This window comes from Neorhizobium sp. LMR1-1-1.1 (assembly GCF_040675795.1).
Lineage (GTDB): Bacteria > Pseudomonadota > Alphaproteobacteria > Rhizobiales > Rhizobiaceae > Neorhizobium > Neorhizobium cellulosilyticum.
Genome location: NZ_JBEGHE010000001.1, coordinates 683,551 through 794,764, shown reverse-complemented (window position 1 = coordinate 794,764; position 111,214 = coordinate 683,551). Strand labels below are relative to the sequence as shown.

The following is a 111,214-nucleotide window of genomic DNA, read 5'->3' as shown; positions in this document are numbered from 1 at the left end:
TCAAGGCTGCAGGCGGTGCCTGTACCGTCTTCAAAAACAGATAGGGCCGCGTCAGCCGCACCAGCCGCCTTTGCCGGCTCCCGGTCGCTTGGCAAGACCTTCATTGACCAGCACGTCGGCGAGCGACCGGCCGTTGCGGGTCACGTCGCGCAGTTGATGCCCGTCAACCGCGGAATTGTTTCCCTGCCAGGTGACGAGTTCGAACGGGCCGGAATCGAGGAAGGCCCGCACCCGAAGTTTCGCATCACTGGCCTTGATCCGCTCAGCCTCGCAACGGGGCTTTTTGATATCCGGGACCTCAATGCCGACAAGACGAATTTTCTGGCCGTGGAACACGAAGCGGTCAGCGGTCACCACGCAATCGTCCTGCTTGGCCGTGCCACAGAGAAAGAATTTGCCTTGATATCCGCCAGCAAGGCTTTCACCGGATTTCGGAGCAGCAGCAGACAGAGAGGCAACCTCCAGCCCCGGCTTGCCGACCGGCGCCGGTGGAATGATCGCGGCAGTCTGGGTCTGATCCGGTGGTCCGACCGGACGTGGTGGAACGGGAGTGACGCCGCGATGTGATGGTGCGGGCTGCGGCTTGGCCACAGCCACCTTTTCCCGCGTCTCTTCCCGTGTGGTCGTGTGAGCTGGCTTATCTGTCGTCAGGCTGGCGACGAACTTCCGGGCCGGTGAAAAATTGTCGTAAAGCGCAATGCCGCCACCGATCGCGACGAGCGCAGCCATCCACGGCCAGAACGAGGATCCAGACCGCGATGGCGCACGTCTGCTGCTCTTGCGTTTCGAGCCTGATTTTGCGCGCGATGGGGCCATGGAATCATCTCCTGTCGAATCGGATAGGAGTATCGGCAGGAAGCCTTGCCGAATGGTTTCCAGAAATAGCCGTGTCCGGATCATCCGGATGTTTTACACACGTCCTGTTGCCAGCGCGCTTGCCCATTCAGCCCGGCCATTGGCGGCAGCGAGTCTCGACATCGCCATGTGGTCATAGGGTACGTTGCGGAAAAGCGGCGCCCAGCCGTGCCCCGTCTTCTCGATCACCGCATAAGAAGCCATGGCGTGGCCGGTTTCCACCTTGTGGTAGAAAGGCGCGTCATCGTCATAGGCAGGTTGGCCGACGCTGCCGGGATTGACGATCAGCCGACCGTCGGACAGCGACACCATGCGCGCAATATGACTGTGGCCGCAGAGAATGAGCGACTGCTCGATGCCCTCCGCCAGCACCTCGATCTCATCTTGAGGGCGCAAGGTGACATGCCCCTGCGGCGAGACCGTCTCCAGCCAATAAAGATTGTCGTCTTTAGGCGTCGCATGGCAGAGGAAAACCTCATCTCGCCAGATCATGCTGAACGGCAGTTTGCGCAGCCAGTCGAAATGCCGGGGCGACATCTGGCGATGCGCATGCGCGTCCGACGCCTCCAGTTGATCGGCAGCCTTCTCGACAAGGTAGCGATCGTGATTGCCGCGCACCGTCCGCTCAGCCTTAAGGTCGAGCAGCAACAGAAGGTCGCCTGTCTGATCCGCCTGAAGCGGCCCGCTGAAACAATCGCCGAGATTGACGATGTCGCGAATGCCGAGCGCAGAGATGTCATCAAGCACGGCTTTCAGAGCCGCACGATTTCCATGAACATCGGCGATCGCAGCAAAACGCATCAACTGCCCCTATAGGTGGAATAGCCGTAAGGTGAGATGAGCAAGGGCACATGATAATGCGCCGTGATATCGGAAACGCCGAAACGGATCGGAATAACGTCAAGAAAAGCCGGCTCGGCAAGGGTGACGCCGTGGGCACGCAGATAATCGCCCGCGTGGAAAACCAGCTCATAGGTTCCGGCGACAAAAGTCTCTCCGATCAGGATAGGTCCGCCATCGACCCGCCCATCCGCATTGGTCTTCACCGACTTGACCGTCGTCCGCGTGGCTCCCTCGATCCGGTAAAGCTCGATCACAAGCCCTTCGGCCGGCTTGCCGCTTGCCGTATCGAGCACATGAGTGGTGAGACCGGTCATAGGCTTGGCTCCAAAATCTGATAGGGCATCTCGAAAAAGAACTCTTCGAGATTGGCGGCGGTATTGTCACGGTCGACAACGAGGAAATCGCTGACCCCGCCGAGCGCCATCAGCGGATGATGCCAGGTATTGGGGAAATAGTTCACCCCCTGATGCGCCGCAGCCAGAAATATTCTCGGCCTCCCCGGTTTGCCATCCACATCATCCGACACGCCGACGAGAAACGGTCGGCCGGAGAGCGGCACGAAACTCTGGCTGCCAAAGGGATGCCGCTCCATCATGCCGACTTCGTAGGGAAACTGCCGGGCCTGCCCACGAAAGATATTGAAGATCAGCCGCTCGGGCGCGCCGACCACCACCGGCTCTGCCAGCGCATGATAACGCTCCGTCGTACCATTATTGATCAGCCGCATCTTCGAAGGATTGGCCTCGATGACATCGCCATAGGGCGCGAAGGCTTCTTGGGTGAGAGGCAGGATTTCGAGAATTTCGGTCAATTCATTCGCCTTGCGCATGCCAATTTTCAACGACTTGCAGCTTTTCCAAAAAGTCAGGGAGCGAGACACGCACTGTCTCCCAGACTATGTTGAGATCTATTTCAAAATAGCCGTGGGCGATACGATTGCGCAGGCCCTGGATCTCGGACCACGGCACTTCGGGATGTTCTTTGAGAAATTCGGGATTTTCCCGGGCCATGCGGACAACGGCTTCACCAAGCATGAGTATGCTCATGCCCACAGCTCTCTGAATCATCAGATCATTCAGAAAAGCTTCGCGATCCACGCCTTCAACAAAGCGACAGGCATCCGCCGTGGCAGTCCGCATTTGATGCAGATACAAGCGTGTTTTGTCTGTCATAAAGGCTTCGCCTCAGCGAGCACGCGGGATCGTATCATGGCCGGCAGATCACCCGGTGTGAGCAAGTCCACCTTGATCCCGCCAAACATCTGCTCCAGCTCGTATTGGAGCCCGCCAAGGCTGAAAAGCGTGCTTCCCGGCAAGGCATCGACGAGGATATCGATATCGCTATCAGGCCCATCCTCGCCGCGGGCGACCGAGCCGAAGACGCGCGGGTTCGCCGCATTGAAGCGTTTCGTCGCTTCGCGGATCGCCTCGCGGTTCTTCTCAAGCACTTCCGACGGTCGCATCGGCACTACTCCTGTCATCACCACTATAGGCGACAGCGAATGTGGAAGAAAGCGTGCCCCTTACCCTTGGGGTAAAAGCGCCAGCAATCGCAGATGCGCGATCCGCTCCACCTGCGCGCAGGCGGTCGCGAACTCTTCCTCGGCGCTGTTGGATATGCGCGTCTCGAAAGCTGCCAGAATATCGTCCTTGTTCAGCCCTTTCACCGCAATGATGAACGGAAATCCGAATTTCGTCGTATAGGCGGCATTCAGGGTCGTGAAGCGGGCGTGCTCTTCGGCGCTCAATCGGTCGAGGCCGGCGCCGGCCTGTTCCTGTTTGCTGTCTTCGGTCAGCTCGCCGGCAATCGCAAGCCTGCCCGCCAGATCGGGATGCGAGCGCAGCACGGCAAGCCGTTCTCCTGCGCCCGCCTTGCGAAACTCCGAGACCATCGCCGCATGCACGCCCTTCGCGGTCAAAGGCACGAAGATAAGGCCGGCATCATAGGCGCGTTCCGCTATGAAAGGCGAATGCTCGAACACGCCGCCGAAGGTCGCGATGAAATCCCCTCTTGCCGTCATGCGGCACCTGCAGGCCGGTGAGCCGGCTTGTGGTGCTCATGCCAGTGTTTTGCGATCTCGATACGCTGCGGAACCCAGACCTTGTCGTGCGACGCGACATATTCCATGAACCGGCGCAGCGCCGCGATACGGCCCGGACGCCCCACGAGACGGCAATGCAGGCCGACCGACATCATCTTCGGGCTGCCTTCCTCGCCCTCGCGGTAAAGCGTGTCGAAGGCATCCTTGAGATAGGCGAAGAACTGATCGCCGGAATTGAACCCCTGCGGCGTGGCAAACCGCATGTCGTTGGTCTCGAGCGTATAGGGAATGATCAGGAACGGCTTGCCATCGCTGCCCGGCACCCAATAGGGCAGATCGTCCGCATAGCTGTCGGAGGAATAGAGAAACCCGCCCTCTTCCATCACAAGCTTCAGTGTATTGTCGGACGGCTTGCCCTGGTACATGCCGTATGGCCGCTCGCCGACAAGCTCGGTGTGCAGGCGCACAGCTTCGAGGATGTGCTCACGCTCCTTGTCGATCGGAAAATCCTTGTATTCCAGCCAGCGGTAACCGTGACTGGCAATCTCCCAGCCTGCTTCCTTCATCGCGGCGACCGCTTCCGGATTGCGCGCCATGGCAAGTGTCACGCCATAGACAGTGCATTGCATCTTCAGTTCGTTAAACAGCCGGAATAACCGCCAGAAACCCGCGCGCGACCCGTATTCGTAGATCGATTCCATATTGAGATTGCGCTGACCGGGCCAAGGAGCCGCGCCGACGATCTCGGACAACAGGTTTTCGGAAGCCGCATCGCCGTCGAGGATCGAGCTTTCACCACCCTCTTCATAGTTGATGACGAACTGCACGGCGACATTGGCGCCGCCGGGCCATTTCGGATCGGGACTGTTTCGGCCGTAGCCGACGAGATCGCGCGGGTAGTCTTTTATGGTTATTGGCATGTTCCACCTCGATTATTTGCGGCAACGGTAGCGCACCGGTTCCGCAGATGTCGAGATGCAAACTTGTCCCCGTGATCAGCCGAGTTGATCAGTTGAGGCGATCATCCTGCCACTCGTGATAGCCCCCGTCGCCGAGACCTATATCGCGCAGCATATATTCGTCGAATTCCAGCTTAGACGCGAATGGCGGCCGCCCGACGGTCGGTTTGGCGGACATGTCGAGCTCGTGATGCCCACGCCAGTGAATATGCGTCAGGGCAGAGAATGCCGTGGATAGTGCCGGAGGAAATGCAAATATAGACATGGAACCTTCTCCTTCATTCGGCCGCCGCTCGTGGCATGCAGGCCTCGCAGATAGCTGCCACGTGCCGGTGATCGGTGCCACAGCAGCCACCCAATACGCACATCGACGGATAACGTGCTCTCAGGCTGCGGTAATGTCGACCGAGCTCCTGAGGATCGCCGATATCGATTTCAGTCGCCTCGTCCAGCTCTGCATGGCTCTTGGAAGAAGCATTGGCGCGCACACCGCCGATCCTGTGCAGCCAGGTATCACCGTCGACGAAAGCCTGTTCGAAGTGGACGGGATGGGCACAGTTGACCATGTAATAGGCGGGACCATTTGCGGTCATGTCATCCGTCATCTCGATCGCTTCCCGCAAGGACATGCCGTTTGCGAGCCTTCCATTCGTCTCGACCGTGAAAGAGATCACGACGGGCAGCCCCGTCTCCCTGGCAGCCCGCACGATACCGATTGCCTCTTCGGTCGTGTTGATCGTCATGGCGCTCAGCATATCAACCGGTGTTTCGGCAAAGGCATCGATCTGATGGGCGTGATAATTTTCCGCCTCGGCAACAGACATCCGGCCCTGCTTGTAGGCGTCTCCCCGCGGCCCGATCACGCCGTTGAGCAGAATGGGCATACCCGGCCTTTGCCATTTTTCCCGCAAGCCAGCGACATAGTCGACGGAGCGAATATTGAGCGCCCAGAGTGCAGCAAGATCATATCCGAGCTTTGCCGCCCAGTCCGGATTGGCCCGCCAGGTCGGCGTATCGAGCAGGAAACCCCGCCCATACTTCCGCGCGAGCGATAGATAGGCCTCATAATAAGCATCCAGCTCGGCGCGCCCGCTGGCATCATCGATGAGCGGGAAGGACGCGAAAAACGGCAGTTCCAGACCACGGTGGAAGATCAGCGTCGTCTCCAGCCCGCCATCGGTCAGATATATCTCTTGCCCCAGATGCGGCAGGCGTTGGCGATCGTTTTTCATCGTCATCTCCTGTGATATGATCGCCGCGGCGCGAAAACAGGCATGTCCCGAAGCTGCAGCTTGCCCGTTTGTTTTGCGCCCGGTGGACGCTTTGATCTACGCGGCTTGCGGTACAGCACGGCAACATATCGAAAACGTGAGCTCGCTCAGGGGGATACCATGTCCCGAAAGACCGAGGATTTGGCCGGGCAAGGCCTGGATGGCGCAAAAACCGTACCTCCGGTACAGTCTTCCTACGCCCGCGTACCGAAAAAGGGTGAAGCAACTCGCGAGCGAATCCTCGAGGTCGCGCAGATATCCGTGCTGTCCAAGGGCTTTGCCGCGACCTCGATCGAAGAAGTCATCGCTGAAGCCGGTATCACCAAGAGCGGTTTTTTCTACCACTTCCACGACAAGAACGAACTCGCCCGCGAGATGCTGCGCCGCTACGTGACCGAGAACGACCGCCTCTTCGACGACATTTTCGACCGCGGGCGAGAACTCGCGGATGATCCGCTGCAGGCTTTCCTGATTGGCCTCAAACTGCTGTCGGAACTGGCGCGCGACCTGCCGGGCGTGCATCCTGGCTGCATCATCGCTTCTATCTGTTATCAGGAGCGATTGTTCGATCGCGAGATCCACATGCTGAACGCCAGCTCTGTTGCCTCATGGAACAGGCGCTTCCTCGGTTATCTGGAAGAGATCGCCGCGGTGCACCCGCCGCAGGAGCCGATAGAACTGAAGGATCTCGCCAACATGCTGTCATGCACCTTCGACGGCGCCATCATCATGTCCAAGGTCCTGAACGATCCGACCCATCTGGAACGGCAGATCCTGAGCTACCGCACCTTCATCAAATTGCTGTTCATCCAGCCGCAGCCGGATCGACCGGTCTGAAGCGGTGCTCAGGCGATCTTGCGGGCTGCCACGCGTCCCATCGGGTGCAGCGAATGAACCTGAAGCGGCGCACCCGGCTCTTCTTCGACGAACAGCGCCAGGTTGGAAACCTCGACCGGCTTCGTCAGATAGGGAGCGAAATAATCCCTCAGGGCCGGTTCGATGAAAATGCCGTCCTTCGGCAGCAGCGGTCCGGTGAGCGCCATGTGGAAACGGAACTCGTCCATTACGTAAGGATGGCCCCAGCGATAGAGATTGGCGAATTGCGGAGCCGAGAGATCGCCCGGATCGCTGCGCTCGAATTCCGCATCCGACAACGGTGCGCGAAATACGTCGAACTCCTGCACGACTGCGCAGGCAAACAGTCGCATCCGTTCACAGGGAATTTCCGGCACAAGGCCGAAGAAATTGCCGAGCCTTGCCACTTCCAGTGGTGGCAACTGGAATGGCTCGTGAGAGCCTGCAAACCGCATCAGGTGCCGCAGCAGCATGGGCTCGCTGATCTCGGGCGCAAGCCGGAAGGGTGCCTTCAATGCAGCGTGAAACCCGCTGCGGCGCGGAATGGCTGTGTGGAAGGAGATCTCGTGAAGACCGACGCCACGAATGGCAGGCGGCTCGGTAGCGTCTCCGGAAAAGGCGTTACGGCCGAGCCATTGGGACGCGGCGAGCGTCAGCGGATCATGTGCCGGTGGCGTGAAATATATGGCATAGCGCATGCGTCACCTTCTCGTGCATCCCTGTCAAACGCCCTGTTTAATTACGCATTTGCTTATTCAGTCCCTGATCAGGGACGTATGCGATTTGCGTGACAGATTAACGACGAAGATGAAGAAGATTCGCGTTTAGCGCGAAGCGACCGAAAGGTGGTTCTCCAGCAAAAACGATGCAGGAACCGGCATTATCCTGCCGGAAACGGCATCAAGCGCAGCCTCGGCCAGAAGATGCGCCACTCCGAAACTGACCTTGAAGCCACCCGTCAGCGCGATCACGTTCGCGTTGTCCGGATGCGGCCCGACCATCGGGTCGCGATCAATCGCCTTTGGGCGCAGGCCGGCCCATCGTTCCACAACCGGAGCATTGCTGAGCGACGGCACCAGCGCCCTCGCCTTTGCAACGAGATCCTCAAGCTGATGATCGGTGGAGTACGGTTCGTCAAAAGCCTCCTCGCTGGTGCTGCCGAGCGCGATATCGCCATTGTCATGCGGCACGAGATAGAGACCGTTGAGATAAAGAAGCGGCAGGTCCGGATCGGCCCCGGCCCTCAGCAGTGCCGCCTGTCCCTTGACCGGCTGGCCGATCGGTTGCGGCAGCGGATCGGACAAGCCCTCGATCAGCGGAAAAGCCTGATGGCCGGCAGCCACGATGCAGGCGCCGAAGGCGATGCTCGTCCCATCGGCAAATTCCACACGGCTCGATGCGCCGTCGATGCGCGAGGCTGAAAGCCCCTCCACCACGGTAACGTGACGGCCGGCATTGAGGCTTGCACCGAGCGCCTCGGTCAGCTTGCGCGGCGAGACCCTGGCGGCGAAAGTGTCATGCACGATTCCGGCCTCGCAGAACGAGGCATCCGGCCAGCCGGGATGCGGTGTCTGGTCGGCAACATGCCAGTGAAAGCGACGACCGGCCTGATCCCAGTGTGTGGCCGCGTCTTCGGAATGGCGAAACGCGATCGCCCGCAGATGCGATTTCGGCAACGGGATCAGGCGACCGGTGCGGCAATAACCGCATGAAAGCCCCGTATCGGCCTCGATCTGCGCCACCTCGTCCTCAAGGGAAAGCAGCGCGTCGAACTGGAACTGTTTCTTGTCGTTCCACTTGTCCGGCATATGCGGCATCAGCGCACCGAGCAGCCCGCCGCTCGTGCCGCGCCCAAGCTTTCCGCTGTCGATGAGCACGGTTCGGATACCAAGCCGCTCCGCCTTTACCGCCGCCCACAGGCCCATGATGCCGCCGCCGAGAATGACCAGATCGGCAGAAGCAGGCAGGGTTGTCGCGCCACGCGCAGAGCCGATAGTCCGCTCTCCAGATTGACCGCCGGCGCCAGCCGGATTATCCGCATTGCTCATGAGCGACAATCATCCCGAATTGAAGACAGTTGAGGGCGAAAGCCCGGCATTCCAGACACTCGACTGGCACGAAGGCGATATGCCGTATTCCCAGGAATTTGGCGATCACTTTTATTGCCGCACCGACGGGCGGCTGGAATGCGGCCACGTCTTCCTTTCCGGAAATGGACTGCCGGAGCGATGGGAGACAATGTCTCCGACCGGAGATGGATTTCGTATCGGCGAACTCGGTTTCGGCACCGGCCTGAATTTCTGTGAGACCTGGCGGCAGTGGAAACTCACGCGCAAGCCGGGCACGCATCTGCACTTCACCTCGTTCGAACTCTATCCGATGAAGCGCGACGAGATCGAGCGCGCCCTGTCCCGCTGGCCGGAAATCGATGCTGAGCGGCAGGCGCTTGTTGCGGCATGGCCGGACGAGCCGACGGGGCATGTCATGCTCGAACTCGACGACCAGACCCGCCTGACCGTCGTCTGCGGCGCGGCACTCGATGGCGTCACGGCGGCGGAGCCGGATTTCGATGCGTGGTTCCTCGACGGCTTCGCCCCGTCGCGCAATCCCGCCATGTGGTCGCCCGAACTGATGCAGGTGCTGTTTGATCGCACCAGACCGGGCGGCGGCTTCGCCACCTATGCCGCTGCGGGCTTCGTCCGTCGCAACCTCGGCGCCGCCGGCTTCATCGTCGAACGCCGTTCCGGTTTTGCCGGCAAGCGCGAAATGCTCTGCGGCACGCGGCCCAATCTCTCGTCCGCGGTCGACTGATCCCGGAAACTCGAAATTCCGCAACCGATCCTCTATCCGAAGAGCGCATATCGGTTTGACTGAAAACCGACAAAGGAACGCAGATGTCGATCACTGTACAGAAAACAATCCCCGCCGCGCGCATGCGCCAGTTCCACCAGATGGTCGATCGCTGGCTTCAGGAAGGCCCGATCAAACTCGCGACCAATGCCACGCTGACTGCAATGGACAATGCGGGCATCCCGCAGGGTGAACAGGTGGCGATCCTTGAGGACAGGGATATCATCATGAAGCACAACATGCGCCTCGGTCTGATCAGTGAAGTATTCGCACCAGCCATCGAAAAGGCAGTGAAATCGTCCCGGTCGGGAAGCGAAGCGCAGGATGAGGTCGCTCGACTGATCGTCACCGCGGTTGGTATCCGTCAAGATGACGAAAGCGAACTCGTCACATTCAACTTCGCCACGCAAAGCGAGGCAGATACATTCGATGGGTCAATCTGACGGCATAGCGGCCAGTGCCTCTCAATTCTGTCGAGAACCAGGATGAATGTTGAGACCGAAGGCAAGTGCGCGTCGCGAGCTACAGGTTGGTGGTCTTGACCACCACGGCATCGGTTGAGACTTTTTTACCTTCGCATCGCAAGACATTGTGAAAATGATACGAGGGAGATTAAGTTTGAAAAACGCAATTTTGGTTTTCGCTGGATTGCTGGTCAGTTACTCGACGGCAGCGGCCCGGGAAATACCGTCTCATTCAGTGCTGAGCAAGGAGCAGTTTCTGTCCTACGCCGCAAGCGCAGTCGTTGCAGGCATGTACTGCGGAAAACTCGAATTAAACGGCGATTTCTTCTTGGGATACGAATACGCTACCGGAGTTTATCCGCCCCTAGATCCTGCTTTCAGGGCTGAGATGGCAAAGATCGAGAAGGATGCCAGAAGCGATCTCGATAATTACTGCAAGACAGCACGGCTGATGTTCTACAAGGGCAACAAACCGAAGCCTCTGGCGGGCCCTTTTCTGGTGGACAAGCCGTGACAGCACCTTCTGATGAGCGCAATTGTGCGTTGCCTCCGAAGCTTCTCCGATCTGACTGGCGACCGCCGGCCTTGCTGCCACTCGCTCCTGACATCGCCTGAAGTCAGCAAAGCCCCATCACCCGCACATAGCAGCTATTCGCAATGAGCACCTGCATCCTTCTGCCGCAGGGGCCAAACAGGTGCCTGTGTTCAACATAGGAATTTCAGCATGTCATTGAAGCTTAACGTGATCATCGGCAGCACACGTCCAGGCCGCGCAGGCCCGGCCATTGGCAAATGGGCCGCCGAACACGCAACGAAACACGGCAAGTTCGAAGTCGAACTGGTCGATCTCGCCGATTTCAACCTGCCGCTTCTCGACGAGCCGAACCACCCGCGCATGCAGAAATACGAGCATGAGCACACCAGGCGCTGGGCTGCCAGCGTCGCATCCGCCGACGCCTATCTGTTCCTGACGCCGGAATATGACTATTACCCCAATGCCGCGCTGATCAACGCACTGCAGGTTCTGTCGCTCGAATGGTCGTTCAAGCCTGCCGGCGTTCTGAGCTACGCCCACGTCTCCGGCGGCCTTCGTGCCGCCCAGGAACTGCGCATGCTGATCTCCAATCTCAACATGATGCCGATCCCGCAGACGGTTCCGATCCCCTTCTTCACCAACTTCATCGACGAGCAGAAGGTATTCAACCCGACCGCCCCGATGAACGAGGGCCTGAACGCAGCACTCGACCAGCTGGCAACGTGGGCAACGGCCCTGAAGACCGGCCGCCAGGGCTGAGCCGTTTAAAAGCTGCAAAGCATTCAAAGGGGAGCCGTCACATCCGGCTCCCCTTTTTGATTGTTTTGTTAGGTTCTGCAGACCGGAGCCATATTGAGGCCACATCCCTTTCCTTTTTGTCGCACTGCAACATTTTCAGGCTACTAGGCTGGGGTAGCCGATGCCAACGGGAGACGATCTTATGGCGAAAGCCGAGCAGGGATACCGTATCGCATGCCTGGATGGCTTACGCGGCCTGGCAGCACTCTGGGTGCTGGTCGGACACGCTCACATTCTGACGGGTTTCCGCATACCCATCATCGGCGATCCCGACCTCGGCGTCGACCTGTTCGTCATGCTCTCCGGCTTCCTGATGGTGTTTCACTATCAGCTTCGGAAGAAGAAGGAGCCTTGGGAGGCGCCGGGCACATGGTCCGCCTTCTGGATCAGGCGCTTCTTCCGCATCGCCCCGCTCTATTACGTCATGCTTTTCGCAGCATTGGCGCTCGGCCCGATGATCTATGACGCCCGCTCGACGATCGACGCCTTCAATGCCGTTCCGCCGCAGCCAGCAGCCCGCTATATCGACGACAGCCTCACGAACTACCTGCTGCACCTGAGCTTCCTTTTCGGCCTCAGCCCGACATACGGCTATCGGACGGCACTGCCGGACTGGAGCATCGGGCTGGAAATGCAGTTCTATGCGGCCCTTCCCTTCATCATGATCATCGTTGGCCGGCTCGGCTGGGTCAGATCCATGATCGGTGTCGTCGCGGCCGGCATCGCCACCGTCTATGTCGTCACAAGGATCGGCTATCATTTCCCGATGCCGACTTTCCTGCCGCTCAAGATGCATGTCTTTGCCGCCGGCATGTTGCTCGCGGCAGCGCTCGACTTGAGCAATCGGCGTGCCTTTGCCTATGCGGCGCTCGCCTGCCTGTTCGTGCTCATTCCGGTCGGCGGCGTGATGAACCCGATGCACGAAATCGTCCGTCTGGCACTGGTCGCCGTCTTTTTCGCGCTTGTCCATGCGCACCGCCTGCCGGCAGCAATCTCCAGCGCGGCAGAGAAGCTGTCGAACCATCTCGGCAACCGGTTCTTCCACACGCTCGGCGAACTGTCCTTCGGCGCTTATCTTGCCCACCTGCTGATCATGCAGCCGGTCGTAGCCTTCCTGATCCGGAATTTCGAAATGAGCGATCCGACACGATGGCTGGTGACGCTGGTCATCACCCTCCCCCTCACCTATGCAGTGGCGGCGATTGGTTACAGTCTGATCGAAATGCAGGGGTCAAAGATCGGCAGAAGCCTGACCCGGCCGCGGACCGCCGCGGCCTGATCATCTCTCTCAGCGTGATTGCGTCGAAAGCCGCGCGCCGCCGATCCAGGTGCGGATCTTGTCTTCGAGCGCTTCCGGGCTGATCGGCTTCGACAGATAGTCGTCCATGCCGGCCTGGAAGCAGAGCTCGCGGTCGCTTTCCAGCGCATGCGCGGTCACACCGATGATCGGTGTATGTGTGCCGGTGCGCTCCTCCAGTTCGCGGATCTTCTGCGTCGCCTGATGACCGTTCATCACCGGCATGGAGACATCCATGAGGATGATCGCCGGATCATGCGCCTGCCAGGCGTCGACCGCTTCCGCACCATTCTTGACGATTTGGAACAACCAGCCGGTAGTCTGCAGGATCTGGGTGAAGACGATCTGGTTGACCTCGTTATCCTCGGCCACCAATACGTCGAGCGACGGCATGGCCTGAACGGGAGGCGTCGACTTTGCACCAGTCACCAACTGAGGACTTGCAATCGGCGCGATAGCCTCTGCAACGACAGTTGCCTCCATCTGCCGCCGGCTTCTGACCGATCGCACCACGTCGATGACAGTGCTGCGCAGAAGGTTGGCCCGCGCCGGCTTCATAAGATGCGCATGGATCTGCAGGCTGGCAAACATGCTTTCGTCATTTGCCATGTCCATCGAGGTCAGGAAGATGATGCCTGTGCGGTCGAAGCGATTGTCTCCACGCAGCGACTTGGCGAAATCAAGCCCGTTCATTTCCGGCATGTGATAGTCGAGCACGATCGCATCGACCGTGATCCCGAGGCGCGTTGCCTCGGCAAGGACGGCCAACCCCTCGGCACCGCTTTCCGCCGCGACCGTATCGAAACCCCACATGGAAAGCTGTTCGGAAAGGATGCGGCGATTGACGGCATTGTCGTCGACAATCAGCACGCGAGCGCCGCTCGTATTGACCGGCAGCACGGTTTCCGTCTTGCGCTCCGCGACGACCGGGAACGGCAGGCTCACGGTAAACACCGAGCCGCGTCCGAGTTCGCTTTCGACATTGACCGAGCCGCCGAACAGTTCGACGAGACCCGACGTGATCGCCAGCCCCAGACCCGTGCCTTCGTGCCGCCGCGTCGAGGACGTATCGACCTGCGAAAATTTTTCGAACACCGAGGCGAGTTTCTCGTCCGGAATGCCGAGCCCGGTGTCCTCGATCCGGATCGTCAGCATCAGGTCAGAAGCTCCCACGGGTTCCGACTTCAGGTCGATGAAGACATGCCCCTTCTCGGTAAACTTCACCGCATTGCCGACGAGATTGGTGACGATCTGGCGGAAGCGCCCGGCATCGCCGAGCACAGTTTCCCGCACGGAAGCATCACCGCGCACGATGAGTTCGATATCCTTGTCGGCGGCAGCGGACGAAAGCAGCGTGGCCACATCTTCGATCGCCTCCACCGGATCGAAAGGCGCCTTCCTCAGCTTCATCTGCCCGGCATCGATCTTCGAGAAATCGAGGATGTCGTTGATGATCGTTAAAAGCGCATTGCCGGATTTAACGATGATGTCGATGAAGGTCTTCTGCCGCGTGTCGAGATTGGATTTGGCCAGTAGTTCCGCCATGCCGAGCACGCCATTCATCGGCGTGCGGATTTCATGGCTCATATTGGCGAGGAATTCCGACTTGGCACGATCAGCAGCCTCGGCGCGCTGCAGCAGCCGCGTCAGGTCCTCTTCGCGCGCCTTGACATCGGTGACGTCAGTAAAGACGGCCAGCCAATGGTCACTGTCGGTCTGCCGCGCCTCGACCTGAACCCATTTGCGGTTCTCGATCTTGAACGAGGCATAGAACGGCCGGCCCGCAGCCATGTTCTCTTCCAGCGACCGAAACGTTCCAAGCGCTTCACCGCTCGCACCGAGATCGCCGCGACGGACACAATAACGGAACAGATCGCGCCACTGCGCGCCGGGAGAAACCATCTCGGCGGGCATTTCCAGCATGGCGGCAAGCGCATCGTTAGAAAGTTCGACCTCTCCATCATGCAGGATCAGCAGCCCTTGCGACATCGCGCTGGTCGCATCGCGCATCAGCGCGCCGTGACGTTCAAGCGCCGCACGTGCCTCCTGGATCTCCGCATCACGCTTACGCATGACGGTGATGTCGGTATAACTGAGAAGGAGCTTGCCGTCAGAAAGCCGCGACGGTGAAATCAGCACCTGCCTGCCGGTAAGAGAGCGGATCTCCAGCGGCGGATGCCCGTCCTCCGTCAGCGCTGCAATTCGCTGCTCGTAGATCGCTTCGAAATCGGAACCGAAATCGGCAAACACGCCGCTCTCGAAAAGAAACAGAAGGAAATCACGGTAGGAACGGCCGGAGAGATTGAAGCTCCGCTTCGTATCCCAGAACTCCCCGAAAGCGGGATTGGCATATTCGAAATCGAACTGATCCGTCAGGATGGCGACGCCGACAGGAAGGGCGTCGAGAATGGTCTGTAGGTCCCGGCTGACCTTCTCCGCCTTCGCCTGTGCCTCGCTGATCTGCGAGACATCCGTCCGCGAGCAGAGGAGGTAATTGCTGCCATCCTCGGTCTGGATAGAGCGAAGACGGGTCAGGACCGGTATGACCGATCCGTCCGGAAAGGTCATGTCCTCGGACTTGTCGATATTCTCGCCATCCAGAACCCGGGCATTTTCGTCCCAGAAACGTTCGGCGGCCCAGGGAAACATCTGCGCTTCCGTCTGGCCTATATAGCGGTCCCGGCTATCGCCGAGCATCCGCTCATAGGCATGGTTGGCATAGGTCAGTTCATGCCTGGCATTGCGCACGAAGACCGGCGTCGGCAGGTCCTCGAGGATGGCGCGAAACAGCTCCGTTTCCGCCACCTGATTGCGGAGCAGCATTTCCTGCTCCTTGAAATCAGTGACGTCCTGGCGGATCGCGATCAGAACACCGTTTTCCAGCCGTTTGTTGACCGATCGAAGCCAGCGCCCGTCGGCAAGATGATCGATGCTTTCATGATAGGGCTGCCGGAAAGGTTTGATCTGCTCTGCGAGCCATCCGTCCCGGCCCAGCGCAAGAACCTGATCGTCCGACTGATAGATCTTTCGGCGGCGGTCGTAGGCCTGCCCCAGGATCTGGGGCAGGCTCATCCCGACCTGCAGATCGATATCCAGCGTTCGGCCATATTCGGTAAGCTGCGAATTACAATAGAGCAACACGTCGTTGCGGTCGTAGATGCCGATGCCCATTTCCAGCATGTCTAGGGCATCGTCGAGAAGTTTGTTGTCGAACATGGGCGAAGTGCCGCCTGCAACGCGCAATGGGACGATCTTGGCCGTGCCGGAGGAAAGCTCCGCCTTCGGCGCAATCGCCTCGATAGTGCCGAACAGATAGGTATGGTCGTTTTCGGTTAGAAAGCGCTCGATATGAACTTCATATAAAAGCGCACCGGCGGCATCGAACAACCGCGCGACCTCGTCGCTGCCGAAAACAATAGCCCGACTTTCCTTCTCCTTGCGGTCGCCGGCATCGACAGTGCCCGTCAGAGTGTTGCTGGCGCCGTCGACGAAATCGTCCGGACTAGCACTGAAAAGTTCCGCATAGGCGAGATTGACCGCCACATAGCGCAGCGCGCTATCCTTGATATAGGCCGGTTGCAGCAGATCCTGGATCCGCGCACAGGCTTTGTCGAGCAAGTCGCTGTGCATATCCAAGCGCTGCTGTCCCTTATTATGTTCCCGGGCAATTTTTTGGGCCGATTCACTGCGGCCGTGATGGCGACGATAACACCATGGCGAGTGTTAACAACGCGTTTTTACCACAAGTCGATACCCGGATTTTCGTGTAGCGATTGCAGAATTTTCGCCGGAGCGGCGTGATGTCCTGGAAGAGGCGGCACATCGTCGCAAATGGCGAGGGCAACCGTGAAGGGAATTTGACACAGTCTGCGAAAGGACCGCCGCAGATGGGATAGTCATGAGCGAGATTACGACGCCTTCTCCTGCTGAAGCAGATGCTGGCCCGACGAGCGGTGAAAGACGCCGCCGCAGCGGCGGCAGAGGTGGCGAACGCCTCCGCTCAGGCCTGAGCGGGACAAAATACCGCAACCTGGTCAACACGATAGACAAGACTAGCATCCTCTCGCCCGAAGCGATTGAAGACATTCACAGCGCCTCGCTGATTGTGCTTGAGGAAATCGGTATGGACATCATCCTGCCGGAAGCGCGTGAGCGGATGAAGATCGCGGGAGCAGATGTTACGCCCGGCTCCAACCGGGTGCGTTTCGACCGTGGCCTGATCGAGGAACTGATCGCATCCGCGCCGTCAAGCTTCACCATGCATGCCCGAAATCCGCAGCGGAATGTCAGCATCGGCGGCAATAACCTGGTCTTCGCGCAGGTCGCTTCCGCCCCTTTCGTTGCCGATCGCGAGGGTGGTCGCCGCGCCGGCAATCAGGAAGACTTTCGCAAGCTGATCAAACTCGCGCAGCATTACGACATCATCCACACGACCGGCGGTTATCCGGTCGAGCCGATCGACATTCATGCTTCGGTTCGTCACCTCGACTGCCTGTCCGATCTGGTGAAACTGACCGACAAGGTCTTTCATTGTTATTCGCTTGGCGCACAGCGCAATCTCGATGCACTTGAAATTGCCCGTATCGGAAGAGGCATATCGATGGAGCAGATGGCGACGGAGCCATCGCTTTTCACCGTCATCAACTCATCCTCCCCGCTCCGTCTCGACGGGCCGATGCTTCAAGGGATCATCGAAATGTCGTCGTGCGGCCAGGTCGTCATCATGACGCCGTTCACGCTGGCGGGCGCCATGGCGCCGGTAACGATCGCCGGCGCTCTGGTGCAGCAGAATGCCGAGGCGCTGGCTGGCATCGCCTTCACCCAGATGGTGCGAAAAGGCGCCCCCGTCATGTATGGCGGCTTCACGTCCAATGTCGACATGAAGACGGGTGCACCCGCTTTCGGCACCCCGGAATATATGAAGGCGGTGATTGCCGGTGGGCAACTGGCCCGCCGCTACGGCATTCCCTACCGGACCTCCAACACCAATGCCGCCAATACGCTCGATGCACAGGCGGCATACGAAAGCTCCATGTCGCTCTGGGCGCTGACGCAAGGGGGCGGCAACTTCGTGCTTCACTCCGCGGGCTGGACGGAAGGCGGACTGACGGCATCCTTCGAGAAATTCATTCTCGACGTCGACATGTTGCAGATGGTGGCGGAATTCCTGACGCCGCTCGACGTAAGCGCCGACGCCCTGGCGCTAGATGCGGTGCGCGATGTCGGCCCCGGCGGCCATTACTTCGGCACCCCGCATACACTCGCACGTTACGAAACCGCCTTCTATTCGCCCATCCTTTCAGATTGGCGCAATTTCGAAACGTGGACCGAGGCAGGAAGGCCGACCACCTATGACCATGCCAACCGGATCTACAAGGAAGCACTGGCCAATTACCAGCAGCCGGCACTTGATCCCGCGATGGGAGAAGAACTCGATTCTTTCGTGACCAGGCGTAAGGCTGAAGGCGGTGTGGCAACCGATTTCTGAACACCTTCAAACCGGCACAGTATTGCCGCAATCCCACCACAAAGCGAGGCGGAGGTTGCACGTTAGCGGCAGAAATCAACCTTTGGATGATCGAGTGTGAACAGCCGTTCAGACTAAGTTCTGTTTCCTTCCATCAATCTGCCGAGATTGAGCACCATCTTATGAACGTGCCCTTGGAACGAACCAGAGGGAAAGGACCACGATCATGACGTTCATGAAGAAAACAGTTTCCGCGAGCCTCGTCGCCCTGTCTGTCGCAGGCGCACTTGCCGCGACCGCACCTGCCGCAGAAGCGCGCGACCGCCATCATCACGGCGACGACGTCCTGATCGGCGCCGCCGCAGGTCTTGCCGGCGGTATTATCGGAGGCGCAATCGTTTCCGGTTCGCAGCGACCGGTATATGTCGAGCCGCAATACGAATACGCACCGCCACCGCCACCGCGGGTCGTTTACCGCCCTGCTTACTACGAGCCGGCCCCGCCGCCGCCGCGTTGCCATCTCGAATGGGTGGAAAACGAATATGGCGAAGCTTATCGCGCCCGCGTCTGCTATTAATATCTGAAGTCAGAGATGCTGAAGGCGGCGGTGAAAGAACCGCCGCCTTTTTCTTTTATCTATTCTACGCGATCAATCGTCGTCGCCGTCGATCCACACCTGTTCGCCGGATTGCGGGTGGAACTTGATTTCCATCTTGCGGCCATCCTTGTTGCGGGCCTCGACCTCATAGCAGCCGTCATCGATATTGATATCGCGGATTTCCAGACCAAGCGGCGCGATCCTGTTGCGCAAATCCGCTTCGCTCATCCAGTCGGCGATCGGCACATTGCCGCAACGGCGACGATCATCGTCATCCGCATGGGCGAAAGAGGCAAAGCCAACGGAAGAGAGCGCAACGGCAGCAAGGATGATGCTTTTCATGACGGGTTCCTTTCGAACTGATCCGGCCGAGGCATCCTTGCCTGACCGATGGACAGACCTTACGAAAGTGGCGCTGAGCGATAACTGACAGGCCATGTCAGCTAAATTTCAGCAAACCCGTGTTAGAGGAAGCGGATGTTGAAACGCCTCACTGCCCTCGCCCTTCTGTCTGCTCTGGTCTTTACGGCCCCGCCTTCGAAGGGCGATGACAACCATGATCTTGACCGCTTGCGCGATGCCGTGAACCGCGGTGAGGTCATGCCGCTTTCCGCCTTGCAGGACGAAGTGCGGCGCGCGTTTCCGGGCGAGATCATCCGCGTCAAGCTGGATGAGGACGACGGCCGTTTCATCTACGAGTTCAAGGTCCTCAAGACCAACGGCCGGCTGGTCGAAATCGAGATGGACGCCAGAGATGGCCGCGTTCTCGATGTCGATAATGACGATGACGACGATTGATTGCCATGCGTATCCTGCTTGTTGAAGACGACCCGTTGATCGCCCGCGACGTCACCCGCCATCTCGAACATGCCGGCTATCTGGTCGAGCATGAACGTGACGGCGAGAGCGGCTGGTTCCGCGGTGACGCAGAAGAATTCGCCGCCGTCATTCTCGATCTCGGCCTGCCCGAACTCGATGGCCTGTCGGTCCTCAAACGCTGGCGCGCCACTGAGCGGGAACTGCCCGTTCTCATCCTGACTGCCCGCGGCAACTGGGAAGAGCGCGTCGAGGGCATCGATGCCGGCGCCGACGATTATCTGGCAAAACCGTTCCAGATGCCGGAGCTTCTCGCCCGCCTGCGCGCCATCATCCGCCGCTCGCAGGGCAAGGCGGCTCCAGTGATGCAGGCAGGCAAGCTGAAGCTCGATCCGCGCGCGAAGAGCGCTTCGGTCGACGGCCTGCCCGTCGAACTGACGCCGCTCGAATATCGCTGCCTGCATTTTCTGATGGCCAATGGCGAGCGGCATGTCTCGCAGATGGAACTGACAGAACAGCTCTACGCGCAGGATTTCGAGCGAGAGAGCAATTCGGTCGAGGTGCTCGTCGGACGCTTGCGCAAAAAATTCGGCAGGGAAGTCATCGTCACCCGTCGCGGCTACGGCTACCGGATCGGCACCGCATGAGCGAAGACACCAAGGCCGGGCGACGTCCGCTCTCGATCCGCAACCGTTTTCTGATCGTCTCGCTGGTCACGGTCCCGGCTGCGCTTGCCTTGGCCTGCTTGTTTATGGTCTCGGTCTTTTCCGCCAATCTGGAACGCCGGCTCGATGCGGAGCTGACCGGCCATATCAACAATATCGCCGCCTCGCTGCGTTTTGCTGCCGATGGCACACCCGAACGCCCGGCCGGCTTCTTCGACAAGCGTTTCGAGGATGCCTATGGCGGGCTCTACTGGCAGATCGGCGACGACACCTCCCCTGCCCGCCTGCGTTCCCACTCGCTTTGGGATTATACGCTTACTTCACCTGCCGATCTGCCGAGCGACGGGCGGGTTCTTCGCTACGACATGGCCGGGCCGGACGGCTCGACGCTGACCGCCCAGCAGCGTCAGATTATGGTGCCGACGCCCGCAGGGTTGAAGACCCTGCAGATCATCGTTGCGGCCGATCGCAAGCCATTGCAGGAAGCCGGTTATCGCTTCGCCTTCGACATCCTGCCTTATCTCGCAGGCCTTACGCTTTTCCTGATCGGCGCCTCGCTGATCCAGGTCGTCTTCGGCCTGAAGCCGCTGGCAGAACTGACCACCGGCCTCGACCGTATCCGCGAACGACGCGGCGGTCGCCTGGAAGGCGTTTTGCCGAAGGAATTCGAACCGGTCGAGATATCGGTCAACCGCCTGCTCGATGCGCAGGCTCAGGCAATCGCCAAGGCTCGCGCCCGTGCCGGCGATCTGGCGCACGGGCTGAAAACACCGCTGACGGTGCTTTCCAACGACGCCCTGACGCTGCGCCAGAAGGGCGAAAGCGAGATGGCCGACGAGATCGACCGGCTGGTGGCGCTGATGCGCGCCCATGTCGAGGCGGAACTGGCAAGAAGCCGCATCGTCGCCAATGCCGAACTGCGCCAGTCCGATGCAGACATCGAAAAGATCACTGGCCAGATCGTCCGCACGCTGAAACGAACGCCGGAAGGTGAAGCGCTCAACTGGAATGTGGAGATCGACGAGCCGGCGGACGTTCCGCTCGACCCGAATGACCTTCGCGAGATGATCGGTAATATCGTCGAAAACGCCGTCAAATGGGCCGCAGGCGAAGTGACCATTAGCTGGAAAAACCGCCGCCTGACCGTGGCCGACGATGGCCCTGGCGTCGATCCCGAAAAGATCCGCAGCATGACCGAACGCGGCGTCCGCCTGGACGAACAGGTGCCGGGAACCGGCCTTGGCCTGTCCATCGTCAAGGAAATCTGCACCGTCTACGGATTGACCCTGTCGATCGAAAACCGGCGGCAAGCCGGGTTACAGGTCACCATCGCCTTTTGAACTGCGACAGGATTTCCGCCTTCAAAGGCATCAGCGCTGTGGGAAACCGCTTGCCCGCCGATGACATCGGCCAATGATAGCGTTAACGAGGCTTTTTGCGAGCCGGCACGATCCATCGAAGCAACCGCGGCGATCCCGTGCCCGCGCGACAGGCAAAATTCATTCCCGCCTTATGAGACTACAAATCGAAAAAACACGGCACAGGAAACGTGTCGGGTCGCTTGGCGGGACGCAACAGGGATAGGGCGAGACATGAGCGAGACGGGTGGGTATTTTCCGCGTTGGCGGCTGAAGACGGAAGGGCGCATCCTGCCCGACGAACGTCTGCCGGCCGGGCCGACGGTGGTGCTGGGCTTCCAGCATGTGGTGGCGATGTTCGGCTCGACCGTGCTTGCCCCGATGATAATGGGTTTCGATCCGAACGTATCGATCCTGTTTTCCGGCCTTTCGACATTGATCTTCTTCATCGCTGTCGGCGGCCGCGTGCCGAGCTATCTCGGTTCCTCCTTCGCCTTCATCGGCCCGGTTCTGGTTGCAACTGCGGCAGCAGCCGGCGCGCCTAACCCGAATATCGCCTTGGCGCTCGGCGGCATCATCGCAGCCGGTGCGCTTTACGCCCTGATCGGTGTCATCGTCATGATGGCCGGCCATCGCTGGATCGAGCGGCTGATGCCGCCGGTCCTGACCGGTGCAATCGTTGCCGCCATCGGCCTCGTGCTGGCGCCGATCGCAATCGCAAGCGCATCCGGCACCGGTGCGGCAACGCCCGACGGCAGCCAGCTGTCGCGCTGGGTGGCAATAGCCACTGTCGCGGCTGTCGGCCTCGTCGCCGTCTACGCCCCCGGCATGACCCGCCGCCTGCCGATCCTTCTCGGCGGCGCTTTCGCCTACATCCTCTATCTCGTGCTGGCGAATGGAATGGGTTACGGCACACCGATCGACTTTTCCGGCGTCTCTGCCGCCGCATGGTTCGGTTTGCCGACCTTCACTGCCCCGGTATTCTCGGCCTCCGCGATCACCCTGATCGCCCCGGTCGTCGTCATTCTGGTTGCCGAAAACCTCGGACATATCAAGGCGATCGGCGCCATGACCGGCCGCAATCTCGACCCTTATCTCGGCCGCGCCTTCATCGGTGACGGTGTCGCAACGATCTTCTCCGGGTTCTTCGGCGGCACCGGCATGACGACCTACGCCGAAAACATGGGTGTCATGGCCGTCACCCGCATCTTCTCGACGCTGGTCTTCCTCGTCGCCGCCTTCGTCGCCATCCTGCTCGGCTTCTCGCCGAAGTTCGGCGCGCTGATCCAGACCATTCCGGGGCCTGTTCTCGGCGGTCTGTCGATCGTCGTCTTCGGCCTGATCGCCGCCACTGCCGGCCGTATCTGGGTGGAAAACAAGGTCGACTTTTCCGAGCCGCGCAACCTGATTACCGTCGGTGTGGCGCTGGTTCTCGGCGCCGGCAACTTCAAGCTCGATGTCGCGGGCTTCACGCTCGACGGCATCGGCACCGCTACGATCGGCGCGATCGTGCTCTATCACGCGCTTGGCCTGACCAAGGCTGCAAACAAGCCGGATCAACAGGCCTGACGAGACAAACGCGCAGGCCGCATGGCTGGCCTGCGCTTCGCATTTGCGAAATATCCTTGACTTTTCTCGGCAAATCCACCAAATGCGGCTCATGCTTTCACCTTCCGGCCGCCGCGTGAGTTGGCCCTGCGACAACAAAGATCGCAAAGAAGGAACAAGGCGCACAGATAGATCGCCCTGACACTCAGGGTTCAAGCGCTGGGAAGCAATTTCCAACACACAAGTTCCCAAATCACGCGGGGTTCTTGACGCCAGAAACAGCCCACATGGCATGGTGCCATGCAGGCATGTCGTTTTCTGGCGCCCCGAAAGGTATTCGCTTTGACGAATTTTGAATCTCTTGGTGTCTCCAAGCAGATCGTCGCCACGCTGACCGCGCTTGGCATTGAAACTCCGACGCCGATCCAGGCGCAGGCTATCCCGCTTCTCCTCGAAGGCCGCGACCTGATCGGCCTTGCCCAGACAGGCACCGGCAAAACAGCCGCTTTCGGCCTGCCGCTGATCGAGCGCCTGCTTGCCGATGGCACGCGTCCCGACAACCGCACGACCCGTTCGCTGATCCTTGCGCCGACGCGCGAGCTGGTCAACCAGATCGCCGCCAGCCTGAAGTCCTTCGCCAAGGGCCGTCCGCTGAAGATCAACCTCGTCGTGGGCGGTGTGTCGATCAACAAGCAGCAGCTGCAGCTGGAAAAGGGCACCGACATTCTGGTTGCCACCCCCGGCCGCCTGCTCGATCTCGTAGCCCGCCGCGCCATCGGCCTGACGACCGTGCGCTTCCTCGTTCTTGACGAAGCCGACCAGATGCTCGATCTGGGCTTCGTCCATGACCTGCGCAAGATCTCCAAGATGGTGCCGAAGAAGCGCCAGACCATGCTTTTCTCTGCCACCATGCCGAAGGCGATCGCCGATCTGGCCGCCGACTTCCTCACCGATCCGGTCAAGGTCGAAGTCACGCCTCCGGGCAAGGCTGCCGACAAGGTCGAACAGTATGTCCATTTCGTTACCGGCAAGGGCGACAAGACGGAAATTCTGCGCAAGTCGCTGCTTGAAAACCCGGATGGCCGCTCTATCGTCTTCATGCGCACCAAGCACACTGCCGAGAAGCTGATGAAGCATCTCGACAATATCGGCTTCTCTGTCGCCTCCATCCACGGCAACAAGAGCCAGGGCCAGCGCGAGCGGGCACTAAAGGGTTTCCGTGACGGCGAGATCAAGACGCTGATCGCCACCGACGTTGCCGCCCGCGGCATCGACATTCCGGCCGTCAGCCACGTCTATAACTACGACCTGCCGGAAGTGCCGGATGCCTATGTTCACCGCATCGGCCGTACCGCCCGTGCGGGCCGTGACGGCATCGCGATCGCGTTCTGCGCCCCGGATGAAACGCTGCTCCTGCGCGATATCGAAAAGCTGATGGGCATCGAGATCAAGTCCGTATCCGGCGAGCGCCCGGAAGCGCTGAACCGTCCGGTCCGCGGCAATGGCAATAACAATAACCGCGGCGGCAACAAGGCCCGTGGCGGCAATGCTCGCGGTAACGGTGGTGGCAACGGCGAAAGCGGCAAGTCCAAGCGCCGCGAACGCCCGGCCCGCAAGCCGTTCTTCGCGGAAGGCGCAGAAGGTGCTTCGGAAGAGCGCGCAGAGCGCCAGGAACATCGTGGCGGCTCCAACAATCGTCCGCAGCGCGACAGCCGCCGCAACGAAGAGTTTCGTGGCCAGCGCCGCAACGAGGAGGCTCCGCGCTCCGAAGGCGACAACGATCTGGTAGCGACCTCGGACTTCCGTCCGAACCGTGGCGAGCAGCAGAAGCGCGGCGGCGGCCAGAACCGTGGTCACCAGGGCCAGGGCCAGCGTCAGCCGAACAATGGCGGCAATCGTGACCGCGCCGCCCACGGCGCCCACGAAGCCGGCAAGCAGCGCCAGCAGCATCAGGCAGGTGCGACCGATGGTGCGCAGGCTGCGGCAAAGACCGGTGGCCAGAACCGCCATACCCCGCAGAAGACCAGCCAGGGCGAAGGTCGCGGCCCCGTCCGCTTCGGCAATCCCGGCCCTGCTCGTGGCGACGAACAGCGCGGCGGCGGCTTCCAGGGCCGCAAGCGCCGTCCGGCGTAAGCTGCAAATCTAAAATACAAATAAGCATTGAAGCCGCCTCGGGTCTTGCCTCAGGCGGCTTTACTTTGATCATAGAGCCTCCTAGGTGAGCACAAAGACCACAACCAAAGGGGCGAAGTTGATAAGATACAACCTATCAGACAAAGATATCCTGAGCGCCCACCGCCTCTGGCGACGAACAAAATGGGGCAATCGAGTTTACTTGATATCCTGCCTGATTTTGATCGTCCTTATCAGCGCTTACGCTGAGCTGATGTATGATGACCTCAACATGCAGATGCTGATGAGAATTGTCCGCGTTCCTCTGAGCATTGCCCTTTTGAGCTTGGCGGCTGGTTTCATCGCCTCACGGGCGGCATTGCGCAATTTCAAGGCTCGGTTTCAAGCAAACAAGCCTATAGAACTTAGTTGGAACAACGACACCATTACCTTCGAACAAGGCGTTTCACTTTGGCGCGTTCCCCTGCAGGATTTCAGATCTTGGGCAATGAACGACAGTATCCTTCTGATCTTGCGGAGAGGAGCAATTTGGGACCCTATCCCCCTACGCGCTTTAACTCACGATCGACAAGCAGACCTGCTCGACACGTTTACCAAAGCTGGCATTACCCGCGCCAAGTTGTTTCCTTTTTGAAATTGGCGGCCTTCCGGTTCACCAGATACACCCCCGCCACCACGATCACCGTGCCAACCACCACCGGCAAGGTCAGCGGCTCACCGAACAGGATCGCGGCCTCGATAGCCACCATGGGCGGCATCAGATAGATCAGCGATGCCGCGCGCGAGACCTGTCCGTGCCGAATGAGCCGAAGCAGCAGGAACACCGCCCCCATCGAAATGCCGATCACCGACCATGCCATCGACGCGATCGCCTGCCATGTCCAGTCGAAACGCATGTCCTCTGTCAGAAGGGCGATCGGCAGGGTGACGATCAACGCGCCGACGAACTGCAGCGTCGCCGTCGCCATCAGGTCTGCCTGCTGCAGATGCTGCTTCTGATAAATGGTCCCGTATGTCACCGATGTCATGGCGACGAGATTGATGATCAGCGGAATGCCGAGCCCCGTCAGCCCGGCGGCAAGGCTGGCCAGAAGCTGCGGTGAAATCGCGATCAGTATGCCGGCAAAGCCGAGCCCGAGGCCGATGCGCTGGCGAGAAGAAAGCCGTTCACCAAGCAGGAAGGTGGCTGCCAATGCAGTCAACAGCGGTTGCAGCCCGGCGATGATGCCGGACAGGCCCGACGGCACCCCCTGCCCGATCGCATACCAGACGCCGGCAAGATAAAGCCCGTGCAGAAACACGCCGGAGAGAATGGCCTTGCCGAATGCCACCCCGCTCTTGGGCCATTTTGCCCCGATCAGCAGACAGAGGCCGGCAAAGGCACACGCCGCGAGAGCATGGCGCACGGCGAGAAAGGTGATCGGGTCGGCATGCATGGCCGCATATTTCGCAACGATCCAGCCCGTGGACCATAGAAAGGCAAATATCGCCGGCGCGAGGCGGTCAAGCATGATTGGCTTCCGTCAAAGAGGTTAGTTCCCATAGGCGGACAATATTTCCCGGTCAAAGCAGAAAATCTGACGGCAATCGTCAATGACGTTGATCATCCCGTGAGCACTTGGCGCTTTAACGGGCAACACATTGATTTGACGAATGTTAGCAAATCCTGACCTATCGGATTCAGCTCTGGGCGGCAGCCTCAAATACCCTATTTCCTAAGCGCCAAGTGGAGTTTCGATTTTATCTTCGGCAACTGCGCATGGTTCTTGCATTGCCCTCTGCGTTGTATTCTTATGGCCAAAAAAAGGGGAACGCTTCTTTGGCATTTGATGAAATGTTAACTGCGGAGAACCTTCCGCGCCCACCATATAAAGACTACCACGAGTGGTACGCGGCACAGGACACCGCACATCTGATCCGCAAGACTCAGGATGCGGAAAACATTTTTCGCAAGACCGGCATCACCTTCGCAGTCTACGGCCACGCGGACAGTTCAGAAAAACTCATCCCCTTCGACATCATTCCCCGCATCATCTCCGCTCGCGAATGGCGCAAGCTGGCCCAGGGCATCGAGCAGCGGGTTCTGGCGCTCAACGCCTTTCTCGACGACATCTACCACAAGCAGGAGATCATCAAGGCAGGCCGCATCCCGCGCGAACTGATCGAGAAGAACGTCGCCTTCCTGCCCGAGATGATCGGCTTCAAGCCACCGGGTGGCGTCTATACCCATATCGTCGGCACCGACATCGTGCGCACCGGCGAAGACCAGTTCTACGTTCTGGAAGACAATGCCCGCACGCCCTCCGGCGTCTCCTACATGCTGGAGAACCGCGAGACGATGATGCAGATGTTCCCCGAACTGTTCACCTTGAACAAGGTGCAGCGGGTCGAGGATTATCCGCGCCTGCTTCGCCAGTCGCTCGCGGCTGTCGCCCCTCCCGGCTGCAAGGGCAAGCCGCGCGTTGCCGTGCTCACTCCCGGCATCTACAATTCCGCCTACTACGAACACTCCTTCCTCGCCGACCAGATGGGCGTCGAACTGGTGGAAGGTTCGGATCTGCGCGTGCTCGACGGCAAGGTGCAGATGCGCACCACCCGCGGTTACGAGGCGATCGACGTTCTTTATCGCCGAGTCGACGACGATTTCCTCGACCCTCTCACCTTCCGCCCGGATTCGGCGCTGGGCATTCCCGGCATCATGGATGTCTACCGCGCCGGCAATGTCACGATCGCCAATGCACCGGGAACCGGCATCTGCGACGACAAGGCGATCTATTCCTACATGCCGGAAATCGTCGAATTCTATACGGGTCGCAAGGCGCTTCTTGAAAACGTGCCGACCTGGCGCTGTTCCGAGCCGGCCAGCCTCAAATACGTGCTGGAAAATATCGCGGACCTGGTGATCAAGGAAGTTCACGGGTCAGGCGGATACGGCATGCTGGTGGGGCCGACGGCGACAAAAAAGGAACGCTCCGACTTTGCCGAAAAGCTCAGCGCACGCCCGTCCAACTACATCGCCCAGCCGACGCTGGCTCTGTCCACCGTGCCGATCTTCGTCAACAAGGGCATCGCCCCGCGCCACGTCGATCTGCGGCCCTATGTACTGGTTTCCGACAAGGTGAAGATCATTCCAGGCGGTCTCACCCGCGTGGCGATCAAGCAAGGCTCGCTGGTGGTCAATTCCAGCCAGGGCGGCGGCACCAAGGACACCTGGGTACTGGAAGATTGAGGGCGTAGAAGAATGCTGGGAAGAACTGCAAACGGCCTCTACTGGATGTTCCGTTACATCGAGCGCGCCGAAAACATCGCCCGTCTCGTCGATGCCGGCCTGCGCGTCTCGCTGACCCGCGCCGGCTCTTCGGATGAGGACTGGCACGGCGTGCTCGAGAGTGCGGGGGTGCGCGAGGCCTATTCCGAGGTCCACGACAAGATGACCGCCTCCGACGCGGTCGATTATCTGCTGCGCGACCGCACCAACCTGTCGAGCGTCATGTCCTGCATCGAGGCGGGCCGTAACAACGCCCGCATGGTAAGAACCGCCCTGACGCGCGAGACCTGGGAAGCGACCAACGAGGCGTGGATCGACCTCAAGGCCCGTATGTCGCGCAAGCCCAAGGCTGCCGACCTGCCCGAGCTGATCGGCGTCATAAAACATCGCTGCGGTCTCATCCGCGGCGCATTTCACGGCTCGATGCTCAGAAACGAGATCTACAATTTCGCCCGCATCGGCACATTCATAGAACGGGCCGACAATACGGCCCGCATTCTCGACGTGAAATATTACGTGCTCCTGCCTTCCGTCAGCCAGGTCGGCTCCGCGCTCGACAATTTCCAGTGGGAATCGATCCTGCGCTCCGTCTCGGCCCACCGCTCCTACGGCTGGGTCTATGATGGCGAATACCAAGCCTCAAACATCGCCGATATGCTGATCCTGCAGGTGCAGATGCCGCGCTCGCTCGCCTATTGTTACGAGAAGATCGTCAGCAACCTGCATTACCTGTCGGAAGATTACGGCGGCGAGCGGCTGACGGCGCATGACACGGCCGATGCGATCCGGACCATGCTCAAGCGCGGCTCCGTCACCGAGATCATGGACCAGGGCCTGCACGAATTCCTCGAAGACTTCGTCTACCGCAACAATCAGCTCAGCGCCGAGATTTCCGACGGCTACCGCTTTTATCAGTAATCAGCCCAACCGCTCGACCCGAAGGACCACCCATGCGGCTGAAGATTTCGCATACGACAGAATATCTCTATGACGAACCCGTTCCCTATCTGCTGCAGCGCCTGCGGCTGACCCCGATCAGCGGGCCGACGCAAAAGGTGCTGAACTGGAGCGTGAAGGTCGACGGCGCCAAGATCGAGACGGGGTATTTCGACCAATACGGCAATCATGTCGATCTTGTTTCGGTCGAGGGCGCGGAACATGTGATCCGCATCACCGCCACAGGCGAGGTGGAAACGCTCGACAAGGCCGGCGTCTTCGGCGCCCATCTCGGCTGCACCCCACTCTGGCTTTACCTGCGCGACACCGGCCGCACAAAGCCCGGCAAGCTGGTCAAGGATCTGGCTAAAAACGTGAAAGGCGACAGCGAACTGGCGCAGATGCATGCGCTGATGGACGCAATCCACGAGGCGGTTGCCTACAATCCCGGCACCACCACGACCGAAACGACGGCCGAAGAGGCGCTGGCGGCAAAGACCGGCGTCTGCCAGGACCACGCCCATATCTTCATTTCAGCCGCGAGGTTTTCCGGCATTCCGGCCCGTTATGTTTCCGGTTATCTTTTGATGGAGGATAGGCCGGAACAAGTGGCAACCCATGCGTGGGCGGAAGCCCATGTTCCAGGCCTCGGCTGGGTTGGCTTCGATGCCGCGAACAATGTCTGCCCTGATGACCGTTATGTCCGCATCGCATCGGGCCTCTGCTACCGAGACTGCGCTCCGGTTTCCGGCATGCGGATCGGACCGGCCGGGGAAAACCTCACGGTAAGCCTGACGGTCAAACCGAGCCAGGAACAAAGCCAGACGCAGTCCTGAATGGACGAACGCAAGCCCGGCGCCATGTCCGCCTGCCAGAATGAGATTTCTGGACCGGAGGGTGCATGCTGTTAGGGCAGTCTATATTCCAGTCGGTCCTGACCCGGCTGAAGGAAGAACAGCGAGACGAAGAGGATACGGCACCCGATACGGCGGATTTCCGCATTCGCGGTCTTGGCGCCGGTTTTCTGACGCCCGATGGTCGCCCGGAATCTGCAAAAGCAGATGCAGGTAGCTATTTCGACTATCTTGCCGATTGGCCCGCAAGCGAGCCTGACCGCGTGACACCGAACTCAGGCGCGGCGACGGATGGAGAGGCTGCGCCACCACCGGAAAAACCCGTCATGCCAGCGCATCTCAATCGCCTGACGGAGGCGGAAATTGCCGAGGACCTAGCAATTTCCTCACTGGATAATGAGACATCGCTCAACGAAAAACGCCGGAAATTTGCCAAGCTCAATCATCCGGATCGGATAGATGCGGAATTTCGCGACAATGCGACGATCAGGATGAAAACCGCCAATCTTTTGATCGATCGGGCCCTAAACGCTCTTTACTGGCGCAAGTAAACGGCTTTTGCGGAGGGTCAATCCTCTGGCCGCTCCCTCGGCTTCACATCCTGTGAGGCCTTCCGGTCAAAGAACAGCTTGTAGGTGGCAAACAAGCCGACGATGGCGACAATCCCGGCCCATACCGCCTCGCCGGCATAAAGCTCGATTCCGACCCAGACGAAACATACGGCCGGGATAAGCACTCGGCGCCAGAGCGCATCATAAAATGGATGGTTAGGATCGATCATATAAATTGCCTCCTCCGACCGGACACACTCGGCTTTCACGGGGTATCCGGGTTGACAGGGAAAAATGCAAGATCACTGGCAGACAAACTCTCTTCACAGGCACGATTCCTGCTCACGTTTCCCGTCAATATTCACATTCCGCATCGACGCTCACCTCAGCATCGATTTTTCCGTCATCCATGGCGCGATTGGCATTGAAGCCTTTGCCGAGCTAGGCTAAGAACCACCCATCGGACACTGACGAGTCATCGTCATCACGGTTAGCACCCGTAGCTCAGCTGGATAGAGTGTTGGATTCCGATTCCAAAGGTCACAGGTTCGAATCCTGTCGGGTGCGCCATTTTTTGTCGGTCTGCCTCGCCACATAAGCCCGGATTCACTACCAATAAAGCCGGATTCTGACGGCATAAGTGTGGATTCGTCAGGTTTAAAGAGCTCCTATCGAGTCCTCGGACCACCAGTCGAATCTTCGGCTTTACTGTTGACAATTGAAAGTTGACAACGAAATTTGCAACAAAACAGTCCCAATCGGCTTCACCAGGTCGGACGATTTTGTTGATCACATAATGTTACAAATTTTTTGGCTCTAAAGGCGATCCCTGAGCGGCTTGAGTAAGTAGATCTTGCCGGGCACATCGGGGTCGGCTTAATTTTATCAGATAACACCAAGACCAAGGCTTTTTTACGAAAGATTTTTCAACTACTGTTTTTAAATCCGAAATATAACTCGATTTATTACACCAAGTTGCCCGCCCCTACGCTGGGGAAGCGCCGTCAGGGCCGAGGCCGAGGCTTCCCGGGCAACGAAGGTGGCCATCAGAAGCGGGCGGCGAATCCTGTCATCTGAGGATTGGTCCGACTGCCCCAAAGGACTTGGTCTCGAGTTCTTTGATCACTGAGCAAAGCCTGCGAATCGAGAGAAGCCAAGCTGGCGCAGAAGACTAACCGCAGCACTTTGTTGCGTTCACAGCCTCCCCGCAGCACGCCGACTTCGACTGCTCCGCTGCAAGCCAGCGATCGCGAGGCTTGCAGCTCGCAGGTCTGGCGGCGAGCTCCACTTGGAATGTTCCGGCATCAATTCGCGGCGCTGACGCACAATAGAGCGACATCGGCCGCACACCATCACTGACCTCGAACGTCAGCTTGGCGGATGGCTCAAGCCGGACGTGATCGGAGACTTTCCGGATGATCGCGGAGAACTTGCCCGCGGCCATGTGTGTCCGGCCGTCTTCGTCGACATCCCAGAGCTGAACGAAGATCTCGGACCAGGCTTCCGGGTTGGCGCCGCAGTCAAGGGCCGCGAACTGCCCGGCCTTGACCTCGGTGACATGGTAGCCGGCACGGACGGGATTGCCGTCATAGGTGAACACCAACGGTGCATCCGGAACGACCGCCAGAACGTCGAGGAGATGGCCCAGTGTGATGTCGGACGAAACTGCCTTGTCGATCGCGTTCATGTGCGATATCCCTTCTGTGCAATAATTCAAGGAATATTGAAGGATGGACGAACGTCAAGCCCTTTCGTCATTCGCGGCCCTCTCCCAGGAGACCCGCCTCGCCATCGTCCGGGCACTCGTTGTCGCTGGCCCAGAAGGACTGGCGGCTGGTGTGATCGCCGAACGCATGGGTGTATCGGCGACGAACGTATCATTCCACCTGAAGGAACTCGAGCGGTCGGGATTGATCTCACAGCGAAGGGAATCCCGCTCGATCATCTACAGCGCCAGCTACGAGAGCCTGGCCGATCTCGTGAAGTTCCTGATGGAGGATTGCTGTGCAGGACATCCTGCTATCCGGGAAAATGTCGAGAAGAGCGACACCTGCTGCAGTTCGGCTGATGAGGTAGCAAGTGCATAGTCGACAGGTTCTTGCCGGGATCGTCTCCGCGCTCGGGGTCACGCAGATCATCGGCTACGGCACTCTCTATTATAGTTTCAGCATTCTCGCCCCCGGTATGGCCGCCGATCTCGGCCTCTCGCTCTCGCAGGTCTTCGGGGTCTTCTCCATCTCCCTGTTCATCGGCGGCCTGTCAGCCACCTATCTCGGCAGGCAGATGGATCGGATCGGCGCCGCCACCATCATGACGATCGGATCCGCGCTTGCCGCGTTGACGTTAGCGCTTTGCGCCTGGTCGCCGTCGGTCGCGGTGTTCGCCATCGCCATCATCCTGCTCGAGGTTTCGTCGGGTATGGTGCAGTATCAGGCGGCATTCGCGGCTTTGGTCGAGAGCGATCCACGCACGGCATCCCGGAGCATCACCTACCTCACCCTGATCGGAGGCTTCGCATCGACGATCTTCTGGCCGATCTCGGCCGCACTTTCCGGATGGATATCGTGGCGTGAGATCTATCTGGTCTTCGCAGCGCTGAACCTGCTCCTCTGCATGCCATTGCACTTCTGGATAATGCGCGTCGGCAAGACCGGATCGAATGCGGATGCGTCCGCCCGGCCTCGCGAAGCTGTCATCGGGGCAATTCCCTTTAATGCGCGTCGCCGAAGCATGATCATGGTGTCATTCGCCTTCGCGCTTCTCGGGTTCACGCTTGCCGCGATCCTCGCGCATATGGTGCCGATGCTCGGTTCCATCGGGCTGGGAACTGCTGCCGTGGTGATCGGATCCCTGTTCGGCCCGGCACAGGTCGCCAGCCGCCTGATCAACATGGTCTTCGGAAAGAACCTGTCGCCGCCGGCACTCGCGGTGGTATCCGCAGTGCTGATCGTGTTCGGCATCCTGATCCTGCTGGCAACGGGAGACTGGCTGCCGGGGGCTGTCGCGTTTGCAATCTGCCTCGGGCTCGGTTCCGGCATCAACAGCATCGCGCAGGGAAGCCTGCCGCTCTATCTGTTCGGATCGGATGGATATGGCGCGATCACGGGCAAGATGGCGGCGGCTCGACTGGCGCTCGGTGCCGGGGCACCCTTCGCGTTCGCGGCCGCGATGGAGAACCTGGGTTTGAGCTTGTCGCTCATTGGAAACGCATGTCTTGGCGCGGTCAGCATCGCGGCATTCGTTGCGGTGGCGGCATCCTGTCGGCGGCCCGTCACCGCAACGGCCTAGCTCGTCAGATCGACTTCAGCGAAACCCGCTTCTCCAGCTCGGCTGCCTCTTCCTTCCGCTCGCTGTAGCGGTCGGTCAGGTAAGCCGAGGCATCGCGGGTCATGATGGTGAACTTCACCAGTTCCTCGCAGACGTCGACGACACGGTCGTAATAGGATGATGGCTTCATCCGGCCATCGGTGTCGAATTCCTGGAACGCCTTCGCCACGCTGCTCTGGTTGGGGATTGTAATCATCCGCATCCAGCGGCCAAGGATGCGCAACTGATTGACCGCGTTGAAGGACTGACTGCCGCCGGAAACTTCCATCACCGCCAGCGTCTTGCCCTGCGTCGGCCGCACGGAGCCGACCGATAGCGGGATCCAGTCGATCTGCGATTTCATGATCCCGGTCATCGCACCATGCCGTTCCGGGCTGATCCAGACATGGCCTTCAGACCACTGGGTCAGTTCGCGAAGTTCCTGAACCTTCGGATGGCTGACAGGCGCCTCGTCCGGTAGCGGCAGTCCCGCAGGATCGAAGATTCGAACTTCGCATCCCATACGTTCGAGCAGACAGCGGACTTCGAATGCGAGCAGACGACTGTATGACACCTCCCGGAGCGATCCGTAGAGGATCAGGATCCGTGGCTTGTGCGTGGAGAAGGCGGGCCGCAGGGATTCGATGTCGATCGGCTGGATGTGCTGGTCGTTCAGTGCGGGGAATGTATCAGGCAATGCGCTTTCCTTCATTGTCGAGGACCTGCTCACCGTCTTCCTTGGTGAAGGGCCCCGTGAATGCGTCGGCGGGCAGGATGTCGAGAACTGCCTCCGAAGGCCGGGCAAGCCTGGTACCAAGCGGGGTGACAACAAGAGGACGGTTAATGAGGATCGGTGTCGCGATCATCGCATCCAGCAATTGCTCGTCGGTCAGGTCGGGATTGTCGAGACCAAGCTCGGCATAGGGCGTGCCCTTCTCCCGGATCGCCTCGCGAATGGTCATGCCAGCGTCGGAGATCATCTTCGCGAGCCGGTCCCGCGTCGGCGGTTTCTGGAGATACTCGATGACGGTGGGCTCGATCCCGGCGGCGCGGATCAGCGCCAGCGTGTTGCGAGACGTGCCGCAGGCCGGGTTGTGGTAGATGGTGACATCCATGATCATGTCCTTTCGGTAGCGGTTGTTTTTGCGACGGCGGAAGATGCCTCGTACCAGCCCTTGGAACGGTTCACGATCCAGACGACGGACAGCATCACCGGGACCTCGATCAGAACTCCGACGACTGTGGCGAGCGCCGCGCCCGACTGAAATCCGAACAGGCTGATGGCGGCGGCGACGGCCAATTCGAAGAAGTTGCTGGCACCGATGAGTGCGGAGGGTCCGGCGACGCAATGGCGTTCTCCCGACATCCGGTTCAGGAGGTAGGCGAGACCCGAGTTGAAGTAGACCTGGATCAGAATCGGAATCGCGAGCAGAGCGATGATGGTCGGCTGCGCGATGATCTGCTCGCCCTGGAATGCAAAGAGAAGCACGAGGGTGGCTAGCAATGCGACAAGCGACATCGGTTGAAGCTTGGCAAGCAGGCTGTCGAGCGCCCAGGTGGTTCCGTCTGCGATTAGACGGCTTCGAAGCACCTGCGCAATGATGACGGGCACGACAATGTAGAGGGCAACGGACAAGGCAAGCGTTGCCCACGGCACAGTGATCGCAGAAAGACCGAGCAGCAGACCGACGATCGGCGCGAAGGCGATGACCATGATCGCGTCGTTCAGTGCTACCTGAGAGAGCGTGAACATCGGCTCTCCGCGCGTCAGGTTGCTCCAGACGAAAACCATGGCGGTACATGGAGCCGCGGCAAGGATGATCAGGCCTGCGATGTAGGAGGCGATCTGATCCGCTGGCAGATAGGGTCGGAAGAACCAGCCGACGAACAGCCATCCCAGAAACGCCATCGAGAACGGCTTGACCGCCCAGTTGATGAACAGCGTGACACCGATCCCGCGCCAGTAGGAACCAACCTGCGTGAGCGACCGGAAATCGATCTTCAGCAGCATCGGGATGATCATCAGCCAGATCAGGATGGCGACTGGGATGTTCACCTTGGCGATCTCGGCGGACCCGACGATCTGGAAAAAGCCGGGCATGAGATGGCCGAGACCCACACCGACGGCGATGCAGAGGAAGACCCAGACGGTCAGGTATCGTTCGAAAGTGGACATCAGGATGCCTTCCCTTGCGGCGAGGTCGAGCCCTCCATCGCACCGATCTGCCGGAGCCTCGTCTCAAGAGCCATCCGATCGATCGAGGTGATCGGCAGGTTGATGAAGGCTGAGATGCGGTTCTTCAGGAAGCGGGCAGCCTGCGCAAAGGCGCGTTGGATCTCGACCTCGGATCCGACCGCGGCAGCAGGATCCTCGACACCCCAGTGCGCCGTCATCGGATGCCCGATCCAGACCGGGCAGGCCTCGCCCGCGGCGCTGTCGCAGACGGTGAAGACGAAGTCCATCTCGGGCGCATCGGGTTCCGCGAAGACATCCCAGCTCTTGGACGAGAAGCCCGTTGCCGAATACCCCAAGGCGGTCAGCTCCGCCAAGGCATGAGGGTTTACCTCGCCTTTCGGCTGGCTGCCGGCGGAATAGGCCTTGAAGCGCCCGCCGCCTTCCTTGTTGAGGATGGATTCGGCGAGAATAGAGCGAGCGGAATTGCCCGTGCACAGGAAGAGCACGTTGTAGGTTTTTTCAGTCATGGTCGTTGTCCGTTTTAGGTCGGAGGCCTTTGGAGCTTCATGATGGTTGCCGACGATGGGCAGATGGAGGAAAGCTGACGGGTGTCGAGAACTGCCGGAGGCACACTCTCCCGCGGAACTTCGGAGAACCCGATAGTCGAGAAGAATGGGGCAGCAGTGGTGGTCGCGAGATAGACGTCGCCATTGCGATCCAGACCTCGAAGGGTCTGCTCGACGATGGCCTTCCCGAAGCCCCGACCGCGATGTCCGGAAAGCACGACTACCGAACGCAGAAGGAAGTCGCTCCCGCACTGCTCTATCCCGCAGAAGCCGATCACCTCGACACCATCAGAACGGGCTTTGAAGAATGTCCGTCCCGCCTCCTGGATATCTTCGGTCGGAAGCTGCGCTGTGGCGAGTGCGTCGCGGAGATCATCATCGGAACCGGACACAGGTTCGAGCGAGACAGGATTCAACATGGTTTCGCCTCCGGGTTGCAACACGGCGTCAGCTCCGCGATAAGCGGTGCGCAGAGTTCTATCGAGCCGCCGCAGCAGTCCTTGAGCAGGAACAGCGTCAGGTCACGCAGACCATCCAGATCTGCCCGGTAGATGATCGATCTGCTCTGCCGCTCGCTCTTGACGAGTCCAGCCCGCGAAAGCGTTGCGAGATGGGCCGACATCGTATTCTGCGGTACGTCAAGCAACCGCGCGAGTTCGCCTGCGGGAATGCCGTCGGGTTCGTGCCTCACCAGCAACCGGAAGGTCTCAAGGCGGGTGTTCTGGGCCAGTGCAGCGAGCGCCGCGATCGCAGAGTTGCTTTCCATATATCCAGAATAATAGATATAACATCATTGTCAATCCTCGGATATGGCGCTCCTTGCTGACCCGCCGTTGACGTGGGCGCGCGCAGCATCCATCTGATGAGGATGGCAAAGAAGAAAGAAAGCGCGGAACCGGAACTGATGAAGACGTGGTCACTGCCAACGTCGATGACGATCGGATCAGCGGTGCGCGCCAAGGGCATCCTCCAGGAAATCCGCGCCCGTTTTCCGTTCGCGGTTCGGAAGGCGCTGGATCTCGAAAGCGGAATTCTGACGCTGGCGATGCCTGAGACATCGAGAGCGATCTTCCGCGCAACCTCCGCATCGACAACCGAGATGCTCGCCGAGATGGAAGCTCTTCCCGTCATCCCCCGGGAGATAGAAGACATCCTGGCGATCTCCACCTCGGAACGGCGGCGCTGGCTGGAGGATGGTCGCCTCCCCTCAGCAGGCACGCGAACTGTGAAGCTGCGTGGGCGCGCCCGTCAGATAACTTTCCACGTTTTCGATCCGGCCGTGGTGGTGGACATCCTCGACCGCGGTGCCGTCGATGAATGGCGCGAGGACGATATAGCTGCGGCGGCCGAGAAACGCCGTCAGTCGGCCATGAAAGCGAAACTCACGAGATCGCTTCGGAAAGGCAAGAAGAAGACCATGCGAAAGGACGGAGCGGACCCGTCACCGTTGCGGGGATGGGACGAGTTCGATGCTGAAGGCTTCCTCAAATAACCTCCGCTCAAGGGAAAAATTCCCGCGCCTCATCAAGAATGAACATGGTCTCATCAGACCAGTCCGACTATATCGCCGACAGGACAGCAAGTTCGCCGGATCGCCAGACATTATCTACCGTGTTCCGAGTGATCACCCAGATGTCGCCGCTTCGAGCCAGTTCGACATCGTAACGGTTCTTCATCAGATAGTGGCGGGTTCCGTCGTTCCGGAGAACGTGCTGTGCTTCAACGAGCACATCCACACAGGCAATGTCGCCATTGATGGTCACGCGCGGGTTGCTGATGGAATGCGTCGTGTCCAGAGTGCTGAGGGAAGTCAAGAGCGCGGATACGATGGCCTCTCTCCCTTCGATAACCGGGTACTCGAATCCTGCCTTTGCGGCAGCCGGGCGAAAATCCGAAACCGCGTTCTCCGACAGCGAGGACGCAAGAAGCTCCTTGTCGCGAAGATCGATGCCGGCGGCGAAACGATACAGGGCCTCGACAACAGCGAGCTTGTCGGCGGTCTGTTGGGCAAATGAAGGTGAAGTCGTCATGAACATGGTCCTTTTCAGGCCGGAGGCTCGCTGAATGCAAGCCATCCGCGGCAATAGCGGTCGTGGCGAGGGATCCTTGAGGGTCGGCTACTCGAGATCGGCATCGATGCGGGTGATCAGGCCATCCTGTCCCACGACGATCTTGAGGATCCCGATCTCGTGGCCGAAGTCGCCCGTGAAGTCGACCCGGACAAGCGCGTTGGAACTGTCCTCTTCCTCGATCGCCAGTAGCTTGGTTCTGGTGCTGTAGCCGACAAAAAAGCGTTCGAGATAAAGGCGGACACCATCCCTGCCCTTGAAAGCGCTGCCAACGGAAACATCGTCTATGACCGCGTCGGTCGCGAACAGGGACAGTGTGCGCTCGATGTCGAAAGCGTTTGCGGTCCGGATGAAGTTTTCGACGAGCTTCTGCATGATTTGCTCCTCAGACATCGATGATCGTCGTGTCGGCGATTGTCTCGGCGAAACCATCGCCGAACAGCTCCGCAGGTGTCTGGAATCCCGGACGCGCCTCCCCGTTGAGAATACGGCGGCCAGCCTCCGCAACCGCGATTGCCGTGAATGAGTATCCGTTGACCGTATCAAGGATCGACCGGACGACGGCGCCATCAGAATCCGTCACCTCGGCGACGGCCTTGTAACGGTTTTCCCGACGTTCCTCCTCGGTCGGGCCGTCTGGAAGAGCCGACAGATCGCCTTGGGGAAATCCTCCGCCTGTCACATGCACGAAGGTCTCGATATTCGAGACGCCCGTGGCTCTCCAGATGGTGATGAGATCTGGAAGCGTGACCTGGAAACTGTCGACAGCCCCCTGTCCGAAGTCGAGCTTCTGGATGCTGTTGGCGACCGCCACAAGCTCGCCATCGACGCGCGCCAGGGTTTCAGCCGAAATGTTCTCGGTCGCGGTGATGGCGGATCCCCGTGACATGCCGCCCGCGACATGCATCGCGATCCGAATGCTACAGGGATTCTTGACCCTCGCGACCGCATGACCGGCAAGGCTTCCCAACATCGCCACGCTGCCCCCGCCGCCCGGCAAAAGCGTCACGCCTGCAGCTACCGCCTCGGCACCCAGTTGTTCTGCGAGGCGGTAGCTGTCGAGCTCGGCCGCGGTGTCGATATAATGCACGCCGTTGCGGATGGATGCTTCCATCATCGGCTTCGCCGTGCGCAGGAAGGGGCCTGCAGCATTCACGATGACGGCGACATCCGTCAGCGAGCGGTCGATCAGTGCGTCGTCATCGAGAGCGAACACGCGATATTCGACACCGAGTTTCGCGGCCAGGTCAGCAAGTGGCTTTTTGCTTCGCCCACCCAAGACAACAGGCGTTCCAGCCCTAGTCGCATGCTCCGCCACCATGCGGCCGGTATAACCCGTCGCACCGTAGATCATCAGTTTTGTCATTTTAGTGCTGCCATTCCTTGTAGACGAATTCGAGTGAGTAGCCGTCCGGATCACGGACCTGCGCCGCGTAATATCGGGGGTCGTAATGAAGCTGTGGTCCGGGCGGATGGATCTCGATGGCACCTGCCGCCATCGCTGCGGCATGGGCGGTATCTACCTGTGCCGTCCCATCGGCAACAAAGCCGATATGGGCGGCGCGGCCTTCGACGATGCCCTCGCGGAGCCAGAAGAATACCCGACCGTTCGCGCCGAAACCCTTGAGATCGGGATGGCTGGGAGGTCCGTCTTTGCCATCGTAGTCGACGGCATGGACGATCCCCAGGGGCGCTAGTGCCACTTCATAGAAGGCGATCGAACGATTGATGTCGCTGACCGAGATGAAGACGTGATCGAGCATGCGGCTCTCCTTGTGCTTAGATGATGTAGCCGCCTGCCACTTCGATGTTCTGGGCGTTGATCCAGCGGCTCTCTTCGGATAGCAGGCTGGCGATAACGCCGCCGATCTCTTCCGGCTCGCCGACGCGACTGAGAGCCGTCTGCCCGGCGAGCATGGCTTCGAAATCGTTGTTCAGGCCGCCGCCGAGTTCGGTGCGGATTGCGCCGGGAGCAACCGAGTTCGCCCGAATACGGCGCTCGCCGAATTCCTTGGCCATGTAGCGCGTCAGCACTTCAAGGCCACCCTTGAACGATGCGTATGGCGATACGCCCGCAGTGGCGACACGGCTGGTGGCGCTCGTCATATTGATGATGTGGCCGCCGTCTTCCATCAGCGGAAGAAGAGCCTGCGTCAGGAAGAATGGTCCCTTGAGGTGAACCTCGAAGAGGCCGTCGAACTGCTCCTCCGTCACCGTGGAGAACGGCGCATAGAGGCCATATCCCGCATTATTGACGAGGTAGTCGAAGCTCTCTCTGCCCCAGACCGCCTTTAGCTGTGCTTGCACCGCACCGCGGAATTCGGGGAATGAACGGCTATCGGCAACATCGAGCTTCAACGCCACGGCTTTACCGCCCATTTCCACGATCGTGCTGACGACTTCATCGGCTTTCTCCGGATTGCTATTGTAGGTGACGATTACCCCCATGCCGCGCTCTGCGCACTTGAGGGCTGTGCTGGCTCCGAGACCCCGGCTGCTTCCGGTAACGATGACGATCTTCATGGGTTTCTCCATTCATCTGGTGTGAGATGAAGCTACGTCCGCAGCCTGCCGGGCGCTCACCTATTCCTCCCTGAAACTTGCCTGTTTCTGCTTCACGCTTGCGCCCACCTGTGAGGTCTGCCACGGTCGGCTCATGGAAAAGCAACTGAATGAACTGCGGGCACTGGCCTCGAAGGCCGAAAACAGGCGGACGGAAACGGGCATTCCCCGCGTCGCCATGGTCCAGGGCGAGATCCCCGAACACCAGCTCGCCGCTGTCTACGATCCCATGGTCAACCTGATCCTGACGGGATCGAAGACGATGACGGTCGGCGATCGGACGTTTCATTACGACCCGGCAACCTACTTCGTGATGTCCGTCGATCTCCCGGCCGTGGGATCAGTCCATCCTGCAGCTACTGGCGAACCCTATCTCGCCGTCAGCCTGACGCTCGATCCCACCATTGTCGGCGCGTTGATCCGCGACCTTCCGGTGAAGGTCTGCAGCAAACTGTTCGGATCAGGGTTCTCGGTCGCCCCGGTCAACGAGGATTTTCTCGACGCCTGGATCCGCATGCTCAAGCTGATGGATCGTCCCGACGAGATCACGGTGCTATCTCCCACCTACGAGCGCGAGATCCTGTTCCGCGTCCTGCAGGGGCCGCTCGGCTGGATGTTGCGCGACATCGCAACGCCTGACACCGCACTCTCGCGCATCAGCGTGGCGATCGACTGGATCCGACAGAATTTTGCCGAGCCGATCAGAGTTGAAGCGCTTGCGGAGATGGCCGCCTTGAGCGTGTCGGCATTCCATCGTCACTTCAAGGCTGTGACGGCGCTTAGCCCGCTCCAATATCAGAAGCGCGTACGCCTTCTGCACGCGCGTTCGCAACTCATTGCGGGCCAGGGAAATGCGACATCCATCTCGTTCGGGGTGGGATACGAAAGCCCGAACCAGTTCAGCCGTGAATACGCCAGGCTGTTTGGGCTCCCTCCCTCGAAGGATCTGGCAAAGGCCGTGCGGGATCTGCACGTCGCATAGTCGATCATCCGCTTGTCGAAGTCGGTAGTGCCCCCACATAGCAGGCACCTGCCTCACGACAGATCACATCAAGGATATCGATCAATGGGCAGCTCTCACTGAGATTATCCAAGGTTTTCAGCGGGCGAAATGATTTTGACCTCGTCAACGCAGTCGACAAATTGCCGGCTGTCGCAAAACCTGTTTCCCAGCAAGTGTCCAAACGCAAAAAGCCCGGATTGCTCCGGGCTTTCGCTTAGAATATGCGGTCGAATTAGAACGAGCGCTGCAGACGCAGGAAACCGTCCCACTTGTCGGCAGAGTCGGTGCCGTTATCAACGTCGGTGTAGTTGATCGTTGCCTTGGCGGCGAGGTTGGTGGTGATGGCGTAGTCAGCCGTCAGACCAACGCGCCATGCGTCACCGCCGTCGAAGTCGCCGTCGCTGTCGAGGCTGACCTTATCCCAGTACTGGGCACCCGGGGTCAGGCTGAACTTGTCGGTGAGCTTGATGGCGTATTCCGCACCGATCGTCCACTCGGAAGCGTCGAAGTAACGGTTCTGTCCGAAGGAGTAAGCAGCGAAGATGCCGAGCGAACCCGGGCCGAGCTCTGCAGTCAGCGTGGAAGCGAGAGCTGCATTTTCGTTGTCGAAGTCATAACCAGCGAAGAAGTCGGCGGTTACGCCACCGAACTTGCCGGTGATGACGCCGTTGATGCCGATTTCGTCAGCATTGCCTGCATCATCGGTCTTGTAGCCAGCCTGAGAGTTGAACGCGTCAACCTGACCGTAAACCGAGAACGCACCGCCATCATAGGTGTAACGGATGGAGTTGTTCAGCGTGTCAGCGCCTTCGCCACCGTTGTTGTACGGACGGTCGTCGGCGAGAACGGTCTCACCCGGAAGTCCTGTATCGAAGTAGTTGTAGAAGTAACCAACGCGGAAACCGCCGAGTTCGATATAGGTTTCGTTCAGAGCGAAATCGCTCGTGTCATTGGCATTGTTGTTGGCGCGAAGCGTGATGCGTGAACCAAGTGCACCGAATTCGGTGTCGGACTTTGCCGAGAGGTAAAGCTGAGCGCGCGTGTTGGTGCGGTAGCCAGCGTCGTTGCCGGACAGATCATCGTCGCTGCGGCCATCGAGCTGTACGCGGACATAACCGCCGATCTTGAGGCAGGTTTCGGTGCCCGGGATGTAGAAGTAACCGGTGCCGAAGGCGTCACAAACGCGGACATATTCCATCGGCTCGGGCTCTGCCGCGACGATCGCATCGGCGGCCTGCGCGCCGGATACTGCTGCGAGAGCTGCAGCGGAGCCGAGAAGGAGGCTCTTGATGTTCATTATGATCTCCATTGAGATGATGGACCGCGGCTCGGAGCCCCCACCCACCAAATTGAAAAACCGAAGGCATATTCGGTGAGCAATGAATACGAGGGGCTGCCGGGAGGTGAAAGCAGCAGCACTTGCCGTCAGGGCGAGAACGGAGTGCCGTGATCAAGGATGTTGCCTAGCCGCATCGGTTTGTAACCGTACGTAATGTGATGGTAATCAAACCGTATCAACGACGGGAAGCGGCCATGTTTCTGCGACAAAGACGCGGAGGCCTTTATCTCGTATTCCGGCCACGCATAGCGGCCTGATTCCCGATGCCGAGATTGGTGGAAAAAGCTGCCAAAGACGCAGAAACACTGCGAAACAGGGCTTATGCAGCGCCTGCCTGGTCCATCAATCGCGGTAGCATGATAACAGCGCGAGCGCCGCCCGAATCTGCTTCCTCGTAACGGATCTTGCCCTGGTGGGCGTCAATGATCGACTTGGCCAAGGCAAGGCCGAGGCCGCTTCCGCCCGTATCCCTGCAGCGAGATTCTTCAAGGCGAACAAACGGGTTGAAGACGCGGGTCCGGTCCGCCTCGGGAATGCCCGGGCCGTCATCATCAATAAGGAGACACACGTCTCCCATTGCCGGACGAACGAAAATCCTCGCCCGGTAGCCGTAGCGCAGCGCATTTTCCACGACATTGCGAACAGCACGCTTCAAGGCGCCCCGGCGGCCATGGATAAAGAACCGGTGTGGATTGACGAGAGTAATGTCGCCTCCTGCGACGACCAAGTCCGCAATCAGCTCCTGCATCAGATCTTCGAACTGAAATACGGTTTCCGTCTCCGTGGTGTCATAGCCGCGGGAAAGCGAGAGCGCGCCATCAACCAGTTCCTGGATCTCATCGAGACACACGCCAAGCCGATCCTTGGAATCACCGTCATCGAGAAGCTCGATCCTCAATCGCATCGCAGTGATCGGAGATTTCAGATCGTGGCCGATCGCCCCGAGCATCTTGGCGCGCTCGTTGAGCAATCTGGTGAGGCGTGCCGCCATGTCGTTGAAGGCATGAGTGAGCTTTCTAAGCTCGGAAGGGCCGGAAGCCGAGATGGGCTGTGGGCTTTCGCCTCGACCAAGATTGTCGGCGGCGTTGGACAGATGCTGAAGCGGCGTGGTGATCTTTGCAACGATGATCCACACGACCGCCACGACGATCAGGATCGTTACAAGGATTGTTGCCATGAGTTGCCATGCCCATGTCTTTGGCAGGCGCATCACGTCACGCGCAGTAAGCCACCGGCCGTCATCCAGGGTGATGGAAGCCAGAAGCACCAAATTACGGCCGGGCTTGCTGGCGTGGCCCATTATTTCATGGCTCGGCGCAATTTCTGTTGCAGCAAGGATGAAACCATCCCCGACGGTTACACCGAATTTGTTCTTGAGAAAGATTGCGATGTCATCAGAGGGCAGCAGCTCATCACGCACCTGTGGAGCCGCATCGGTAATCGTAAACTGCATGCCCCATTCTGAGGGGGTTTTGATGATCGCTTCATCGTCAGCTGCGGGCAGGGTCCTCAGCAATTTTGCGGTACTGAGCAGTCGCTCGACTGCATCGAAAGCCCGATAACCAAGAATCTGCTTGTTCTTGTCATGCATGAAATAGGAAATGCTGAGTATCTGCGCCGCAAGCAGACAGCCGAGGAGCAGCAGGATAAGCTGTCCTCGAACGCTTTGGGGAACGCCGATTTTCATGTTTCAGACCTTGGTCACATCCGCAACGAGGCAGTAGCCGCCTCCGCGCACGGTGATGATGAGTTCGGGACGATCCTTACTCTGTTCGATCTTTCGCCGCAATCGGCTGACCTGATTGTCGATGGCGCGATCGAACGGGCCTGCACTGCGCGCCGAAGTCAGCTCAAGCAACCTCTCCCGTGACAGGATGACCCTTGGTCGCTCGAGAAACGCCATCAGCAACTGAAAGTCTGCAACGGTGAGCGGTGTCTCCACACCGTCCTCGTCGACGAGGCAGCGGCGATCAATCTGAAGGGACCAGTTACCGAAACGAAGCACCTGACCACCATGCTCCCCGCCGAGCGAAGGCGCCGACGGCTCGTAACGCCGCAGGATCGCCTTGATGCGCGCCACAACTTCGCGCGGATTGAACGGTTTTGCGAGATAGTCGTCCGCTCCGAGCTCAAGGCCGATGATGCGGTCCGTCTCCTCGTTGAGCGCACTCAGCATCAGGATTGGAATCTTGCTTGTGGCTCTGAGCCGATGGCAAATCGCCAATCCGTCCTCGCCCGGCAACATGACGTCGAGAACGATCAGATCGAACCCTCCGGACGTCAGGACCCTGTCCATTTCCTTGCCACTGTCCACCGCAACCGCCCGCATACCTACCTTCTCCAGGTAGAGCCTCAGAGCATCACGGGTCTGGGCGTGGTCGTCGACAATCAGGATATTAGGAGAGCTTGCCATGGTAGCGATTTATCCGATGCCAGATCGCCACGCATCAGGATTTTTGTAACGGCACGTCGCAGATACTTCGACTGCGACAAACCGATACCATTCTGGCTTTTGTCAGGGATAATCCGGAGACAAACATTCGCTATAAGGATTTCGTCGAAGAGTTCGAAATTCTTACCCGGTCAATGGTAGCGTCGAATTCTCCGTTGATGTTGACGCTGTGAAAAGAACCACCTTTCACAGCTCCTTGCTTTGGAAGCGCAATCGGAACCGCCGGTTTATTCTCGACCTCCAGTCAGGACACCACTCGGTTGCGCTTCCAGCCTCCCCCCTCCACACAGGCAACTGACTTCCTTTGTCCTTCGGCTTGAACTAAATTCCGTGTCACGGGTTTCTGTTCATCGCAAAAGCCGCACCCAGCGAAGGAAGCTGTTCAATGAAACGATTGCTTGTCATAGCTCTTGCGGCAGCAACGCTGACCGCCTGCAACTCCACGGGCAACCCCGAATTTCGTGCAATAGATTATGGACCCGGCATAGCACCTATCGCCGGCAGCCTCACGTATGGCGGGAAAGCCAACGCCCGGTTTGGAAACATGCCTGTCGGCTATACTTTCACCCACGAGTTTTTCAGCAGCTTCGGAAGCCGCGTCGAAGAGCGTTACCGCGTCCTGGAAGATGGTAGCCTCGACATCTACAGCCGCCGGATCACGCCGATCACCATCAGCCACGGACGCTAGTTACCTCATCTGCGCAACAGCGTTTGTCACCGAGCGGAACAGACCGCCCCGGCAGTCGTTTTCCTCCCAACAAAATGGAGGCCACAATGGCAGAAGACAGAGACGCGCGCGAAGCGATTGAACGTGGCAGTGCCTACGCAGGGACCGGACGCCACCCGGCAGCCGGACCTCACGCCAAGGATAGCCTGACGGACCACGATAAGACACCGGGCACTGGATCTCTGCCTGCAAAGGACAGCAAGGACACCGATTCCGGGCCGGAATGAACCAAAAAGCGGCGTCGTCATTTCCCAGGCGTCCGCTTTCCCATGTGAGCGAAACGGTTAATCCACTTGCCCGCCCCTCTCCCGCCGGTTAACACCGCGTGAGGGTAATGCGGGATGGGCATGATGACGGGCGGGACCATCACTCTTTATGAAGCGATCGGCGGTGATGTGGCGGTAAAAGCGTTGGTGAAGCGTTTTTACGATTTGATGGACACTTTGCCCGAGGCACGCAATTGCCGTGCGATCCATCCAGAGAATCTCCAGGACAGTGAAGCAAAGCTTTATGAATACCTGACGGGATATCTCGGCGGTCCTCCCGTCTATGTCGAGAAGTATGGCCATCCGCGACTGCGCTCCCGCCACTTCGGCGCAGCAATAGGGCCGGCCGAACGCGACGAATGGCTTTTATGCTTCAGCCGCGCGCTGGACGAAACCATTGAAAACCCAAAACTACGCGACATCATCTGGCCGCCGATCGAGCGCCTTGGCCATCACATGCAGAATAGGGAATAGGCTCTTGGAAAATTTAGCGAAAATGCGCCCGTTGATTCTCTTCGTCAGCGGTTTGATGGGTCTGTCCGGCGTGGCGCTCGCAGCCGCATCAAGCCATGGCGGCGACACGCATTTCCTTGGCAATGCCTCCACCATGTGCCTTGCCCACGCACCGGTTCTGCTGGCGCTTTATCTTGGTCACGCAACATTCAGGACAGCAACGCTTTCCGCCCTCACCCTTGGTTTGGGGACAATCCTATTTACCGGCGATCTCGTGTCGCGGCATTATCTCGGAGACAGGCTTTTTCCGTTCGCGGCACCGGCAGGCGGCTCGTTGATGATGCTCGGCTGGCTATTGGTAGCGGCAGGCGCCTTCCTTGGCCGCCGCACCTGACCCCTCATGTCGTCTGCCGATTTTACCTGCGGAACAACAGCACCTTGCCCGCCTCCCATGACGGTACGGTCGTGGGGCTTACAGTGGCATGGTCGGCAAAACGGATGACATTGTCATCACTCCAGTCCTCCCGGCTGCGGCTTGCCAGAATTTCGTAAAGCTCCGGCACCAGTCCCTCGCCATTCTGCTCCGCCAGCTTGTGCAGGCCGATAAACAGGCTGGGATCAGGACGCTCGTCTCTCATCGTTTTTTTCCTTCATCGTCTGGAGCGCACGTTCAAGGCTCGATTTCGAGCCGTTGCGCAGCGGGACGAAGGTGACGCCGAACTTCTTGCAGCCGGTCTTCACCCTCAGACACGCATCGTGGCTGATACAGTCGATGGGGCAAAACACGCAGTCGACGGAGGGAAGCACGGTATCGATACGGGAGACGGCCTCACGCAGGCCACCGTCATGATGGATCAGTTCGGCCCCGTGACGAGTCGCGATTTCACGCAGATGAGCGACCTGACAGTCACGGCCACCGACATAAAGGAAGCTGCGGACATCGATCGCATCACGATCCGGTTTCGCCTGCTGGGCCGCAGATGCCGCCTCGCTTGCGCCGCCATTCTTCCGTTTCTGCTTCTTCGCCATCACGCCTCGCCTGATCGATTCTCGTCTCGGGAACCTTCGGTGAGCGGCACCTTAGATAAGTTGACTATCAGAGTAAAGATTAAACGTGAGGATCACACTCATATTTATCGAGCAGTCGGGACAGCAATTGGAAGCAACCGAAGATCACCCCTCCAACGTCTCTTAGAGGCGGTTTTCGACCGACGTCATGCGGATGCCGACAAAATTGTCGCGGTCGTCGGACACTATTTCACCGTGGCCGATCGTCTTTCCGTTCACCTGGATCTCGACAGGCTCACCAAAACGTTTGTCGAGCCTGAACCATGATCCCTGCTTGGCTGCTGCCAATTGAGCGACGGAAACTTTCGCCCTACCGATGACAACCTGAACTTCGACGGGAATTTCACCAAGGCGGGCGCGAGAGGGAGCCGGCTGCATTGAGCTTTCCTCCGACACCGGAAATTCTGGAAATACTGGAGACGGCTTGCCGGCAAGGTCGTTGATCATAATGGTCACCTTCTGAAATGTGTGGGGCGCGACTCACTCGAAAATAAACGCTGCGCCCCCCGCATTCGCCCCGGACAGACAGCCGTCCTTAACGAGTCGTTAACTTCCACAGTTGACGGATCATAAAGACGCAAACACGACAGGTGATCACGAAACCGGTTAAGAATGCCCGCTGCGCATCGTACGTGTCCGTACAACGGTGGAAGCGCGCATGCGTTTCAGTGTCGTCAGAGGTAGTCCGCCCTTGGCCAGGGAATTGATAAAAAACGTGTCTTCCGCCTGCGAAAACACAAGGACCATCTTATCCTTCATTACGTTCCGCTTGGCACAGGTGAAGATGACCTCGTTCTCACCAAGACAAAGATAGAAGTGGTCAGGCAGAAACTCCACCGCCCCGGCCTGAATGAGGGCGCCGGTCTCGCATATCCCGACAATCCGGACCTGCAGGCTGGAAAAGGACTTCACTCCGCCATTCGGATAAACGGCACGAGCGATAATATTAGTCCTACGATATCGGACGTGCGGATTGTCGTTCGCCCCATAGAACTGAGCAAGATAATGGCGAGGCTTGCTGTTCTCCAACATGATGGCGACCCGGAAATGGTTAAAACAATCTTAACACCGTACCGGACTGGGAAAACACGTTCAATTATCAGATTTAAGGGGTATTTCAGAGACTTGGCACATTCACAGAAGGATAAGTCCGCCCGCGATGGGAGGCCGTCGTGAATAGTGAAAATGCTTATCGGAGGGCTGGAAACTGTCGGCAAGCCGCTGGCTTGACGGAAAACGGGAGGAAGGACACCTGTCCCGACGCGGGCAACCGCAAGCTTTACAGCTTGCGCTCCGCGGGAAGGCCGCCCGCATGGCAGGCGGCCGATTGCCCTTGGATCATGACCCTCACAGTCGAGTGAAGGCCGCAGAAAATAGAAACGCAGAGCCGCTCAGGCGGTGACGTCGATGACGACACGGCCTCTGATCTGGCCGTCGATGATGGCCTGCGCAAGTTCCGGCAGCTTCGACATTGGCTCGACAGTTGTGATGGCGTCGAGTTTCGACTTGTCCAGATCGCGCGCCAGCCTGCTCCATGCCGAAAGACGCTGCTCCTTCGGCGCCATGACCGAGTCCACACCGATCAGGGCAACGCTGCGCAGGATATGCGGCAGAACGGTCCCCGGAAGATCCGCACCGCCCGCCAGACCACAGGCGGCGATCGCCCCGCCCCGCGCCGTCTGCGCCAGCGCATTGGCAAGCGTTGTCGAACCGACGCTGTCGACGCCGCCCGTCCAGCGCTCCTTCTGCAGAGGTCCGCCCTTCTGCTGCAGTTCAGCGCGATCGATGAAATTCGTCGCACCGAGCGATTCAAGATAGGGATGGGTCTCGGGCCGACCTGTCGAGGCGGTGACATTGTAGCCGCGGGCGGAAAGCAGCGCGATTGCCACCGAACCGACGCCGCCGGCAGCGCCGGTCACCAGCACTTCGCCCTCGCCCGGCTTGATCGCGCCCCATTTTTCAAGCGCATCGACGCAAAGCGCCGACGTGTAACCCGCCGTGCCGATCGCCATCGCCTGCTGCAGGGAAAATGCCTCCGGCAGCGGGATCAGCCATTCGGCCTTCACCCGCTGATAGCGCCCATATGCACCCGGTTCGGTTTCCGAAAGGCCCCATCCGTTCACGATCACCTTGTCGCCCGTCTTCCATTCTGCCGACCGTGACTCGACGACCGTGCCGGAAATATCGATACCGGCGATCAGCGGCGTGCGGCGGGCAATACGACCTTTGCCGGTGATTGCCAGCCCGTCCTTATAGTTCAGCGTCGAGTAGGCGATCTCGACGAGGACATCGTTGTCGGGCAGGTCTGTGAGGGAAACCTCCCGAAAACCCGCTGCCGGCTTGCCGTCGACAGTATCGATGACCATCGCCCTGAACGTTTCAACCATTTCGTCACTCCAATTGCTTTGATCTACGGATCCGTATTTAGGGCCGCCGCCGGTTCCGGCTATTGATGCAGGTCACGATAGCCGGAACCAAATACCCCCGCGATCCGCCGCATGGTGCATCATCGTCAAGCTTGCCGGCAGAAATTTTACCGTTTGATAAAATTTTGAGCCGTGTTACGATCTGCCCAATAGTTGTCCATAACCATATAATGAGGGAACTCGGATGGAGCGACTGGGAAGCGGGATCGAGGCCGGCAGGCTCTCGACCAACGAATACGCATCGAATTTTTCCGACCTTCACCCGCGCCTTGACAAGCATGAGGCGCTGGTGGCGTCAGACCGCTGTTACTTCTGTTACGATGCACCATGCATGACGGCCTGTCCCACCGCCATCGATATCCCGCTTTTCATCCGGCAGATATCGACTGGCAACCCGCTCGGATCGGCTAAAACCATCTTCGCTCAGAACATTCTCGGCGGCATGTGCGCCCGCGTCTGTCCCACCGAAACGCTCTGCGAGGACGTCTGCGTCCGCAACACGGCCGAGGACCGACCGGTCGAGATCGGCAGGCTGCAGCGCTACGCAACCGACATCGCCATGGAGGCCGGACGGCAGTTCTTCGAGCGCAAGGCATCGAGCGGAAAGAGGATTGCCGTTGTCGGCGCAGGCCCCGCAGGCCTTGCCGCGGCACACCGGCTGGCGGTCAACGGCCACGATGTCACCATTCTTGAAGCCCGCGAAAAATCCGGCGGCCTCAACGAATATGGCATCGCCACCTACAAGGCGGTGGACGATTTTGCCCAGCGCGAAGTGGATTATGTCACCGCCATCGGCGGCATCGCCATTGAACACGGCAAAGTGCTCGGCCGCGACTACTCGCTCTCGGACCTGACCGCAGAATATGATGCCGTCTTCCTCGGCATGGGTCTCTCCGGCGTCAACGGATTGGGCGTCGAGGGCGAAAACCTCTTTGGCGTCGATGACGCCGTCGATTTCATCGCGGCACTGCGTCAGACCGAGGACAAGGCAACTGTCCCGATCGGCCGCCGTGTCGTCGTCATCGGTGGCGGCATGACCGCGATCGACGCCGCGATCCAGGCAAAGCTGCTCGGCGCAGAGGAAGTGACGATCTGTTACCGCCGCGGCAAGGAAAACATGAACGCCTCGACCTGGGAGCAGGATCTTGCAGCCTCGAAAGGCGTCATCATCCGCCACTGGCTGGCCCCGAAATCGATCATCGGGAAGGACGGAAAAGTGGCCGGAATCGAAGTCGACTATACCGCGATGACCGACGGCAAGCTCGCCACCACCGGCGAGACCGGCATTATCGCCGCCGACCAGATTTTCAAGGCCATCGGCCAGAGCTTTGTCGCCACCGGCCTCGGCGCCCTGCAGTTCGACAAAGGCAAGATCGTTGTCGACAGCCAAGGCCGCACGTCGATCGAAAACGTCTGGGCCGGCGGCGACTGTATCGGCACCGGCGAAGACCTCACCGTTTCGGCGGTCGCTCAAGGGCGCGATGCTGCCGAAAGCATCAACAGCATGCTCGCAGCCGGCGCTCAGCCGGCCAGTGCAGTGGCCTGAGGGGAGTTTTCAACCATGGCTGATATCCGCAACAATTTCATCGGCATCAAATCCCCCAATCCCTTCTGGCTCGCGTCGGCCCCACCGACCGACAAGGCCTACAATGTCGAGCGCGCCTTCAAGGCCGGCTGGGGCGGCGTCGTGTGGAAGACGCTGGGCGAACAGGGACCGCCGGTCGTCAACGTCAATGGCCCGCGCTATGGCGCGATTTGGGGCGCAGACCGCAGGCTTTTGGGCCTCAACAATATTGAACTGATCACCGACCGCGACCTCTACACCAATCTCATCGAGATGAAGCAGGTGAAGAAGAACTGGCCGGATAGGGCGATCGTCGCCTCGATCATGGTTCCTTGCGAGGAAAACGCCTGGAAGGCGATCCTGCCGCTGGTGGAAGAGACGGAAGTCGACGGCATCGAGCTGAACTTCGGCTGTCCTCACGGCATGTCGGAGCGTGGCATGGGCTCCGCCGTCGGTCAGGTGCCGGAATATATCGAGATGGTGGTGCGCTGGTGCAAGCAGTATACCCGCATGCCGGTCATTACCAAGCTGACACCGAACATCACCGACATCCGGCACCCTGCCCGTGCAGCAAAGCGCGGCGGTACCGATGCCGTGTCGCTGATCAACACGATCTCCTCGATCGTCTCGGTCGATCTCGACAGCTTTTCGCCCAACCCGTCGATCAACGGCAAGGGCAGCCACGGCGGTTATTGCGGCCCGGCGGTCAAGCCGATCGCGCTCAACATGGTCGCCGAGATCGCCCGCGATCCGGAAACCTACGGCCTGCCGATCTCCGGCATCGGCGGCGTGACGACATGGCGTGATGCGGCCGAATTCCTGGCGCTCGGCGCCGGCAATGTGCAGGTCTGCACCGCGGCCATGACTTACGGCTTCAAGATCGTCGAGGAGATGATCACAGGCCTGTCCAACTGGATGGACACGAAGGGCCATCAAACCCTGGACGAGATCACCGGCCGCGCGGTGCAGAACGTCACCGACTGGCAGTATCTCAACCTCAACTACATCGCCAAGGCACATATCGATCAGGACGCCTGCATCAAATGCGGCCGTTGTCACATCGCCTGCGAGGACACGTCCCACCAGGCGATCACCGCGATGGTCGACGGCGTCAGGCATTTCGAGGTGAAGGAAGAGGATTGCGTCGGCTGCAACCTCTGCGTCAACGTCTGTCCGGTGGAAAACTGCATCACCATGGAAGCACTCCCCGCAGGCTCCCTCGACCAGCGCACCGGCCGCCCGGTCGATCCCAACTACGCCAACTGGACAAGCCATCCCAACAACCAGATGGCGCGACAGGCGGCGGAATAGGATTAGAGAAGAAGGTCGGTCGCCCTCAGTTCGGCCGACCTTCTATTGCCCGAATGTCTTCCTGTAAGCTGCCGGGCTTGTGCCCAGCCGCTTGCGGAAATGATGGCGCAAGGTCGCCTGTGTGCCGAAACCGCAGGCGATTGCGATATCGTCCAGCGAGGATGAAAACCGTTTTTCGAGCAACTCGCGCGCCAGCCTCACGCGCTCTTTCACCAGCCACTCCCCCACGCTGTCGCCGGTCGCTGCCTCGAAACGGCGCTGGAAGGTGCGCATGCTCATCCCGGCCCGTTCCGCCAGCATCCGGATCGACTGCTCCTCGCAAAGCCGCTCGCGCATCCATTCGATCAGCGGCCCAAGCCTGAGACCTTCTCTCTGTTGCGGCACCGGTGCAGCGATGAACTGCGCCTGCCCTCCTTCGCGATGCGGCGGTACGACAAGCCGGCGGGCAACGCTGTTGGCCGCCTCGACACCGAAATCGCCGCGCACCACATGCAGGCAAAGATCGATGCCGGCAGCGCTTCCTGCAGCTGTCAGCGTATTGCCCTCATCCATATAGAGAACATCAGCATCGAAGGCGGCATCGGGATAAGCCTTAGCGATTGCCTCCACATACCGCCAATGCGTCGTCGCGCGCCGTCCAGATAAAAGGCCGGCAGCGGCCAGAACCGCAACGCCCGAACAGAGCGACATGACCCGCGCTCCCCGCCGATGCGCTGCCTGCAGCGCCTCGATCAGCGGCGCCGGCACCGGCTCGCCGATCCCGCGCCAGCCCGGAACGATGATAAGGTCGGCCGCGGCCACAACCTCCAGTCCGGCATCGACGGAAACGGTCAAGCCGCCCGCCGCGCGCAGCGGCCCCGGCTCAACACCCGCGACGGAGAACCGATACCAGCCCTCCCCCATTTCCGGTCGCGCCAGACCGAAGACCTCATGGGCGATGCCGAATTCGAAGGTGCAAAGCCCGTCATAGACAAGGGTGACGACATGCGGACCGCTTGTCCGGTGAGTAAGTTGCTTTGGCATGATTTTTACGCCGCAAGTCACAATGGCCAATTTCAGCCATCTCTATCATCAGGCATGATCGCCCGCAACACAGCCTCAGCGACACAAGGAAAGGATCGTGTCATGCCAAGCCCCGTCTCGGATTTCCCCGCCGCCGCCCCGCAGGATGCCGCCGAACACTTTTCCCGCAAGCTCGCCTTCGAAGCGGACTGCTGGGACGTGCATGCCTCTTTCGCCTCGGGCACAGTCGATTTCGTCCTGCTCGATGTACGCGCTCCCGCACTCTTCGCCCGGGCGCATGTTCCGGGCGCACTCAATCTGCCCCACGGCAAGATGACCGCACGTAAGATGTCGCAATGGCCGGCGGATACCTTGTTTGTCGTCTATTGCGCCGGGCCTCATTGCAACGGCGCGGACAAGGCCGCGCTACGCCTCTCCCGCCTCGGCCTTTCGGTCAAGGTGATGATCGGCGGCATGACCGGTTGGGCCGATGAAGGCTTCGTCTATGACGCCGCTACAGCGGCATGACGAGGAAGGAACGGCTGCGGAGTTGCAGTGCCCGCAGCCGTTTCCTGACAAAAAGCAGGAAGAGCGAACAGAATCCCAGCGGACCGAATAAAAAAATCAACCCTATGCTGCACTGCAGCAAGTCATCCACTCCGCTGTACTCGCCGGAGATGAAGTGTCGGGCAAACAATGAATTTTAGCCACATCTTTTACGAGCAAATGCCCAATATTCGATGTTTTGCTCAAAAAACAACTACAACAGCATAATGAACCTGCAAGCAAATAATGCAGCATCGAGAGCATTTTAACTCACAATTAGTTCAACCCTGACAATATTTTAGCGCGGCATCCTGACACGTCTCGTAAGACGGCAGCGAGCTGATGTGTTGGGCAAACTAAATGGTGTGCATTATGGCATTTCGAGATATGGCTATTTCGAAGAAACTCGGTCTAGTCACCGTCGTGATGGGCCTTTCTTCCCTGATTATTGCGGGCGTTGCGGCGTCTGGCCTGTTCGGCCTTCAGAAAGCAATGATTTCCGTCGGCGCCCGCGAGGAAGTCGCCCGCGAGGCGATGGACCTGCGCGTCGATATCATTGCCATCAGCCGCATGACCTACCAGCTGGCGGCAGCGCCGGACAAGGCGAAGGATTTTCGCGCGGATGCCGAAAAACGCGCCGGCGAAATGCTCGCCCGCCTGCCGAAGATCGAAGCCACCGCCGATGCCGCCGAAAAGGATCAGCTGAAGGCGATCCGCGGCGCTCTCGACAGCTATTTCACTTCGATCCGCGGCATGGTCGATATCGCCGAAAAGAACCCGGCAGATACGGCCGCGATCACCGGCGGACTGAAGGCCGCACTGGATGGCCAGAAGGCCGTCACGGACACGGTCAAGGTCTACAGCACCTATTCCGGCAAGTCGCTGGCCGAAGCGCGCGAAGCCGCCGTCGCCTCCTCGACGACCGCCATCCTGATTTCGGCAATCTCCGCCATCATCTTCATCGTCATCGGCGCTGCAATCAGCCTGATGGTTGCGACCCGCGGCATCGTCAGCCCGATCCGTTCGCTGACCCAGGCCATGACCCGCCTCGCCAATGGCGAACTCGACAACCTCAAGATTGATGCCGCCCGCAAGGACGAGATCGGCGAGATGGCCCGCGCGGTCGAAGTCTTCCGCACCAATGCGCTCGCCATGAACGAACTCAAGGCCCAGGAAGCCGCCCTGCATCGCAACAGCAGCGACCTGCAGTCGAGCATCTCCACCGTCGTTGCCTCCGCCGTCGCCGGCGACTTCTCCGGCCGCATCTCCAAGGACTACCAGAACGAAGATCTCAACCGCTTCGCCTCGGGCGTCAATGAGTTGGTCGGAAGCGTCGACGCCGCCACCACCGAAGTCCGCCGCGTTATCGCCGCGCTCGCCGATGCCGACCTGACGCAAAGCATGAACGGCCAGTTCCAGGGCGCGTTCGCCGAACTGCAGACCAACGTCAATAATACGATGGTGCGCCTGCGCGGCACGATGAACAATGTCCGCGGCGCAGCCGGCACGATCAACAACAACTCCGCCGAACTGTCGTCGGCCGCTAACGATCTGTCGAAGCGCACGGAACAGCAGGCAGCCGCGCTTGAAGAAACCGCAGCCGCTCTCGACGAGATCACCGCGACCGTCCGCGCCGCCTCTTCGCGCGCCACTGAGGCCCGCGACATGGTGCATGCCACCAAGCAGAGCGCCACGAAGTCCGGCGACATCGTCCGCTCGGCCGTCACCGCCATGGGTCGCATCGAGGATTCATCCAGCAAGATCAGCCAGATCATCGGCGTGATCGACGAAATTGCCTTCCAGACCAACCTGCTCGCGCTCAATGCCGGCGTCGAGGCTGCCCGTGCGGGTGAAGCCGGTCGTGGCTTTGCCGTCGTCGCACAGGAAGTCCGCGAACTGGCACAGCGCTCTGCAAACGCCGCCAAGGAAATCAAGACCCTGATCAGCGCGTCTGCTGCCGAAGTCGAAGGCGGCGTGTCGCTCGTCCGTTCGACCGGCGACGCGCTGCTTGAGATCGAAGGCCTCGTCAACAAGGTCAACGAGCATGTGGAATCGATCGCAACTGCCGCCCGCGAACAGGCAACGGCGCTCGCCGAGATCAATTCCTCGGTCAACCACATGGACCAGATGACCCAGAAGAACGCAGCCATGGTCGAAGAGACCACTGCAGCCAGCGAAACGCTCGCAGAAGAAAGCCGCCAGCTGCAGCAGATCCTGTCGAGCTTCAAGCTCGGCGGCGCGGAAGCCGCCCCCGCTCGCGGCATGCGCTACGCAGCCTGACGGCATCACGCATCAGACATGAGAAAGCCCGGCAATGCCGGGCTTTTTTCGTTGTGGCAAACCACATCCTCCACAGCACCAGCCGCCAACAGAAATTGCAAAAGACAACTACCGGATGAGACCAACCGCCGCACTTGATCGAGATCACTCTCACTCGGCAAACGCCGCGCTAGTCAGCGCACCCTAATGCGCGCTGCACACATGAGGAGGGTGGCAGCATGTTGAACACAGCCACCCCAACCATGGATCTCAGATGAACGCGAACGTCCCTCCGTCCTCCACCAGCACAGCAACACCAACCGAACACGCGGCAGCCTCGCATGGCGGCCACGGCAATCCCGCCGTCGTCGGCCTCGCCGGCTTCGGCATGACCACCATTGTCCTTCAGTTCCACAATGTCGGCTGGGCATCGCTCGGACCGGTCATCTGGATGGGCCTGATCTTCGGCGGCCTGGCCCAGCTGATCGCTGGCCTGCACGAAGGCAAGATCGGCAACAATTTCGGCTATAGCGCCTTCACTGCCTATGGCTGCTTCTGGATCGCCCTTTGCCTGATCCAGATCGGCAATGCGATGGGCCTCTTCGCAGTCAGCGAAACCGATCTCGGCTGGTTCCTAGTCATCTGGGCAATCTATACCGCCATCATGACCCCCGGCGCGATGCGCGCCAGCACTGGCCTCGGTCTGGTCTTCATCACACTGTTCATCGGCTTCGTTCTGCTGGTCATCGGCCATTTCGGACCGCATGTCTTCAACGTCATCGCCGGTTACGAACTGATGGTCTGCGGCGCGCTGGCGCTCTATGTCATGGCGCACCAGATCTACAAGGACGCCTTCGGCCGTGACGTGCTGCCGGTCGGCAAGCCGATGATCTGAACAAGATCCACCGAGACTACCGACATTGCACGGCCTCGTCTTTTTTCAAGGACGGGGCCATTTTTGTATCATCCGGCGCCGGCGACGCCTGCCAGCCCCTCGTCTCCAAAATCCTCATCGAGAAGATCCAGCATCGAGCGCAAAGCGCGCGTCACATGCCGCTCGAAATGATAGGCGGCTGAAAATCGCCGTAGCGGCATGGGAAAATCCACCACATGCAGCCGGCCGGCCATCGAGTGAAACTGCGTTGCACGGCTGGAAAGCACGGTCGCAGAAAGCCCCGCCTCCACCGCCGCCATCGCCGCCTCGTTTGACGGCATTTCAAGCACGACGGAAAGCGCCTGCGGATCGAGACCGAGGCTAGAAAGCTGGCTCTCGAAGGCGGCTCTCGTTCCCGACCCGGCTTCGCGCATGATCCAGTTGGTTTCCAGAAGATCACTCGCCACAAGTTTTCGCCCATCCGCCCAGGCATGGCGACGGCCGACGACGAGCACAAGTCGATCCTCCGCCACGGTCGAGCGCTGCAGGTCAGGAACCACGACCTCCCCCTCGACCACGGCAAGATCCGCCTCACCTCTCACTACCGCCTCAACGGCACTCTGCGTATTGCCGACGATCAGCCGCAGGTCGACGCGCGGAAAACGCTCGTGATAGGCAACCAGCCGGGAGGGAAGCCAATAGCTCGCCACCGTCTGGCTAGCATGGACGCGCAGAACGCCGGAAGCAGAGCCACCGAGATCGGCAAGCGCCAGCTCGGCCGCCCGCGCCCGCTCCATCACCGCCCGCGCCTCATCGACGAAAAGACGGCCCGCTTCCGTTAGTCCGATACGCCGTCCGACCCGGTCGAACAGAATAACGCCATGGCGCGCTTCCAGCGCCGAGATCGCGGCACTGACAGCCGACTGCGTGAGATGGAGCGTTTCTGCTGCGCGCGTCACATGCTCAAGCCGCGCAACCTCCAGAAATATCTTCAATTGTTCCAGCGTCATCAGCAAACCATTCGATTTTATCGAACAATACCACAAAACTTATGAGTTGGATTTGTTCTTTCGCGAAATGGAGAATGACATTCGAGAATCCCGTGATTTTGTGGAATTTTATCAATGTCGTTTTCCGATTGGGCAGAACGCCCTTACTCATCGCTATCCGGACTGAAGCCGCTTCTGCCCGGTCTTGCGCTGACGGCAACGACCGCTGCAGTAGCGCTGGCGATTAGGTCCGCAACCGGCTGGATGGCCCTCAGTCCGCTCATTCTCTCCATCATCCTCGGCATGCTTATCCGCAATACCATCGCCCTGCCGCAGATCGTCGAAACCGGCATCCAGTTCTCGCTGAAGCGCATCCTGAGAGCAGGCATCATTCTGCTTGGCCTGCAGGTCACGATAGCCCAGATCCTGTCACTCGGCGGCTCGGCCCTCATCATGGTGACATTGACGCTGGTGACAACCTTCCTTGCCATGCGCCTAGCCGGCAAGCTGATAGGCGTCGACCGTCAATTGACGGATTTGATTGCAGCCGGAACCTCGGTCTGTGGCGCCTCGGCCGTCATCGCCGCCAATACCGTCGTGCGCGGCAGGCAGGAACATGTCGCTTATGCCGTGGCCTGCGTAACCCTCTTCGGTTCGATTTCGATGATCGCCTACCCGCTGCTGGCCGTACCGCTAGGTCTGGACGAACGCGCCTACGGCCTCTGGTCGGGCGCAACCATCCACGAAGTTGCGCAGGTCGTCGCGGCATCGTTTCAGGCGGGTGATGTGGCCGGCCAGTTCGGCACGATTTCCAAGCTGACACGCGTCGTCCTGCTCGCGCCGCTGATCATGACGCTGGCGATCGCGATGCGTTCGGACGCAGGCGCAGACACGGGCGAAGGCCAGCGCGTCTCGACACCCATGCCGTGGTTCGTCCTGGGCTTTATTGCGATGATGCTGGTGAATAGTGCTGTTTCTATCCCGGCCGACATGAGCCGCCACATCGTGATGCTGACCAACTTCCTGCTGTCCATGGCGCTTGCTGCAATGGGACTGCAGGCAAATATCGGTAAACTGCGTGCTGAGGGATGGCGACCGCTGGCGCTGGGCGCATTCGGCTGGATTTTCATCGCAGCCTTCGGCTATGCCACACTGAAGCTCTTCGGCTTCTGATCAGCCACCCGCGAGCGGGTGGCTTCGAACACTTTGGAAATCCGGGTCAGCAGGGTTTGGGCGTGTCGTGCGCGTGCTCATCCTCACGAATGGCCTCGCCGTGATACCAGCAAGTATCCACCACGGAGAAAATCACCTCCTTGGAAGAAGCCGGCGCTGTCAGCCCGTTATCGAGACGTCTCCGCTGCATCAGGGGAAACTCATAAATTTTTGCTGTTTCACGATGGATGCCTGCCATCAATCGCCTCCTGAAAGACTGCATCACATTGGACAGGCACATATTCTGCCTATTATTTAATCCAATTGCTGCATTTTACATCATTCCGATGATTTCCGCCAGCGGAGATTGTAATCAAATAACTTTGCACAACGCCGCACGCCGTTAACCCGGATAAACGTTGACGCACCCTCCTGAGTTCCGGAGGAGGGAGTCTATCTTCGAATTCGGCTTGTTTGTTAAGCAAATCCAAACAAGACGGCTTGTCGAAAACGGCCCATTTGAGCGGCAGTGACATTTTTTTCATCGCCGCCGGCTCACGCAGGCGCAAACTGGCACGCAGCATGCATTCATTTGTTTAAGCCCGGGATGCTGGCCTTGATGAAAGGCGTCCTCGGATTGGCTCAACGATGAACACTACGGCCTGAGAGACAAAACATGACCAAGTATAAGCTCGAGTACATCTGGCTGGACGGCTACACTCCCGTCCCGAACCTGCGCGGCAAGACGCAGATCAAGGAATTCGATTCTTTCCCGACGCTCGAGCAGCTTCCGCTTTGGGGCTTTGACGGTTCCTCGACGATGCAGGCTGAAGGCCGTTCGTCTGACTGCGTTCTGAAGCCTGTCGCAATCTACCCCGATCCGGCCCGCACCAACGGTGCTCTGGTCATGTGCGAAGTCATGATGCCGGACGGCGTTACCCCGCATTCGTCCAACAGCCGCGCAACCATCCTCGACGACGAAGATGCATGGTTCGGTTTCGAGCAGGAATACTTTTTCTACCAGGACGGACGCCCGCTCGGCTTCCCGGAACAGGGTTACCCGGCTCCGCAGGGCCCGTACTACACCGGCGTCGGCTACAAGAATGTCGGTTCGGTTGCCCGCGAAATCGTTGAAGAGCACCTCGACCTGTGCCTCGAAGCCGGCATCAACCACGAAGGCATCAACGCCGAAGTGGCCAAGGGCCAGTGGGAATTCCAGATTTTCGGCAAGGGCTCCAAGCGCGCCGCCGACCAGATCTGGATGGCTCGTTACCTCCTGCTCCGCCTTTGCGAACAGTACGGCATCGACGTCGAATTCCACTGCAAGCCGCTCGGCGACACCGACTGGAACGGCTCGGGCATGCACTGCAACTTCTCGACCAAGTACATGCGCGAAGTTGGCGGCAAGGAATATTTCGAAGCCCTCATGGCTCAGTTCGAAACGAACCTTCAGGACCACATCGACGTTTACGGCCCGGACAACCATCTGCGTCTGACCGGCAAGCACGAAACTGCTCCGTGGAACAAGTTCTCCTACGGCGTTGCTGACCGTGGCGCTTCGATCCGCGTTCCGCATTCCTTCGTCAACAACGGCTACAAGGGTTACCTCGAAGACCGTCGTCCGAACTCCCAGGGCTGCCCTTACCAGATCGCTTCCCAGGTTCTGAAGACGATCTCGGAAGTCCCGACCGCAAAGTCGGCTGCTGCCTGATAAAAGTCCTCCCAAGGATAAACGGAAACGCCGGCTTCAAGCCGGCGTTTTCGTTTTTGCTCAGGCTGTTGACAGCAGCAGCTATTGCCCGTCTCAGTGGAACCTATGGAAGAATATTCAGCAACTTGGCGAGCAAGCCCAGTCCATCATGTTTTTGTGCTGCTCGGCACATTGCTGGCTGGGCGACGCCTGCACCCGGGCATTGCCGCAGACATTGGGCCTTATCTGGATGGGGCCATACCTGATCACGTTGTAACGATCAGACACATCTCTGGGAAAACAATTGGGCGGCGTAAAGGCTATTACGAAATCCAGATTGAGGGACCAAAGCTGAGCGGAGGCTGGTACTTCTCATCCGGACAACTGGAAAAGCTGGCGAATTTGGCAACGCACGCAGACAGCAACCCTGCCAATATTACGCCCGCACCCGTAGCCCATTCATGAACAGCTGCTCCAGAAACCGCGCAGCATCCTCGAATCGACCGTCGCCGGAATGCGCCTGCCCGAGCACCGCCCTCACCTGCACATCGAAATCGGCATAATGCTGCGTGGTCGACCAGATCGAGAAGATCAGGTGATAGGGATCGCATCTGGCGATCTTGCCGGCACGCGCCCAGGTCCGGATAACCTCGGCCTTTTCATCCACCAGCTCTTTCAGCGGCCCCTTCAGCTCGTCCTCGATACGCGGCGCGCCCTGCAGGATTTCATTGGCGAAAAGCCTGCTTTCCCTCGGGAAATCACGCGCCATCTCCAGCTTGCGACGAATATAGGAGCGGATTTCGCTTTCCGGCTCACCTGCCGCGTCAAAGACCCTAAGCGGCTCCAGCCATGTGGTTAGGACCCGGTCGATCAATTGCCGGTGGATGGCTTCCTTGGTGCGGAAATAATAAAGAAGATTAGGCTTCGACATGCCAGCCGCCTCGGCAATCTGATCGATCGTAGAGCCGCGGAAACCGTTCACCGAGAATACGTCCAAAGCAGCCTCCAGGATGCGCTCTTCCTTCTCCTCCTGGATGCGCGTGCGCCGCTGCGTCTTCGCGGCCCTCGGAATAGCCATGCCGTCTTATGCCCTTGTGGTTACCCGCCGCCCAATCCTCGAAAACATTCGAAGCGTGACGATTTTCAGCTTGAGTGCGGCTGGGGAAATTGTAAGCTTTTACCAAGCGGTTAAATTATCGGCGACAAGCGGCTCAAACGCAATGCCGATCTTCCGGCCTCAAGGCCGGACGAGGCCCATGGGAACGAACAGATTTGCTGCCGGTCGGCAGAGCATAAACAGATAAGGAATTTCAAAATGGTGGCAGCACCGGGCGAGAACTTGCGCGTCAACGGCGACCGTCTCTGGGACATGTTGATGGATATGGCAAAGATCGGCCCCGGCATTGCCGGCGGCAACAATCGCCAGACCCTGACGGATGCCGATGGCGAAGGCCGCCATCTTTTCAAGCGCTGGTGTGAAGCGGCCGGCATGACGGTCGGCGTCGACAAGATGGGCACGATGTTCGCCACCCGCCCCGGTTCGGACCCGGATGCCCTGCCCGTCTATATCGGCTCCCATCTCGACACCCAGCCGACCGGAGGCAAGTTCGACGGCGTGCTCGGCGTTCTGGCCGGTCTTGAAGTCGTCCGCTCGATGAACGACCTCGGCATCAAGACGAAACACCCGATCGTCGTCACCAATTGGGCCAACGAGGAAGGCGCGCGTTTTGCGCCTGCCATGCTCGCCTCAGGCGTTTTTGCCGGCGTCCATACGATCGATTATGCCTATGGCCGCAAGGATCCCGAAGGCAAAGCCTATGGTGATGAGCTGAAGCGCATCGGTTGGCTGGGCGATGAGGAAGTCGGTGCGCGAAAGATGCACGCCTATTTCGAATATCATATCGAACAGGGCCCGATCCTCGAAGCTGAAGACAAGCAGATCGGCGTGGTCACCCATTGTCAGGGCCTTTGGTGGCTGGAATTCACGCTAACCGGCAAGGAAGCCCATACCGGCTCCACCCCGATGGCGATGCGCGTCAACGCCGGCCTCGCCTTTGGCCGTATCATGGAGAAGGTGCAGGAGATCGCCATGGCCGAACAGCCCGGCGCGGTCGCCGGCGTCGGCCAGGCCTTTTTCACCCCGAACTCCCGCAACGTGCTGCCCGGCAAGGTGGTCTTCACCGTCGACCTGCGCACGCCGAGCCAGGAAAAACTCGACCGCATGCGCGCAAAGATCGAGGCAGCAGCGACGGAAGTCTGTGAAGCCCTCGGCGTCGGCTGCTCGGTCGAAGCTGTCGGCCATTTCGATCCGGTCACTTTTGATCCGACACTGGTCGGCCGTGTTCGCGGTGCCGCGGAAAAACTCGGCTACAGCCACATGGACATTATCTCCGGCGCCGGCCACGACGCCTGCTGGGCTGCAAAGCTTGCCCCGACCACGATGATCTTCTGCCCCTGCGTCGACGGACTGTCGCATAACGAGGCCGAGGAAATCTCGAAGGACTGGGCCGCCGCCGGCTGCGACGTGCTCTTCCACGCTGTTGTCGAGACGGCGGAGATCGTCGAGTGACCGTCACGATTGCCATTGAGCAGCCGAAACAGCCTGACGTCGCAGCCCTGATCGGACTGTCTGACGACTACATGGCATCGCTTTATCCGCCCGAAGGCAATTTCGCCGTCGATCTCGATGCCTTGTCCCAGCCTGACATTTCCTTCCTCGTTGCAAGGCTCGACGGCAAGGCGGTCGGCTGCGGCGGCATCAAATGGTTCTCCGACGGCAGTGCTGAGCTAAAGCGCATCTTCGTTCATGACGAAGCACGCGGCCACGGTATCGGCCGTAAGATCATAGCCGAACTGGAGGCGCAGGCAACCGCGCGCAATGTCACCCGGCTCTATCTCGAAACCGGCCCGCTGAATGTAGAAGCCGTTCGGCTATACGAAGCGCTCGGTTACCAAACCTGCGGCCCGTTTGCGGACTACGAGGAAAATCCGCACAGCCTGTTCATGACGAAGGATCTCAAACAGCGGGAGGCCGCCGAATGAGCGCCTTCTTCGCATCGAAACCGAAAATAAAACGATCACCACCCGAGATGTTCAGTCCCTGAGGTCCTCGATCTCGGGCGATTGACTGCGGCACACGATAAGGGGAACAACCATGGCCACAGTAATCAAGAACGGAACCATCGTTACCGCCGACCTGACCTACAAGGCGGATTTGAAGATAGACGGCGGCAAGATCGTCGAGATCGGCCCGGACCTTGCGGGCGACGAAACGCTCGACGCCACCGGCTGTTATGTCATGCCGGGCGGCATCGATCCGCATGTTCACCTCGAAATGCCCTTCATGGGCACCTATTCCGCCGACGATTTCGATAGCGGCACCCGCGCAGCCCTTGCCGGCGGCACGACCATGGTGGTCGATTTCTGTCTTCCCGATCCCGGCCAGTCCATGCTGGATGCCCTGAAGCGCTGGGACAACAAGGCGACCCGCGCGCACTGCGACTATTCCTTCCATATGGCAGTCACCTGGTGGAGCGGGCAGGTCTTCAACGAGATGCAGACCGTCGTTCAGGAAAAAGGCATCAACACCTTCAAGCACTTCATGGCCTACAAGGGCTCGCTGATGGTCAACGATGACGAGATGTTCGCCTCGTTCTCGCGCTGCGCCGAGCTTGGCGCGCTGCCCCTCGTCCATGCCGAAAACGGCGATGTCGTTGCCGCCATGCAGCAGAAATTGATGGACGAAGGCAATAACGGCCCGGAAGCCCACGCCTATTCACGCCCCGCTTCCGTCGAGGGCGAAGCCACAAACCGCGCCATCATCATCGCCGACATGGCAGGCGTGCCGCTCTATGTCGTCCATACCTCCTGCGAACAGGCGCATGAGGCGATCCGTCGGGCGCGCCAGAATGGCATGCGGGTCTATGGCGAACCGCTGATCCAGCACCTGACGCTCGATGAAAGCGAATATTTCGACAAGGACTGGGATCACTCTGCCCGCCGCGTCATGTCGCCCCCCTTCCGCAACAAGCAGCATCAGGACTCACTCTGGGCCGGCCTCGCATCGGGTTCGCTGCAATGCGTGGCAACCGACCACTGCGCCTTCACCACCGACCAGAAGCGTTACGGCGTCGGCGATTTCAGAAAAATTCCGAACGGCACCGGTGGTCTGGAAGATCGCCTTCCCATGCTCTGGACCTACGGCGTCGCTAACGGCCGCATCACCATGAACGAATTCGTCGCCGTCACCTCGACCAATATAGCGAAAATCCTCAATCTTTATCCGAGAAAGGGCGCAATCCTCGTTGGGGCCGATGCCGATCTCGTCGTGCTCGATCCGAAGAAGTCGAAGACGATCTCGGCCAAAACCCAGCAATCGGCGATCGATTACAACGTCTTCGAGGGCAAGCAGGTCACCGGCCTGCCGCGCTACACCCTCTCGCGTGGTGTTGTCGTCGTCGAGGACGGCACGATGAAAAGCCGCGAAGGCCACGGCCAGTTCGTCGCCCGCGAGCCCTATCCGGCGGTCAGCAAGGCGCTCTCCACCTGGAAGGACCTAACCGCACCGCGCAAGGTCGAACGAACGGGGATCCCGGCAAGCGGGGTGTGATCGTGACATGGCTGAGAACAATTTCTCCGTCGTTTCCGCGAAAAAACTCGGCCTGACTTTCGAGACGAGCGACGGGCCGGTCCATGCTCTGTCCGATGTCGATCTGGAGGTGAAGCGGGGCGATTTCGTCTCCTTCATCGGCCCGTCCGGCTGCGGCAAGACGACATTCCTGCGCGTCATCGCCGATCTCGAAAGCGCCACTTCGGGCGAAATCACCGTCAACGGCATGACGCCGGAAAACGCCCGAAAGTCGCGGTCCTATGGCTATGTCTTCCAGGCACCGGCGCTTTATCCCTGGCGCACGATCGAAAAGAATATCGCGCTGCCGCTGGAGATCATGAATTACTCGGCAACGCAGCGGAAGGAACGCATTGACCGCACCCTCGATCTCGTCAATCTTGCAGGCTTCGGCAAAAAATACCCGTGGCAGCTCTCCGGCGGCATGCAGCAACGCGCCTCGATCGCGAGAGCTCTGGCCTTCGACGCCGATCTCCTGCTGATGGACGAACCTTTTGGCGCACTGGACGAAATCGTTCGCGACCATTTGAACGAACAGCTTCTGAAACTCTGGGCACGCACGGAAAAGACGATCTGCTTCGTCACCCATTCGATCCCCGAGGCGGTCTACCTATCGACGAAAATAGTCGTCATGTCCCCTCGCCCCGGCCGGGTAACGGATGTGATCACCTCGACACTGCCAAAGGACCGCCCGCTGGAAATCCGCGAGACACCGGAGTTTCTCGCGATAGCCCATAGGGTCCGGGAAGGTTTGAGAGCGGGGCATAGTTATGAGGAGTGATCTTTCCCGCACGTCAGCGAGCGATACCCCCCTCTGCCCTGCCGGGCATCTCCCCCACAAAGGGGGAGATCGGATGGGCTTTCACTCGCCACTCCATCGGAAGCCTTTGAATACCGCGCGGTATTGTCTTGGGGCCGTGAGCCCGCTGCTTGTGATCTCCCCCCTTGTGGGGGAGATGCCCGGCAGGGCAGAGGGGGGTGAGCCACAGGGCGGCACCATAGGCAAGCTGACGGGAGGCCATTCATGACCCCCGCCTTCCTCCTTTGGCTCACCGGCGCCATGGCAACCTTCCTCGCGGCCGCCACCGCCTCTCGCGCCTACATCACCTCCAGCAACATCGTCCTGCTGATCCTGTCGCTGGCGCTCTACTGTGTCGGCAACCTGATGATGGTGAAGCTGATGCGTGAAGGCGGGCTGGGTCTGGCGATCTCGGTCTCGGCGATTGCTCAATTGCTGCTCATCAACCTCATCGCCTTCGCCCTTTTCGGCGAACGCCTCACAGCCACCCAGATGGCCGGCGTAGGCCTCGGTGTCGTCGCCATGGTGCTGATGCTGTTTCCGGTCGGAGCGAAAAGCTGATGGAACGGGAAAAACTCATCCAACATCGGATCATGCCCGTCACGGTGATCGTGCTCGCCATCATCGCCATCTGGTATGTCGGCGCTTACTTCATGAACGCCCCCTTCCAGCGCGATCTCGACCGCCGCGCCAACGTCACCTCGACGGCGATCGAGTTCCTCCAAAAGACCATGTCGCAGCCGAAGCCAACGCTTCCCGCCCCGCATCAGGTGGCCTCGAACGTTTTCGAAAACACCTTTCTCAGAAAGGTCACTTCCAACCGCAGCCTCGTCTACCACGCCTGGGTCACGCTATCGTCCACCGCCGTTGGCTTCACGCTGGGCACCCTTCTCGGCATCCTGATTGCCGTCGGCATCGTCCATGTAAAGGCGCTGGATCGCAGCCTGATGCCCTGGATCATCGCCTCGCAAATGGTACCGATCCTCGCCATCGCCCCGATGGTCATCGTCGTGCTCGGCGCGGTCAACATCACAGGCCTTCTGCCCAAGGCGCTGATCTCGACCTATCTTTCCTTCTTCCCCGTCGCGGTCGGCATGGTGAAGGGCCTGCGCTCGCCGGAACTCATTCAGCTCGACCTGATGCGCACCTATAATGCCAGCGTCGCCCTGACGTTCTGGAAGCTTCGCGTCCCCGCCTCCGTGCCTTTCCTGTTCACCTCGATGAAAGTGGCGATCGCAGCCAGCCTCGTCGGCGCGATTGTCGGCGAACTGCCGACAGGGGCTGTGGCAGGCATCGGCTCCAAACTGCTCGCCGGCGCCTATTACAGCCAGACGATAGACATCTGGGCAGCCCTGATAGCAGGCTCGGTGCTTGCAGCCCTTCTGGTCGCCATCGTCGCACTGATCGGCAAGCTCGTTGAACGGGCGATGGGTGCAAAGCCGGAAAGGAGGCAGGCATGACGATCCTGAAACGCTCCTGGCAATCCTGGTTGGCACTCGCCCTTATCCTTGCGGCACTGGCAACCTTGCCCCTCCTCTCAGCCGAAGCACCGATTGCCTACAAGCCGATCCGGATGTTCTCCATCTTCGTCCTGACGATCGGCGCAACCGTCGTCTCCCTCCTTTCCCTGCCGCCCGTCTTCGTCGCAGTGACCCTCCTCGTCTGCGCTCATTTCTCTACCGGTCTGCTGATCTCACGCCTTGCCGGAAACGAGGGAATGGCCTCTACGGCCTTCTTCCTCATCCTCGCGGCCAACTGGCTGCTGGCTTGGCGCTGCGTCAGCATCCTCTCCGAACTCCGGATTCGCTCCAGGGCGATAGACAGCCTCCTACGCCTCATCATCCCGGCAATCTTCGGCGCCTGGATCCTCATCCTCTGGGAAGCGGCAACCCGCGGGCTTGGCATCCCCTTCATCATCCTGCCACCGCCATCCGCCATCGGCGCCCGGTTTGCGTCGTCTATCCCGACGCTCTGGGCGGATGTGCAGCAGACCGTCTTCAAGGCCGTCATCTTCGGTTATCTTGTCGGCTGCGCATCCGGCTTTGCGGTAGCGATCCTTGCCGATCGCATCGCGTTTTTCCGCCGCGGCTTGTTGCCGATCGCCAATCTCATGTCGGCGCTGCCGATCATCGGTGTCGCGCCGATCATGGTCATGTGGTTCGGCTTCGACTGGCAGTCCAAGGCTGCCGTCGTCATCGTCATGACCTTTTTCCCCATGCTGGTGAACACCATCGCCGGCTTAAGTGCAGCAGGCTCGATGGAACGCGACCTGATGCGCTCCTACGCATCGGATTACTGGCAGACGCTGACAAAGCTCAGGCTTCCCGCTGCCATGCCCTTCATCTTCAACGCGCTCAAGATCAATTCGACGCTGGCGCTGATCGGCGCGATCGTTGCGGAATTCTTCGGCACGCCGATCGTCGGCATGGGCTTCCGTATCTCAACCGAAATCGGTCGCATGAATGTCGACATGGTCTGGGCCGAAATCACGGTTGCAGCGATTGTCGGATCGATCTTTTATGGTGTGGTCGCGCTGGGAGAGCGGGCACTGACATTCTGGCATCCGTCTAACCGTGGGGGTTAGGCGCAACGAACCGCTTGGCGTAACATCGCAAGGGCGGAAAAGAGAGGGTAGCAGCAATGAAAAAGATCATGAAGGCATTGATGGCCGGCGCAATCGGAACCACCGTGGCGCTTTCGGCGGCCCAAGCAATGGCCGCAGACAAACTGACGCTGCAGCTGAAATGGGTGGCTCAGGGCCAGTTCGGCGGATATTTCGTCGCCAAGGACAAGGGGTTCTACGAGGAAGAAGGCCTCGACGTCACGATCAAGCCGGGCGGCCCGGATATCGCACCGGAACAGGTGATTGCCGGCGGCGGCGCAGATGTCATCGTCGACTGGATGGGCGGCGCACTGGTCGCCCGTGAAAAGGGCGTACCGCTGATCAACATCGCCCAGCCGTTCCAGAAGTCCGGCCTCGAACTGATCTGCCCCAAGGACGGCCCGGTAAAGACCGAAGCCGACTTCAAGGGCAAGACGCTCGGCGTCTGGTTCTTCGGCAACGAATATCCGTTCTTCGCCTGGATGAACAAGCTGGGCTTGAAGACCGAAGGCGGCACGGATGGCGTGACCGTGCTGAAACAGAGCTTCGACGTGCAGCCGCTCGTACAGAAACAGGCAAACTGTATCTCGGTCATGACCTATAACGAATATTGGCAGGCAATCGATGCCGGTTTCAAGGCGAACGACCTTGTCGTCTTCAACTACACGGCGCTCGGCAACGATCTCCTGGAAGACGGGCTTTATGTCCTCGATACCAAGCTGAAGGACGAAAAGTTCAAGGAGAACATGGTTAAGTTCGTCCGTGCCTCGATGAAGGGCTGGAAATACGCCATCGACAATCCGGATGAAGCCGCCGAGATCGTGATGGAAAATGGCGGCCAGGACGAAAACCACCAGAAACGGATGATGGGCGAAGTCGCCAAGCTGATCGGCGATGGCAAGCTCGACATGGCGACTTACGAACGCACGGTGAAGGCGCTGACCGACCAGAAGATCATCAGCAAGGCCCCGGAAGGGGCCTACACGGCCGATATCACCAGCGCAGCCCTGAAATAATGATGAAATCATGCTGAAATAATCCAGCAACAAAAGTCTCTGATACTTCTTCCTGCCCGGCTTCCTAGTCGGGCATTTTTTTGCCATCAGGACATGTCAACCCGTCACTGCCTGCATGGATTGATCGCCTGAGAATGAACACGTAAAGGTAGCTGCCGAAGCCGACGCCGACTTTTTTCGGTTGAACCAGAAAGAAGTGTCGGATGAAGCTTTGGTCCCGCGTCATACAGGGAGGAAGTATGACTCGAGGGATGCCGATGGTCGGCGCATGCCCGTTCCTCCAAACAGTGGATTTGCCGCATGCCGCATAGCTTGTCGAAATCGATCCCCGCCCTCGTTCTGCTGCTTTCCTCCGTCGCAGCCTCACCGCTTGCGGCACAGCAAACCGGCCAGCCTGCCGCCGCGGAAGCAAAGCTCCCGTCGATCATCGTGACCGAGGCCTTGAAGAAATCGCTGACAGACCGGATCATCGCAACCGGCACCATACGTCCCATAGACGAGATCTACGTGCAGCCGCTTGTCGAGGGCCTCTCGGTGAAGACGATCAATGTTGATGTCTCCGACGAGGTCGAAGCCAACGCGGTTCTGGCCACCCTGAACGACGATGCGTTGCTGCTCCAGAAGAGCCAGTATCAGGCAAACAAGGCCAAGGCCGAAGCATCGGTCGCGCAATACCAGGCTCAGGTGATCGAGGCCGAAGCAAACCTCGATGACGCAGTCAAACAACGCGACCGCACGAAAAAGCTCAACGAGAGCGGCACGAGCACGGTCTCTCAGCTTGAACAGGCGAATGCCCAGGTCGATGTCGCACGCGCCCGGCTGAATGCCGCCCGCCAGGCGGTGACGGTGGGAGAAGCCGATGTCCACGTCATTGACGCCCAGCTTGCCGATGTCGAACTGCAGCTCGCCCGCACCGGCGTAAAGGCGCCCGTTGCCGGTGTCATCTCGGCAAAGAATGCCAAGGTCGGCGCCATCGCGTCCGGCAACGGCGATCCGCTTTTCACCATCATCAAGGACGGCGCGATCGAGCTGGTTGCCGACATCTCCGAATCCGACATTCAGAAGGTCAAACTCGGTCAGAAGGCACTGGTGACCGTCGCCGGCGGCCAGCGGGAGATCGAGGGCCGTGTGCGGCTGGTCTCCCCGACTGTCGACCAGACAACCAGGCTCGGCCTCGTCCATATCGAGATCGACCCCGATAGCGGCGCGCGCGCCGGCATGTATGGGCGCGCGGCAATCGTCGTGAATCAGGCAGATACGCTCGCCCTTCCGCTCTCCGCCGTAACGACAGGCCGCGAAGGGTCCTTTGCCCGCAAGGTGGAAGGCGGCGTCGTCAAGCAGGTCAAGATCGACATCGGCTTCCAGGACGGCGGCTTCATTCAGGTCTTGAACGGCCTGCAGCCCGGCGATGTCGTCGTCGCCAAGGCCGGCGCTTTCGTCCGAGACGGCGATCATATTGCACCGGTTCCGGAAAAGGCGGCAGCCACCAAGGGCACGGAGGCTTCGCAATGAACTTTTCCGCCTGGTCTATCCGCAACCCGATCGCTCCCCTGCTTGCCTTCGGCCTGCTGCTCTATGTCGGCCTGCAATCCTTCTTCGCCCTGCCGATCACCCGTTTCCCGAATATCGACGTTCCCGTCGTCTCTGTGACGGTGGTTCAGAGCGGCGCATCACCGGCTGAACTCGAAATGCAGGTGACGAAGGAGATCGAGGACGCCGTCGCATCGATCAGCGGCATCGACGAGATTCAGTCGACCGTGACCGACGGCCAGTCGCTCACGACGATCGTCTTCCGCATCGAAAAGCCCACAGAAGAGGCGGTGCAGGACACCAAGGACCAGATCGACAAGATCCGCAGCGACCTGCCTGCCGGCATCGAGGAACCGATCGTCACCAAGGTCGATGTCGAAGGACAGGCGATCCAGACCTTCGCCGTCTCCTCGCCCAACATGACGCTGGAGGAGCTGTCCTGGTTCGTCGACGACACGATCACCCGCGACCTTCAGGGCAAGCCCGGTATCGGTCGTATCGACCGCTACGGCGGCGCGGACCGAGAAGTGCGCGTCGCCCTCAACCCGGCAAAGCTCGACGCCTACGGCATCACCGCGGCAGACGTGAATACGCAGATCAAGGGCACCAATGTCGATCTCGGCTCGGGCCGGGGCCAGGTCGCCGGCAACGAGCAGACGATCCGCACGCTCGGCGACGCTCGCAATGTCCAGCAACTTGCCGATACCAACATCGCGCTCTCGAACGGCCGCTTCGTAAAACTCTCAGAACTCGGGCGGGTGACCGATACCTATGAGGAGCAGAAATCCTTCTCGCGCTTCAACGGCACGCCGTCGGTCACCTTCGCCGTCTTCCGCGCCAAGGGTGCAAGCGAAGTCTCGGTGGCGGAAACCGTTGCCGAAGGCCTGGACGGCATCCGCAAGGCGCATCCAGATGTCACGATCGAGATGGTCGATGACTCTGTCTACTTCACCTATGGCAATTACGAGGCGGCGCTACACACGCTGATGGAAGGTTCGATCCTCGCCGTTATCGTTGTCTTCCTGTTCCTGCGCAATTGGCGCGCGACGCTGATCGCAGCCGTCGCTCTCCCCTTGTCGGCCATCCCGACTTTCTGGATCATGCACATGATGGGGTTCTCGCTGAACCTCGTCTCGTTCCTCGCTCTGACATTGGCAACCGGTATCCTCGTCGATGATGCGATCGTCGAGATCGAGAACATTGCCCGCCATATCAAGATGGGCAAAACGCCCTATCGGGCGGCGCTTGAGGCGGCCGATGAAATCGGCCTTGCGGTGATCGCCACCAGCTTCACCATCATCGCGGTCTTCGTGCCGGTTTCCTTCATGCCTGGCATTCCGGGCCAGTATTTCATCCAGTTCGGCCTGACCGTCGCCTTCTCGGTATTCTTCTCGCTCGCGGTGGCGCGCCTGATAACCCCGCTGATGGCCGCCTATCTGATGCGCGCCGAGGACGGGCGCGAGGACGATCACCACGACAATGACGGCAGGCTGATGAAGGCCTATACCCGCATTGTCACCGCCACGACCCGCAAATGGTACTGGCGCTATGCGACGCTTCTCGGCGCCATCGCCTTCCTCGCCGGCTCGCTGGCACTTTTGAGCAAGGTGCCGGGCAGTTTCCTGCCGCCGGATGACAGTTCCCGCGTGGTCCTATCTCTCGAACTGCCGCCGACCGCAACGCTCGAAGAGACGGATGCGGTCTCCACCAGCGTCTATGATGCTGTGAAGGATATAGATGGCGTCGAAAGCGTCTTCACGCTGGGCGGCGCCTCGCCCAAGGGCGATCTCGAACTGCGCCGGGCAACCGTCCGCATCATCCTGCAGAATATCGACCATTCGCTGGTAAAGACCTTGGTCAACAAAGGCCTGGGCTCTCTCCCGCTGATCGGCGACCTGTTGCCGAAACTGCCCGAACGCGGCCGCACGCGCGCGCAATGGGATGTGGAGAAGGATATCTTCGCCGCCGTACGCTCGATCCCCGACGTACGTATCTCCAAGGTCAACGACCGGGCCGAACGCGAACTTTCGTTCAACTTCCTCTCTTCGAACGAGGAAGACCTGAACAATGCCGTGAGCCTGTTGGAATCCAGGCTACGAGCCTCGCCGATCCTGGTCAACGTCTCGTCGGAAGGCGCCCTGCCCCGTCCCGAACTGCAGATCCGTCCGCGCATGGCAGAAGCCTCCCGCCTCGGCATCACCCCGCAGCAGATCTCCGAAACCGTACGCGTCGCAACGATTGGCGATATCGACGCCAACCTCGCAAAAATCTCGCTCGACAGCCGCCAGATCCCGATCCGCGTGCAGACATCGCTCGACACGCGCCGCGACCTGCAGTCGATCCGCAATCTCAAGGTCAAGACATCGTCCGGCACGATGGTGCCGCTCTACAGCGTTGCCGATATCGACTATTCGGAAGGTCCAAGCTCAATCAAGCGTAACGACCGCAACCGCGTCGTGGCGATCGGCTCCGACGTTCCCTTCGGCACGGCGCTCGACACCTCGACCGCCGAGTTCAAGCGGATCGTCGACGAGACTGAGCTACCGCCGACAGTGCGTCTGGCGGAAAGCGGTGACGCCAAGGTCCAGGCCGAAATGACGCAAAGCTTCGGCAATGCGATGCTGATGGGCCTGATGCTGGTCCTCGTCGTCCTGATCCTGTTGTTCAAGGATGTCATCCAGCCTTTCACCATCCTATTCTCCCTGCCGCTCGCCATCGGCGGCGTGGCAGTGGCGCTGATCGCGACACAGAATGCGCTCTCCATGCCCGTCCTCATCGGCATCCTGATGCTGATGGGCATCGTCACGAAGAACGCCATCCTGCTCGTCGATTTCGCCATCGAGATGAAACGGCACGGGCTGGAGCGGGTTCACGCAATGGTCGAGGCCGGCCGCAAGCGCGCAAGGCCGATCATCATGACCTCGATCGCCATGTCGGCCGGCATGCTGCCATCCGCCATGGGGGTCGGCGAAGGCGGCTCCTTCCGTGCTCCCATGGCGATCGCCGTCATCGGCGGCATCATCGTCTCGACGGTGCTTTCGCTGCTCGTCGTACCCTCCTTCTTCCTCATCATGGACGATCTGTCGCGCCTGCTCGGCAAGCTCTTCGGCCGCTTCGTCGGAAAGAAGGAAGAAGAGGATTTGATGTCGTCGGAAGAAGTCGCCCACCATACCCGACAAAATCGTCGCAGCCTTTCGGAGTTGGAAGAACGGCTAAACCGCTTGGAAAACAATGAGAAAACAACAGTTTCCGGCTCCCACTCAGGAGCACAGGCAGGCCAACGTGTGCTTCGGTTGCCACCTATGGCAGCCGAATGACGCCTGATGGAGGCAATCTCCCCGGTCCGATTGTCAGACAACGCTCCGAATTGCGTGATTGATTGATCAGTATCAAATCCCTCTCTGCCTCACACGCTATCCTGCTTCTCAAGGATTTGGCAGTGTTCGCAAAAAAGGGAAGAGATAGCGAGATGAACAGCAGTCTGAAACTCAGCAATCGAGACCGGGCAGTGCTCATGAAGGCACCGTTTCTGGCAGGGCTGGGCAACAGTGCCCTTGTCCGGCTGATGTCCATGATGACGATCAGCACGCTTCCGGCCCGCAAATTCGTGATGCGCGAAGGCGAAACAGCCGACGCCTTCTATTGCGTTCTCAACGGTTATGTCCGGCTCTTCCGGCTGAGCCGTGAAGGTCGCGAAGCCGACATCATGGTCTGCGCCCCGGGCGACACATTTGCAGAGCATCTTCTGTTCAGCGAAAACGTTTATCTTTGCAACGCCCAGACGGCCGAGCCGGCAACGCTCGCCCGCTTCGACATGCAGGCCGTGCGTGACCTTGCCCAGCAGGATCCAGAAATAGCCAAGGCACTGATTGCTGCCATATCCCGGCATCTCGTCGGTACGATGGATTGCATCGCCAACGACCGTCTTTTCACCGCACCGCAGCGGGTCGCCAACTACATCCTCAGCCGCTGCCCGGTTGACGGAGGCTCCGCCTCGATCCGCCTGCCATTCCAGAAGAGCCTGCTTGCCGGCATGCTCGGCCTTGCGCCGGAAGCGCTCTCCCGCGCCTTCTCCAGCCTGCGCCGCGTCGGCGTGACAGTCAGGGGACGTATCATCCAGGTCGGAGACGTTCAGGCGCTCAGAAATATCTGAAGCATAAAACATTGAGCAGTTTCGCGTTTCGAAGAAAGGCGGAATTGCTACAGGCTCGAAGGCGCGCGAGACGACGCAGCCTTCGCAGCGGCCTGTTGCCACAGGGGTGTCCGGCGACAGGCGAGGCCGGCGGGTCATTAGACCGCCGGCCTTTTTCTTTTCCGGTTATAGGCCGGCTTTAAAGTCCGCCCTGAACCTTCAGGAACTCCACGATATGGCCTACCCCCTCGCCGCGTTTCAGGTCGGTGAAGACATGAGGCTTCATTTCCCGCATGCGGCTGGCATCCCGGTCCATCACGTCCATGTCGACGCCGACATAAGGCGCCAGATCTTTCTTGTTGATCACCAGCAGATCAGATCGGGTAATGCCAGGCCCGCCTTTGCGCGGTATTTCCTCACCCTGACAAGTGGAGATGACATAGATCGTGATGTCCGCCAGATCCGGAGAGAAGGTAGCTGCGAGATTGTCTCCGCCAGACTCGATGAACACGACATCCAAATCCGGAAAACGTTCGTTGAGACCCGCAATCGCCTGGAGATTGATCGTCGCGTCTTCGCGGATCGCCGTGTGCGGACAACCACCTGTCTCGACGCCCACGATACGATCCGAGGAAAGCGCCTGCATCCGCACCAGCGCATCGGCATCTTCTTTGGTGTAAATATCGTTGGTAACGACCGCGACGGAGAATTCGTCCCGCATCGCCTTACAGAGTTTTTCCGTCAAATGCGTCTTGCCGGATCCGACCGGCCCACCGATGCCGACACGAAGGGGACCGTTTGCCGATTTCATGAAATGTCCTTTCGGTATGATGAGATGACAATAATGCCGCGGGAAATCAGCGCAATCGGAAAGTGGATGCCCCACCTGCGGCGTCATCAGTCGGCAGCCACGAGCGGCCGGGTATCACAAAAGTAAACATTCAACGCAGATTTGTGAATTAAGTATATCCCTAGATACCTGTAGAAAACTCATTACACAAATTGTGGTAGCGAGATAAGACCGTCATAATACGTATTGTAGTTGCAATTTAATATCGCATGCTGAGACCTTACCTGAACTGGGAAACGGGGAAATCAGAATGGATTATCAAACGACTGCATCCACATCTGAAGTATTGGAAAAACAACACGACTGCCACAAGGCGGCAGAGGCCGCTCTTTCCAGCATGTTGAAAATGCTGGAATCCTACGGCTTTGACAGAACTGAGGTTGTCCTGTCGCTGGCAGACGCGATTGACGACCAGATCCTTCTCATCGCACACGACGCCTGAACTAAACTGCCCAACGACAATGCAATTCCGGCATTTCAGGATCGAAAAAGCCGGGAATGCTGCGTTTCGTGACGAAGAGACGCTATTTCGGCCTGTACGGCCGCGCCACCCAAATCTTCGAGGCCGGTTGAAGCCGCTCTGAGCGAAAGATCTTCTATCCGGGCTTCGAGCCTCGCAATGATCGCAACCCCTTCCGCCTGACCGGCAACGCTTAGCCGGATTCCGGCCGAAACGGCTTGCGATACGGCTGCGTGAAGGAATGCGGCAAGCGCCGGCGCAGAAGGCAGGCCATGACCTGCAGCCACGGCTCCGACGGCCACGGGAAATGGCACATTGGCCGGAAGCCGTTCGAAGACCGGATGCGGCCATGCCGAAGCTGCAGCAATGAAAGCCTTTCCAAGTGACAGCGTCTCGTTGAAGCGCTCGGCCGAACCCGCCAGCGCCAGCCCGAGAGCCGCTACCTCTGAAAGCGGGCCTTGTTTATCGGCCTGGCGCCATGCTTCGCAGAACAGCACGGCATCGTTCCACAGCGAACCATGCTGAAGCACCGTCGACAGCCAGTCCTCAAGACCCCGGGCATTTCTGACCAGCCTATCTTCGACAGCACGCTCCAGCCCGCCGGACCAGGCGAAGCCGCCAATCGGAAAGGCCGGCGAAAGCCAGGCCATCAGCCGCAGCAAGGCCCTCGTGTCCACTGCTCTGCTAATCTTCGCCTCTGTCGCCGGGTCGCTCGGCCGCGGATGCTCTGTCACGATATGCGATCAGTCATGATGATGATGGTCGTGACCATGGGAATGCCCATCATCATGCGAATGGCTGCCATGGGAACCATGCGAGTGATAGGCGCCGCGAGCCGGCTGGAACGGTTCCTCGACATCGCTGACGCTGGCGCCCAGCCCCTGCAGCATGGAGCGGATCACATGATCGCGCAGGATTAGGATACGGCCTTCCTCGATCTGGGCGGAAAGATGCCGATTACCGAGATGCCATGCGAGTTCGATCAGATGCAGCGTGTCGCGCGCCTTGACTTCGAAAAGCTTTTCCGGTGCCGCCTGTACTTCCACCGTGTCACCGTTGTCGAGCACCAGACGGTCGCCGTTATGGAAAAGAACGGCTTCCTTGAGATCGAGCATCACCATATCGCCATTCGAAAGATGCAGCAGTTTGCGGCGCAGGTGACGCAGATCGTGCGGCAGGCTGACGGTGTCAATCGGCGGGTCGGAAATTTCGCCGGCAGGGCGATAGGAATGGATGTGCTGCATGATGGATAACCCGTTGAAATGCAAACTCTTGACGCATGTCTACCGAAAGTGGTCACAGGTGTTGGGAGACATGTGCAAAAGACATCATTGCCAAAGCCGGCCTGCCGCACAAGGCTTAGTTGGGGCTGGACAACAAAAAGCCCGGCGCGAGACCGGGCTTCCTATTGGCAGAAGTCTATCGCCGCTTATTCGGCTGCGATCTTCATCGCCTTGAGATTTTCAAGAATGTTCTGCGGCGAGGACGCACCATAGGGATCGCTCTCGCAATTGTCGGAATAACCTTCTTCTTCGAACCACTGCTCGACGACGCCGTCGTTGACGATCGCGCCATAACGCCACGAGCGCATGCCGAAGCCAAGATTATCCTTGGCAACCAGCATGCCCATCTTGCGGGTGAATTCGCCCGAACCGTCCGGAATGACGGTGACGTTTTCAAGATTCTGGCTCTTGGCCCATGCATTCATGACGAAAGCATCGTTGACCGACATGCAGTAGATCGCGTCGATGCCTTCAGCCTGGAAATCGGAAAACAGCTTTTCGAAATCGGGAAGCTGGTAGGTCGAGCAGGTCGGCGTAAATGCGCCCGGCAGCGAGAAGAGCACTACGCGCTTTCCGGCGAAATAATCGTCCGAGGTAACGTCCTGCCAACGGAAGGGGTTCGGGCCGCCAACGGCCTCGTCGCGTACGCGGGTGCGGAAAGTGACTTGCGGAACCTTTTTGCCCAGCATCAATGCCTCCATGAGAATGAATATTCGCCCCGGTAAGAGGCAGATGCACTCCCTTAACCGCATTTCTCTTGCGATGCAGCAAAGTCAGGCGAAAATTGACGCAACGCAAACCTGCTATTCACAGAAAGCAGGGCTTGGAGCGAGTAAACCAGATCGCCAAGGGTGAACTTTGTTTTCAGTTGAAGAGTCTCAGAGACAGACCCAGCGTCTGCGGCAACGGGTTCCACCAGCCTGTGCGAATGCCCGCGGAACGAAGCGCCTAGGCTGTCCAGGTATTGCAGCCGAGGAGCGCGTTGAAAGAGCCATGAGCCTCGAAGAACTGGTCATAAACTCCGTAGCCTGCATCGGGAATGGCCACGATCTCACCGCGATCCCTTACAAAACTGGCTTTGATGAAGTTCGAGAGAGTTTGAAATTCTGCCGGTGGCAGATTGAAGGAGCGTATAGCCGGATGCGTTTCATCCATGCTCCCTGCCACGTCCACATGCATTACCGAGCGATCAATGGTCAGCGCCCGAAACACCGGCATCGGCTTCAGGTCACTCCAGGTCGGTGTCTCAAGATAAAATGCGCGACCTCCCCAGCCGAATACCAGCCACTGCGCGACCGGATCAGCAATCGGAATGCCGGACGCTTCGAGAAACGCGTAGTCGGCACGTGTTTCCTCGTCGAGAGGAATGGCGATATCCGTATGAATGGGATTGGAGAGCAACAGAATGCGCCGGGTTTCGGCAGAGGAACCTGATCGGTCCAGTGCAGACAGCGGCCGCGGCACGAATGTGCCCGCAGCCGCCGCGAACACAACAACGGCGACGACAGCTATCGATATTCGGAGGATAAATCTCATGCCGAACAACTCAAAGGGCCTTGCGGAAATACACCACCCGCTCCGTCTCGGCAAAACCCCAACTCTCATGCGCATGACGGGATGCGAGATTGTCAATCTCGGCATCCGAGCAGAGTTCGACAAAGCCTTCCGCCGCACAATCCGCCGAAATCCGCTCGATCAGCAAACGCCCAATCTTTTGCTGCCGATGCTCCGGCACAATCCAGATCCCCTCCAGAAACGGCACTGGAGATTGCGTGCTGCCATTGGCGTAACGCCGAATGGAGACTTCGGCAAAGCCGATCCCCTGCCCCTGTTCGTCAACCGCAAGATAACCCCGCAAAACACCGTCAGACAGAGCGGCAGCAATCTCGGCTCGATGCCCTTCAACCAGTCCATCCGGCCATAATGCGTGTCGCAGCCAGGCCCACTCGGCAATGTCGGCGGCAGCGCATCCCCGGATGGAGAGGCTCATTCCATCTCCCTTCAGAACAGGAAATACCGCTGCGCCATCGGCAGTACCGTTGCCGGTTTGCAGGTGAGCAACTCGCCGTCGGCGCGAACCTCATAAGTTTCCGGATCGACTTCCACATGCGGCGTTGCCGAATTGTGGATCATCGACGCCTTGCCGATGCCGCCGCGCACGTTCTTCACCGCAACCAGCTTCTTGGCGACGCCAAGCCGCTGTGCCAGACCGCCATCGAGCGAGGCCTGCGAAACGAAAGTGACCGATGAATTGGTCCTGAGCTTGCCATAGGCCGCAAACATCGGCCGGTAATGCATCGGCTGCGGCGTCGGGATCGAAGCATTCGGATCGCCCATCGGCGCAGCGGCAATCGAACCGCCGAGCAGCACCATTTCCGGCTTCACGCCGAAGAAGGCCGGGCTCCACAGCACGAGGTCGGCGCGTTTTCCCACTTCGACCGAACCGATCTCGTGGGACACACCATGCGCGATCGCCGGGTTGATCGTGTATTTGGCAATGTAGCGCTTGACCCGGAAATTGTCGTTGTCGCCGGTCTCGTCCTTCAAAGGACCCCGCTGCCGCTTCATCTTGTCTGCCGTCTGCCAAGTGCGGATCGCGACTTCGCCGACGCGACCCATGGCCTGGCTGTCGGAAGAGATGATCGAGAAGGCGCCGATATCGTGCAGAATGTCTTCCGCCGCGATCGTCTCCTTGCGGATACGGCTTTCGGCAAAGGCGATGTCTTCGGGAATAGACGGCGACAGGTGATGGCAAACCATCAGCATGTCGAGATGCTCGGCCAGCGTGTTGACCGTATAGGGCCGCGTGGGGTTGGTCGAAGACGGAATGACGTTCGGATTGCCGCAGACCTTGATGATATCGGGCGCATGCCCACCGCCCGCCCCTTCCGTATGGAAGGCATGGATCGTGCGGCCCTTGATGGCGGCGACCGTGTCTTCGACAAAGCCACTTTCGTTCAGTGTATCGGTATGGATCATCACCTGCACGTCGAACGCGTCTGCCACGGTCAGGCAGTTGTCGATCGCAGCCGGTGTCGTGCCCCAGTCCTCATGCAGTTTCAGCGACGAAGCACCCGCGAGGATCATTTCTTCGAGCGGTGCCGGAAGCGAGGCATTGCCCTTGCCGGCAAGCGCGAGGTTCATCGGGAAGGCGTCAAAACTTTCGATCATCCGCTCGATATGCCACGCACCGGTGCAGGTGGTGGCGAGCGTTCCATGCGCCGGGCCTGAACCGCCACCAAGCATGGTGGTGACACCGCTCATCAGCGCCTCTTCGATCTGCTGCGGGCAGATATAGTGGATATGGGCATCCATGCCACCGGCCGTCAGGATCTTGCCTTCGCCGGCGATCGCTTCCGTCGACGGGCCGACGATGATCGTCACGCCCGGCTGCGTATCCGGATTACCAGCCTTGCCGATCGCGTGGATACGGCCGTTCTTCAAGCCCACATCGGCCTTATAGATGCCGCTATGATCGACGATCAGCGCATTGGTGATGACGGTATCGACCGCCCCTTCGGCGCGTGTCGCCTGGCTCTGCCCCATGCCGTCGCGGATGACCTTGCCGCCACCGAATTTCACCTCTTCGCCATAGATGGTGAAATCGCGCTCCACCTCGATGAACAATTCGGTATCGGCAAGCCGCACCTTGTCGCCGGCGGTCGGACCGAACATCGAGGCATAAGCGGCGCGGGACATCTTGTAGGACATGAATTACCTCAATCCTTCGGGCAATATGAGTTCGGACAATTTCACCTGGATGGCGACGAGCCATTCCAAAAATTACAGCATGTTATTGACAAGCGCCTTAAGCTCGGCCGTACGCTTGCGCGTCAGATCGGCCTCGCAACTGGAGACAAGCATCGGCTCCATCGAGCCGCCGCGCGCCTGAAACCCGACGGAAGCACATTGGGCGTCGCGATAGGAGAGCCAGGCGCGCTGCGCCTTGATCAAAGCCTCTTCACCGCCCTTCAGCTCAGTGGAAACCCCGGCATCCCGCTCCTTCAGCGTCTTGCGTGTCACTTGGTACTGCGCGTTCAACGCCGTATCCGCATCGGCCAGATCGAGGCCGGCGCAGATCGTCATATCCGCCTGGGTCTGCGGCTCCTTGCAATCCGGTCGCGGCTGTTGCGCGGATGTCGGTGCATCGAGAAGAAGCACGCATCCACACAGCAACGGCAAGAGGGCGAGTTTCAGCATCGGCTCAGGCCGCAGCCCCGTCATAGTGATGCGACGTCAAAGCCCGTGGATTGACGCTTTCCAGGCAGTTGACGTTGATCGCCACCATGGGGGAACCATCCTTCGGCGAGTCCCCATAGGCAAAACTCTCGATGCCGCAGGTCTTGCAGAACAGATGCTGCAGCTTCTTCGTGTTGAACCTGTATTCGGTAAGGCTCCCCTCGCCCGACGTCAGCGAAAATGCACCACGTGGCGCGAAGGCGAGAACAATGCCCAGTCGCTGGCAGCGCGAGCAGTTACAGGTGACCGTCTGGTCGAGATCCGCCTCGACTTCGTAGGAAACCGCGCCGCACTGGCAGCTGCCGAGATAATGTTTGGTCGCCATGTCAGAGTCCTCCCATGATCTTCTGCTGGAAACCATAGACCCGTCGCGCACCCGAAAGCGGGATCAGCGTGACGGATCGGGTCTGGCCCGGCTCGAAGCGCACAGCGGTTCCAGCAGGTATATCGAGCCGCATGCCGCGCGCCTTGTCGCGATCGAAGGATAGACCATTATTGGTCTCGAAGAAATGATAGTGGCTGCCGACCTGCACCGGTCGGTCACCAGTATTGGAAACTTCGATGGATATCGTCGGCGCGCCGGCATTGAGCTCGATTTCGCCTTTTGCGGCAATGACTTCACCAGGAATCATGAATCAGCTCCTCAGGCTGTTAAAGCGGTTTGGGGGATACAACCCTCCGCCTTCAAGACACGCACCGTCGATGCGGGGTTACGAACCAGTGCCGCCGCCGGACGGATCGGTCGCCTCACCAGTTCGCCCGAGCAGTTCGGGCAGATCCCACCAAGCACATCCGCCGCGCAATCCGCACAGAATGTGCACTCGAACGTGCAGATCATCGCCTCGCAGCTGTCGGGATTAAGATCCTTGTCGCAGCATTCGCAGTTGGGGCGTAGTTCCAGTGCCATGGCTAGGCTCCTCAGCGGATCGGTTCGTGCACGGTCACCAGCTTGGTGCCGTCCGGAAAGGTCGCCTCCACCTGCACGTCATGGATCATTTCCGGAATGCCTTCCATCACCTGATCGCGGGAGATGACATGCGCGCCGGCCTCCATCAGGTCCGCAACCGAACGGCCGTCACGGGCACCCTCGACGACATAGTCCGTGATCAGCGCGATCGCTTCGGGATAGTTGAGCTTGACGCCGCGCTCCAGGCGGCGACGGGCAACCATTGCCGCCATGGAAATCAGCAGCTTGTCTTTTTCGCGTGGGGTCAGGTTCATGGAAATCCCGCAATCGACTTCGGATAGGGCAAATCAGATATGCCAGACTTTCGGCACTGGCGCGCCGTTACGCAATACGGAAATTGCCGGTACCAGGATTTTTCTCAAATCGAAGCCCGTGGGTGCGGCGATCCGCGCGATCAGTTTGCCGTTCCAGTAACTCGCACCACCGGCATTGCCGATGCACTCCCTCAACTTGGGCAGCATGGATTCGCTCAAAGGCCCCGTATGGAAAAGTGTGGCGAAGGCGACCTGGCCGGAAAGCACGGCCGCGGCCTGCGCCATTTGCGCAATCTCGCCTTCGAAGCGCATCTCTTCGGCGTGGATCAACTGAGCATTGCGGCGCACCCGCCAGCGATCGCGGAAAAATCCGTTGGCGACCGCCTCGCCCATCGCGCGGCGCCCCAGAAGCACAGCTTCGACGGCGAGAAATTCAGCGCTTTCGGCAAGATCGACATCGAGGCGGCGACTGAGTGACGCCCGGTCGAACAGGATGGTCTCCTGCGGAAGCCAATGAACGGAGGCATTGTCGCCAACAGTGATATGAGTGGAAACCGAGGCAGTGCCGGATGACGCCTTGTAGATCTTCTCGTTCGCCTGGGTGGTGACCGAAAGCCTGGTGGAAGCCGCAGCGGCGACGGACCAATCGATCACGTCGCCGCCCGTCAGTCCCCCTGACGTATTGATGAGAATCGCCTCCATTTCAGGCGAAAAGGTTTCCGGAAGGCGAATTTTTGCGCAGCCTTCCTGGAAGAACTCGTCGAGCCGTGTACGGCCGTCAAAAGCCTTGGTTACAAGGCGCCCTGAACCCCTTGCCCGTTGCGGCGCATAGTGTTCGACTGAGGAATGCTGCACGATGTACCTTCGAGTTCCGCCTGTGTTGCGCAGTCAGAAGCAATGGCTGTGCCAGACTTCATGGACGCAGTCGACTTTGCAGGCGTTGCAGTCGCAACGACATCCGTCGTGTCGGCCTTGCCGAAGAAGTCCCACATCCGGAAAGCGGGATCAACATTGGCGTCGAAGGCGGGCTGCTTGGCCGGCACCACGGCCGCAACCTTGGTCACGCTCGCAGCACCATCCTTGGCGGCAGCCATGACGGCTTCCTTGGCAGCAAGCGGCTTCGGCCAGTCATGCGTGCCCTTTTCGAAGACGTAAGTTGCAATCCGCGCGCCGTTCTTGCAGGTCCCGTACATCGTATAGGTCACGCCATCGACGGTTTTAGGGTCGCCATTGCCCTTGCAGCCGTCGAGATCATTCCAGCGCTGGATCGCCGTGTTGAAACCATATTGCCAATAGGCGGAACCGCCACCCGCATAGGGGTTCTGTGCATCCTTTTCGCCGGCGAAGGCGACGATGGAGATAGGCTTGGCCGGATTGCAATTGGCCTTGTCCGGCCCCCATTTGCCATCAACCTCGACCGGTCGGCCGGCACGCAGCGAATTGACGAAACCGGCACCGGCAAAATCATCCTGTCCCGAGCAGACATAAGCCGACAGCATGCGCCCGCCGCCGGAATAACCGGAAGCAAAGATGCGGTTGGCATCGACGCAGAAATCTTCCTTCACCTCATCGACGGCGTCATCGATGAAGGCGATCTCGTCGAGACCGCCCTGCGCGCCGGTCGGAATGATGGCCTTGCTCACCTGCACGAAAGGCACGTTCCAGGCATAGGTCCCCGGCACCTTGCCAGGGAGGCTGCCCTGCAGCGCGACTGCAATGAAACCGTTCTTCTCGGCGACCTTGTCCCAGGACGATCGGTTCAGCTGCCCATCCGGATTGCTGTTGCTGCCGTGAAAATCGAACACGACGGCAACCTTGTCGCGGCCGGTATAGGAAGACGGAACATAATAGACGGCCTGACGGTCAACACCGTCGCTCTCGATCGTCATCGCATGGCGACCCGGCGCCATCGGCTGACCACAAGCAGCGAAAACTGAGCCTGCAGCCAAGAAAAACGCTCCGGTCGCGACGAAGCGAACAAGAGCGGAGCGGGAACGGTGACCAGGAATGCATGCAAAGACCATCAGCGCCTCATCATGGGGTGCGGGTTGTCAACGATGTTCGGAGATGTCGTTCATCTGCGGTTCATCTAACACACCTGTTGAAGCATTGATATGCCTTGGATCAAAGTAAGCAATGCAAACATTCACCATTAAACTGTTAGATGCCGCCTTGCTTCTGCCGTATCCAAGGTTTCGGCAGGGCCTTCATGCACGATCTCGCCGCGATCCATGATGTAGACTTGGTCGGCAAGCTCGCGGCAGAAGTCCAGATACTGCTCGACAAGCAGGATCGCCATGCCGGTTGAATCCCGCAGATAACGGATCGCCCGGCCGATATCCTTGATGATCGATGGCTGGATGCCTTCGGTGGGCTCGTCGAGAACGAGGATTTTCGGTCGCGTGACCATGGCCCGGCCGATCGCCAGCTGCTGCTGCTGTCCGCCTGACAGGTCGCCGCCTCGGCGGCCAAGCATGGTTTTGAGCACCGGAAACAGCGAGAAGATCTCGTCGGGAATATATCGATCCTTGCGCGCCAGCGGCGCATAACCGCTCTGCAGGTTTTCCTGAACGGTCAGAAGCGGAAATATCTCGCGCCCTTGCGGTACATAACCGATACCGTGTTTGGCCCGGGAATAAGGCGCAAGCCCGTTCAGCACTTCCCCCTGAAAGCTGATCGTGCCGCCGGAGACCGGATGCTGGCCGGTGACGGCGCGCAAGAGCGAGGATTTGCCGACGCCGTTACGGCCGAGCACGCAGGTGATCTTGCCCATTTCGGCATTGACGGAGACCCCGCGAAGGGCTTGCGCTGCGCCATAGTGGAGATTGACGTTGTTGACTGTCAGCATGGGGAGCCTCCCTGTTTGCTCAGGAGGATGGCATTACCCCCCTCTGCCCTGCCGGGCATCTCCCCCACAAGGAGGGAGATCGGAGGAAGGCGACCACTCGCCCCCCTTTGAAGGTCGAGTGGAGGCGAGACATCATCCCGCGATGAAATCGAAACCGGAAGAGATGCGTGCTTGAGGCAGAAGGATCGCTCCCAGCCGATCTCCCCCCTTGTGGGGGAGATGGCCGGCGGGCCAGAGGGGGGTATCAAGACCACTGCGCTCTCCATCACCGCCCCAGATAATTCTCGATCACCTTCGGATCGCTGGAGACGAAATCGATCGAACCTTCCGCCAGAACCGAACCTTCCGCCAGACACGTCACCTTCACCCCGAGATCGCGGATGAAGCTCATGTCGTGCTCGACCACGACGACCGAGCGGGTCTTGGCGATCTCGCGCAACAGGATTGCCGTCTCGGCTGTTTCTGCATCCGTCATGCCGGCCACCGGCTCGTCGACGAGAAGCAGCTTCGGCTCCTGGGCCAGCAGCATGCCGATCTCCAGCCACTGTTTCTGACCGTGGGAAAGATTGGCAGCATATTCGTGGGCGCGATGGGTCAGGCGGATCGTCGAGAGGATTTCCTCGATCCGCGCCTTGTCGTCGGCGCTCAGCGTGTAGAACAGCGTGGCAAACACGCCGCGGGAACGGTTGAGCGCCAGCTCCAGATTGTCCCAGACCGTATGGCTTTCGAACACCGTCGGCTTCTGAAACTTGCGGCCGATGCCGAGCTGGGCGATGTCGGCTTCGTCCTTTTTCGTCAGGTCGATCGTATCCTCGAAGATCACCTTACCCGTATCCGGTCGGGTCTTGCCGGTGATGATATCCATCATCGTCGTTTTGCCCGCGCCGTTTGGGCCGATGATGGCGCGAAGCTCGCCCGGCTCAACCACCAGCGACAGCGAGTTGATCGCCTTGAACCCGTCGAAGGAGACGGAAACGTCTTCGAGATAGAGCAGGCTTTTGCTTCTGGTTTCGGCAATCGTGTTCATCGTCTCACTCCGCTGCCTGAGCCTGTTGCGTGACCGGCGCAGCGCCGGCATTCCTGCCCTTTTCCGCATCTGCCGCAGCCTTCATCGCCTTGCGGGCGTTCCAGCCATGCTGGATAGTGCCGACAATGCCTTTAGGCAGGAACAGCGTGACGGCGATGAACAGCCCACCAAGAGCAAACAGCCAGAATTCAGGGAATGCGCCGGTAAAATAGCTCTTGCCCGCATTGACGAGGATCGCGCCGATGATCGGGCCGATCAGGGTCCCGCGGCCGCCGACAGCCGTCCAGACGACCACTTCGATCGAGTTGGCAGGCGCAAATTCGCCCGGATTGATGATGCCGACCTGCGGCACGAACAGCGCACCGGCAATGCCGGCGAACATGGCCGAGACGACGAAGGTGAACAGCTTGATGTTCTCGACGCGGAAACCGAGAAAGCGCACCCGGCTTTCCGCATCGCGCACACCGACCAGAACCTTGCCGAATTTCGACCGTGTTATGGCCGAGGCGACGATCAGGCAGAGCGCCAGCATGATCGCCGACATGGCGAAGAGCACGGCCCGCGTACCGCCCGCCTGCACCTGGAAGCCAAGGATATCCTTGAAGTCGGTCAGGCCGTTATTACCGCCGAAACCCATGTCGTTGCGGAAGAAGGCGAGCATGAGGGCATAGGTCATCGCCTGGGTGATGATAGACAGATAGACGCCGTTGACGCGGGAGCGGAAGGCGAACCAGCCGAAAACGAAGGCGAGCAGGCCCGGAACGACAAGGACCATCAGCATGGCGAAGGGGAACATGTCGAACCCGTACCAGAACCACGGCAACTCCTTCCAGTTGAGGAAGACCATGAAATCCGGCAGGTCGGGATTGCCATAAGTGCCGCGCGAACCGATCTGGCGCATCAGATACATGCCCATCGCATACCCGCCGAGCGCGAAGAATGCGCCGTGGCCGAGCGAGAGGATGCCGCAATAGCCCCAGACGAGATCGAGCGCGAGCGCCAGGAGCGCGTAGCAGAGATACTTGCCCATCAGCGCCATGGCATAGGTCGGGATATGCAGCGCGCTGTCCGGTGCGGTCAGCAGGTTGAGCGCCGGCACGATGATGGCGACGGCGAGAAGAATACCGACGGTGACGACGATCCTGCCTTCGAGTGCACGAAGAATGAAGCCGGAGATCATGCTTCCACCGCCCTTCCCTTGAGCGCGAACAGGCCGCGCGGACGTTTCTGGATGAAGAGGATGATGAGGACGAGCACGAGGATTTTTCCGAGCACGGCCCCGACGGACGGTTCGAGGAACTTGTTGAGGATGCCGAGCGACAGTGCGCCGACCAGCGTACCCCAGAGATTGCCCACCCCGCCGAAGACCACGACCATGAAACTGTCGATGATGTAGCTCTGGCCGAGGTTCGGCGAGACGTTGTCGATCTGGGAAAGCGCCACGCCGGCAATGCCCGCGATACCCGAACCAAGAGCGAAGGTCAGCGCATCGACCCAGGGCGTGCGAATGCCCATCGACGACGCCATCCGGCGGTTCTGGGTGACGGCGCGCATGTTGAGGCCGTAGGCCGTCTTCTTCATCACGAAGAGCAGCGCGAAGAAGATCGTCAACGAGAAAACGATGATCCACATGCGATTATAGGTGATCGTCATGCCGCCGAGCGGAAAGGAACCGGACATCCACGACGGATTGCCGACTTCCTGGTTGGTCGGACCGAAGATCGTGCGGATCGCCTGCTGCAGAATGAGTGACACGCCCCAGGTGGCGAGCAGCGTTTCAAGCGGCCGACCGTAAAGGAAGCGGATGACACCGCGCTCGATGACGAAACCGACAAGGCCGGTGACGAGGAAGGCGACGGGCAGCGCGATTGCCAGCGACCAGTCGAACAGGCTGGGCGCGTTCTCGCGGATCACTTCCTGCACCATGAAAGTGGAATAGGCGCCGAGCATGACCATCTCGCCATGCGCCATGTTGATGATGCCCATCACGCCGAAGGTGATGGCAAGGCCGATGGCGGCCAGCAGCAGAACCGAGCCGAGCGACATGCCGTACCAGACATTCTGGGCGAGGTTCCAGAGTTGCTGTGCGTTCTGGATCGAGGCGATCGCCTTGTCGAGATCCGGCTTGAGGCTGGGATCGATGGATGAAGAAACGGAATTCAGCACACCTAGGCCGCTCGCACCGAGGCCGGAAATCGTTTCGATTGCCGCGCGCTTTTCATCGATCGAGCGATCGGAGGAAAGAAGCGACACGGCACGCGCCTCTTCCATGCGCGCCTTCACTTCGCCATCTGTCTCCTTGGCAAGTGCGGCCTCGACGAGTTCGAGAGCTTCGGCACTTGGCGAACGCAAGATCGCATCGGCGGCGGAAAGGCGCGCACCACGATCCGGGCTCATCAGCGTCAGGCCGCCGAGAGCCGCGCGGATAGCGCGGCGCAGATTGTTGTTGACCTTGATTTTGGTGACCGCGCCTTTTGCCACCTGGCCGGCGCTCTCACCGGTAACCGGGTCGATCAGCTCAAGCTGAGAACCGGCAGATTTGGCGGAAAAGACTGCCTTGTCGGACTTGCGGAAATAAAGGTCACCCTCGGAAAAGGCATTCAGCGCCGGCACCACGCGCGGATCCCCGGTCGCAGCGATTTGCCCGACAAGCGTTTCCGCCTGGTTGAAATTGGCGTCCGCCAGCTGGTCAAACAGCGGCTTGGGGTCGCTGCCTTGCGCGAAGGATGTCGCCGCGGATGCAAGGACCAGAAAGATCAGTGTGATGAAACGGATAAGCATGTGTCTGTCCCCCGGATGGCGTGGCGGGGGCGTCTTCCCCCTCTGGCCTGCCGGCCATCTCCCCCACAAGGGGGGAGAAAACTCGCGGCATCCGCCCCGGCTCAGGTCAACTGCGGCGGGGCGGCTAGGTTAAGCCCTCCCCCTTGTGGGGAGGGTTGGGAGGGGTCTTTGCCCCGAGCGGTGAGAGATCAGCTACCCTTGCCGCCGCATTTGCCGGTGGCGACGTTGAAGTTGCCGCAAGACATCGGCTTGCGCCAATCGGAGATCAGGTCCTTCGAGTCCGGCAGGTAATCAGACCACTCGTCGCCAACGACGGCAGGCGTTTCCTGCACGATGTCGAACTGGCCGTCGGCCTGGATTTCACCGATCAGCACCGGCTTGGTGATGTGGTGGTTCGGCATGACGGTGGAGGTGCCGCCCGAAAGGTTCGGCACGGCGACGCCGATGATCGAGTCGAGAACTTCGTCGGTGTCGGTCGTGCCGGCAGCCTCGACGGCCTTTACCCAGGCGTTGAAGCCGATATAGGCTGCTTCCATCGGGTCGTTGGTCACGCGCTTGTCGTTCTTGGTATAGGCATGCCAGGTCTTGATGAACTCGGCATTGACCGGCGCATCGACGGACTGGAAGTAGTTCCAGGCGGCAAGGTGGCCGACAAGCGGTGTCGTGTCGAGACCGGCAAGCTCTTCTTCACCGACGGAGAAGGCGACGACCGGGATGTCTTCAGCCTTGATGCCCTGGTTGCCGAGTTCCTTGTAGAACGGCACGTTGGCGTCGCCGTTGATGGTCGAGACGACGGCGGTCTTCTTGCCGGCCGAGCCAAATTTCTTGATGTCGGAGACGATCGTCTGCCAGTCGGAATGACCGAACGGCGTGTAGTTGACCATGATGTCCTCTTCCTTGACGCCCTTGGACATCAGGTAGGCCTTCAGGATCTTGTTGGTCGTCTGCGGATAGACATAGTCGGTGCCGGCGAGAACCCAGCGCTCCACGCCTTCGGTCGAAGCGAGGTAATCGACGGCCGGGATTGCCTGCTGGTTCGGAGCAGCACCGGTGTAGAAGATGTTGCGCGAGGATTCTTCACCCTCGTACTGGACCGGGTAGAAGAGGATCGAGTTCAGCTCTTCAAAGACCGGCAGCACCGATTTGCGCGAAGACGAGGTCCAGCAACCGAAGACGGCGGCAACCTTGTCCTGGGAGATCAGCTGACGGGCTTTTTCGGCAAACAGCGGCCAGTCGGAGGCCGGATCGACGACAACGGCTTCGAGCTTCTTTCCAAGCACGCCGCCCTTCTTGTTCTGCTCTTCGACGAGCATCAGCATGGCGTCTTTCAGCGTGGTTTCCGAAATCGCCATTGTGCCGGAGAGCGAATGAAGAACGCCGATCTTGATCGTGTCGTCGGCCGCGAATGCGCCGTGGAAGGCCGTGGTGGAAAGTGCGGCAGCCAGCAGCGCTCCGCCCAGTTTCGCCTTGAAGCTCATAGGATCAAACCCCCTCTTTTTTGGTTTGTTGGCACAACGGTGACGTTGACCGTTGCCTGAGGGGACTATCGGGTGCGACAGCCCAAAACCACATACGCAAAATGACGTATGCAGAGGGGGAAAGTGGTAGCAGGTTGCGGCGGGACGTCGATCGCCGCAATCCTTGCGGTCGCGGCGATCGGATCAGTCCGTCCGGTTTACCGGAGCATTACTTGCCAACGGTCAGGATCACATCGTCCGGCGTGTATTCGACATTACCTTCGACGCCATTGATCTCGACCTTCGAGAAGGTTCCGGAAAGCGAGCCTGCCTTGATCAGTTGAATGCTTTCGCCAGCCTTCGGCAGGTTATCCTCGGTCATCCGCAGCACAAGCGAACCGCCGAGTTGTGCCGCCCCCTTGATTACCACGACAGGCTTGCCGCCTTCGACAACCAGCGTCAGCTGGCCCGCATCGGCCTGCCTGAAAGTTCCGCCCAGAAGGACCGGCTGTTGTGCGGCCATGACAACTTCACCGCCGGCGATCTCGAGATTGCCGGTGCCTAGCGCCGACTGCGAAGAGGCAACCAGCAGGCCGGCTTCGACCATGGTGCCGCCACCATAAGTGTTGGTGCCGGACAGGCCCAAGGTGCCATCACCGCGTTTCGTCAGGCCACCCTTGCCGGAAATGTCGTTTTTCCAGGTATCGATCTCGTTGAAGCCACCCTTCCCGGCTGTCATCGTCACCGTGGTCATCGCATCGAATGCGCCATAACCATCGGCGGCAGCAAAAAGGTTGAGGCGGCCATAGCCTTCTTCGTCATCGAGAACGGCAAAGCCGGAACGGATCTCGGTGGTGCGTAACACGTCACGGCGCTGATCGGCGTCGAGATAAGGCAAGCGCGTTTCGAGCAGCACCTCCGCCCCCTCTGGCACGCGGGCCGGCTGGTCGATCGGATGGATTGCCGGCAGGCCGTAGGTCGTCGTCTTTTCGATCAGGGCGGCATTGACGGCGCGATCCGCGAAGCGATCACTGGATACCGGCTGTGACTGGGCGAACCGTGCCAATTCGCTTGCGCTTTCCACACCGACCTTTGCGCTCAGCCAGGTTTGTGCCTGATCATAAGCCTGCTTTTTCAGATCCGCATTCTGCGACCTGTTGAGATTGTAGGTGACCTGCGCCGTTGCCAGCACCCGGCCGCCGATCACATCGAAGGGCGAATGCATGCCGGCGATGATACGATTGTCGCCCATGACCGCGGCCCGCGTAAGCATTTCCTGGTAACGCTGCGGCACGAGATAGGCCATCGCAATCGCGTCGCGCCAGGCTTCTGCCGTATGGCCGCTCGGGAAACCGCCATCTTCGGCCGGCTTTTGGCTTTTGGCCGGCTCCAGCGTCGGCAGCACCACGACATCGTTGCTCCAGCGATAGGGGCGAGCATATTTGAAATAACGTTTAGCGGGCTCCGTCGAAGCTTCTTCGCTTGCCATGTTGATGAAATCGACAGCCAGGCCGAGATCGGGATTGGCCGCAGTCTTGGCCTTCTCGTCAGGCTTGCTTCCCAGGCCGCGATTGTTGCCATCGTCATCATGCTTGACCGTGGTCGCGTCTGCGGCGACATCGGTAATCGTCGTCGTCTGCCTGGCGCCCTCTCTCCAGGCTTCGGCCAGGGGACCGAGGCCATCGACAATGCTGGCGTTCTTGCCGCGGCGATCATCGAGATACGCGGCAAATGCTTGTTCGGCGGTGCGGCCGCGCGTGATTTTCACCACATAATCGATATTGGCCCTGTGCAGCGGCTGATTGACAATCGTACCGTCGGTGGCGCTGTACGGAATGCCATCCCAGTCAGACTTGCTAATTGCAGGGCAATTATCCTTCGCAGGCGCTTCCACCCCTGCATCGACAAAAGCCGAACGCGGTGTCCAGACTTCGAGAAAACCGGATAGAACATGGACAGCGGCATTCGTGTCCTTGGTCGCAAAACAGGCATCGCCGCGCTTGTTGCTGGCGCCTGTATCCACATAGGGTGCCGCTCGTGTTTCCGCCAAAACTATGGATGGCGAAAGGAGCAGCACGGTGAGAAGCGCCGTTGCACCGCGAAACCTGATCGAAACAGACACTGTAAAACCTCTAAAAAACATGAAGGGATATCAGCTAACTAGCGCGACTTTGTGACATGTATGTTGCGGCAACATGGCTTTCACCGGTTCAATTCCATCGCCATATCGAGATAGGTGTATCACCGGATGCAAGTTCGGCGGGGTGTTTGTTAGAGATCTGCCGACCACTGTATTCCGCCGCTCCGCATTTCTTCATGTCCAGAATTTAAAGATGTGCTAAAATACTCCAATCGAGCGGGGTTGGAGGGCAACGAAATGTCTCGATGGGGGAAAGCGGCGTCGCTTACGCTGCTGCTTTCGGCATGCGGTAGCGTCGCATCGGCTCAGCCAATATGCGCCGATGTCGCACTGGTACTGGCGATCGACGGATCGGGCAGCGTTACCAACAGCGAATATCGGTTTCAGAAATCGGCGATAGCGGCAGCCCTCAGGGATGATGGCGTCGTGTCGGCCTTGAAGGATGCCGGTACGGTGATGCTTTCCGCGGTGTTCTGGGGTGATGGCGAGTTTCCGACCGAAGATCTCGGCTGGTTCGTGGTCTATGACGGAGTGGGAGCAGAAGGTTTTGCCGAGGGGCTGGAGCGAAACGAACGGCACGTCTATGGCGACACCAATATCGGCAGCGGCCTCTGGTCCGCCCTCGACAAGTTATCTGAGCCCGGCGTCTGTGCGCGGCGCTTGATCATCAATCTGTCCGGCGACGGCCGCGAGACGATGCTGCCGAAACAGCGCGTCAGGGCGACGCTCTATCAGGCCCGCCTACGGACGATTAGGATGGGCGTGACGATCAACGCTCTTGCGATCGCCGACGATGATGACGGTCTTGCCGCATATTATGCGCAGGATGTCATACGCGGCACCGGCGGCTTCACAATGACAATCAGAAGTCAGGACGATTACGCTGCTGCTATCCGTCAGAAGCTGAAACGCGAACTGTCGCCGCGATTTGTTGCAAGCGTTGCCCAGCCCGCTTCTGCGCCCCACTGAATCGATGAGTGACGACGAAAACACGTGGTCGTTCGACCACTTGCAAAACAAACCGACCATCTGGTATGTTTAGGTATGACTGAAGCTCACGAACGTAAGAAGCAGCCGGAAATCGTTCGCCGCGCGCTTCTGGATTGCGCCGCCCAGATCTCGCAAGAACAGGGTCTGCCTGCAGTAACACTGCAGGCAGTGGCGGATGCTGCACATGTGACGAAAGGTGGGCTGCTGCACCATTTCCCCAACAAGCAGGCGCTCGTTCAGGCCGTTTTTCACGATCTTCTGGAGCAACTGGACGCCCAGATCGATGCGCTTCTGGAAGACGACCGGGACGCCTATGGCCGTTTCACGCGCGCTTACATCCGGGCCTTTGCCAATGCCGAGAGCCAGGGCGCGAGCAACTGGAACGCGCTTCCCCTCTCTTCGCTGACGGATCCCGAGATGAAGGCGATGTGGTCCGACTGGTACGCGTCCCGGCTTGCACGACACGCAGAAACGGATGCCGGACCTGAACTGGGTATTGCCCGTTATGCCGCCGATGGCCTCTGGCTTGCCGGCCTTCTGGAATATTCGGGCGTCGAGGCAACAGGCCAGGACGCCCTGATCGAACAACTCATATCAATGACACGAAAGACATAAGACGTGAATCCCGCCCTCATCACCTACGGCTCACTGCTCTCCGCCATCGCACTGGAAGTCGTCGGCACCACACTTCTGCAGCAGAGCCAGCAGTTCACCCGCATTCTGCCGACGCTCGGCATGGCTCTGTGTTACGGCGCGGCCTTCTATCTGTTGTCGATCACGCTGCGCGTGCTGCCGGTCGGCATCGCCTATGCGATCTGGAGCGGTCTCGGCATCGTGCTGATCTCGGCAGTCGGCCTGATCGTCTTTCGCCAGAGCCTGGACATGGCAGCAATGATCGGTCTCGGCTTCATCATCGCCGGCGTTGTCATCGTCAACGTCTTTTCGAAGACGGTTGCGCACTGAGCAATGCCAGCAAAAGTGGGTACCGGTTTTGTCTCCGGAATTGCGTGGAAATAAAGAATAGAGCGATTTAGCGATTCCGGCAGCCGAAACGCTCTAACCGCGTCAATTCGGTTGCAAAACCGCGATCCAGCACCGAAAGTGCCTTTTTGACGATCACTCCTCCCAAGGGATCAAAAACAAGGCATGGCAGCGCGGCAGCGGATCATTCCGGTCCGGCGGGAATATAACCGCTGGGTCGCCAACCAGACATTGGAAGATTACGCCCTTCGCTTCACCGCAAAGAGCGCGCGAAGATTTTCGTCCAGCCGTATCTCGCATACGGCGATCGGCGCGATCTCCTTTCTGGCGCTGGAGGCGATCGGCGGTGCGATCACCCTTTCCTACGGCACGACCAACGCCTTTTTCGCCATCATGGCGGCTGCGGTCGTCATGCTGCTTGTAGGGCTGCCGATCAGCCGTTACGCGATCCGCCACGGTGTCGATATCGACCTCCTGACCCGCGGCGCGTCCTTCGGCTATATCGGCTCGACGATCACCTCGCTGATCTATGCCAGCTTCACCTTCATGCTGTTTGCCATCGAGGCATCCATCATGACAGGCGCACTCGAACTCGCCTTCGGCATTCCCCTCTGGCTCGGTTACATCATCAGCGCAATCGTGGTGATCCCGCTCGTCATATACGGCGTGCAACTGATCTCACGCTTTCAGCTCCTGACCCAGCCCTTCTGGATCGTTCTCAACATCCTGCCCTTCATCTTCATCGCTTTTCTCGATTGGGAGAAATTCGATCTCTGGCGCGCCTTTGCCGGGATCGGGCATTCCAATGGCGAGATCGGCGGCACTGCCCCCTTCGACCTCGTGGAATTCGGAGCAGCATCCGCTGTCATTTTGGCGCTGATGCCGCAGATCGGCGAGCAGGTCGACTTCCTTCGCTTCCTTCCTCCCGAGGGCATGCGCAAATGGCGGCATAAGTTCGCCGTCTTCCTCGCCGGCCCCGGCTGGGTGGTGGTGGGCGTGCCGAAACTTCTGGCCGGCTCCTTCCTCGCCGTGTTGACCCTGTCGACGGCCGTCCCCGCAAACGAGGCAGCCGATCCGGCGCACATGTATCTGGCAGCCTTCGGCTACATGATCCCCAACGAGACGGCGGCACTGCTGCTAATGGCCGCCTTCGTCGTCGTTTCGCAGTTGAAGATCAACGTGATGAACGCCTATGCCGGGTCGCTCGCCTGGTCGAATTTCTTCTCGCGGCTGACCCACAGCCACCCGGGCCGCGTCGTCTGGCTGGTCTTCAACGTCGCCATCGCGCTTTTGTTGATGGAACTCGGTATCTACCGGCTGCTGGAGGAAACGCTCGGCATTTTCTCGATCGTCGCCATGAGTTGGCTCTGCACGATCTCCGCCGACCTGTTCATCAACAAACAGCTCGGGCTTTCCCCTCCTGGCATCGAGTTCAAGCGCGCCCATCTCTACGACATCAATCCGGTCGGCCTTGGTGCCATGTTCGGTGCGACGACAATCGCGCTTGCTGCGCATTTCGGCGCGTTTGGCGAGCTGATGGTGTCGCTCGCGACCTATGTTACCTTGTCCGCTTTCGTAATCTCCCCGGCGATCGCCTTCGCCACCCGCGGCAAATATTACCTGGCCCGCAAACCGCGCCAGAGCTGGAAGACGCTCGGTTCGATCACCTGTTCGGTTTGTGAACATCCTTTCGAACACGAGGACATGGCCTGGTGTCCGGCCTACGCGGCGCCCATCTGCTCGCTCTGCTGCTCGCTCGACAGCCGCTGCCACGACATGTGCAAGCCGCATGCGCGCCTCAACACACAGGTCGGAACGGTCGCCCGGACTTTCCTGTCCGACCGGATCATCGACAAGCTGACCACACGGCTCGGACGTTATGCAACGACAGCCGTCGTCTCGATCTCGTTGATCGGCTCGATTCTTGCCATGGTCGCCTATCAGGCGGGCGAAGCGGCACCGGCCAATGCGGAGATCATCTACGGCACGATCTCCATCGTCTTTTTCGTCTTCGCCATCATCGCCGGCATCGTCTCGTGGTTCTACGTTCTCGCCCATGACAGCCGAGTCGTCGCGGAAGAGGAATCTTCGCGCCAGAACACGTTGCTCCTGAAGGAAATTTCCGCCCACAAGAAGACCGATGCAGCACTCCAGGACGCCAAGGAAACGGCAGAGGCTGCCAACCGCGCCAAGAGCCGTTATGTCGTCGGCCTCAGCCACGAATTGCGCACACCGCTCAACGCCGTGCTCGGTTACGCCCAGATCCTCGAGCGTGACGAGACCATCCCTGCCCCGCGCCAGTCGGCGATCAAGGTCATCAAGCGTTCGGCAGATCATCTTTCAGGCCTGATCGACGGCCTTCTCGACATATCGAAAATCGAGGCGGGCCGTCTGCAAGTCTATTCCAACGAGATCAATATCCAGGATTTTCTAGACCAGATCGTCGAAATGTTCGGCCTTCAGGCTCAGGCCAAGGGTCTGGAATTCGAGCACATCCGCGCGGCCTCATTGCCGCACTATGTCCGCACCGACGAAAAGCGGCTGCGGCAGATTTTGGTCAACCTCCTGTCCAATGCGATAAAGTTCACCGATGAAGGCAGAGTGCGCTTCGAGATCGCCTATCGCAGCCAGGTCGCGACTTTCACCATTTCAGACACGGGGCGCGGCATTGCCGAAAAGGACCTCGGCCGGATCTACGAACCGTTCCAGCGCGGCGAGGCAGAAAGCGTGAGGCCGATGCCGGGGCTAGGTCTCGGCCTGACCATCACCCAGCTTCTCACCAACACCCTTGGCGGCGAGATCTCGGTCAAGAGCGTCAAGGACGAAGGCTCGACCTTCCGCGTGAGACTGATGCTGTCTGCCGTCGAGCGGCCGAACACCACACCCGCCACCGAGCGCAAGATCGTCTCCTACACCGGTCCGCGCCGCACGGTTGTCGTGGTCGACGACAATCAGGATCACCGTGACCTGATGCGCGAAGTGCTGGCTCCCATGGATTTCGTCGTGCTGACCGCTGCCGGCGGCCCGGAATGCCTGACGCTGATCGAGGGGGTGAAGCCCGACATATTCCTGATCGACATTTCCATGCCCGGCATGAGCGGCTGGCAGCTCGTAACCCGCCTGCGTGATGAAGGGCAGAATGCACCGATCATCATGCTCTCGGCCAATATCGGCGACGGAACGACGGCCGATGCTGCGGGCGAAGGCCATGACGATACGCTCTCCAAGCCGGTTAATCTGCGCCGGCTCGCCGACAAGCTCGCCTCACATCTCGGGCTCTCCTGGGTCTATGAGGGCGAAACACCGCCCTTGCCCATCGCTGCGGCGAAAAAACCGGTCATAAGTCCGGGGACGAGCCATGTGCAGGACTTGCTGCGCCTTGGAGAGATTGGTTACGTGCGGGGTATAGAAGCCAAGCTTGCCGATCTTGCCGCTGACGAGACCAATCGCCCCTTCGCGGACGAGCTTGGTTTCTATCTCAAGGCCTTCGACATGGCCGGCTACATGAAATTTCTGGAACGCCTGGACAAGGAGGAGATAAGCGATGGCTGACACCACGACGCCCCGCGACATCGTTCTTCTGGTCGATGACAGCCCCGATGCGCTCGGCTTTCTAACCGAAGCACTGGAGCAATCCGGCTTCTCCGTGCTGATCGCAACATCGGGTCAGTCGGCGCTCAATATCGTCGACAAGATCACGCCCGATCTCATTCTTCTCGATGCAGTCATGCCCGGCATGGACGGGTTTGAAACCTGCCGCCGGCTAAAAACCAATGCCGGTGTGGCACAGGTACCGGTGATTTTCATGACCGGCCTCACCGAGACGGAGCATGTCGTCCACGCACTCGGATCAGGCGGCGTCGACTATCTGACCAAGCCCATCAACATCGATGAACTCAGAGCCCGCATCCGCGTGCATCTCACCAATGCCCGTTCTGCTCAGAGCGCCCGAGTTGCACTCGATGCCGCCGGCCGGCACCTGCTTGCCGTCAGGGCTGACGGCAGCATTCAATGGTCGACGCCACAGGCAACCCGGCTGATCAATGCCGCCACCAACCGCGATGACGGTTTGGAACTGATTGCCGGGCGCATTGCGACATGGATGGCTGAGCGCGATCGTCCAGGCTTTTCGCGCGATGCCGCCTTCTCGCTAGAAGACGGCGATGAGAAGGGCCTGCAGCTCTCCTATCTTGGAGGCCTGAGTGCCGATGAATTCCTGTTCCGGCTGACGGCGAACAATCGTCGGCCCGGCGCTGAAGTCCTGCGCCAGCATTTCCCGCTGACGGCAAGGGAATCCGACGTCCTCCTCTGGATCGCCAAGGGCAAATCAAACCGCGACATCGGCGAAATTCTTGGCCTCTCCGCACGCACGGTCAACAAGCACCTGGAGCAGATTTACGTCAAGCTTGGCGTGGAAAACCGGGCATCGGCGGCAGTGAGGGCAGCACATGTCCTGCATGAGGACAGCTGAATACGCTTGACCTTGGCGCCCACGCGAACCTCGGAAAAATGTGCGCCATAGTTACATTCAACAAATAGAATATATTATATTCCTAATTACAATCTGACGTTCGTTGTTGCGCCGCAGCGAAGCGGATAAAGAGTCACGGCACCCACAAGGTCGAGCTGATGACATCCGACGATAGCAACTCTTCCATCGCCTCCCTCATCAACCTCGTAAAGACGTTGAAACAGGACAGCAACCGACGACACCTGTCGGCCTCCGAAAAGGAAGCCAGGATTTTTGACGTCATCACGAAGCTGGCGAAATTCCAGCCCGTTCCCGCTCAAGCCGCACCGATGACCTTCAGCGCTGAAGAAAGATAACGCGCAGCAAGATCATTGCCTCGTTTCTGGGCAAGCTCAAGCGCCGACCTGCAATGACTGGCAAGCGGATCGGGAATGCAAGAGGCGACATTGCTCGAAATTTCCATGATCGTGCCATTGTAGATGAACGGGGTCCCTGCATCATCCCTGAGACAACGACCGACGGAAAGCACATCCACAGCGCCTCGTTTGCCGTGATTGATGCGGTATTGCTCCTGATAGACAAGGCCGCTGGTAATTGCTCGATGAATGGATGCAGCGACCCTACTACGGTCTTCAACTGATATTCGCTCGATCAGCGACAGAATTGGTAGGCCCGCAGCCATGACGCTTGCGTCAATATCGAAGAGCTCCGCCAAGGCAACGTCGCCGTAGAACCGATCTTCAGCCAGATCCCAACTGAAAAAAGCCATCCCACAAGATAAAAATGCAGCACTGAGTTCAGTATTCAGCGGGGACATGCGAATCCTTTTCTGAAACATTCTCAGATCACTTATTTGAAATATAAGAAATTCGTAAATTACAGTTTATGACCTATTAAGAATTGGCCCCGTTTTTTTTGGGGGGGGGTAACAGAACGATCTCTTACCTGGAAACGAGAAAAGCCCGGTCGAAACCGGGCTTTTCCATGAAGCATCATATATCGGCTAGAGCTTAGCTGCCCTGCTGGAAGTAGCTGTACTTGCCGTCCGGACCCTTCTTCCATTCGTACATGACGTAGCCCGGAAGCTTGGGGTCGCCCTTTTCGTCGAAGGCGATGTCGCCGAGAACGGTCTTGAACGGACCCTTTTCGTGCAGGATCTTGGCAACGGCCTCGGCATCGTCCGCGCTTCCGGCAGCCTTGATGCCTTCGGCAATGATCTGGACGGCGGCGTAGGAGTAGAGCGTGTAGGCTTCCGGGTTGAAGCCGGCGGCCTTGAACTTCTCGACCAGTGCCTTGTTTTCCGGGATCAGCGTCGGGTCGGGGCCGAACGTGTTGAGCGTGCCTTCGACGGCATCGCCAGCGATCGAGGCAAGTTCGTTGGAGACGATACCGTCACCAGAAACGAGCGTTGCCTTGAGGCCTGCGTCCTTCGCCTGGCGGATGATCAAGCCGGCTTCTGTGTGGAGACCACCCCAGTAGATGATCGAAACGCCGGCTTCCTTCATCTTGGAGATGAGGGCGGAGAAGTCCTTGTCGCCGGTGTTGACACCTTCGCGCACGACTTCCTTCTTGCCGAGAGCGTTGTAAGCCTTCTTGGTTTCTTCAGCGAGACCCTGGCCGTAAGGCGTCTTGTCGTCGATGATCGCGATCTTGGCGTCAGCGAACTTTTCGGCAAGATACTTGCCGGCAACGCCGCCCTGCTGGTCGTCACGGCCGCAGGTGCGGAACGTATTCCACAGGCCGCGCTCGGTGAAGACCGGGTTGGTCGCAGCAGGGGTGATTTCGAGGATGCCGTTTTCGGCATAGACTTCCGAAGCCGGGATCGAAACGCCCGAGTTGAAGTGACCGACCACGTATTTGACGCCGTCGGCAACGAACTTGTTGGCGACAGATACACCCTGCTTGGCGTCGGAGACGTCGTCGCCGAGCGCGATCGTCAGCTTTTCGCCGTTGATGCCGCCAGCAGCATTGATGTCGGCGATAGCCTGTTCGGCACCCTTCTGCAGCTGTGCACCGAAGGCTGCGTTCGGACCGGTCAGCGGACCACCGACGGCGATGACGATATCAGCCCATGCATTGCCACCGAAGGCGACCATGGCCGACAGCGCAACTGCGGAAAGAAGAGACTTCTTCATAGAATAACTCCCAGTTATTATGAGGTGAGAGGTTTTTTGGGGTCCGACACAATACCCACCATTATTGCGCCGGAAGCTGTTCCACCTTTTGGTGTATTTATCTTTGCCAAAACCGATCTGAATTCAGAACTGTTCTGGTGTCAATCTTTCTTCTTCCATGAGAAAGCTGAGGTCGGCTCGTAGAGCCAGTAGTAGTTCTGGACCATCTGCCGGGTGCGGCGGATGCGGAAACCCGCAAGGGCGAAGCCGAACAGGAGAATGAGGTCCAGAATGAAGTAGAAGGCGTTGATGAACGGCCCTTGGAACAGCGCATAATGCAGGAACTGCATGGCGACGGTGAGCAGGACCGCATAGATCACGACTTCGCGATAGCCGTTCCAGCCCTCGGCCGCAGCCTTGCCGGACCGCCAGGCGGTCCAGAAGCCGAGCAAAAGCACGATGCCGCGCAGGAAATAGCGGACCACCGTATCGGTTTCGAAAAACAGGCCCTGCATGTCAGTATACTCCGCTGGCCGTAAAAATGGTGATCGCGCTCAATGCCGGCCTCCTTCGAGGTAGGCGGCACGGACTTCCGGATTGGCGAGAAGCTCCTTGCCGGAGCCACTCATCGTCACCTTGCCGTTGACCATGACATAGGCGCGGTCCGACAGTTTCAGCGCCGCGAATGCGTTCTGCTCCACGAGAAAGACGGTCAGCCCCTCCTCCTTATTGAGCGTCTTGATCGCTTCGAAAATGCCCTTGACGATCAGCGGAGCCAGACCGAGCGACGGCTCGTCCAGAAGCAGCAGTTTCGGACGCGACATCAGCGCGCGACCGATCGACAGCATCTGCTGCTCGCCGCCCGAAAGCGTGCCGCCGCGCTGGCTCTGCCGCTCCTTCAGGCGCGGGAACATGACGAAGACCTTCTCGACGTCTTCCTTGAAGTATTTCAGGTTGTCGAGATTGGCGCCCATCTGCAGGTTTTCCAGCACCGTCATGCGGGGGAAAATGCGGCGGCCTTCCGGCGACTGGGCGATGCGCTTGCGCGCGATCAGATGCGTCGGCAGCTTGGTAATATCCTCGCCGTCGAAGATGACCTGGCCGGTCTTAGCCTGCGGTGCCCCGCAGATTGTCATCATCAGGGTCGACTTGCCGGCGCCGTTGGCGCCGATCAGGCTGACGATTTCGCCCTTGTTGACCTCGACATCGACGCCCGAGAGTGCGCGGATATTGCCGTAGTAGGTTTCGACACCCTGGACCTTCAGGAGGGTTTCACCGGCCATCAGACGGTCCCCTCTTCGATAATGCCCTTGTCCAGCTTTTCCTCGATTTCTTCAACTTCATCATCCTCGACGCCGAGATAGGCTGCTATGACCTTCGGGTCGTTTTTCACATGATCCGGCGTGCCGTCGGAGATCTTCTGACCATATTCCAGAACGACGACATGGTCGGAAATCTCCATGACGACCGACATGTCGTGCTCGATCAGGAGCAGTGACGTGCCTTGGTCGCGGATGGCGCGCAACAGCGTGTTGAGCGTCAGGGATTCCTTCGGATTGAGACCGGCTGCCGGTTCGTCCAGGCACAGAAGTTCCGGCCCGGTGCACATGGCGCGGGCGATTTCCAGGCGGCGCTGCGCGCCATAGGAAAGGTCACCTGCCGGATCGTCGGCACGATCGACGAGATCGGCCATTTCCAGCCAGTATTGCGCCTTCTCGATCGCCGCCTTCGCGGCGTTCTTGTAGGTCGGCAAGCCGAGGAGACCGAGGATCGTGAAGCCCGAAGCCTTCATCAACACGTTGTGCTGTGCGACCAGCAGGTTTTCCAGAACCGTCAGGCCGGAAAACAGCCGGATGTTCTGGAAGGTGCGGGAGACACCCGCCACCTTGTTGATCTCGAAATCGCGCAGGCGCTCCAGCAGGAACTCCTTGCCGTTGTCGCGTGACAGCGTGATCATGCCCATGGTCGGCTTGTAGAAGCCGGTGATGCAGTTGAACACCGTGGTCTTGCCGGCACCGTTCGGGCCGATCAGTGCGGTGATTTCGCCGCGCTTGGCTTCGAACGAGAAGTCGTTGATGGCCATCAGGCCGCCGAACTTCATCGACAGGTGTTCGACCTTGAGGATAGCGTCTTTTGTCATTGTCATGGTCCCGGTCGTCATCAGCCGTGGCCTTCCTTGGTGAAGCTGCCGGAGACAGCTTTTCTCTCCTTCAGGAAGGCGGTTGGCTCACGGGTGCCGACAAAGCCGCGCGGCTTGAACAGCATGACGATGATCATCGCCAGACCGAAGAGCAGCATGCGGTAGAGTTCAGGCGTGAAGTCAGGCCCGAAGACATGCTTGAGGAACTCCATTTCGCGCAGCAATTCCGTGCCGCCGACCATGACGACCGCCGCAATGGCGATGCCGGTGAGCGATCCCATGCCGCCGAGAACGACGATAGCAAGGATGACCGCCGATTCCAGGAAGACGAAGCTTTCCGGAGAGACGAAACCCTGACGGGCGGCGAAGAACGAGCCGGCGAAACCGCCGAACATTGCGCCCGTAGCGAACGCCGTCAGCTTGGTGGTGACGGTGTTGATGCCGAGCGAACGGCAGGCGATCTCGTCCTCACGCAGTGCTTCCCAGGCGCGGCCGATCGGCATGCGCCGCAGGCGAATGGTGACGTATGCCGTCAGCATGCAGAGTGCCAGAATGATATAGAACAGGAACATCTTGTAATAGACCGACGAGGTCGGCAGACCCCAGGCCTTGGCAAAATTGTTCGGCGTGCCTGCGTCGAAGGACCAGATACCGAAGAAGGTCGCCTTCTCGATGCCCGAGATGCCGAACGTGCCGCGGGTGACATCCGTCCAGTTGATCAGCACGAGGCGGATGATTTCACCGAAGGCGAGCGTCACGATCGCAAGATAGTCTCCTCGCAGCCGCAGAACCGGGAAACCGAGGATAATGCCCCAGAGCGCGGCCAGAATGCCGGCCATCGGCAGGAGCAGCCAGAAGGAGAAGCCGAAATGGGCCGACAGCAGCGCGTAGGAATAGGCGCCGACCGCGTAGAAGGCGACATAACCCAGATCGAGCAGGCCCGCGAGGCCGACGACGATGTTGAGACCCCAGGCGAGCATCACGTAGATGAGGATCTGGATGCCAAAGTTGTCGACATATTTCAGCGAGCCCTGACGGCCGAAGATGAGCATTGCCAGGAACGGATAGCAGAGCAGGAAGATCAGTGCGATCTTGAGGAAATGCGTGCGGAAGAAGCCCTTCTCGTCCGAGATTTCCAGAACGCCGCTCTTCGCCTTGGCGAGCTTGCGGCTGTCGAGATGCGGCTTGATGAAACCGACCGTCACGAAGCGGCCGATGGCGGCAACCGCGACGAAGACCGCAAGCAGCCCCCAGCGCGTGCGCCAGACCAGCTGGTTGTTGATGTCCTGATAGGTCTCGATGCCGACGAACAGCAGGAACATGCCGAACGCGATCAGGCCCGCGAAAATGCCTTCCTTGATGGCCTTTGCCATCTGGCCGGACTGGTTGTTTTCAGTGGTGTAAGCCATGTCAGACCTTCTCCACTTCCGGACGACCGAGAATGCCGGTCGGCTTGAAGATCAGCACGATCGCAAGGATGGCGAAGGTCGCCACATCCTTGTAGGCAATCGAGAAATAGGCCGACCACAGGCTTTCGATCAGGCCGATCAGCAGCCCGCCGAGAACGGCGCCCGGCAGCGAGCCGATACCGCCAAGAACGGCTGCAGTGAAGGCCTTAACGCCCGGAATGAACCCGTCGTTGAAGGATGCGACACCGTAATACATCAGGTACATCGCCCCGGCGACCGCCGCGAGTGCTGCCCCCATGATGAAGGTGATCGAGATCGTCTTGTCGACATCGACGCCGAGTAGTGCCGCCATCTTGCGGTCCTGTTCGGTCGCGCGCTGGGCGCGGCCGAGCGGTGTCTTGTTCACGATGTACCAGAAGGCGAACAGCAGGATCGAGGTAATCACCACGATCAGGATCTGCTTCAGCGAAATGGTAATCGCGCCGAGGTGATAGGTGTCGGTGACAAGCGGTGGGATCGGCTTGTTGCGCGGTCCCTGCGTCACCTGGATGAAGTTCGACAGGGCGATCGACATACCGATCGCCGTAATCAGAGGCGCAAGGCGGAAGGATCCGCGCAACGGCCGGTAGGCCACGCGCTCGATCGTCCAGTTCCACAGGCCCGTCATCAGCATACCGACCAGCAGCATCAACAGCAGCAGCAGCGCTACCGGAATGCCGGCAAAGAAGGATGTCAGGATCAGGAAGATTATGAGGGCAGCGAAGCCGCCGAGCATGAAAATATCGCCATGGGCGAAGTTGATCATGCCGATGATACCGTAAACCATCGTATAGCCGATTGCCACGAGGCCATAGATGGATCCGAGAGTCAGCCCGTTGATGAGCTGCTGGATAAAGTATTCCATATAGTTTCCCCTAATGCGGTCCTTTGCGGCCGCACCATTCTTTCAAAGACCTGATGAGATCTTCAATTTTTTTGATTCCTATCCGTTTCGTTAAAAATGTGAAGTGCAAAAGAAAGAGGCAGATCAATTTTCACGAGCTTTTGCCCAGGATGGCGCAAATACACTCAGGAATGCCAGAAATGCGGCATGAACCTCACAGAAAATGAGCGTTTTCGGCGTGCAATAACGCCCTATCCAACCAGTGATTTTCTATAGAGTTTACAACTATCAAGAGCGCATTCGCGACCCGTTTGCGTCAAACAGCGGCACAGGCGGCAGGCGCGCCGGCAGCATTTCTCCCAGAATCTCAATCTGCCATCCATTCACCACCTCGGCGATCGCCTTCGGCACGTAGCCCATGGCGACCGAGACTCCGGATGCATGAGCATAACCGCCCGAAGTCACCCATCCCCTCACCTCTCCATCAAGCGAGATCGGCTCGTCGCCGATGACGTCGGCATCCACGGCATCAACGATCAGGGTGATGAGCCTCAATGCGCCGCCGGTAAGCTTTTCGTCGAGCACCGCCTCTTTACCTATGAAATCGGCCGGTTTGCTATAGGAGATGAAACGGCCAAGCCCCGCCTCCGCCGGCCCGTAGAGCGGACGATATTCCCGCGACCAACTGCCGAAGGATTTCTCGACGCGAAGAGCATTGAGTGCCCGCAGGCCGAAAAGCGAAATGGCGAACTCCGCACCCGCCTCCATCAACGCATCGAACAGATAGCGCTGATATTCCGGCTTCATCCAGATTTCGTACCCGAGATCACCGGTATAGCTGACCCGGCCGAGAATGACCGGCGCCATGCCGAGATCGATCTCGCGCACCGACATAAAGGGAAAGGCTCTATCCGATAGGTCGAGATGCGTCAGCTTCTGCAGCACCTCGCGTGCCTTCGGCCCGGCAACCGACAGGCCCAGCAGGCCGAGATTGAGCGTCTCCACCTCTACCGAACCATCTTCGGGCAGATGCTGCTCGAACCAGCGCATGTGATAATCCTCGGCAATGCCGGAACCGATCAACAGGAATTCCTCGCCTTCCAGCGTCGCCAGCGTGAAGTCGCCGATCATCTTGCCCGCCTCGTTCAGCATCGGCGTCAGCGCCATGCGCCCTTCCGGCGGAATACGGCCGGCAAGCATGCGATCCAGCCAGCTCCGCGCGCGCCCACCCGCGATCAGGTATTTGGCGAAACCCGAGGTTTCCATCATGCCGACGGAAGCACGCACCGCCTTTGCTTCGTTTCCGACATGGTCAAAATCGGTCGAGCGCCGCCAGGAGAAAGCGTCTTCGACACCTTCGGGGGCAAACCACAACGGTGTTTCCAGCCCGTAGGATGCGCCGAACACGGCACCGGCAGCCTTCAGCTTGTCGTAGATCGGCGTCGTCAGCAGTGGGCGGGCGCCGGGCAGCTCCTCGTTCGGATAGCGGATCGAAAAGCGGCGCGAATAGTTTTCCCGCACCTTGGCATTGGTGTAGCCGAGCGTCGCATAGTCGCCGTAGCGGCAGACATCCATGGCGAAAACGTCGAAACCCGGATCGCCGTTGATGATCCACTGCGCCAGCGCCAGTCCGACGCCGCCGCCCTGGGAAAAGCCGGCCATGACCGCGCAGGCCGACCAGAAATTCGTCACGCCGCGCACCGGCCCGACCAGCGGATTGCCATCCGGCGAAAAGGTGAAGGGGCCGTTGATGATCGTCTTGATCCCGGCAGTATTGAAGGCCGGAAAGTGCCGGAAGCCGACCTCAAGCTCACCGGAAATCCGCTCGATATCCTCGGCCAGCAACTCGTGCCCGAAGGTCCAAGGCGTCTCGATCGGCGACCACGGGCGGCAGTCCTTTTCATAGGTGCCCATCAGCATGCCGTTGCGTTCCTGGCGAATATAGATTTCGCCGTCAAAATCGACGCAATGCATCAGCTCGCGGCCGGACTTTTGGTTGAATTCGATCACCTCGGGCATGTCCTCGGTGATCAGATACATATGTTCCATGGCAAGCACCGGCAGTTCCAGCCCGACCATGCGGCCAACCTCACGCGCCCACAGCCCCGCAGCGTTGACGACGTGCTCGGCTCGGATCTCCCCCTTGTCCGTCACCACCCGCCACATGCCGTCCGGCAGCTGGATCAGCTCCTCCACCTTGGTGTGGAGATAGATTTCCGCCCCGTTCTTCTTCGCCGATTTCGCATAGGCGTGTGTCGTGCCGTAAGGATCGAGATGGCCCTCATGCGGATCAAAGACGGCGCCGACGAATTCCTTGGGATCGAGAAGCGGCATCATCTCATGCGCCTCTTCCACCGACACGAGCCGCGCCTCGCCGCCGGCATATTTCCCCTTGGCGAGTAGCGACTTGAACCAGTCGAAACGCTCGTTCGTCGCCGCCAGCATCAGGCCG

The 111,214-nt window shown here is 59.5% G+C and carries 118 protein-coding genes, 1 tRNA gene and 1 pseudogene (2 of these 120 running past the window's edge); 52 read left to right on the top strand and 68 right to left on the bottom strand.

What is annotated here, in order from left to right:
* A protein-coding gene (locus MRBLMR1_RS03695) for a lytic transglycosylase domain-containing protein (RefSeq protein WP_500063671.1) crosses the window boundary here: on the top strand, positions 1-44 show its end. The gene continues 886 nt to the left of window position 1, outside the view; 44 of the gene's 930 nt are visible here — the last part of the coding sequence; its start codon lies beyond the left edge, outside the window; it ends in the stop codon at positions 42-44.
* A gap of 7 nt (positions 45-51) precedes the next feature.
* On the opposite strand, the gene MRBLMR1_RS03690 is transcribed toward MRBLMR1_RS03695, so the two are convergent.
* From MRBLMR1_RS03690 to MRBLMR1_RS03645, 10 genes are all read right to left on the bottom strand, one after another.
* Positions 52-816, bottom strand: coding sequence for a hypothetical protein (locus tag MRBLMR1_RS03690; protein WP_148145715.1), 765 nt, complete (start codon positions 814-816; stop codon positions 52-54).
* 93 nt (positions 817-909) lie between these two features.
* On the bottom strand, positions 910-1,656 hold the full coding sequence (locus tag MRBLMR1_RS03685) for a metallophosphoesterase family protein (RefSeq protein ID WP_148145716.1): 747 nt from the start codon (positions 1,654-1,656) through the stop codon (positions 910-912).
* Positions 1,656-2,012, bottom strand: a complete 357-nt coding sequence (gene uraH / locus MRBLMR1_RS03680) for a hydroxyisourate hydrolase (RefSeq protein ID WP_148145717.1) — start codon at positions 2,010-2,012, stop codon at positions 1,656-1,658. Before uraH ends, MRBLMR1_RS03685 begins: the two co-directional genes overlap by 1 nt.
* Entirely contained in the window at positions 2,009-2,509 is a 501-nt protein-coding gene (locus MRBLMR1_RS03675) for an ureidoglycolate lyase (RefSeq protein WP_148145938.1), read from the bottom strand. Before MRBLMR1_RS03675 ends, uraH begins: the two co-directional genes overlap by 4 nt.
* Position 2,510: 1 nt before the next feature.
* The gene (locus tag MRBLMR1_RS03670) at positions 2,511-2,870 is read right to left on the bottom strand and encodes a HepT-like ribonuclease domain-containing protein (RefSeq protein WP_148145718.1); all 360 of its coding nucleotides are present in this window, start codon (positions 2,868-2,870) and stop codon (positions 2,511-2,513) included.
* Entirely contained in the window at positions 2,867-3,160 is a 294-nt protein-coding gene (locus MRBLMR1_RS03665; protein ID WP_148145719.1) for a nucleotidyltransferase family protein, read from the bottom strand. Before MRBLMR1_RS03665 ends, MRBLMR1_RS03670 begins: the two co-directional genes overlap by 4 nt.
* A gap of 60 nt (positions 3,161-3,220) precedes the next feature.
* Positions 3,221-3,718 (bottom strand): 2-oxo-4-hydroxy-4-carboxy-5-ureidoimidazoline decarboxylase, encoded by a 498-nt coding sequence (uraD, locus tag MRBLMR1_RS03660; RefSeq protein WP_148145720.1) that lies wholly within the window; start codon positions 3,716-3,718, stop codon positions 3,221-3,223.
* Positions 3,715-4,659, bottom strand: a complete 945-nt coding sequence (gene puuE / locus MRBLMR1_RS03655) for an allantoinase PuuE (RefSeq protein ID WP_210297826.1) — start codon at positions 4,657-4,659, stop codon at positions 3,715-3,717. Before puuE ends, uraD begins: the two co-directional genes overlap by 4 nt.
* A gap of 88 nt (positions 4,660-4,747) precedes the next feature.
* Positions 4,748-4,963, bottom strand: coding sequence for a hypothetical protein (locus MRBLMR1_RS03650; RefSeq protein ID WP_500063667.1), 216 nt, complete (start codon positions 4,961-4,963; stop codon positions 4,748-4,750).
* A gap of 13 nt (positions 4,964-4,976) precedes the next feature.
* Entirely contained in the window at positions 4,977-5,930 is a 954-nt protein-coding gene (locus MRBLMR1_RS03645) for a homocysteine S-methyltransferase family protein (RefSeq protein ID WP_183685225.1), read from the bottom strand.
* 159 nt (positions 5,931-6,089) lie between these two features.
* Between MRBLMR1_RS03645 and MRBLMR1_RS03640 the strand changes: the two genes are divergently transcribed.
* Entirely contained in the window at positions 6,090-6,806 is a 717-nt protein-coding gene (locus MRBLMR1_RS03640) for a TetR/AcrR family transcriptional regulator (protein WP_148145723.1), read from the top strand.
* An 8-nt stretch (positions 6,807-6,814) separates the two neighbouring features.
* Here the strand turns inward: MRBLMR1_RS03640 and MRBLMR1_RS03635 are convergent, their stop codons facing one another.
* Both MRBLMR1_RS03635 and MRBLMR1_RS03630 read right to left on the bottom strand, forming a co-directional pair.
* Positions 6,815-7,522 carry a DUF1045 domain-containing protein gene (locus tag MRBLMR1_RS03635; protein ID WP_148145724.1) on the bottom strand — a complete coding sequence of 236 codons (708 nt, stop codon included), beginning with the start codon at positions 7,520-7,522 and terminating at the stop codon, positions 6,815-6,817.
* 126 nt (positions 7,523-7,648) lie between these two features.
* A complete protein-coding gene (locus MRBLMR1_RS03630) occupies positions 7,649-8,872 on the bottom strand; it encodes an FAD-dependent oxidoreductase (RefSeq protein ID WP_148145725.1) in 1,224 nt (407 codons plus the stop codon).
* Between MRBLMR1_RS03630 and mnmC2 the strand changes: the two genes are divergently transcribed.
* The 5 genes from mnmC2 to MRBLMR1_RS03605 all read left to right on the top strand — a co-directional run bounded on the left by mnmC2 (position 8,871) and on the right by MRBLMR1_RS03605 (position 12,750).
* Complete coding sequence (gene mnmC2 / locus MRBLMR1_RS03625) at positions 8,871-9,635, top strand: tRNA (5-methylaminomethyl-2-thiouridine)(34)-methyltransferase MnmC2 (RefSeq protein ID WP_148145726.1); 765 nt, start codon at positions 8,871-8,873, stop codon at positions 9,633-9,635. The two genes, MRBLMR1_RS03630 and mnmC2, sit on opposite strands and share 2 nt — an antisense overlap.
* An 83-nt stretch (positions 9,636-9,718) precedes the next feature.
* Positions 9,719-10,117, top strand: coding sequence for a hypothetical protein (locus MRBLMR1_RS03620; protein ID WP_183685226.1), 399 nt, complete (start codon positions 9,719-9,721; stop codon positions 10,115-10,117).
* 175 nt (positions 10,118-10,292) lie between these two features.
* Positions 10,293-10,652, top strand: a complete 360-nt coding sequence (locus tag MRBLMR1_RS03615) for a hypothetical protein (protein ID WP_500063663.1) — start codon at positions 10,293-10,295, stop codon at positions 10,650-10,652.
* Between the two features lie 210 nt (positions 10,653-10,862).
* On the top strand, positions 10,863-11,432 hold the full coding sequence (locus MRBLMR1_RS03610) for an NAD(P)H-dependent oxidoreductase (protein WP_148145728.1): 570 nt from the start codon (positions 10,863-10,865) through the stop codon (positions 11,430-11,432).
* A 181-nt stretch (positions 11,433-11,613) separates the two neighbouring features.
* Complete coding sequence (locus tag MRBLMR1_RS03605; RefSeq protein ID WP_148145729.1) at positions 11,614-12,750, top strand: acyltransferase family protein; 1,137 nt, start codon at positions 11,614-11,616, stop codon at positions 12,748-12,750.
* Between the two features lie 9 nt (positions 12,751-12,759).
* Here the strand turns inward: MRBLMR1_RS03605 and MRBLMR1_RS03600 are convergent, their stop codons facing one another.
* Positions 12,760-16,398: a response regulator gene (locus tag MRBLMR1_RS03600; protein WP_183685301.1), complete on the bottom strand. Its 3,639-nt coding sequence runs from the start codon at positions 16,396-16,398 to the stop codon at positions 12,760-12,762.
* A 268-nt stretch (positions 16,399-16,666) separates the two neighbouring features.
* Between MRBLMR1_RS03600 and MRBLMR1_RS03595 the strand changes: the two genes are divergently transcribed.
* A complete protein-coding gene (locus MRBLMR1_RS03595) occupies positions 16,667-18,256 on the top strand; it encodes a trimethylamine methyltransferase family protein (protein WP_148145731.1) in 1,590 nt (529 codons plus the stop codon).
* Positions 18,257-18,461: 205 nt separating this feature from the next.
* On the top strand, positions 18,462-18,812 hold the full coding sequence (locus tag MRBLMR1_RS03590; RefSeq protein WP_500063660.1) for a hypothetical protein: 351 nt from the start codon (positions 18,462-18,464) through the stop codon (positions 18,810-18,812).
* A gap of 72 nt (positions 18,813-18,884) precedes the next feature.
* Here the strand turns inward: MRBLMR1_RS03590 and MRBLMR1_RS03585 are convergent, their stop codons facing one another.
* The gene (locus MRBLMR1_RS03585) at positions 18,885-19,175 is read right to left on the bottom strand and encodes a PepSY domain-containing protein (protein ID WP_183685227.1); all 291 of its coding nucleotides are present in this window, start codon (positions 19,173-19,175) and stop codon (positions 18,885-18,887) included.
* Between the two features lie 138 nt (positions 19,176-19,313).
* On the opposite strand from MRBLMR1_RS03585, the gene MRBLMR1_RS03580 reads away from it, so the two are divergent.
* The 6 genes from MRBLMR1_RS03580 (at position 19,314) to MRBLMR1_RS03555 (ending at position 25,987) form a co-directional block, all read left to right on the top strand.
* Complete coding sequence (locus MRBLMR1_RS03580; protein ID WP_500063658.1) at positions 19,314-19,631, top strand: PepSY domain-containing protein; 318 nt, start codon at positions 19,314-19,316, stop codon at positions 19,629-19,631.
* A 5-nt stretch (positions 19,632-19,636) separates the two neighbouring features.
* Positions 19,637-20,296, top strand: a complete 660-nt coding sequence (locus MRBLMR1_RS03575; protein WP_148145734.1) for a response regulator transcription factor — start codon at positions 19,637-19,639, stop codon at positions 20,294-20,296.
* Positions 20,293-21,654: a sensor histidine kinase gene (locus tag MRBLMR1_RS03570; protein WP_148145735.1), complete on the top strand. Its 1,362-nt coding sequence runs from the start codon at positions 20,293-20,295 to the stop codon at positions 21,652-21,654. Before MRBLMR1_RS03575 ends, MRBLMR1_RS03570 begins: the two co-directional genes overlap by 4 nt.
* A 252-nt stretch (positions 21,655-21,906) precedes the next feature.
* Positions 21,907-23,241 (top strand): solute carrier family 23 protein, encoded by a 1,335-nt coding sequence (locus tag MRBLMR1_RS03565; RefSeq protein ID WP_148145736.1) that lies wholly within the window; start codon positions 21,907-21,909, stop codon positions 23,239-23,241.
* Between the two features lie 321 nt (positions 23,242-23,562).
* A complete protein-coding gene (locus tag MRBLMR1_RS03560; RefSeq protein ID WP_148145737.1) occupies positions 23,563-25,353 on the top strand; it encodes a DEAD/DEAH box helicase in 1,791 nt (596 codons plus the stop codon).
* 85 nt (positions 25,354-25,438) lie between these two features.
* Positions 25,439-25,987: a hypothetical protein gene (locus MRBLMR1_RS03555; RefSeq protein ID WP_148145738.1), complete on the top strand. Its 549-nt coding sequence runs from the start codon at positions 25,439-25,441 to the stop codon at positions 25,985-25,987.
* Here the strand turns inward: MRBLMR1_RS03555 and MRBLMR1_RS03550 are convergent.
* Entirely contained in the window at positions 25,959-26,867 is a 909-nt protein-coding gene (locus MRBLMR1_RS03550) for a DMT family transporter (protein WP_148145739.1), read from the bottom strand. The genes MRBLMR1_RS03555 and MRBLMR1_RS03550 overlap by 29 nt on opposite strands.
* Positions 26,868-27,172: 305 nt before the next feature.
* Here MRBLMR1_RS03550 and MRBLMR1_RS03545 point away from each other — a divergent pair, with 305 nt between their 5' ends.
* The 4 genes from MRBLMR1_RS03545 to MRBLMR1_RS03530 all read left to right on the top strand — a co-directional run bounded on the left by MRBLMR1_RS03545 (position 27,173) and on the right by MRBLMR1_RS03530 (position 30,962).
* A complete protein-coding gene (locus tag MRBLMR1_RS03545; RefSeq protein ID WP_183685228.1) occupies positions 27,173-28,582 on the top strand; it encodes a circularly permuted type 2 ATP-grasp protein in 1,410 nt (469 codons plus the stop codon).
* 12 nt (positions 28,583-28,594) lie between these two features.
* Positions 28,595-29,539, top strand: a complete 945-nt coding sequence (locus MRBLMR1_RS03540) for an alpha-E domain-containing protein (RefSeq protein WP_148145740.1) — start codon at positions 28,595-28,597, stop codon at positions 29,537-29,539.
* Positions 29,540-29,571: 32 nt separating this feature from the next.
* Positions 29,572-30,393: a transglutaminase-like domain-containing protein gene (locus MRBLMR1_RS03535; protein ID WP_148145741.1), complete on the top strand. Its 822-nt coding sequence runs from the start codon at positions 29,572-29,574 to the stop codon at positions 30,391-30,393.
* Positions 30,394-30,458: 65 nt separating this feature from the next.
* The gene (locus MRBLMR1_RS03530; RefSeq protein WP_148145742.1) at positions 30,459-30,962 is read left to right on the top strand and encodes a hypothetical protein; all 504 of its coding nucleotides are present in this window, start codon (positions 30,459-30,461) and stop codon (positions 30,960-30,962) included.
* Between the two features lie 17 nt (positions 30,963-30,979).
* Here MRBLMR1_RS03530 and MRBLMR1_RS03525 read toward each other — a convergent pair whose 3' ends face one another.
* The gene (locus tag MRBLMR1_RS03525) at positions 30,980-31,192 is read right to left on the bottom strand and encodes a DUF3329 domain-containing protein (RefSeq protein WP_148145743.1); all 213 of its coding nucleotides are present in this window, start codon (positions 31,190-31,192) and stop codon (positions 30,980-30,982) included.
* 263 nt (positions 31,193-31,455) lie between these two features.
* Between MRBLMR1_RS03525 and MRBLMR1_RS03520 the strand changes: the two genes are divergently transcribed.
* Positions 31,456-31,532, top strand: a tRNA-Arg gene (locus MRBLMR1_RS03520).
* Positions 31,533-32,133: 601 nt separating this feature from the next.
* Here the strand turns inward: MRBLMR1_RS03520 and MRBLMR1_RS03515 are convergent.
* On the bottom strand, positions 32,134-32,649 hold the full coding sequence (locus tag MRBLMR1_RS03515; protein ID WP_148145744.1) for a DUF6428 family protein: 516 nt from the start codon (positions 32,647-32,649) through the stop codon (positions 32,134-32,136).
* A 43-nt stretch (positions 32,650-32,692) separates the two neighbouring features.
* On the opposite strand from MRBLMR1_RS03515, the gene MRBLMR1_RS03510 reads away from it, so the two are divergent.
* Both MRBLMR1_RS03510 and arsK read left to right on the top strand, forming a co-directional pair.
* Positions 32,693-33,049: a metalloregulator ArsR/SmtB family transcription factor gene (locus MRBLMR1_RS03510; RefSeq protein WP_148145745.1), complete on the top strand. Its 357-nt coding sequence runs from the start codon at positions 32,693-32,695 to the stop codon at positions 33,047-33,049.
* The gene (gene arsK, locus MRBLMR1_RS03505; protein WP_148145746.1) at positions 33,042-34,250 is read left to right on the top strand and encodes an arsenite efflux MFS transporter ArsK; all 1,209 of its coding nucleotides are present in this window, start codon (positions 33,042-33,044) and stop codon (positions 34,248-34,250) included. The genes MRBLMR1_RS03510 and arsK overlap by 8 nt, the downstream gene beginning before the upstream one ends.
* Positions 34,251-34,254: 4 nt before the next feature.
* Here the strand turns inward: arsK and arsH are convergent, their stop codons facing one another.
* Genes arsH through MRBLMR1_RS03475 form a run of 6 tightly spaced genes read right to left on the bottom strand, consistent with a single transcriptional unit; the run spans position 34,255 to position 37,776 of the window.
* Positions 34,255-34,980 carry an arsenical resistance protein ArsH gene (gene arsH, locus MRBLMR1_RS03500; RefSeq protein ID WP_148145747.1) on the bottom strand — a complete coding sequence of 242 codons (726 nt, stop codon included), beginning with the start codon at positions 34,978-34,980 and terminating at the stop codon, positions 34,255-34,257.
* Complete coding sequence (gene arsC, locus MRBLMR1_RS03495; protein WP_148145748.1) at positions 34,958-35,383, bottom strand: arsenate reductase (glutaredoxin); 426 nt, start codon at positions 35,381-35,383, stop codon at positions 34,958-34,960. Before arsC ends, arsH begins: the two co-directional genes overlap by 23 nt.
* A 2-nt stretch (positions 35,384-35,385) precedes the next feature.
* Positions 35,386-36,444, bottom strand: a complete 1,059-nt coding sequence (arsB, locus tag MRBLMR1_RS03490; protein ID WP_148145749.1) for an ACR3 family arsenite efflux transporter — start codon at positions 36,442-36,444, stop codon at positions 35,386-35,388.
* Positions 36,444-36,971 carry an arsenate reductase ArsC gene (locus MRBLMR1_RS03485; protein ID WP_148145750.1) on the bottom strand — a complete coding sequence of 176 codons (528 nt, stop codon included), beginning with the start codon at positions 36,969-36,971 and terminating at the stop codon, positions 36,444-36,446. Before MRBLMR1_RS03485 ends, arsB begins: the two co-directional genes overlap by 1 nt.
* Before the next feature lie 14 nt (positions 36,972-36,985).
* Entirely contained in the window at positions 36,986-37,429 is a 444-nt protein-coding gene (arsN2, locus tag MRBLMR1_RS03480; protein WP_148145751.1) for an arsenic resistance N-acetyltransferase ArsN2, read from the bottom strand.
* Positions 37,423-37,776, bottom strand: coding sequence for an ArsR/SmtB family transcription factor (locus tag MRBLMR1_RS03475; RefSeq protein WP_148145752.1), 354 nt, complete (start codon positions 37,774-37,776; stop codon positions 37,423-37,425). The genes arsN2 and MRBLMR1_RS03475 overlap by 7 nt, the downstream gene beginning before the upstream one ends.
* Positions 37,777-37,878: 102 nt before the next feature.
* Here MRBLMR1_RS03475 and MRBLMR1_RS03470 point away from each other — a divergent pair, with 102 nt between their 5' ends.
* Positions 37,879-38,502 carry a hypothetical protein gene (locus MRBLMR1_RS03470; protein WP_148145753.1) on the top strand — a complete coding sequence of 208 codons (624 nt, stop codon included), beginning with the start codon at positions 37,879-37,881 and terminating at the stop codon, positions 38,500-38,502.
* 67 nt (positions 38,503-38,569) lie between these two features.
* Here the strand turns inward: MRBLMR1_RS03470 and MRBLMR1_RS03465 are convergent, their stop codons facing one another.
* From MRBLMR1_RS03465 to MRBLMR1_RS03445, 5 genes are all read right to left on the bottom strand, one after another.
* Positions 38,570-39,040 (bottom strand): nuclear transport factor 2 family protein, encoded by a 471-nt coding sequence (locus MRBLMR1_RS03465; RefSeq protein ID WP_148145754.1) that lies wholly within the window; start codon positions 39,038-39,040, stop codon positions 38,570-38,572.
* A gap of 87 nt (positions 39,041-39,127) precedes the next feature.
* Complete coding sequence (locus tag MRBLMR1_RS03460; RefSeq protein ID WP_148145755.1) at positions 39,128-39,454, bottom strand: nuclear transport factor 2 family protein; 327 nt, start codon at positions 39,452-39,454, stop codon at positions 39,128-39,130.
* A gap of 10 nt (positions 39,455-39,464) precedes the next feature.
* The gene (locus MRBLMR1_RS03455; protein WP_148145756.1) at positions 39,465-40,445 is read right to left on the bottom strand and encodes a saccharopine dehydrogenase NADP-binding domain-containing protein; all 981 of its coding nucleotides are present in this window, start codon (positions 40,443-40,445) and stop codon (positions 39,465-39,467) included.
* A 1-nt stretch (position 40,446) separates the two neighbouring features.
* Entirely contained in the window at positions 40,447-40,842 is a 396-nt protein-coding gene (locus MRBLMR1_RS03450) for a VOC family protein (RefSeq protein ID WP_148145757.1), read from the bottom strand.
* Positions 40,843-40,858: 16 nt separating this feature from the next.
* Complete coding sequence (locus MRBLMR1_RS03445) at positions 40,859-41,602, bottom strand: SDR family oxidoreductase (protein ID WP_148145758.1); 744 nt, start codon at positions 41,600-41,602, stop codon at positions 40,859-40,861.
* Positions 41,603-41,735: 133 nt separating this feature from the next.
* Here MRBLMR1_RS03445 and MRBLMR1_RS03440 point away from each other — a divergent pair, with 133 nt between their 5' ends.
* The gene (locus MRBLMR1_RS03440) at positions 41,736-42,623 is read left to right on the top strand and encodes an AraC family transcriptional regulator (protein WP_148145759.1); all 888 of its coding nucleotides are present in this window, start codon (positions 41,736-41,738) and stop codon (positions 42,621-42,623) included.
* A 253-nt stretch (positions 42,624-42,876) separates the two neighbouring features.
* Here MRBLMR1_RS03440 and MRBLMR1_RS03435 read toward each other — a convergent pair whose 3' ends face one another.
* The 3 genes from MRBLMR1_RS03435 to MRBLMR1_RS03425 form a co-directional block, all read right to left on the bottom strand.
* Entirely contained in the window at positions 42,877-43,941 is a 1,065-nt protein-coding gene (locus MRBLMR1_RS03435) for a porin (RefSeq protein ID WP_148145760.1), read from the bottom strand.
* Positions 43,942-44,302: 361 nt separating this feature from the next.
* Positions 44,303-45,670, bottom strand: a complete 1,368-nt coding sequence (locus MRBLMR1_RS03430; RefSeq protein WP_148145761.1) for an ATP-binding protein — start codon at positions 45,668-45,670, stop codon at positions 44,303-44,305.
* A 3-nt stretch (positions 45,671-45,673) separates the two neighbouring features.
* Positions 45,674-46,396, bottom strand: a complete 723-nt coding sequence (locus tag MRBLMR1_RS03425) for a response regulator (protein ID WP_148145762.1) — start codon at positions 46,394-46,396, stop codon at positions 45,674-45,676.
* A 424-nt stretch (positions 46,397-46,820) separates the two neighbouring features.
* Here MRBLMR1_RS03425 and MRBLMR1_RS03420 point away from each other — a divergent pair, with 424 nt between their 5' ends.
* The 4 genes from MRBLMR1_RS03420 (at position 46,821) to MRBLMR1_RS03405 (ending at position 48,275) form a co-directional block, all read left to right on the top strand.
* Positions 46,821-47,123: a lipoprotein gene (locus MRBLMR1_RS03420; protein ID WP_148145763.1), complete on the top strand. Its 303-nt coding sequence runs from the start codon at positions 46,821-46,823 to the stop codon at positions 47,121-47,123.
* Positions 47,124-47,209: 86 nt separating this feature from the next.
* The gene (locus MRBLMR1_RS03415) at positions 47,210-47,389 is read left to right on the top strand and encodes a hypothetical protein (protein ID WP_148145764.1); all 180 of its coding nucleotides are present in this window, start codon (positions 47,210-47,212) and stop codon (positions 47,387-47,389) included.
* Between the two features lie 123 nt (positions 47,390-47,512).
* Positions 47,513-47,902 (top strand): group II truncated hemoglobin, encoded by a 390-nt coding sequence (locus MRBLMR1_RS03410; RefSeq protein ID WP_148145943.1) that lies wholly within the window; start codon positions 47,513-47,515, stop codon positions 47,900-47,902.
* 22 nt (positions 47,903-47,924) lie between these two features.
* Positions 47,925-48,275 (top strand): DUF423 domain-containing protein, encoded by a 351-nt coding sequence (locus tag MRBLMR1_RS03405; protein ID WP_183685230.1) that lies wholly within the window; start codon positions 47,925-47,927, stop codon positions 48,273-48,275.
* A 22-nt stretch (positions 48,276-48,297) separates the two neighbouring features.
* Here the strand turns inward: MRBLMR1_RS03405 and MRBLMR1_RS03400 are convergent, their stop codons facing one another.
* From MRBLMR1_RS03400 to MRBLMR1_RS03380, 5 genes are all read right to left on the bottom strand, one after another.
* Positions 48,298-48,519 (bottom strand): hypothetical protein, encoded by a 222-nt coding sequence (locus MRBLMR1_RS03400; protein WP_148145766.1) that lies wholly within the window; start codon positions 48,517-48,519, stop codon positions 48,298-48,300.
* A complete protein-coding gene (locus MRBLMR1_RS03395) occupies positions 48,500-48,910 on the bottom strand; it encodes a DUF2325 domain-containing protein (RefSeq protein WP_148145767.1) in 411 nt (136 codons plus the stop codon). The genes MRBLMR1_RS03400 and MRBLMR1_RS03395 overlap by 20 nt, the downstream gene beginning before the upstream one ends.
* Before the next feature lie 162 nt (positions 48,911-49,072).
* Positions 49,073-49,396: a FliM/FliN family flagellar motor switch protein gene (locus MRBLMR1_RS03390; protein WP_148145768.1), complete on the bottom strand. Its 324-nt coding sequence runs from the start codon at positions 49,394-49,396 to the stop codon at positions 49,073-49,075.
* Between the two features lie 159 nt (positions 49,397-49,555).
* Positions 49,556-49,981 carry a hypothetical protein gene (locus MRBLMR1_RS03385; RefSeq protein ID WP_148145769.1) on the bottom strand — a complete coding sequence of 142 codons (426 nt, stop codon included), beginning with the start codon at positions 49,979-49,981 and terminating at the stop codon, positions 49,556-49,558.
* Between the two features lie 359 nt (positions 49,982-50,340).
* Complete coding sequence (locus MRBLMR1_RS03380) at positions 50,341-51,336, bottom strand: MDR family oxidoreductase (RefSeq protein WP_148145770.1); 996 nt, start codon at positions 51,334-51,336, stop codon at positions 50,341-50,343.
* Between the two features lie 223 nt (positions 51,337-51,559).
* Here MRBLMR1_RS03380 and MRBLMR1_RS03375 point away from each other — a divergent pair, with 223 nt between their 5' ends.
* Positions 51,560-52,921 (top strand): NAD(P)-dependent oxidoreductase, encoded by a 1,362-nt coding sequence (locus MRBLMR1_RS03375; protein WP_148145771.1) that lies wholly within the window; start codon positions 51,560-51,562, stop codon positions 52,919-52,921.
* A 15-nt stretch (positions 52,922-52,936) separates the two neighbouring features.
* Positions 52,937-54,250: an NAD-dependent dihydropyrimidine dehydrogenase subunit PreA gene (gene preA, locus MRBLMR1_RS03370; RefSeq protein ID WP_148145772.1), complete on the top strand. Its 1,314-nt coding sequence runs from the start codon at positions 52,937-52,939 to the stop codon at positions 54,248-54,250.
* Positions 54,251-54,292: 42 nt separating this feature from the next.
* Here the strand turns inward: preA and ftrA are convergent, their stop codons facing one another.
* Entirely contained in the window at positions 54,293-55,294 is a 1,002-nt protein-coding gene (gene ftrA, locus MRBLMR1_RS03365) for a transcriptional regulator FtrA (RefSeq protein WP_148145944.1), read from the bottom strand.
* A gap of 81 nt (positions 55,295-55,375) precedes the next feature.
* Here ftrA and MRBLMR1_RS03360 point away from each other — a divergent pair, with 81 nt between their 5' ends.
* The 3 genes from MRBLMR1_RS03360 to MRBLMR1_RS03350 all read left to right on the top strand — a co-directional run bounded on the left by MRBLMR1_RS03360 (position 55,376) and on the right by MRBLMR1_RS03350 (position 58,952).
* Entirely contained in the window at positions 55,376-55,780 is a 405-nt protein-coding gene (locus MRBLMR1_RS03360) for a rhodanese-like domain-containing protein (protein WP_148145773.1), read from the top strand.
* Positions 55,781-56,170: 390 nt separating this feature from the next.
* Complete coding sequence (locus MRBLMR1_RS03355) at positions 56,171-58,078, top strand: methyl-accepting chemotaxis protein (protein WP_148145774.1); 1,908 nt, start codon at positions 56,171-56,173, stop codon at positions 58,076-58,078.
* Positions 58,079-58,331: 253 nt separating this feature from the next.
* Complete coding sequence (locus MRBLMR1_RS03350; RefSeq protein WP_148145775.1) at positions 58,332-58,952, top strand: acetate uptake transporter; 621 nt, start codon at positions 58,332-58,334, stop codon at positions 58,950-58,952.
* A 68-nt stretch (positions 58,953-59,020) separates the two neighbouring features.
* Here MRBLMR1_RS03350 and MRBLMR1_RS03345 read toward each other — a convergent pair whose 3' ends face one another.
* The gene (locus MRBLMR1_RS03345) at positions 59,021-59,941 is read right to left on the bottom strand and encodes a LysR family transcriptional regulator (protein ID WP_148145776.1); all 921 of its coding nucleotides are present in this window, start codon (positions 59,939-59,941) and stop codon (positions 59,021-59,023) included.
* A 114-nt stretch (positions 59,942-60,055) separates the two neighbouring features.
* On the opposite strand from MRBLMR1_RS03345, the gene MRBLMR1_RS03340 reads away from it, so the two are divergent.
* Complete coding sequence (locus MRBLMR1_RS03340; RefSeq protein WP_148145777.1) at positions 60,056-61,093, top strand: YeiH family protein; 1,038 nt, start codon at positions 60,056-60,058, stop codon at positions 61,091-61,093.
* A gap of 46 nt (positions 61,094-61,139) precedes the next feature.
* Here MRBLMR1_RS03340 and MRBLMR1_RS03335 read toward each other — a convergent pair whose 3' ends face one another.
* The gene (locus tag MRBLMR1_RS03335) at positions 61,140-61,331 is read right to left on the bottom strand and encodes a DUF2735 domain-containing protein (protein ID WP_183685231.1); all 192 of its coding nucleotides are present in this window, start codon (positions 61,329-61,331) and stop codon (positions 61,140-61,142) included.
* 417 nt (positions 61,332-61,748) lie between these two features.
* On the opposite strand from MRBLMR1_RS03335, the gene MRBLMR1_RS03330 reads away from it, so the two are divergent.
* Positions 61,749-62,783 carry a glutamine synthetase beta-grasp domain-containing protein gene (locus MRBLMR1_RS03330; protein ID WP_148145780.1) on the top strand — a complete coding sequence of 345 codons (1,035 nt, stop codon included), beginning with the start codon at positions 61,749-61,751 and terminating at the stop codon, positions 62,781-62,783.
* Positions 62,784-63,198: 415 nt separating this feature from the next.
* On the opposite strand, the gene MRBLMR1_RS03325 is transcribed toward MRBLMR1_RS03330, so the two are convergent.
* On the bottom strand, positions 63,199-63,840 hold the full coding sequence (locus MRBLMR1_RS03325; RefSeq protein WP_148145781.1) for a TetR/AcrR family transcriptional regulator: 642 nt from the start codon (positions 63,838-63,840) through the stop codon (positions 63,199-63,201).
* A 237-nt stretch (positions 63,841-64,077) separates the two neighbouring features.
* On the opposite strand from MRBLMR1_RS03325, the gene MRBLMR1_RS03320 reads away from it, so the two are divergent.
* From MRBLMR1_RS03320 to MRBLMR1_RS03270, 11 genes are all read left to right on the top strand, one after another.
* Positions 64,078-65,331 carry a Zn-dependent hydrolase gene (locus tag MRBLMR1_RS03320; protein ID WP_210297829.1) on the top strand — a complete coding sequence of 418 codons (1,254 nt, stop codon included), beginning with the start codon at positions 64,078-64,080 and terminating at the stop codon, positions 65,329-65,331.
* Positions 65,328-65,804, top strand: coding sequence for a GNAT family N-acetyltransferase (locus MRBLMR1_RS03315; protein ID WP_500063643.1), 477 nt, complete (start codon positions 65,328-65,330; stop codon positions 65,802-65,804). The genes MRBLMR1_RS03320 and MRBLMR1_RS03315 overlap by 4 nt, the downstream gene beginning before the upstream one ends.
* A gap of 112 nt (positions 65,805-65,916) precedes the next feature.
* Positions 65,917-67,371 (top strand): dihydropyrimidinase, encoded by a 1,455-nt coding sequence (hydA, locus tag MRBLMR1_RS03310; protein ID WP_148145782.1) that lies wholly within the window; start codon positions 65,917-65,919, stop codon positions 67,369-67,371.
* 7 nt (positions 67,372-67,378) lie between these two features.
* Positions 67,379-68,170, top strand: coding sequence for an ABC transporter ATP-binding protein (locus MRBLMR1_RS03305; RefSeq protein ID WP_148145783.1), 792 nt, complete (start codon positions 67,379-67,381; stop codon positions 68,168-68,170).
* Between the two features lie 243 nt (positions 68,171-68,413).
* Positions 68,414-68,749: a hypothetical protein gene (locus tag MRBLMR1_RS03300; RefSeq protein WP_148145785.1), complete on the top strand. Its 336-nt coding sequence runs from the start codon at positions 68,414-68,416 to the stop codon at positions 68,747-68,749.
* Entirely contained in the window at positions 68,749-69,648 is a 900-nt protein-coding gene (locus MRBLMR1_RS03295; RefSeq protein ID WP_148145786.1) for an ABC transporter permease, read from the top strand. Before MRBLMR1_RS03300 ends, MRBLMR1_RS03295 begins: the two co-directional genes overlap by 1 nt.
* Complete coding sequence (locus tag MRBLMR1_RS03290) at positions 69,645-70,772, top strand: ABC transporter permease (RefSeq protein ID WP_148145787.1); 1,128 nt, start codon at positions 69,645-69,647, stop codon at positions 70,770-70,772. The genes MRBLMR1_RS03295 and MRBLMR1_RS03290 overlap by 4 nt, the downstream gene beginning before the upstream one ends.
* 56 nt (positions 70,773-70,828) lie before the next feature.
* A complete protein-coding gene (locus tag MRBLMR1_RS03285; protein WP_148145788.1) occupies positions 70,829-71,806 on the top strand; it encodes an ABC transporter substrate-binding protein in 978 nt (325 codons plus the stop codon).
* A gap of 300 nt (positions 71,807-72,106) precedes the next feature.
* Positions 72,107-73,318: an efflux RND transporter periplasmic adaptor subunit gene (locus MRBLMR1_RS03280; protein WP_148145789.1), complete on the top strand. Its 1,212-nt coding sequence runs from the start codon at positions 72,107-72,109 to the stop codon at positions 73,316-73,318.
* On the top strand, positions 73,315-76,653 hold the full coding sequence (locus tag MRBLMR1_RS03275; RefSeq protein ID WP_148145790.1) for an efflux RND transporter permease subunit: 3,339 nt from the start codon (positions 73,315-73,317) through the stop codon (positions 76,651-76,653). The genes MRBLMR1_RS03280 and MRBLMR1_RS03275 overlap by 4 nt, the downstream gene beginning before the upstream one ends.
* A gap of 152 nt (positions 76,654-76,805) precedes the next feature.
* Positions 76,806-77,489 (top strand): Crp/Fnr family transcriptional regulator, encoded by a 684-nt coding sequence (locus MRBLMR1_RS03270; RefSeq protein WP_148145791.1) that lies wholly within the window; start codon positions 76,806-76,808, stop codon positions 77,487-77,489.
* A 178-nt stretch (positions 77,490-77,667) separates the two neighbouring features.
* Here MRBLMR1_RS03270 and ureG read toward each other — a convergent pair whose 3' ends face one another.
* On the bottom strand, positions 77,668-78,279 hold the full coding sequence (gene ureG / locus MRBLMR1_RS03265) for an urease accessory protein UreG (protein WP_148145792.1): 612 nt from the start codon (positions 78,277-78,279) through the stop codon (positions 77,668-77,670).
* Between the two features lie 289 nt (positions 78,280-78,568).
* Between ureG and MRBLMR1_RS03260 the strand changes: the two genes are divergently transcribed.
* Positions 78,569-78,760: a hypothetical protein gene (locus MRBLMR1_RS03260; RefSeq protein WP_148145793.1), complete on the top strand. Its 192-nt coding sequence runs from the start codon at positions 78,569-78,571 to the stop codon at positions 78,758-78,760.
* Positions 78,761-78,795: 35 nt separating this feature from the next.
* On the opposite strand, the gene MRBLMR1_RS03255 is transcribed toward MRBLMR1_RS03260, so the two are convergent.
* From MRBLMR1_RS03255 to MRBLMR1_RS03165, 19 genes and pseudogenes are all read right to left on the bottom strand, one after another.
* Positions 78,796-79,467, bottom strand: a complete 672-nt coding sequence (locus tag MRBLMR1_RS03255; RefSeq protein ID WP_500064031.1) for an urease accessory protein UreF — start codon at positions 79,465-79,467, stop codon at positions 78,796-78,798.
* Between the two features lie 54 nt (positions 79,468-79,521).
* Complete coding sequence (gene ureE, locus MRBLMR1_RS03250) at positions 79,522-80,022, bottom strand: urease accessory protein UreE (RefSeq protein WP_148145794.1); 501 nt, start codon at positions 80,020-80,022, stop codon at positions 79,522-79,524.
* 185 nt (positions 80,023-80,207) lie between these two features.
* Positions 80,208-80,750, bottom strand: a complete 543-nt coding sequence (locus MRBLMR1_RS03245; protein WP_148145795.1) for a peroxiredoxin — start codon at positions 80,748-80,750, stop codon at positions 80,208-80,210.
* Between the two features lie 175 nt (positions 80,751-80,925).
* A pseudogene (locus tag MRBLMR1_RS03240) lies at positions 80,926-81,597 on the bottom strand (TIGR02117 family protein).
* 10 nt (positions 81,598-81,607) lie between these two features.
* Positions 81,608-82,051: a GNAT family N-acetyltransferase gene (locus MRBLMR1_RS03235; protein ID WP_148145796.1), complete on the bottom strand. Its 444-nt coding sequence runs from the start codon at positions 82,049-82,051 to the stop codon at positions 81,608-81,610.
* 11 nt (positions 82,052-82,062) lie between these two features.
* The gene (gene ureC / locus MRBLMR1_RS03230; RefSeq protein WP_148145797.1) at positions 82,063-83,772 is read right to left on the bottom strand and encodes an urease subunit alpha; all 1,710 of its coding nucleotides are present in this window, start codon (positions 83,770-83,772) and stop codon (positions 82,063-82,065) included.
* Positions 83,773-83,844: 72 nt separating this feature from the next.
* Positions 83,845-84,261 (bottom strand): lysozyme inhibitor LprI family protein, encoded by a 417-nt coding sequence (locus MRBLMR1_RS03225; RefSeq protein ID WP_148145798.1) that lies wholly within the window; start codon positions 84,259-84,261, stop codon positions 83,845-83,847.
* A 4-nt stretch (positions 84,262-84,265) separates the two neighbouring features.
* Entirely contained in the window at positions 84,266-84,625 is a 360-nt protein-coding gene (locus MRBLMR1_RS03220; protein WP_148145799.1) for a GFA family protein, read from the bottom strand.
* A gap of 1 nt (position 84,626) precedes the next feature.
* Complete coding sequence (locus tag MRBLMR1_RS03215) at positions 84,627-84,932, bottom strand: urease subunit beta (protein ID WP_148145800.1); 306 nt, start codon at positions 84,930-84,932, stop codon at positions 84,627-84,629.
* A gap of 11 nt (positions 84,933-84,943) precedes the next feature.
* A complete protein-coding gene (locus MRBLMR1_RS03210; protein ID WP_148145801.1) occupies positions 84,944-85,207 on the bottom strand; it encodes a DUF1272 domain-containing protein in 264 nt (87 codons plus the stop codon).
* Between the two features lie 11 nt (positions 85,208-85,218).
* A complete protein-coding gene (locus MRBLMR1_RS03205; protein WP_112454072.1) occupies positions 85,219-85,521 on the bottom strand; it encodes an urease subunit gamma in 303 nt (100 codons plus the stop codon).
* Positions 85,522-85,554: 33 nt separating this feature from the next.
* Positions 85,555-86,376: an urease accessory protein UreD gene (locus MRBLMR1_RS03200; RefSeq protein ID WP_148145802.1), complete on the bottom strand. Its 822-nt coding sequence runs from the start codon at positions 86,374-86,376 to the stop codon at positions 85,555-85,557.
* On the bottom strand, positions 86,313-87,470 hold the full coding sequence (locus MRBLMR1_RS03195) for an alpha/beta hydrolase family protein (protein WP_148145803.1): 1,158 nt from the start codon (positions 87,468-87,470) through the stop codon (positions 86,313-86,315). The genes MRBLMR1_RS03200 and MRBLMR1_RS03195 overlap by 64 nt, the downstream gene beginning before the upstream one ends.
* Positions 87,471-87,673: 203 nt before the next feature.
* A complete protein-coding gene (urtE, locus tag MRBLMR1_RS03190) occupies positions 87,674-88,369 on the bottom strand; it encodes an urea ABC transporter ATP-binding subunit UrtE (protein WP_148145804.1) in 696 nt (231 codons plus the stop codon).
* 265 nt (positions 88,370-88,634) lie between these two features.
* A complete protein-coding gene (gene urtD / locus MRBLMR1_RS03185; RefSeq protein WP_148145805.1) occupies positions 88,635-89,396 on the bottom strand; it encodes an urea ABC transporter ATP-binding protein UrtD in 762 nt (253 codons plus the stop codon).
* Between the two features lie 4 nt (positions 89,397-89,400).
* Entirely contained in the window at positions 89,401-90,576 is a 1,176-nt protein-coding gene (urtC, locus tag MRBLMR1_RS03180) for an urea ABC transporter permease subunit UrtC (protein WP_148145806.1), read from the bottom strand.
* Complete coding sequence (gene urtB / locus MRBLMR1_RS03175) at positions 90,573-92,177, bottom strand: urea ABC transporter permease subunit UrtB (RefSeq protein ID WP_148145807.1); 1,605 nt, start codon at positions 92,175-92,177, stop codon at positions 90,573-90,575. The genes urtC and urtB overlap by 4 nt, the downstream gene beginning before the upstream one ends.
* Positions 92,178-92,365: 188 nt before the next feature.
* The gene (gene urtA, locus MRBLMR1_RS03170; protein ID WP_148145808.1) at positions 92,366-93,655 is read right to left on the bottom strand and encodes an urea ABC transporter substrate-binding protein; all 1,290 of its coding nucleotides are present in this window, start codon (positions 93,653-93,655) and stop codon (positions 92,366-92,368) included.
* Positions 93,656-93,863: 208 nt separating this feature from the next.
* Positions 93,864-95,756, bottom strand: coding sequence for an acid phosphatase (locus tag MRBLMR1_RS03165; protein WP_500063633.1), 1,893 nt, complete (start codon positions 95,754-95,756; stop codon positions 93,864-93,866).
* A gap of 255 nt (positions 95,757-96,011) precedes the next feature.
* Between MRBLMR1_RS03165 and MRBLMR1_RS03160 the strand changes: the two genes are divergently transcribed.
* The 5 genes from MRBLMR1_RS03160 (at position 96,012) to MRBLMR1_RS03140 (ending at position 102,216) form a co-directional block, all read left to right on the top strand.
* Positions 96,012-96,743: a DUF1194 domain-containing protein gene (locus MRBLMR1_RS03160; protein WP_148145810.1), complete on the top strand. Its 732-nt coding sequence runs from the start codon at positions 96,012-96,014 to the stop codon at positions 96,741-96,743.
* Positions 96,744-96,818: 75 nt separating this feature from the next.
* Complete coding sequence (locus MRBLMR1_RS03155) at positions 96,819-97,379, top strand: TetR/AcrR family transcriptional regulator (protein ID WP_148145811.1); 561 nt, start codon at positions 96,819-96,821, stop codon at positions 97,377-97,379.
* 3 nt (positions 97,380-97,382) lie between these two features.
* Positions 97,383-97,727, top strand: a complete 345-nt coding sequence (locus MRBLMR1_RS03150) for an SMR family transporter (protein ID WP_148145812.1) — start codon at positions 97,383-97,385, stop codon at positions 97,725-97,727.
* A gap of 183 nt (positions 97,728-97,910) precedes the next feature.
* Positions 97,911-101,297 carry an ATP-binding protein gene (locus MRBLMR1_RS03145; RefSeq protein ID WP_148145813.1) on the top strand — a complete coding sequence of 1,129 codons (3,387 nt, stop codon included), beginning with the start codon at positions 97,911-97,913 and terminating at the stop codon, positions 101,295-101,297.
* Positions 101,290-102,216 carry a response regulator gene (locus MRBLMR1_RS03140; RefSeq protein ID WP_148145814.1) on the top strand — a complete coding sequence of 309 codons (927 nt, stop codon included), beginning with the start codon at positions 101,290-101,292 and terminating at the stop codon, positions 102,214-102,216. Before MRBLMR1_RS03145 ends, MRBLMR1_RS03140 begins: the two co-directional genes overlap by 8 nt.
* Before the next feature lie 316 nt (positions 102,217-102,532).
* Here the strand turns inward: MRBLMR1_RS03140 and MRBLMR1_RS03135 are convergent, their stop codons facing one another.
* From MRBLMR1_RS03135 to MRBLMR1_RS03100, 8 genes are all read right to left on the bottom strand, one after another.
* Positions 102,533-103,033, bottom strand: coding sequence for a PAS domain-containing protein (locus MRBLMR1_RS03135; RefSeq protein WP_183685232.1), 501 nt, complete (start codon positions 103,031-103,033; stop codon positions 102,533-102,535).
* 193 nt (positions 103,034-103,226) lie between these two features.
* Positions 103,227-104,351, bottom strand: coding sequence for a branched-chain amino acid ABC transporter substrate-binding protein (locus tag MRBLMR1_RS03130; protein WP_148145816.1), 1,125 nt, complete (start codon positions 104,349-104,351; stop codon positions 103,227-103,229).
* Between the two features lie 140 nt (positions 104,352-104,491).
* Positions 104,492-104,845, bottom strand: coding sequence for a DUF6867 family protein (locus tag MRBLMR1_RS03125; protein WP_112454103.1), 354 nt, complete (start codon positions 104,843-104,845; stop codon positions 104,492-104,494).
* A 39-nt stretch (positions 104,846-104,884) separates the two neighbouring features.
* Positions 104,885-105,613, bottom strand: coding sequence for an ABC transporter ATP-binding protein (locus tag MRBLMR1_RS03120; RefSeq protein WP_148145817.1), 729 nt, complete (start codon positions 105,611-105,613; stop codon positions 104,885-104,887).
* The gene (locus MRBLMR1_RS03115) at positions 105,613-106,491 is read right to left on the bottom strand and encodes an ABC transporter ATP-binding protein (protein WP_148145818.1); all 879 of its coding nucleotides are present in this window, start codon (positions 106,489-106,491) and stop codon (positions 105,613-105,615) included. Before MRBLMR1_RS03115 ends, MRBLMR1_RS03120 begins: the two co-directional genes overlap by 1 nt.
* Positions 106,491-107,843, bottom strand: coding sequence for a high-affinity branched-chain amino acid ABC transporter permease LivM (livM, locus tag MRBLMR1_RS03110; RefSeq protein ID WP_500064030.1), 1,353 nt, complete (start codon positions 107,841-107,843; stop codon positions 106,491-106,493). Before livM ends, MRBLMR1_RS03115 begins: the two co-directional genes overlap by 1 nt.
* Positions 107,844-107,880: 37 nt before the next feature.
* A complete protein-coding gene (locus tag MRBLMR1_RS03105) occupies positions 107,881-108,783 on the bottom strand; it encodes a branched-chain amino acid ABC transporter permease (protein ID WP_148145820.1) in 903 nt (300 codons plus the stop codon).
* Between the two features lie 267 nt (positions 108,784-109,050).
* Positions 109,051-111,214, bottom strand: partial view of an FAD-dependent oxidoreductase gene (locus MRBLMR1_RS03100; RefSeq protein WP_148145821.1) — the 3' portion only. 263 nt of this gene lie beyond the right edge of the window; 2,164 of the gene's 2,427 nt are visible here — the last part of the coding sequence; its start codon lies off the right edge, out of view; its stop codon occupies positions 109,051-109,053.

Bases quoted from the DNA above. Each gene is read 5' to 3' on its own strand.
- MRBLMR1_RS03475 (WP_148145752.1), bottom strand. From the start codon at position 37,776: ATGGAAAGCAACTCTGCGATCGCGGCGCTCGCTGCACTGGCCCAGAAC.
- MRBLMR1_RS03305 (WP_148145783.1), top strand. From the start codon at position 67,379: ATGGCTGAGAACAATTTCTCCGTCGTTTCCGCGAAAAAACTCGGCCTG.
- MRBLMR1_RS03115 (WP_148145818.1), bottom strand. From the start codon at position 106,491: ATGACGACCGGGACCATGACAATGACAAAAGACGCTATCCTCAAGGTC.
- MRBLMR1_RS03600 (WP_183685301.1), bottom strand. From the start codon at position 16,398: ATGCACAGCGACTTGCTCGACAAAGCCTGTGCGCGGATCCAGGATCTG.
- MRBLMR1_RS03460 (WP_148145755.1), bottom strand. From the start codon at position 39,454: ATGCAGAAGCTCGTCGAAAACTTCATCCGGACCGCAAACGCTTTCGAC.
- ureE (WP_148145794.1), bottom strand. From the start codon at position 80,022: ATGCAGCACATCCATTCCTATCGCCCTGCCGGCGAAATTTCCGACCCG.
- MRBLMR1_RS03425 (WP_148145762.1), bottom strand. From the start codon at position 46,396: ATGGCAAGCTCTCCTAATATCCTGATTGTCGACGACCACGCCCAGACC.
- MRBLMR1_RS03510 (WP_148145745.1), top strand. From the start codon at position 32,693: ATGGACGAACGTCAAGCCCTTTCGTCATTCGCGGCCCTCTCCCAGGAG.
- MRBLMR1_RS03205 (WP_112454072.1), bottom strand. From the start codon at position 85,521: ATGAACCTGACCCCACGCGAAAAAGACAAGCTGCTGATTTCCATGGCG.
- MRBLMR1_RS03125 (WP_112454103.1), bottom strand. From the start codon at position 104,845: ATGCAGGGCCTGTTTTTCGAAACCGATACGGTGGTCCGCTATTTCCTG.
- MRBLMR1_RS03245 (WP_148145795.1), bottom strand. From the start codon at position 80,750: ATGCTGGGCAAAAAGGTTCCGCAAGTCACTTTCCGCACCCGCGTACGC.
- uraD (WP_148145720.1), bottom strand. From the start codon at position 3,718: ATGACGGCAAGAGGGGATTTCATCGCGACCTTCGGCGGCGTGTTCGAG.
- arsN2 (WP_148145751.1), bottom strand. From the start codon at position 37,429: ATGTTGAATCCTGTCTCGCTCGAACCTGTGTCCGGTTCCGATGATGAT.
- hydA (WP_148145782.1), top strand. From the start codon at position 65,917: ATGGCCACAGTAATCAAGAACGGAACCATCGTTACCGCCGACCTGACC.
- MRBLMR1_RS03215 (WP_148145800.1), bottom strand. From the start codon at position 84,932: ATGATTCCTGGTGAAGTCATTGCCGCAAAAGGCGAAATCGAGCTCAAT.
- MRBLMR1_RS03590 (WP_500063660.1), top strand. From the start codon at position 18,462: ATGACGTTCATGAAGAAAACAGTTTCCGCGAGCCTCGTCGCCCTGTCT.
- MRBLMR1_RS03470 (WP_148145753.1), top strand. From the start codon at position 37,879: ATGGCAAAGAAGAAAGAAAGCGCGGAACCGGAACTGATGAAGACGTGG.
- MRBLMR1_RS03570 (WP_148145735.1), top strand. From the start codon at position 20,293: ATGAGCGAAGACACCAAGGCCGGGCGACGTCCGCTCTCGATCCGCAAC.
- MRBLMR1_RS03155 (WP_148145811.1), top strand. From the start codon at position 96,819: ATGACTGAAGCTCACGAACGTAAGAAGCAGCCGGAAATCGTTCGCCGC.
- arsB (WP_148145749.1), bottom strand. From the start codon at position 36,444: ATGTCCACTTTCGAACGATACCTGACCGTCTGGGTCTTCCTCTGCATC.
- MRBLMR1_RS03685 (WP_148145716.1), bottom strand. From the start codon at position 1,656: ATGCGTTTTGCTGCGATCGCCGATGTTCATGGAAATCGTGCGGCTCTG.
- MRBLMR1_RS03465 (WP_148145754.1), bottom strand. From the start codon at position 39,040: ATGACGACTTCACCTTCATTTGCCCAACAGACCGCCGACAAGCTCGCT.
- MRBLMR1_RS03105 (WP_148145820.1), bottom strand. From the start codon at position 108,783: ATGGAATACTTTATCCAGCAGCTCATCAACGGGCTGACTCTCGGATCC.
- MRBLMR1_RS03650 (WP_500063667.1), bottom strand. From the start codon at position 4,963: ATGTCTATATTTGCATTTCCTCCGGCACTATCCACGGCATTCTCTGCC.
- MRBLMR1_RS03585 (WP_183685227.1), bottom strand. From the start codon at position 19,175: ATGAAAAGCATCATCCTTGCTGCCGTTGCGCTCTCTTCCGTTGGCTTT.
- urtE (WP_148145804.1), bottom strand. From the start codon at position 88,369: ATGCTGACAGTCAACAACGTCAATCTCCACTATGGCGCAGCGCAAGCC.
- MRBLMR1_RS03670 (WP_148145718.1), bottom strand. From the start codon at position 2,870: ATGACAGACAAAACACGCTTGTATCTGCATCAAATGCGGACTGCCACG.
- MRBLMR1_RS03445 (WP_148145758.1), bottom strand. From the start codon at position 41,602: ATGAAGATCGTCATCGTTACCGGAAGCAGCCGGGGTCTCGGAGCCAGC.
- MRBLMR1_RS03270 (WP_148145791.1), top strand. From the start codon at position 76,806: ATGAACAGCAGTCTGAAACTCAGCAATCGAGACCGGGCAGTGCTCATG.
- MRBLMR1_RS03630 (WP_148145725.1), bottom strand. From the start codon at position 8,872: ATGAGCAATGCGGATAATCCGGCTGGCGCCGGCGGTCAATCTGGAGAG.
- MRBLMR1_RS03430 (WP_148145761.1), bottom strand. From the start codon at position 45,670: ATGAAAATCGGCGTTCCCCAAAGCGTTCGAGGACAGCTTATCCTGCTG.
- MRBLMR1_RS03345 (WP_148145776.1), bottom strand. From the start codon at position 59,941: ATGACGCTGGAACAATTGAAGATATTTCTGGAGGTTGCGCGGCTTGAG.
- MRBLMR1_RS03610 (WP_148145728.1), top strand. From the start codon at position 10,863: ATGTCATTGAAGCTTAACGTGATCATCGGCAGCACACGTCCAGGCCGC.
- MRBLMR1_RS03355 (WP_148145774.1), top strand. From the start codon at position 56,171: ATGGCATTTCGAGATATGGCTATTTCGAAGAAACTCGGTCTAGTCACC.
- preA (WP_148145772.1), top strand. From the start codon at position 52,937: ATGGCTGATATCCGCAACAATTTCATCGGCATCAAATCCCCCAATCCC.
- urtD (WP_148145805.1), bottom strand. From the start codon at position 89,396: ATGAACACGATTGCCGAAACCAGAAGCAAAAGCCTGCTCTATCTCGAA.
- uraH (WP_148145717.1), bottom strand. From the start codon at position 2,012: ATGACCGGTCTCACCACTCATGTGCTCGATACGGCAAGCGGCAAGCCG.
- MRBLMR1_RS03300 (WP_148145785.1), top strand. From the start codon at position 68,414: ATGACCCCCGCCTTCCTCCTTTGGCTCACCGGCGCCATGGCAACCTTC.
- MRBLMR1_RS03320 (WP_210297829.1), top strand. From the start codon at position 64,078: ATGGTGGCAGCACCGGGCGAGAACTTGCGCGTCAACGGCGACCGTCTC.
- MRBLMR1_RS03135 (WP_183685232.1), bottom strand. From the start codon at position 103,033: ATGTCCCCGCTGAATACTGAACTCAGTGCTGCATTTTTATCTTGTGGG.
- MRBLMR1_RS03640 (WP_148145723.1), top strand. From the start codon at position 6,090: ATGTCCCGAAAGACCGAGGATTTGGCCGGGCAAGGCCTGGATGGCGCA.
- MRBLMR1_RS03420 (WP_148145763.1), top strand. From the start codon at position 46,821: ATGAAACGATTGCTTGTCATAGCTCTTGCGGCAGCAACGCTGACCGCC.
- MRBLMR1_RS03405 (WP_183685230.1), top strand. From the start codon at position 47,925: ATGCGCCCGTTGATTCTCTTCGTCAGCGGTTTGATGGGTCTGTCCGGC.
- MRBLMR1_RS03635 (WP_148145724.1), bottom strand. From the start codon at position 7,522: ATGCGCTATGCCATATATTTCACGCCACCGGCACATGATCCGCTGACG.
- MRBLMR1_RS03350 (WP_148145775.1), top strand. From the start codon at position 58,332: ATGAACGCGAACGTCCCTCCGTCCTCCACCAGCACAGCAACACCAACC.
- MRBLMR1_RS03400 (WP_148145766.1), bottom strand. From the start codon at position 48,519: ATGAGAGACGAGCGTCCTGATCCCAGCCTGTTTATCGGCCTGCACAAG.
- MRBLMR1_RS03450 (WP_148145757.1), bottom strand. From the start codon at position 40,842: ATGCTCGATCACGTCTTCATCTCGGTCAGCGACATCAATCGTTCGATC.
- MRBLMR1_RS03295 (WP_148145786.1), top strand. From the start codon at position 68,749: ATGGAACGGGAAAAACTCATCCAACATCGGATCATGCCCGTCACGGTG.
- MRBLMR1_RS03160 (WP_148145810.1), top strand. From the start codon at position 96,012: ATGTCTCGATGGGGGAAAGCGGCGTCGCTTACGCTGCTGCTTTCGGCA.
- MRBLMR1_RS03665 (WP_148145719.1), bottom strand. From the start codon at position 3,160: ATGCGACCGTCGGAAGTGCTTGAGAAGAACCGCGAGGCGATCCGCGAA.
- urtC (WP_148145806.1), bottom strand. From the start codon at position 90,576: ATGATCTCCGGCTTCATTCTTCGTGCACTCGAAGGCAGGATCGTCGTC.
- MRBLMR1_RS03390 (WP_148145768.1), bottom strand. From the start codon at position 49,396: ATGATCAACGACCTTGCCGGCAAGCCGTCTCCAGTATTTCCAGAATTT.
- MRBLMR1_RS03340 (WP_148145777.1), top strand. From the start codon at position 60,056: ATGTCGTTTTCCGATTGGGCAGAACGCCCTTACTCATCGCTATCCGGA.
- MRBLMR1_RS03285 (WP_148145788.1), top strand. From the start codon at position 70,829: ATGAAAAAGATCATGAAGGCATTGATGGCCGGCGCAATCGGAACCACC.
- MRBLMR1_RS03535 (WP_148145741.1), top strand. From the start codon at position 29,572: ATGCGGCTGAAGATTTCGCATACGACAGAATATCTCTATGACGAACCC.
- MRBLMR1_RS03435 (WP_148145760.1), bottom strand. From the start codon at position 43,941: ATGAACATCAAGAGCCTCCTTCTCGGCTCCGCTGCAGCTCTCGCAGCA.
- MRBLMR1_RS03210 (WP_148145801.1), bottom strand. From the start codon at position 85,207: ATGGCACTGGAACTACGCCCCAACTGCGAATGCTGCGACAAGGATCTT.
- MRBLMR1_RS03595 (WP_148145731.1), top strand. From the start codon at position 16,667: ATGAGCGAGATTACGACGCCTTCTCCTGCTGAAGCAGATGCTGGCCCG.
- MRBLMR1_RS03220 (WP_148145799.1), bottom strand. From the start codon at position 84,625: ATGGCGACCAAACATTATCTCGGCAGCTGCCAGTGCGGCGCGGTTTCC.
- MRBLMR1_RS03645 (WP_183685225.1), bottom strand. From the start codon at position 5,930: ATGAAAAACGATCGCCAACGCCTGCCGCATCTGGGGCAAGAGATATAT.
- MRBLMR1_RS03360 (WP_148145773.1), top strand. From the start codon at position 55,376: ATGCCAAGCCCCGTCTCGGATTTCCCCGCCGCCGCCCCGCAGGATGCC.
- MRBLMR1_RS03330 (WP_148145780.1), top strand. From the start codon at position 61,749: ATGACCAAGTATAAGCTCGAGTACATCTGGCTGGACGGCTACACTCCC.
- MRBLMR1_RS03525 (WP_148145743.1), bottom strand. From the start codon at position 31,192: ATGATCGATCCTAACCATCCATTTTATGATGCGCTCTGGCGCCGAGTG.
- MRBLMR1_RS03395 (WP_148145767.1), bottom strand. From the start codon at position 48,910: ATGGCGAAGAAGCAGAAACGGAAGAATGGCGGCGCAAGCGAGGCGGCA.
- MRBLMR1_RS03690 (WP_148145715.1), bottom strand. From the start codon at position 816: ATGGCCCCATCGCGCGCAAAATCAGGCTCGAAACGCAAGAGCAGCAGA.
- MRBLMR1_RS03415 (WP_148145764.1), top strand. From the start codon at position 47,210: ATGGCAGAAGACAGAGACGCGCGCGAAGCGATTGAACGTGGCAGTGCC.
- MRBLMR1_RS03485 (WP_148145750.1), bottom strand. From the start codon at position 36,971: ATGACTGAAAAAACCTACAACGTGCTCTTCCTGTGCACGGGCAATTCC.
- MRBLMR1_RS03325 (WP_148145781.1), bottom strand. From the start codon at position 63,840: ATGGCTATTCCGAGGGCCGCGAAGACGCAGCGGCGCACGCGCATCCAG.
- urtB (WP_148145807.1), bottom strand. From the start codon at position 92,177: ATGCTTATCCGTTTCATCACACTGATCTTTCTGGTCCTTGCATCCGCG.
- arsH (WP_148145747.1), bottom strand. From the start codon at position 34,980: ATGAAGGAAAGCGCATTGCCTGATACATTCCCCGCACTGAACGACCAG.
- MRBLMR1_RS03440 (WP_148145759.1), top strand. From the start codon at position 41,736: ATGGAAAAGCAACTGAATGAACTGCGGGCACTGGCCTCGAAGGCCGAA.
- MRBLMR1_RS03575 (WP_148145734.1), top strand. From the start codon at position 19,637: ATGCGTATCCTGCTTGTTGAAGACGACCCGTTGATCGCCCGCGACGTC.
- MRBLMR1_RS03145 (WP_148145813.1), top strand. From the start codon at position 97,911: ATGGCAGCGCGGCAGCGGATCATTCCGGTCCGGCGGGAATATAACCGC.
- arsC (WP_148145748.1), bottom strand. From the start codon at position 35,383: ATGGATGTCACCATCTACCACAACCCGGCCTGCGGCACGTCTCGCAAC.
- MRBLMR1_RS03235 (WP_148145796.1), bottom strand. From the start codon at position 82,051: ATGAGCCTCTCCATCCGGGGATGCGCTGCCGCCGACATTGCCGAGTGG.
- MRBLMR1_RS03120 (WP_148145817.1), bottom strand. From the start codon at position 105,613: ATGGCCGGTGAAACCCTCCTGAAGGTCCAGGGTGTCGAAACCTACTAC.
- MRBLMR1_RS03410 (WP_148145943.1), top strand. From the start codon at position 47,513: ATGACGGGCGGGACCATCACTCTTTATGAAGCGATCGGCGGTGATGTG.
- MRBLMR1_RS03540 (WP_148145740.1), top strand. From the start codon at position 28,595: ATGCTGGGAAGAACTGCAAACGGCCTCTACTGGATGTTCCGTTACATC.
- ureG (WP_148145792.1), bottom strand. From the start codon at position 78,279: ATGAAATCGGCAAACGGTCCCCTTCGTGTCGGCATCGGTGGGCCGGTC.
- MRBLMR1_RS03290 (WP_148145787.1), top strand. From the start codon at position 69,645: ATGACGATCCTGAAACGCTCCTGGCAATCCTGGTTGGCACTCGCCCTT.
- urtA (WP_148145808.1), bottom strand. From the start codon at position 93,655: ATGAGCTTCAAGGCGAAACTGGGCGGAGCGCTGCTGGCTGCCGCACTT.
- livM (WP_500064030.1), bottom strand. From the start codon at position 107,843: ATGGCAAAGGCCATCAAGGAAGGCATTTTCGCGGGCCTGATCGCGTTC.
- MRBLMR1_RS03335 (WP_183685231.1), bottom strand. From the start codon at position 61,331: ATGGCAGGCATCCATCGTGAAACAGCAAAAATTTATGAGTTTCCCCTG.
- MRBLMR1_RS03225 (WP_148145798.1), bottom strand. From the start codon at position 84,261: ATGCTGAAACTCGCCCTCTTGCCGTTGCTGTGTGGATGCGTGCTTCTT.
- MRBLMR1_RS03605 (WP_148145729.1), top strand. From the start codon at position 11,614: ATGGCGAAAGCCGAGCAGGGATACCGTATCGCATGCCTGGATGGCTTA.
- mnmC2 (WP_148145726.1), top strand. From the start codon at position 8,871: ATGAGCGACAATCATCCCGAATTGAAGACAGTTGAGGGCGAAAGCCCG.
- MRBLMR1_RS03380 (WP_148145770.1), bottom strand. From the start codon at position 51,336: ATGGTTGAAACGTTCAGGGCGATGGTCATCGATACTGTCGACGGCAAG.
- MRBLMR1_RS03620 (WP_183685226.1), top strand. From the start codon at position 9,719: ATGTCGATCACTGTACAGAAAACAATCCCCGCCGCGCGCATGCGCCAG.
- MRBLMR1_RS03280 (WP_148145789.1), top strand. From the start codon at position 72,107: ATGCCGCATAGCTTGTCGAAATCGATCCCCGCCCTCGTTCTGCTGCTT.
- MRBLMR1_RS03275 (WP_148145790.1), top strand. From the start codon at position 73,315: ATGAACTTTTCCGCCTGGTCTATCCGCAACCCGATCGCTCCCCTGCTT.
- MRBLMR1_RS03385 (WP_148145769.1), bottom strand. From the start codon at position 49,981: ATGTTGGAGAACAGCAAGCCTCGCCATTATCTTGCTCAGTTCTATGGG.
- MRBLMR1_RS03260 (WP_148145793.1), top strand. From the start codon at position 78,569: ATGGATTATCAAACGACTGCATCCACATCTGAAGTATTGGAAAAACAA.
- MRBLMR1_RS03130 (WP_148145816.1), bottom strand. From the start codon at position 104,351: ATGAAGAAGTCTCTTCTTTCCGCAGTTGCGCTGTCGGCCATGGTCGCC.
- MRBLMR1_RS03140 (WP_148145814.1), top strand. From the start codon at position 101,290: ATGGCTGACACCACGACGCCCCGCGACATCGTTCTTCTGGTCGATGAC.
- MRBLMR1_RS03455 (WP_148145756.1), bottom strand. From the start codon at position 40,445: ATGACAAAACTGATGATCTACGGTGCGACGGGTTATACCGGCCGCATG.
- MRBLMR1_RS03565 (WP_148145736.1), top strand. From the start codon at position 21,907: ATGAGCGAGACGGGTGGGTATTTTCCGCGTTGGCGGCTGAAGACGGAA.
- ureC (WP_148145797.1), bottom strand. From the start codon at position 83,772: ATGTCCTACAAGATGTCCCGCGCCGCTTATGCCTCGATGTTCGGTCCG.
- puuE (WP_210297826.1), bottom strand. From the start codon at position 4,659: ATGCCAATAACCATAAAAGACTACCCGCGCGATCTCGTCGGCTACGGC.
- MRBLMR1_RS03530 (WP_148145742.1), top strand. From the start codon at position 30,459: ATGCTGTTAGGGCAGTCTATATTCCAGTCGGTCCTGACCCGGCTGAAG.
- MRBLMR1_RS03375 (WP_148145771.1), top strand. From the start codon at position 51,560: ATGGAGCGACTGGGAAGCGGGATCGAGGCCGGCAGGCTCTCGACCAAC.
- MRBLMR1_RS03515 (WP_148145744.1), bottom strand. From the start codon at position 32,649: ATGAACGCGATCGACAAGGCAGTTTCGTCCGACATCACACTGGGCCAT.